Origin of the sequence: Microbacterium azadirachtae, from assembly GCF_025583665.1 — a bacterium.
GTDB classification, from domain to species: domain Bacteria; phylum Actinomycetota; class Actinomycetes; order Actinomycetales; family Microbacteriaceae; genus Microbacterium; species Microbacterium azadirachtae.
The window spans coordinates 2,089,664-2,199,666 of record NZ_CP099706.1; the positions used below are offsets into that span (position 1 = coordinate 2,089,664).

Below are 110,003 nucleotides of genomic sequence, written 5' to 3' on the forward strand. Positions count from 1 at the left end.
GGATCACCACGAGCGGGGTGATGCCGTGGACTGCGAACTCCTTGATCGCATAGACGACGGGGACCATGGTCGCCATCGACATCGCGATGCTGATCGGGTCGATGCGGCCGGGGTTCGGGTCGCGGCTCTCCGGCACGAGGATCGGCGCGAGGATGAGCAGCGGGATGAGCACGGGCACCGCCACGAGGAACACCGAGCCCCACGCGAAGTGCTCCAGCAGCAGGCCTCCGACGATGGGGCCGAGCGCGGAGCCGGCAGAGAACGCCGCCGCCCAGATCGCGATCGCCAGACGGCGCTGGTCGCGGTTCTGGAACACCGAGCGCAGCAGCGACAGGGTGGAGGGCATCAGCATCGCGCCGAAGAAGCCCAGTGCCGCGCGTGCAGCGATCAGCAGGGCCGCGGTGGGAGCGAAGGCCGCGAGAGCGGAGACCAGAGCGAATCCGGTGGCGCCGATGAGCAGAAGACGGCGACGACCGAAGCGGTCGCCGAGCGTGCCCATGGTCACCAGGAGGCCGGCGAGCACGAGCGGGTAGACGTCGATGATCCACAGCTGCTCGACACCGCTCGGCCGCAGGGCCGTGGAGATCTCGGGCAGCGCGAACGACAGCACGGTGTTGTCGACGGAGACGAGCAGCACAGGCAGCATGAGCACGACCAGCGCCGCCCAGCCGCGTGCGCCGACGCGGGGGCCTTCCTCGGTCCCCGGCAGGGAGATCGACGCTGTTGCGGACATGGTGCACCTCTCGGTTCTTCGATGTGGCGACGGATAACTTAACCGTCCAGCTGGTATAGTAACAGACATGGCCAGACCTCCGCATGCCCGCGAGCGCGTTCTCGACGCCTACGAGGCGATGCTGATCTCCGACGGAGAGCGCGCCGCGACCCTCGACGCCGTCGCTCGCGCCGCGGGCGTCTCCAAGGGCGGGCTGCTGTACCACTTCGCCTCGAAGGACGAGCTCGCGGCAGCGATGATCGCGCGCCTCGAGCGGCTCGGGATCGAGGACGTCGAGAGGATCCGCACGGCGCCGGAAGGACCGGTCGAGTACTACCTGCGCACCTCGGTGATGATGGACGACGACCTCGACCGGGCGATCATCGCCGCGACGCGCCTGGCGCAGGGCGGAAGCACCGCCGCGACCGAGGCGCTGCACCGCATGCGCGAGGAGTCGGCCGAGGCGATCCGCCCCCACGTGCGTGATCAGGCTGCGCTCGACCTCGTGATGCTGCTGAGCGACGGGCTGTTCTTCAACAACGCCGTGGATGCGGACGGATCCGACGACGTGGTCCCCTCAGGCGCCGAGCTGGACGCGCTCGTCGCTCTGGTGCTCCGGTCGGTGGCGAGCTGACCTCTCCCCCGGTCGTTGAGCGAGGACGCCGCAGGCGACCGAGACGAAACGCGGCACCCTCGCAAGGGCACCGCGTTTCGACTCGCTCCGCTCGCGGGCGGGGGCGTCAGGCTTCGACGAGCTCGATCTGGCGGAACAGGTCGGCGTCGATCGCCTCGCGCACCTCGTCGAGGAGCGTCTCGGGGATGGGCGAGTCGAGGGTCAGGACGCTGAGCGCCTGGCCGCCCGCGGTCTCACGCGCGATCTGCATGCCGGCGATGTTGATCCCGGCGTCGCCGAAGCGCTGACCGTAGACCGCGACGATGCCGGGGCGGTCGGTGTAGAGCATCACGACGTGGTGCTTCTCGATCGGCAGCTCGACCGCATGGCCGTTGATCGCGACGAGCTTCTCGATCTGCTTGGGGCCGGTCAGCGTGCCCGAGACCGACACCTGGCTGCCGTCGGCGAGCGCGCCGCGCAGCGTGATGACGTTGCGATACTCCTCGCTGACGTCGTCCTGCACGAGACGCACGGCGACGCCGCGCTGCTCCGCGAGCAGAGGCGCGTTCACGTACGACACGGTCTCGCTGACGATCGGCGTGAAGACGCCCTTGAGCGCGGCGAGACGCAGCACGCCGACCTCGTACCCGTTCAGCTCGCCGTGCACCTCGACGTCGAGGCTGGTGAGCGGCGACTGGGCGAGGCCGGAGAGGATCTGGCCGAGCTTCTCGGTGAGCGGGATGCCGGGACGCACGTAGGGGTCGATCACGCCGCCGGCCACGTTCACCGCGTCGGGCACGAGGTCGCCGCCGAGCGCCAGGCGCACCGAGCGGGCGACCGAGACGCCGGCCTTCTCCTGGGCCTCGTCGGTCGACGCGCCCAGGTGCGGGGTGACCACGACGTTCGGCTGCGCGGTGAGCGCGCGGGCCGCGGATCCCTCCACCGGCGGCTCGGAGGTGAAGACGTCCAGGCCGGCGCCGGCGATCTCGCCGTTCTGCAGCGCGACCAGCAGCGCCTCCTCGTCGATGAGGCCGCCACGGGCGACGTTGACGACGTACGCGGTGGGCTTCATGGCGCGGAACTGCTCGGCGCCGATCATCCCGGTGGTCTCCGGCGTCTTCGGCATGTGGATCGTCAGGAAGTCGCTCTCTGCGACGAGCTCGTCGAGGCTCAGCAGCTGCACGCCGAGCTGCTGAGCCCGCGCGCTGGTGACGTACGGGTCGTAGGCGACCACGCGCATGTCGAACGCCGCCAGGCGCGCGGCGACCAGGGCGCCGATGCGGCCGAGGCCCACGATGCCGACCGTCTTCTCGAACAGTTCGGCGCCGGTGTAGGAGCTGCGCTTCCACTCCCCCGCGGACAGCGAGGCGTGCGCGGCGGGGATGCGCCGCGCGAGGCTGAGGATGTGACCGACCGTGAGCTCCGCGGCCGAGACGATGTTCGAGGTGGGCGCGTTCACGACCATGACGCCGGCGGCGGTGGCCGCCTTGATGTCGACGTTGTCCAGGCCCACGCCGGCACGGGCGACGACCTTCAGGACGGGCGCGTGCGAGAGCGCCTCGGCGTCGATCCTGGTCGCCGAGCGGATCAGCACCGCGTCGGCGTCGGCCAGCGCGGCGAACAGCGCCTCCCGGTCGGTGCCGTCCACGGAGCGGACGTCGAAGTCGGGACCGAGTGCGTCCACGGTGGCGGGCGAGAGCGTCTCTGCGAGCAGGACGACGGGCTTGCGGGCGGACGTGTTCACGGCGTTCTCGGGCACAGAGAGATCCTTCGGGGCTGGGAAGGGGGATCCGGATGCGCCGCACCGTCGGGGCGCGATGGTGCGAACACTCTACCGGAGTGCGCACGCGCCCCCGGACCGTGTGACGCCGTCGGTCGACCCCCGCCCGAGACGGTCGGTCCCCGCCTGAGAAGGTCAGTGCCCGCCTGAGAGGGTGTACCCGACCACATCCAGCCAGAACACCGCCACCACGCCGAGCCCGGCCAGGAGCACCAGGGCGACCGCGCCGAGCCCACGGCGCCGCGTGAGCGCGACCGCCAGGACGAACACGATCACGGGCATCGCGATCGCGAGCACGAGCGCCACCCAGGTCGTCGCGTCGAGCGCCATGCCCACCAGCGGGATCATGTAGGCCACGGCGTTCCAGACCGCGTATGCGTAGAGCAGCCCGAACACGCCCAGGAGCGTGTAGAGGATCCAGCGGGGTCGGCGCGGATCCAGGGTCGTCATCGTCTCGGCGCTCATGCTCCCACCGTCCCGAACATCACGAAGGGCCACGGCACGAGCAGCACCGCGCCGGCGACCAAGGCCAGGATCCGGATCCACGAGGCCTTGCCGCGCGTCAGCGCCCAGGTCGCCGCGAACCAGAGCACCGGGGCGAGGGCGGCCAGCCACATCCACGGGAAGTAGGTCCAGTCTCCCAGCAGCAGCGACGCGCGCGGGCGCAGCCGGAGGCCGCCGACGATCCAGCCCGCCGCGAAGAGCAGGTAGACGCCGCCGATGATGCCGTAGAACACCAGCGCCGCGTTGCCGACGCCGGCGGGCTCGTCCGCCTCCTCCTCGGCGTCGCCCGGTGCCGCCGAGCGCTCGGCGACCGTCGCCGCCCCCGCGTCGGCGGCCGCCTCCGTCGCGGGCGCCTCGTCGTGCGCGGCCTCGTCTGCGACCGGTGCGGGCGGGGCGGCGGCAGGAGTGCGGGCCGCGGGGGCGGTCGGCGCCTCGGGCTCGTCGCCCTCCCAGCGCAGCGCGTCGTCCGGATCGCTCGTCATGTGTCCAGCGTAGCGAGCGATATCCCCCGCGCGCGGCCTCGCCGCCGCTAGGCTCAGGTCCAGCATCAGGGGGAAGGGAAGGACCACCGTGCCTGAGAACAGCAGCAAGAAGCCCGCCCGCAGCGCGGCGCGCAAACCCGCACCCGCCGCGGCGGCATCCGCCGCCCCGGCCGACGGCCCCGCGGATCCGCCGGCCGGCTGGACGCCCACTCCCGAGGCCAAGGCGACCGCGACCCGCCTGCGCTGGATCGCCGTGGTGCTCTGGGCCGTCGCGATCGCCGCCGAGGCCGTCGGCATCTTCTGGCTGCTCCGGCAGCGCCAGGTGACCGGCGGTGACGGCCAGTACGTCCGCAACCCCGACACGGGTCTGCTCGAGCAGCAGGGCGCGACGACGACCTTCCCGCAGTGGGCGTTCATCACGCTGCTCGTGCTGTTCGTCGTGATCGCCGCGCTCTCCATCACCGGATCCTTCCTGTGGAAGAAGGCCAATCGCCTCGACCCGGCCCGCCGCTCGGACACCGTGCGGTTCTTCGTGCAGAACCAGCTCGGCGCGATCATCGCGATCATCGCCTTCGTGCCGCTCATCATCCTGGTGTTCCTGAACAAGGACATGGACAAGGGTCAGAAGACGATCGCCGGCATCGTGGGCATCGCGCTCGCGGCCCTCGCCGTCGTGCTGGGCATCGACTTCACACCACCGTCCGTCGAGCAGTACACCGCCGACCAGTCGACCGTGATCCAGCTGCTCGGCAAGGACCAGGTCGTCTGGGTCGACGGCGGCACGGTCTACCACGTCTGCGAGGAGGTGCCGGCGATCCAGACCGGCAGCGACAAGCGCACGGGGACGACCGCGCAGGCCGTCGAGGCAGGCAAGACGCGTCTGACCCTCGAGTTCGCCTCGGAGCTGCGCAAGTGCGGACTCCCCGTGCCGGAGAACTCGCCCGCGATCGCCGATGCGCTGCGTGCCATCCGAGACGGCAAGACCGGCACCACGCTGCCGGCTCCGGTGTGGGCCGACGGCACTCAGGCGCCGATCTCGGTGCCCGACGCCTCCTCGTCCGGTTCCACGCCCGCGCCGACCACCACGCCGTGAGCGACCCGGCCTGACCGCCGAGACGACGAGAGCGCGACGTCCGCACACGGGGCGTCGCGCTCTCGTCTTTCCGGGCAGCGGCCGGGACTCACGACCGGGCGTGCACCGCCGCCGCCGCACGGCGGACGATATCGGCGTCCGTGACGTCGAAACCGGGCACCCCGCCGCCGGGGCCGCTCGGCGCGTCGTCGCCCGAGGGCTGCCGCGCGGAGAGGTGGATCGCGTCGACGCCGCAGGCGAGGAGCGCCTCGATGTCCTCGACGCGCACGCCTCCCCCGGCCATGATCTGAAGGCGCCCGCCCGCTTCCGCGACGAGCGCACGCAGAGCGGCCCGCCCGTCGATGCTGCGGGCCGCGCGCCCGCTGCTGAGCACGCGCCGCACGCCGCAGACCACGAGATCCTCGACGATCGACGCGGGTTCCGCGATGGCGTCGATGGCCCGGTGGAAGACGAGCTCGGCGTCACCGGCGGCCTGTCGCCACCGGTCGAGGGCGCGCAGGTCGACGGCGCCGTCGGAGGTCAGCGCGCCGACCACCACGCCGCCCGCGCCGCGGCGCACCACCTCGGCGATGTCTTCGGCGACGAGCGCGACCTCCTCCGGGGTGTACACGAAGCCGCCGCCGCGCGGTCGCACGAGCACGGCGACCCGCTCCGGGGCGCCCGCGGCGGCCAGCACGGCATCGACGGTGGCGGCGGACGGCGTCAGCCCTCCCGTCGCCGCGAGCGCCTGGCAGAGCTCGACCCGGTCCGCCCCTGCCGCGAACGCGGTCCGCGCGCCCGCGGGACCGTCGACGGCGATCTCGAGAGCAGCCGCCGTCACGGCGAGACCGTGAGCGTGGCGACCGGCTCGGCGCGGAGGGCGTCCGGGACCCGCACGACGCGCACGCCGTCGTCCTGCACGGCCGACTCCGCCGCGGAGCCGTCGGCCCAGCGCGCATCTCCGGTGGAGAGCTCCGCCGGAAGACGGATCTCTCCGGACCGCGGATCGAGCGCATGCACGTGCACGCCGGACGCCGACCGGGTGTACCGGCGCGGCTCCCCGCACTCCTCCCCGAAGCGCAGCCACGGCCGGGTGCCGCGGATCGTGTCGCCGTTCGTGCGCATCCACGCCCCCAGCTCGCGCATGGTGCGGCGCTGCAGCTCCGGGATCCGCCCAGCCGCATCGGGGCCGACGTTGATGAGCAGGTTGCCGTTCTTGGAGACGACGTCGACGAGCATCCGGATCAGATCCGGCCCGGAGAGCGTCTGCCGCTCGTCCTCCGCCTGGTTGTAGCCGAAGGAGTAGCCCAGACCGCGCGTCGACTCCCAGGGCGCATCGAGGATCCCGGGGATGTGCGTGTACTCGCGCGTCAGGAAGCCGTGGTACGGCACGCCCCATCGGTCGTTGACGACCCCGTGGGGCACCTGCGCGAAGTAGCGCTGCAGCAGCGCGGCGACCGCGAAGTCGTCGCGTCCCTTGCCGCCGTCCGGCCACTCGATGTCGTTCCAGAGCAGATCGGGCGAGAAGCGCTCGACCAGCTCGTCGAGCTGCGCGGCGGCGTAACGGGAGAAGGGGATGTCGTTGCGTCGGTGGCGGAACAGATCGGTGTCGGACTCGATCGGCGGGAAGTCGCTCGCGTGCCAGTCCAGCGCCCCGGAGAAGTACACCCCGAAGCGCGCCCCGGCCCGTCGGGTCGCGTCGTGCAGCTCGGCGATGAGATCGCGCCGCGGCCCGCGGGCGACGGCGTTGAACCCGGTGGTGCCGGTGCCCCACAGGCAGAAGCCCTCGTGGTGCTTGGTCGTCGGCACGATGTACTGCGCGCCCGCGTCCACGAGCTCGCCCACGAACGCGTCCGGGTCGAAGGAGGACGCGTCCCACAGGTCCGCGAGGTCCTCGTACGAGGTGCCCGGCCCGTACAGACGCTGATGGCGCTCCCAGGTCGGGCTTCCGGCGATCCGCACGGTGTTCCCGTACCACTCCGCGTACTGGTGCCAGGCGTAGGCGTCCTCGGTCGGGATGTTCACTCCCTCCCCGTGCTGCACCGCCCAGGCGGGCACCGAGTACAGGCCCCAGTGCACGAAGAAGCCGAGCTTGGCGTCGCGGTACCAGTCCGGCACGCCCTGCGCGGGGTAGACGGGTGCGTCCGCGCCGAGATCCGGGCCGGTGCGCTTCTCGAAGTTCATCATGCGGGGAGCTCCTCTCCGCGGCGGCTCACATGCGCGGTGAGCGCGGGAGTGCCGGTGGTGTCGAACGGGAACACGCCGGGGGCGAGCCGGTGGTGGCCGAGGCGCAGCAGGTCCTGATCGACGCCGCCCGGCGTGAGGGCGAGCGTCCAGTCCGCGGCGAGGTCGTAGAGCTCGGGCTCGAGGTACCCGATCTTCACGATCACGACATCCGCGGATTCGGGATCCAGGCCGAGCATGCGGAAGTCGTCGAGGTGGTGGAAGGGCTTGCGCCGTTCGGTGACGATCGCGTGCACGCTGCCGGCGCGGATCACGACCTGGGTGCCGGCCTCGGGGTCGCCGTCCGTGACGGAGAAGACCTCGCCGGTGATCGTCACCGGCCCGCGCGGACCCGGATCCACTCTGCCGCCGACCTCCAGCCTCACGGTCGCGCCGACGCCGGCGGCCGCCGCCTGCGCCACCGCCGCGGGGTCGAAGACCGAGGCGTGCACGACGACGCGGCCCGGCTCGGCGAGCTCGGGACGGGCGAGCAGCTCGCCCAGCGTCCAGGAGACGTCGCCGGCGCCGCCGGCGGTGGGATTGTCGCCCGAGTCGGAGATCACCCAGGGGCGCGCCGCCTCGGGGGCCAGGGCGCGGTCGAGCGCCTCGCCGAGGGTCGCGGTCGGCCCGACGAAGACGAAGTCGGCGCGCGCGTCCCAGTACCGCCGGGCCAGGCGCTCGGCCTCCCGCGCGATGACCTCGCGGTCGTCGCCGGTCACCATCACGATCGCCATGTTGCGCGGCTCGTCGGCCCAGGCGTAGCCCACCCAGATCGCGGCATCGACGACGCCGTCGAGCGCCTCGACGTCGGGCACCTGCGCGTAGATCCCACGCGCCGGCTCGAGCCGCGTGCTCGTCTTCTCCCCCGGCAGCAGCACCGGCACCGGCACCCAGGCCTTGAACGGACGACGCTGCAGCGGATCGGATCCGTGCCGCCCCCGCAGGCGAGCGAGGAGGTTCCAGACCGCGCGCTCCTTGGTGTTCATCCAGTCCTCGTGCGGCGCCATCCGGTAGCAGGTGAGCAGGTCGAGCGCGTCCCGCAGCACCTCCGAGACGTTGCCGTGCAGGTCCATCGAGGTCGACACGAGCACGTCGTCGCCGAGCGCGTCCCGCACGGCTGCGGCGAGATCCCCCTCCGCGTCCTGCATCCCGACGACGCTCATCGCGCCGTGGATGTCGAAGAAGAAGCCGTCGAACGGCCCACCGGACTCGATCTCGGCGCGGATGCCGTCGAGGATCGCGTCCTTCATCCGCTGATAGGTCTGCGGTGCCACCGCCCCGCCGGGCAGGGAGCGACCGTGGTGGATCGGCACCCACTCCGCGGCCTCGCGCAGTTCCCGTCCCTCGTCGAGGAACGGGTAGTAGCCGAGGAGCTCCGCACCCTCGCGGATCGTGAACGCCTCGTCGCCCGAGACGTGCGGCGAGAACGTGCTGGACTCGATCGAGATCCCCGCGATGCCGATCCGGGGCCGCGCGAGACCGCCCTCCTCGACCACGGGGAGCGGACCCATCCAGACCGTGTCGGCCTCGGGGCGGGGGTGCGGCGCGGTGGACGCTGTCATGGGCGGGTGTCTTCCTCTCGGGATGCGGACGGATCAGACGGCGACGAGCGGTGTCGTCTCGGGGTCGGCGAGCCGGGCGGCGGCGAGGGCCGCGGCCCCGCGCGCGACGGCGTCGGCGGAGATCTCCGCCGGCACCACGCGCAGCGGGATGCCGGAGACCGGGCCGTCGCTGCGGAGGGTCTCGGTGATGCCGGGTTCGAGCAGGTCCCACGCGGCGTGCACACCGCCGCCGACGACCACGAGATCGAGGTCGAGCAGCGATGCCGTGGTGGAGGCGGCGAGCGCGGTCGCCCGGGCGGCGTCGTCGAACACGGCGCGTGCCGACGCCTCGCCGGCGCGGGCGCGGTCCGCGATCTCGGGAGTCGTCGCCCCGGTCCCGGTGGCCTCGCGATAGCGGCGGGCGATCGAGGTGCCGGAGGCGAGCGTCTCGAGGTGGCCGGTCTGCCCGCAGGTGCAGCGCAGAGCGCTGAACCCCGGCGTGTGCCCGATCTCCCCGGCCGCCCCGTGCGTGCCGTGGTGCAGCGCGCCGTGCAGGGCGATCGCCCCGCCGACGCCGGTGCCGAGCATGATCCCCAGCACATCGCTCGCGCCGCGCGCGGCGCCCCAGCGCAGCTCGCCGAGGAGGAAGGCGTTCACATCGTTCTCGATCCACACGGGGACATCGAGGCGGGCCACGAGCTCGTCGGCGAGCCGGAAGCCGGTCCAGCCCGTGAAGGTCGCAGAGGCGGCGACGACGACGCCGCGCTCCTGGTCGATCACCCCCGCCGCCCCCACACCCGCGCCGGCGAGCGACGCGCCGAGGGCGTCGCACAGCCGCAGCACGAGGTCGGCGGCCGCGTCGGCCATCGCGGGCCCGCCCTCCGACGCCGGGGCCGGCACGACGCCCTTCGCGAGCAGCGCTCCCTCGGCGTCGGTCAGCACCGCAGAGATCTTGGTCCCGCCGATGTCGATGCCCGCGATCGCGGGCGCGACGGCGCTCCCGGGCTCGGCGGTCCGGGTTCCTGCGTGATCGCTCATCGTCCGCCGAGCCCCGCCATCGCGATGCCCTTGACCAGGTGCTTCTGCAGCACGATCACGAGGACCGTGGTCGGCACCATCGAGATGATCGCCGCGGCCATCTGCAGATCCCAGCGCGTGCCGGTGAGACCCGAGAACGTCGCCAGGCCGACGGGGAGCGTGCCGTGCGCGTTGTAGTCCACCGTGACGATGAGGGGCCACAGGTAGCTGTTCCAGAAGGACAGGAACGTGAAGACGGACAGCACCGCGACGGCGGACTTCGCCAGCGGCAGGATGATCTGCAGGAACGAGCGCACGGGCCCGGCGCCGTCGACCCGGGCCGCCTCCTCGAGCTCGTACGGGATGCCTCGGAAGAACTGGCGCATGAGGAACGTGCCGAACGCGGTGAACGCGAACGGGAAGATGAGGGCCTGGTACGTGTCCACCCAGTTGAGCCACTGCATCACCTGGAACATCGGGATCACGAGCACCTCGGCCGGGACCATGAGCGTCGCGAGGAACAGCACGAACACGGCGTCGCGCCCCTTCCACCGCAGCCGTCCGAAGGCGTACCCCGCAGTCGTCGACACGATCAGCACGACGAGGGTGCCCGCGATCGCGACGAAGAACGAGTTGCCGATGTAGGTGAGGAACGGACCGTAGGCGAACACGTCCGCGAAGTTGGACCACCGGATCTCGGATCCGATGAGCTTGGGCGGCATGGAGAACATCTCGTTGTTCGGCTTGAGCGCCGAGAAGAACGAGTACACCAGCGGGGACACGAAGATCAGCGCGGCGAGGTAGACGAACACGTGGGCGATGATCAGGCGGGTGCGCTCGCCGCCGGACAACGGCGCCTTCGGCCGCTTCACGCGATCCTCGGCGGGGACGACCACGGCCTCGGTCGAATCGGCGATCGCCGCCTGCTGCAGGTCAGTGCTCATAGTGCACCCACTTCTTCTGCGCGCCGAACTGCAGCGCGGTGATGATGATGATGAGCGCGAACAGGATCCAGGCTCCCGCGGCGGCGATGCCCAGGTCCTGGAACTTGAAGCCCTGGTTGTAGATGAACTGGACCAGCGGCTGCGTCGCGTTGCCCGGCCCGCCGCCGGTGAGCAGCTGCGGCTGGGCGAACACCTGCAGCGATGTGATCATCGTCATGATCGTCGCGAAGAAGATCGACGGCGAGATCATCGGGACCACGACGCTCCACTGCATCCGGAATCCGGAGGCGCCGTCGATCCTGGCCGCCTCGATCACCGACTCCGGGAGCTGCTCGAGCGCCGCGGAGAAGATCAGCATGTTGTAGCCGAGTCCCTGCCAGACGCTCATGATGATCACCATCGCCATGGCCCAGAACGGGTCGGCCAGGAAGTTCGGGAGCTTCATGCCGAACCAGCCCTGCGCGATGCCGTTGAACAGCCCCTGCGGCTGCAGCATCATCTTCCACACCAGCACGCTCGCGACCATGGGGGTCACGACCGGGATGAAGAACAGCACCCGCAGGGCACCGCGGCCGCGGATCCGGGGTCCGAGCGCCATCGCGAGGATGAGCGAGCACACGATGCTCAGCGGCACGTAGACGACGGTGAACACCGCCGTGTTGCGCATCGCCGGCCAGAAGTCGGGGCTGGCGGTGAAGAGCTTGATGTAGTTGCCCACGCCGTTGAACGTCTTGTCGCCGAAGGTGGGCCAGTTGTAGAAGCTCATCACGATGGAGAGCACGACCGGCACGACCGTGAAGACGGCGAGGCCGATCAGGGCGGGACTCGCGAAGCCGAGCGCCTGACGGCCCTCCGTGCGGCTCAGGGAGCCGCGACGGGGCGAGGAACCGCGACGGCCTTGCGACGCGCGGCGGCGGGATGCGGCGATGGTCACCGTTCCTCCTTCTTCCGGGATGGTGTCCCGGCCCGGCGGACGGATCCGCCGGGCCGGGAGTCGATCACTTGCCGAACTGGTCCTGGGCGTTCTTGAGCACCTCGGACATGGGGGTCTGGCCGTTGTAGACGCTCACCAGCTGCGGCTGGATGTAGCTGCCGACCTTGGACCAGTTGTCGGTGACGTACTGTCCCTGCACGTTCGCGAAGGCGGCCTTGAAGACCTCCTCCACCTGCGGGCGGAACTTCTCGTCGATGGACTGGAAGTACAGCGGCTGGCTCTCGGTGCGCGCCGGGTAGCTGCGGCCCGAGGAGGCGATGTAGTCCTGCGAGTCCTTGCTGAGCAGCGAGCCGAGCACCTTGAGCGCGGCGTCCTTGTTCTTGCAGGTCTTCGAGATCCCGTAGCCCGAGCCGAGGATGAGGCTCAGGGAGTCCTTGCCCTCGCCCGGCAGCGGCGCCATGCCGGCGGTGAAGCCCGCCTGGTTCTTCAGGTAGCTCACGGCGTTCCAGGTGCCGTCCACGGCCATCGCGGCGTTGCCGTTGGAGTACTGGTCCTCGCCCCAGCCGCCGTCGGAGGCGCTGGCGACCGGGAGGGCGACCTTCTGGTCGGCGACCAGGCCCGCGTACCAGGTGGCGGCGTCGGAGAACTTCTTGTCGGTCAGCTGCAGCTTGCCGTCCTTGGTCGCGGGCTGCACGCCCGCCTTGGCGATCGGCAGCGCCTGCCACTGGAAGTCGCCCATGCCGACGGCGAAGCCCTGCTTGCCGTCGCGGGTGGCCGCCTTGGCGGTCTTCTCGAAGTCGTCGAAGGTCCAGCCCGGCTTGGGCTCGGCGGCGCCGGCGGCCTTCAGCTGGTCCGCGTTGTAGTAGACGAGCATCGTGGCCGTGTCGAACGGCAGGCCGTAGAGCTCGCCCTTGTTCTTGAGGATCTCGGTCGTGCCGGCGGCGAAGTCGCTCTCCTTGAGGCCGGCGGCCTTCAGGTCGTCCGCGGTGAGCTTCTGGAAGCCGGAGGTGTAGCTGGAGAGCATGCCGCTGTTCATCCCGGTGACGCACGCCATGTTGCCCGAGGCCATGTTGGTGGTGAGCTTCGTGAAGAAGTCGTTCCAGGGGGCGGTGCGCAGCTCGATCTTCAGATCCGGGTTCTGCTTCTTGGCGACGTCGACCTGCGCCTGCAGCGCCTTGGTGTCGTCGGCGGATCCGGCCCACATGTCGACCACGACGGTCTTGTCGTCGCCGCCGGCGCTGCTGCTCGAACCTCCGCAGCCGGTCAGGACGAGGGCGGCGCCCACGGTGAACGCCGCCACAGGGACGAGGTGCGTCTTCTTCATTGAATGCCTCCTCAGGCACGAACAGATCTTGCTTCGTTTGAGTTCGAACGAAGTAATTCGGGGTTATGCCTTCATCCTGTCAGATAAACGCGAGAAACTCCATCCGAACATCGGATGTCTGCACTCGATCGTGAGATTTCCGTGATGATTCCCGGCACGATGGACACACTCCGCTAGAGTGATCTTCATTCGACCTCGAAGGAAGTGTCATGACACAGTCCGCAGACCGGTCCACGGACCGCCGCGAACCCGCAGCGTCTGGTGACCACGCCCGGCAGATCGTGGAACTGGTGACGCGCGGCGAAGCACTGTCGCGATCCGACCTCGCCCGACTGCTCGGAATCGCCCCGTCGACCGTCTCCCTGCGAGTCCAGGAGCTCGTTGACGCCGGAGTCCTGAGGGAGAACGGTCAGGCTCAGTCCTCGGGAGGACGCCGCGCACGCCGTCTCTCCCTGGGCGGCACGCCGCATCGCGTACTGGCCGCGGAGTTGGGCGGCGAGCACGCCCGACTCGGACTGCTCGATCTCGGCGGCCACCTCGACCGGACGGCGACGATTCCGATCACGATCGCGGACGGTCCCGAGGCGACGCTCGCGCTCGTCGAGGCCGGTCTGCGCGATCTCGCCGACGATGCAGACATCCGAGCAGTGGGCATGGCGCTCCCCGGGCCGGTCGACTTCGAGTCCGGCCGCGTGGATCAGCCCTCCCGCATGCCGGGCTGGCCAGGATTCCGCGTCGGCGACGCGCTGGCCGAGCGCTTCGGCGTTCCCGCCGTGGTCGACAACGATGCGAACCTCATGGCCCTGGGCGAGCACCATCGCAGCCTCGCTCGCCACCAGCACAGCATCACCGTCAAGGCGGGGACCGCCATCGGCAGCGGCATCATCGTGGCGGGTGCCGTGCACCGCGGTGCCACGTCCGCGGCCGGCGACATCACCCACACGCGCGTCGCCGAAGCCGCGGACATCCCCTGCTCCTGCGGCAACCACGGCTGTCTGGAGACCATCGCGAGCGGGGCGGGCCTCGTCCGGCAGATGCGCGAGCGCGGCGTGGCCGCCGCCGGCGCCGCCGAGGTGCTGGAGCTGGCGCGCAACGGAGATCCGATCGCCACCACGCTGGTGCGCACGGCCGGTACGCACCTCGGCCAGGTGCTGTCCGGCGTGGTCAACTTCTTCAACCCGCACGCCGTGTTCCTCACGGGGAGCATGAGCGCGAGCGAACCCTTCCTCGCCGCGGTGCGCAGCCGGGTGTACGAGGCGTGCCATCCGCTCGCCACCCAGACCTTGCGTATCGAGTCCGCGCGGACGGGTCCCGACGCGGCGCTCTACGGAGCGGCGCGCCTGGCGATGGAACTGGTCGACCCGGTCGCCTGACGCGTCGCCGGCGTGACCGGGGGCGCTCAGGCCCCCGGCGCGAGCGTGAGCTCGATCACGGGGATCAGCACGTCGGGGCGGCGCACCGGCAGATGCACGGTCAGCGTGCCCTCGGCCTCCCCCGCCGGGGTCATCAGGGTCGCCTGCTGCTCGGGATCCGTGACCGAGGTCTTCAGCCAGGATCCGTCGTTCAGCAGCCGGGCGTAGGAGACGCGGCCCGCGAGCCCCTCGAGATGCACATAGCCGAGCGGCCACGAGAACAGGTGCAGGTAGAGGCGGTCGCCGCGGCGCGTGTAGACCCCTTCGCGGGGAGCAGGGTAGGCCGCGTGACCGGCGCCGACGATCGCGGAGCGGTGCAGGCGCATCCACTCGCCGAGCTCGGCGAGCACTGCCTCGTCCCGCGGCGCGATGCTCCCCCGTCCGTCGGGACCGATGTTGAGCAGCATGTTGCCGTCCATCGAGACCGAATCGGCCAGCATCTGCGCGAGCAGCACCGCGGACTTCTGGTCGTGGTTGTCGCGGTGGTACCCCCACGAGCCGTTGATCGTCTGGCATGCCTCCCACACCTGGGGCACCCCGTCCACGACGATCGGCGCCGTCGGCTGATACTGCTCCGGCGTGACGAAGTCGGCGGCGATGCCGAGACGGTCGTTCACGAGCATCTGCGGCTGCAGCTCGCGGCACAGCGCGAGCAGCCCATCCGCATCCCAGTCCTGCGGGCCCTTGCCGGCCCACCCGCCGGATCCCTCCGGGTAGGTGAAGTCGAAGAACAGGTAGTCGATGTCGCCGTACCGGGTGAGCAGCTCCCGCACCTGCCCGTGCAGGTAGGAGCGGTAACGCGCCATGTCCCGCCCGGCGTTGCGCTCGTGCTCGACCTCGTCGTCCCGACGCGGGTGGTTCGCGTCGACGGTGAAGTCCGGGTGATGCCAGTCGATCAGCGAGTGGTAGAGGCCCACGCGAAGGCCTTCGGCGCGCAGGGCGTCCACGTACTCGCGGACGAGATCCCTGCCGCAGGCGGTCACCGACGTGTAGTCCGTCAGCGCCGAGTCCCACAGGCAGAACCCGTCGTGGTGCTTGGTGGTGAGGACCACGTACCCCATCCCGGTCGCCTTCGCCCGACGCGCGAGCGCGACGGCGTCGAACAGGTCGGGGTCGAAATGGTCGAAGTACACCCGGTACTCCTCCGCGGTCAGGCGCTCGTAGTTCTGCACCCATTCGTGCCGGGCGGCCCCGCTGTACAGGCCGAAGTGCACGAACATCCCGAACCGGGCCTCATCGAACCACTGCTGTCGCATCTCTGCTCGTTCTCCTCTGATCCTCGGCGGATCCGCTCAGGCGGAAGGGTGGCCGACGACGCCCTTGCGAAGCAGGGCGTTGCCGTACTTGCGGGTCTCCCCCGTGCGCACCACCAGGTACGCGCCGCGGGCGACGTCGTAGTAGGCGAAGCGCTCCACGAAGCGCGTGCTGTCCTCGTCGGTGCCTGCGGCGTCCATGAGCTCTCGCTGCACGTCCAGCACGTCGCCGTCGGCCGAGGTCATCAGGTCGATCCCCGGCGCATCGTCCAGCGGCAGCACCGAGCGGATCGCCGCGACCACGGCGGGCGTCGTCGTGCCGGGCAGATCCACGACGCGCGCGCCGAGCGCCCACGCCGGGAAATGCGCGTCCGCGACGACCACCGCGTCGGAGTGACCCATCCGGTCCAGATGCAGCAGCAGCTCACCGGTGAGCAGCGGGTGGATTCCTTCGAGCATGCGCTTCCTCTCGTCCTGCGGTTGCTGTCGCTGCGCGGCCTGCGTCAGGCCGGGATGAGGCCCTGGTCGGCCAGGTCGCGCCAGAGGTCGGCGGGGATCTCGAGCGCCGCCAGCTCGGCGTTCTGACGGAGCTGCTCCGGCCGGCTGCCGCCGACCACGACGGCCTCCACGACCGGCGACTGCAGCGGGTACTGTATCGCGGCGGCGGGCAGCGGCACGCCGTGCGCACGGCACACGTCGGCGATCCGCACCAGGCAATGCCACAGCTCCTCCGGCAGGGCGCCGTACTCGTAGCGCCCCGAGCGCTGCGGCTCGTCCTGCGCGAGGAGGCCGGAGTTGAAGACCGACGCCGCGACGATGCGCGTGCCCCGCTCGGCGCACGCGGGGATGACCTCCGCGGCGGCCGGCTGCTCGAGCAGCGTGTAGCGTCCCGCGACCATGATCGTGTCGAGGTCGGCCGAGCGGACGGCCGCCGTCAGGGCGTCGGCCGTCATGGACCCGATGCCGATGCGGCCGACCTGCCCCTCGGCGCGCAGCGCCTCGAGGGCGGGGAACGCCTCGGCGAGAGCCAGATCCAGATCGTGGCGCTCGGGGTCGTGAAGATACAGGATGTCGATCCGCTCGATCCCGAGGCGCTCGCGCGACTCGTCGAGGCTGGCGCGGATGCCGTCCGCGGAGAAGTCCCACACGCGGCGGAGCTCGTCGGGCACGAAGAAGTCGTTGGCGGTGTCGAGCCCGCCCTCGACGTGGTCGGGATTGGGACGCAGAAGGCGGCCGGCCTTGGTGGAGAGCACGTACTCGTCGCGCGGCTTGGTGCGCAGGAACGCGCCGAGCCGCCGCTCCGAGAGTCCGAGGCCGTAGTGCGGGGCGGTGTCGTAGGCACGGATGCCGCTCTCCCAGGCCGCGTCGAGCACTGCCCAGGCCTGCTCGTCGGTCAGCGGCCGGAACAGGTTCCCCACGTTCGCGGCCCCGTAGCCCAGGGCCGCCACGCCGCTGCGGGACGCGGAACGGCGGGAGTCGGCGGAGAGGGTGCCGGATGCGGTCGGCCGCTCAGACATGGACACCCTCCGTCCGGTGCTCGCCGGTCCAGGCGTACTCGGCACGGCTGGCGCTCTTCATCTCCATGCCGTTGCCCGGCGTGATCGGCGCCGTGTACGAGCCGCCGCGGATGTCGGTCGGCACCACGAAGTGCTCGTGCAGGTGATCCACGTACTCGATCATGCGCCCCTCCCGGCTGCCGGAGACGGCGACGAAGTCGAACATCGAGAGATGCTGCACGGCCTCGCACAGTCCCACACCGCCCGCGTGCGGGCAGACCGGGATGCCGAACTTCGCGGCGAGCAGCAGGTTCGCGATGTTCTCGTTGACGCCGGCGACTCGCACGGCGTCGATCTGCATCACCTGGATCGCCTCGGCCTGCAGCAGCTGCTTGAAGACGACGCGGTTCTGCGCGTGCTCGCCGGTGGCGACGCGGATCGGCGCGACGCCGCGCGCGATCTCGGCGTGCCCGAGGACGTCGTCGGGGCTCGTCGGCTCCTCGATCCAGGCGGGGTGGAATTCGGCGAGCGCGTTGACCCAGGCGATGGCCTCGGACACCTCCCAGCGCTGGTTCGCGTCGATCGCGATCGGGAAGTCGGGGCCGCAGACCTCGCGGGCCTTGCGGAAGCGACGGATGTCGTCGTCGAGGTCCGCGCCGACCTTGAGCTTGATCTGCGTGAAGCCGTCCGCCATGGCCTCGCGCGCCAGCCGCTCGAGCTTCTCGTCGGAGTAGCCGAGCCAGCCGGGGCTCGTCGTGTACCCGGGGTAGCCGGTCGCCCGCAGCTCCCGCTCGCGGTCTGCGCGACCGGGCTCCGCCGCGCGCAGGATCGCCAGCGCGTCGTCGCGGGTGAGGGCGTTGGTGAGGTAGCGGAAGTCGACGAGATCGACGATCTCCTCGGGGGTCATCCTGCTCAGCAGCTGCCACAGCGGCAGGCCCGCCCGCTTGGCCTTGATGTCCCAGAGGGCGTTGATCACGGCGCCGATCGCCATGTGCATGACGCCCTTCTCCGGGCCGAGCCAGCGCAGCTGCGAGTCGCCGATGAGCTCGCGGAAGACGCCGCCCATGTCGTCGAGCAGCGGCTCGACCTCGCGTCCGACCAGATGCCCGGCGAGCGCGTCGATGCCCGCGACCTGCACGTCGTTGCCGCGGCCGATCGTGAACACGAACGCGTGCCCCTCGATCCCGTCCTCCGCGTCGGTGCGCACGATCACGTACGCCGCAGAGTAGTCGGGATCGGGGTTCATCGCATCAGAGCCGTCGAGGCTGAGCGACGTGGGGAAGCGGATGTCGCTGGTCTCCAGCGCGACGATACGGCTCACGGTTCTCCTGTTCTGGGCCGGGTGTCGCGGAGCGCCGGCTCGGATGACCGGGCACTGCGTGACAGTTGGAGTGTAAACATCCGATGTCTATACTGTCAACGCAGGGATCCTTCGCAGACTGTTCGTCGCGCCGGCTCCCGCCCGTCCCCCTGAGAAGGCAGGAGAACCATGAAGTTCGCGCGTCTGGGCGATCCCGGATCCGAGATCCCCGTCGTCATCGTCGATGGCCGCCATTACGATCTGAGGCCGGTGACCTCCGATGTGAACGGTGACTTCCTCGCCGCCGACCCCGTCGGGCGCACGCAGGCCGCGCTGGCCTCGCGCCGCCTCCCCGAGCTCGCCGGCGCAGAGGACCTGCGCATCGGCGCGCCGATCGTCCGGCCCAGCGCCGTGATCTGCGTCGGCCAGAACTACGCGGCGCACGCCCGCGAGTCCGGGGCGGAGCCGCCTGCGGTGCCGATCCTGTTCCTGAAGACCCCGAACACGGTCGTCGGCCCGGACGACGCGGTGACCATCCCGCGCGGCAGCGAGAAGACGGATTGGGAGGTGGAGCTGGGCGTCGTGATCGGCGCACGCACCGCATACCTCGACTCCCCCGACGAGGCCGCGGCCCACATCGCCGGCTATGTGGTGTGCAACGACGTGTCCGAGCGGGCGTTCCAGATGGAGGTGTCCGGCGGACAGTGGTCCAAGGGCAAGGCCGCCTTCGGCTTCAACCCGACCGGCCCCTGGCTGGTCACCCCGGACGAGGTCGACGTGCAGAACCTGCGTCTGCGCAGCTTCGTGAACGGCGAGCCCCGCCAGGACTCGTCGACGAGCGACATGATCTTCTCCGTCGCCGAGATCGTGCATCACATCTCGCAGTACATGACGCTGGAGCCGGGCGACCTGATCCTCACCGGCACGCCGCAGGGCGTGGCGTTCGGCGGCAGGTTCCCCTACCTCCGCCCCGGCGACGTGGTGGAGATCGACATCGAGGGGCTGGGCAGCCAGCGTCAGGAATTCACCGCATGGGAGGCACGAGCATGACCGTTCGACAGACTCAGGGAGCGCCGCTGGAGGGGCTCGTCGCGATCGTCACGGGCGGCGCGTCCGGCATCGGCGCGGCGATCGCGACGCAGCTGCACGGGCAGGGTGCGCAGATCGCCGTGCTGGACCGCGACGTCGCCGGTGCGGATCCGCACTTCGCCGCCTTCACCGCGGATGTGTCCGACCGCGCGAGCGTCGACGCCGCCGTCGCCGCGATCGGCGAGCGCTTCGGTCGGATCGACATCCTCGTGAACAACGCCGGCATCGGCGCCCAGGGCGACGTCGCGGCCAACGACGACGACGAGTGGGCACGCGTGCTGTCGATCAACGTCACCGGCATCGCCCGCGTGTCGGCGGCGGCGCTGCCGTGGCTGCGCCGGTCCCCCGCGGCGGCCATCTGCAACACCGCGTCGATCGCCTCCACCACAGGCCTTCCCCAGCGCGCACTCTACTCGGCGTCGAAGGGCGCCGTGTCGGCTCTCACCCGTGCGATGGCCGCGGATCACCTGCGCGAGGGGATCCGCGTGAACGCCGTCAACCCCGGCACCGCCGACACCCCGTGGGTGGGTCGTCTGCTGGACGCCGCCGCCGACCCCGCGGCCGAGCGGGCCGCGCTCAACGCACGTCAGCCGCATGGCCGGCTGGTGTCGCCGGACGAGGTCGCCGGCGCCGTCGCGTACCTGGTCAGCCCGGCCTCCGGCTCGACCACGGGCACGTCGATCGAGGTCGACGGCGGCATGGCGCAGCTCCGCCTGCGCGCCGAGTAGGCTGCCGGCGCGTGGTGCCGGCCTCAGGCCTGGGCGGCCTGGCGCAGCCAGCGCTCCACGCCCGCGATGTGGGCGGTCGCGAGCGACGTCGCGAGGGCGGGGTCGTGCTGGGCGATCGCATCGGCGATGGCACGATGCTCCGAGAGCGTGCGCTCCACCGCGCCCTGCTCGGTGAGGCCGCGCCACACCCGCGCGCGGATGGTCTGGCTGGACAGGCTCTCGATGAGGCTCGCGAGGTAGCCGTTGCCGGTCATCTGCACGATCTCCCGATGGAATCGGATGTCGTGGGCGACCAGGTCGTCGATCGAGACGCCGGAGTCGACGCCGGCGATCTCGGCCTGCAGCGCGGCGATCGCCTCGGCATCGCCGTGCGTGGCCGCGAGCCCCGTCGCCTGCGACTCGAGCATCCGGCGCACCGCGAAGAGCTCGAGCAGGGAGTCGTCGTCGTGCATGTCGATCACGAAGGTGATGGCCTCGAGCAGCAGGTGCGGTTCGAGGCTGGTCACGTAGGTGCCGTCGCCGCGGCGCACGTCGAGCACGCGGATGACCTCGAGGGCCTTGACGGCCTCGCGCATCGAGTTGCGGGAGAGTCCGAGGCGCTCGGCCAGCTCCTTCTCGGGCGGCAGCCGATCTCCCGGGCCGAGCTCGCCCGACACGATCATCGCCTTGATCTTCTCGATCGCCTCGTCGGTCACTGCCATGGCGTCATCCTATGCGCTTCGCGCATTCATCGGATGTCTACGGCACGCCGAGGACCGGGATGCGGAAGGATGTGACCATGCGCGTCCTCGACTCCCATCTGCACCTGTGGAATCCGTCCCGGCTCGACTACGACTGGCTCGAAGGTCCTCTCGCGAACCGCTTCACCGCGGACGAGCTCGCGCAGGCGCCGGCGGGCACCGAGACGGCCGCCGTCTTCGTGCAGGCCGAGTGCGTGCAGGCCCAGTTCCTCGACGAGGTGCGCTGGGTGTCGGAGACGGCCGCGGACACGGGCGTCATCGGGATCGTGGCCGGCGCACGACTCGATCGCGGCGAGGCCACGATCCAGCACCTCGACGCCCTCGCGGAGACCGCGCTCGTCGTCGGCGTGCGTCATCTGCTGCAGGGAGAGCCTCTCGCGACGGCGACGACACCCGCCTTCCTCGCCGGGGCCGAGGCTCTCGCGGCGCGCGGACTGCGCTTCGACGCGTGCGTGCGCGCCCCCCAGCTGCCGGACGTGTCGGCTCTCGCCGCGGCCGTGCCCGACCTGGCGATCGTGCTCGACCATCTCGGCAAGCCCGCGGTCGGCACCCCCTCGCGACCCCAGGCGCCCGACGCGGCGTGGATGCGCGGGATCCGTGAGCTCGCCGCGCATCCGAACGTGTCGGTGAAGCTCTCCGGCCTCCCTGCCGAGTCCGGCGGCGACTGGGACGGCGCGCAGGTCAACCCGTTCCTCGACGCGGCGGCCGAGGCCTTCGGACCGGATCGGCTGCTCTGGGGCAGCGACTGGCCCGTCTCCGCCGTCGCCGCCGGCGACGCGGGCTACCGGCCGGAGCGCCGCGAGCTCTGGGCGCGGACGGTCGAGGACTGGGCCGCGCACCGCGACCTGGACGCCGACGACCTCTTCTGGGGCAACGCCGCGCGGTTCTACGGCCTGACGTGATCGCCCTCACGGGCGCTCTCGCCGTCCGCGATGCGGGTCTCACAGGAAAGTCACCGGATTGGCGGGTGAGGATTGCCTTACCTATGATGTGAGTCGCGACTCTCGCACCACTCCCGCCTGAAGGACTCCCCGTGAACCGTTCCCTCCGACTGCTCTCCGCCGCGGCTGCGGCCTCCGCCGTCGCCCTCGCGCTCACCGCGTGCAGCGGCTCCTCCGCGCCCACGTCCAGCACCTCCGGGGGCGACGACCTCGCCGGGCAGACCATCACGGTCTACAACGCCCAGCACGAGGAGCTCACCAAGTCCTGGATCGACGCCTTCACCAAGGCGACCGGCATCAAGGTCCAGGTGCGCAACGGCGACGACACCGAGATGTCCCAGCAGCTGATCCAGGAGGGCGACCGCTCCCCCGCCGACGTGTTCCTCACCGAGAACTCGCCCTCGATGTCGGCCGTCGAGAAGGCAGGGCTGTTCACCTCGCCGGGTGAGGAGGCGCTCAAGAACGTCCCCACCGAGTACCGTCCGTCCTCCGGCAAGTGGGTCGGCATCGCGGCCCGCTCGACCGTGTTCGCCTACAACACGTCGAAGCTCACCGAGGCGCAGCTGCCGAAGTCCCTGATGGATCTCGCCGACCCGTCGTGGAAGGGCCGCTGGGCCGCATCGCCCTCCGGCGCCGACTTCCAGGCCATCGTCTCGGCGCTCGTGCAGCTCAAGGGCGCCGACGCCGCCGAGGAGTGGCTGAAGGCCATGAAGACGAACTCGGTCGCCTACAAGGGCAACTCCACCGCGATGAAGGCGGTCAACGCCGGCGAGATCGACGGCGCCGTCATCTACCACTACTACTGGTTCGGCGATCAGGCGGCGACCGGCGAGAACTCGAAGAACGTGCAGCTGCACTACTTCAAGAACCAGGATCCGGGGGCGTTCGTGTCGGTGTCCGGCGGCGGCGTCCTGAAGTCGAGCAAGCACCAGGCCGCGGCGCAGAAGTTCCTGGCGTTCGTCACGGGCCCCGAGGGACAGAAGATCCTGCAGACGGGCACCTCGTTCGAGTACCCGGTCGGATCCGGCGTCGCCGCCAACCCGAAGCTCGTCCCGCTCAAGGACCTGCAGGCGCCGACCATCGACCCGGCTACGCTGAACTCCAAGCAGGTCACCGATCTGATGACCCAGGCGGGCCTGCTCTAAGGCGCAGACATCACCACGACGACCACCTCCCGACGGGCGGCCGGAGCGCAACGGCTCCGGCCGCCCCGCGGCGTCTCCCGCAGCACCGGATCGTGGCTCGTCATCGCCGCGGGCGTCGTAGTCGCGGCGCTCTCCCTGCTGCCGCTGATCTTCGTGGTCACCACAGCGGCGCAGATCGGCTGGGCCGAATCGGCGTCCCTGATCCTGCGGCCCCGCGTCGGCGAGCTCCTGACGAACACCGTGCTGCTGGTCGCGATCACCGTGCCGCTGTGCGCGGTGATCGGCGTGGGCGGCGCCTGGCTCGTGGAGCGCACGTCGCTCGCGGGCGCCGGCGCCTGGGGAGCGGTGCTCGCGATGCCGCTCGCGATCCCCGCCTTCGTGAACTCCTATGCGTGGGTGTCGGCGATCCCGTCGCTCGCCGGACTCGGATCCGGTGTGCTGCTGGCGACGCTGTCGTATTTCCCCCTGGTGTATCTGCCGGTGCGTGCGGCACTGGCCCGGCTGGATCCCGCACTCGAGCAGGCCGCGGCGAGCCTCGGGCGCAGTCCGGTGCGGGTGTTCTTCGGCACGGTGCTGCCGCAGCTTCGGCTCGCGCTGCTGGGCGGGGCGCTGCTCGTGGGCCTTCATCTGCTCAGCGAGTACGGCGCGTTCGCGCTGATCCGGTTCGACACCTTCACGACCGCGATCATGGACCAGTACCGCTCCACGTTCAACGGCTCGGCGGGCAGCATGCTCTCGGGCGTGCTGATGCTGCTGTGCTTCGCCCTGCTCCTCCTGGAGAGCCGGGCCCGCGGACGCGCCCGCTACGCGCGGATCGGATCCGGCACCGCCGCACCGCCCCGCCGGATCCGGTTGCGGGGATGGCAGATCCCGGCACAGCTGGCTCTGCTCGCGCTCGGGATCGCCGCGCTGGGCGTGCCCGCCGTCGTGATCGGCGGGTGGCTGGCGTACGGAGGCGCGGGGGTCTGGACGGCGCCCGATCTCGTGCCGACGCTGCTGCAGACCCTCGGTCTCGCGCTCGGCGGCGGCGTGGTCACCGTCCTCGCCGCCTTCCCGCTGTCCTGGCTCGCGGTGCGCCGGCCCGGTGCGTTCAGCCGGCTGCTGGAGCGCACCAACTACGTGACGAGCTCCATGCCGGGCATCGTCCTCGCGCTGGCGCTCGTCACCGTGTCGCTCTTCTTCGTGCCCGCGCTGTACCAGACCACGGCGCTGCTGCTCATCGCGTACGCGCTGCTCTTCCTCCCCCGCGCGCTGGTGCCGCTGCAGGCGGGCATCGCGCAGGCGCCGCGCAGCCTCGAGGAGGCGGCGCAGGCCCTGGGCCGGCGTCCGGCACGCGCGTTCCTGGGCGTGACCCTGCGCCTGGTCGCACCCGCGACCGCCGCCGCCCTCGCGATGGTGTTCCTCGCCGTCGCCGGCGAGCTCACTGCGACGCTGCTGCTCTCGCCGATCGGCGTGCAGACGCTCGCCACCCGGTTCTGGAGCCTGTCGAGCGAGATCGACTTCGCCGGCGCAGCCCCCTATGCGACACTGCTGATCGTGCTGTCCGCACCCATGACGTACCTGCTCTTCCGGCAATCGGCCGTCCTGTCCACCGGGCGCGCCGCCGACCCGGCCGCCGTCGAACCGGAAACCACCGCATCCTCGAAGGCGGAAACCGCATGACCGCGCGCAACCTCGGATCCCTCGGCGCCGTGCCCTCGCCCGGCACCGGACCGCTCCCCACCGCGCACCTGCAGATCGCCGGAGTCACCGCGTCCTACGGCGGGCACCAGGTGCTGCACGGCGTGGACCTCGCTGTGCAGCACGGCGGCATCACGGCCGTCGTCGGCGCGTCGGGCTCGGGCAAGACGACGCTGCTGCGCATCATCGCCGGCTTCGAGCGCCCCTCGGGCGGCGAGGTGGTGCTCGGATCCACGACCGTCGCCGGGCCCGGATCCTGGGTTCCCGTCCACCGTCGCGACATCGGCTACGTGACGCAGGACGGCGGCCTGTTCCCGCATCTCTCGGTCGCGCGCAACATCTCCTTCGGCCTGGACGATCTGTCCCGCGCGGAGCGGGGCCGTCGCGTGTCCGAGCTGCTGGACCTGGTGTCCCTGCCCCGTGACGTCGCCGACCGGCGTCCCGACCAGCTCTCCGGCGGTCAGCAGCAGCGCGTCGCGATCGCCCGCGCGCTCGCCCGCAAGCCCGAGCTGATGCTGCTCGACGAGCCCTTCTCTGCGCTCGACACGGGCCTGCGCGCGGCGACGCGTGAGGCGGTGGCGCGGATCCTCACCGATGCCGGGACCACCACCCTGCTCGTCACGCACGATCAGTCCGAGGCCCTCAGCTTCGCCGATCAGGTCGCGGTCATGCGCGACGGACGGCTCGTGCAGACCGGGCACCCGTTCGTCGTCTACACCCGCCCGGCCGATCGGGGCGTGGCCGAGTTCCTCGGCGAGGCGATCGTGCTGGACGCCTGGCTCGACGGCTCCCTGGCCTCGTGCGCGCTCGGCTACGTGCCGGTGCGCAATCCCCCGGCGCAGGGCCGGGTCCAGCTCATGCTGCGTCCGGAGCAGGTGCAGCTCGTCGCCGACTCCCCGATCCGCGCGACGGTCGAGGAGGGCGTGTACTTCGGATCCGAGACCTCCGCCCGCATCCGGCTCGAGCCGCGCGCGGACGCGGATCCGCGCCTGGATCCGGTGCCGCCCGTCATCACGATCCGGCACGCGAACCCGGCTCTCGCCCGGCCGGGCCAGCGGGTCGCGCTGCGCGTGGTCGGCGAGGGCGTGGCGTTCCCGGCATAGCCCCGGCCCCCGCAGTCCCCTCTGGGGCCGTTGAGCGAGGACGCCCGCAGGCGACCGACACGAAACGCGTAGACCCTCCCCCGAAGACACAGAGCGGGCGCCCCCGCAGGGACGCCCGTTCCGGTGAGGCGAGGGTCAGCGCGCGGCGCTGCCCTCGACGTAGTCCTCGTCCTGCGACTTCCAGGCGAACAGAGCGCGCAGCTCCTTGCCGGTGGCCTCGATCGGGTGGCCCTGCTCCTTCTCGCGAAGGGCGAGGAACTCGACCGCGCCGTTGTCCTGGTCCTCGATGAAGCGCTTCGCGAAGGCGCCGGACTGGATGTCCGAGAGGACCTCCTTCATGCGCTCCTTCACACCGGCGTCGATGATGCGCGGGCCCGAGACGTAGTCGCCGAACTCGGCGGTGTCGGAGATCGACCAGCGCTGCTTGGCGATGCCGCCCTCCCACATCAGGTCGACGATGAGCTTCAGCTCGTGCAGCACCTCGAAGTAGGCGATCTGCGGCTGGTAGCCCGCCTCGGTGAGGGTCTCGAAGCCGGCCTGCACGAGGTGGCTCATGCCACCGCAGAGCACGGCCTGCTCGCCGAAGAGGTCGGTCTCGGTCTCCTCGGTGAAGGTCGTCTTGATGACGCCGGCGCGGGTGCCGCCGATCGCCTTCGCGTACGAGAGTGCGGTGGCCCAGGCGTTGCCCGACGCGTCGCGCTCGACGGCGATGATGTCCGGGATGCCGCGGCCGGCGACGAACTCGCGACGCACGGTGTGACCCGGAGCCTTCGGGGCGATGAGGATGACGTCCACGCCCTCGGGCGCGTCGATGTAGCCGAAGCGGATGTTGAACCCGTGCGCGAACGCGAGGGTCTTGCCCGCGGTCAGGTTCGGCGCGATCGACTCGCTGTAGATGCCGCGCTGGTGCTGGTCGGGCGCCAGGATCATGATCAGGTCGGCCCACTGCGTGGCCTCGGCGACGGTCTTGACCGGGAAGCCGGCCTCCTCCGCCTTGGCGATCGAGCGCGAGCCCTCCTTGAGGGCGATCGCGACCTCGACGCCGCTGTCGCGCAGGTTCATCGCGTGCGCGTGGCCCTGCGAGCCGTAGCCGACGATCGCGACCTTCTTGTTCTGGATGATCGACAGATCCGCGTCGGCGTCGTAGAAGATCTCGGTGCTCACTGTGTGTTTCTCCTTGTTGGGGTTCTGGGGGCCGGGCCCTTCGACAGGCTCAGGGACCGGCGGGGTTTCGTAGATCGGGGGGGGTCAGCTGCGCAGCACGCGCTCGGTGATGCTCTTGCCGCCGCGGCCGATCGCGAGCAGGCCCGACTGGGCGAGCTCCTTGATGCCGAACGGCTCGAGCGCTCTCAACAGCGCGTCCACCTTGCCCTTGTCGCCGGTGACCTCGACCACCAGCGCCTCGGGCGCGTAGTCCACGACGGACGCGCGGAAGAGGTTCACGACCTCGAGCACGTTCGAGCGGCTGTTGTTGTCCGTGCGCACCTTGATGAGCATGTGCTCGCGCTGCACGGAGGAGTTCTGCTCCAGCTCCACGATCTTGATGACGTTGATCAGCTTGTTCAGCTGCTTGGTCACCTGCTCGAGCGGGAACTCCTCGACGTCGACGACGACCGTGATACGGGAGACGCCCGGCACCTCGGTCACGCCCACGGCGAGGGATTCGATGTTGAAGCCGCGGCGCGCGAACAGGCCCGCGACGCGGGTCAGGATGCCCGGGGTGTCCTCCACCAGGAGGCTCAGCACATGCGTGGACATGGATCAGTCCTCCTCGTCGAAGGCGGGCGCGTGGTCGCGCGCGTACTGGATGTAGCTGTTGCTGACGCCCTGCGGCACCATCGGCCACACCATGGCGTCGGCGCTCACGACGAAGTCGATCACGACGGGACGGTCGTTCGTCTCGAGGGCCAGTTTGATGGCGGCGTCGATCTCCTCCTCCTTCTCCACCCGGATCGCGAGGCAGCCGTACGCCTCGGCGAGCTTGACGAAGTCGGGGATCCGGATCGTGCCGTGCCCGGTGTTCAGGTCGGTGTTCGAGTGCCGGCCCTCGTAGAACAGGGTCTGCCACTGGCGGACCATGCCGAGGGAGGAGTTGTTGATGATCGCGACCTTGATCGGGATGTCGTTGATGACGCAGGTCGCCAGCTCCTGGTTGGTCATCTGGAAGCAGCCGTCGCCGTCGATCGCCCACACCACGCGCTCCGGCTCGGCGACCTTGGCGCCCATCGCCGCGGGCACGGCGTAGCCCATGGTGCCGGCGCCGCCGGAGTTCAGCCAGGAGTTGGGGCGCTCGTACTTGATGAACTGCGCCGCCCACATCTGGTGCTGGCCGACGCCCGCGGCGTAGACCGCCTCGGGGCCGGTGAGCTCGCCGATCCGCTGGATCACGTGCTGCGGCGACATCAGGCCGTCCTCGGGAGCCGTGTAGCCGAGAGGGAACTCGGCGCGCAGGCCGTCGAGGTAGGCCCACCACTCCTCGATGTCGCCCTTGGCCCCGCCGGTGAGGCCGCGGAACGCCGCCTCCAGATCGGTGATGACCTCGCGCACGCCGCCCACGATCGGGACGTCGGCGGTGCGGATCTTGGAGATCTCGGCCGGGTCGATGTCGACGTGCACGACCTTGGCGTTCGGCGCGAACAGCTCGGCCTTGCCCGTGACGCGGTCGTCGAACCGGGTGCCGAGGGCGACCAGCAGATCCGCCTCCTGCAGCGCCAGCACGGCGGGCACCGTGCCGTGCATGCCGGGCATGCCGACGTGCTGCGGGTGCGAGTCGGGGAACGCGCCGCGGGCCATCAGGGTGGTCACGACCGGGGCGCCGGTGAGCTCGGCGAGCGCCAGCAGCTCCTCCGACGCGCGGCCGCGGATGATGCCGCCGCCCACGTACAGCACCGGCTTCTTGGCCTCGGCGAGCAGCGTCGCCGCGGCCTGGATCTGCTTGCCGTGCGCCTTCGTCACCGGACGGTAGCCGGGCAGGTCGTACTTCGGCGGCCACACGAACGGCGCGGTGGCCTGCTGCGCGTCCTTGGTGATGTCCACGAGCACGGGGCCAGGACGTCCCGTGCTGGCGATTTCAAACGCCGCGGCGATGGCGCCGGGGATGTCCTCCGGGCGCTTGACCAGGATCGAGTGCTTCGTGATCGGCATCGTGATGCCGACGATGTCGGCCTCCTGGAACGCGTCCGTGCCCATCAGACGGGAGAAGACCTGGCCGGTGATCGCGACGATCGGGATGGAGTCCATGTAGGCGTCGGCGATCGCGGTGACCAGGTTGGTCGCACCGGGGCCGGACGTCGCGATGGTGACGCCGACCTTTCCGGAGGCGGTCGCGTAGCCCTCGGCCGCGTGGCCCCCGCCCTGCTCGTGACGCACGAGGATGTGACGGAGCTCGGTCGACGCCATCAGCGGGTCGTAGACCTCCATGATCGCCCCGCCGGGGATGCCGAACACATCGGTGACCCCGAGGAGCTCGAGGGAGCGGACGACGGCCTGCGCGCCGGTGAGAACGGGGGCCGCCGTCGGACGAGCAGGCGGACGAGGGACGGCTGGAGCGGTATCAGCGGTCATGAAGGTTCCTTGCGGTGATGAACGATCGGCGGAAGCGGGAGGACGGAGTCCTGCCGCGGACGACTGTCCGACCCGGTCCGCCGGGAGCGGGCCGCACGGGTCGGGAAAAGGGGGCTGGAACGCCTCGGGTGCAGCGCGGAGAGGTCGGCTCTGCGTCGCGACGAACCTCGTCGCGGAAGGAGCCCGGCTCTGGCGTCCCGGCGAGTGAGCCGAGAGCGCGAGCCGCGATATCGACCCGAATCAGATCACCATCGCGCCCGACGGCCTGCGAGGCCGCCGAAGCTCTGCGTTCCATCCGGGATCCGGTTGTGCCGATCACGGATCGAACGTGCATCAAGCCTAACGCATGATCGCGGCGGCCCTGGACGCCCGCGCGCGCGACGACCGGACGACCGGAACCGTGCTGCGCGCGCATGGAAGCAGTCTATTGCGCGGCCGCCCGCGCTTCGGCCAGCGCGTGGAGCAGACCGGCGAACGCGGCCGGATCCGGGACGCGCAGTGTCGCCGCGGTCTCCCCCGTGCCGATCCGCACGCCGAGGTCCGCGGGTCCCAGCGTGCGCATGCCGTCCTCGTCGGTGACATCGTCGCCGGCGAACAGCACCCCGGTCGCGTGCACGTGCGCGCGCAGCCGCGCGAGCGCCACGTCCTTGCCCTCGTCGCGCCAGGAGAACTCGCGCAGGTGGTGGCCGGTGCGCCTGCGCCAGGACGGGATCCGCTCGGCCGCCCACTTCTCGACGCGCAGGAACGCGATCTCCTCCTGCCCGGGCGCGGCCGTGCGGGTGTGCACGCCGAAGCCGAAAGTCTTGGGCTCGTGCACCACGCCGTCGAGATCGGCGATCAGCGCCCGCAGCTCGGAGACGACCTCGGCCTGGTCCGCCGGCTCGGAGGAGAGATCCGTCTCCTCCCCGGTGTCGGGGAACCAGAACTGCGCGCCGTGCGATGCCGCGAGCAGGATGGGCGAGCCGTCCTCGTGCTCGGTGATCTCGCGCAGGTCGTGCAGGCTCCGGCCGGAGGCGTACGCGACGAACGTCTCGGGAAGCGCTGCCAGGCGCTTCACCGCGGCGACGGCCGCCGGCAGCGCCCTGGCCGCCATCGGATCTGCGACGTGCGGCGACACGGTGCCGTCGAAGTCGAGCGCTACGAGCAGGCGCGGCGTGCGGGCGATCTCCGCGAGCGCGGGATCCGGCTCGCCTGCGGGGATCCAGTCGCGCGTCATCGGCTGCTCCGTACGTTCTCGAGGGCGGTCAGGAACTCCTGGGACCAGGCGTTCACGTCGTTCTCCAGCACCCGCTTGCGCAGCGCCCTCATCCGGCGCGCCTGCTCGCGCGGAGGCATCTCCACCGCCTGCATGATCGCGTCCTTGAGCCCCTCGATGTCGTGCGGGTTGACCAGCACGGCCTGGCGCAGCTCGTCGGCCGCGCCCGTGAACTCGCTCAGCACGAGCACGCCGCGGTGATCGCCGCGGGTGGCGACGTACTCCTTCGCGACCAGGTTCATCCCGTCGCGCAGGGCGGTGACGAGCATCGCGTCGGCCGCGAGGTAGAGGGCCACCATCTCCTCCCGAGGGAAGCCCTGGTGCAGGTAGCGGATCGCCGTGTGGTCCATCGTGTCGTGGTCACCGTTGATCCGGGCGACCGCGAGCTCGATCTCGTCGCGCAGCTGCACGTAGGCGTCCACACGCTCACGGCTGGGGCTCGCGACCTGCACGAGCGTCACGTCCTCGACCGAGATGCGCCCCTGATCCAGCAGCTCGCCGAAGGCCTTGATCCGGTGCCGGATCCCCTTCGTGTAGTCGAGGCGGTCGACGCCGAGGAGGATCTTCTTCGGGTTGCCGAGCCCCTCCCGGATCTCCGCGGCCCTGGCGCGGACGTCCGGACGGGCGGCGAGCTCGACATAGGGCGTCGTGTCGATCGAGATCGGGAAGGCCCGGGCGACGGAGGTGCGCGGGCCGCCGTACGGCACGGACACGGTGGATCCCTTGACGTCCAGCCGCAGGCGACGCCGCACGGCGGCAAGGAAGTTGGTCGCGTCCTGCGCACGCTGGAAGCCGACGACGTCGGCGCCGAGGAGGCCCTGCAGCACCTGGTCGCGCCACGGCAGCTGGGCATAGAGGCCGTGCGCCGGGAACGGGATGTGGTGGAAGTACCCGATCGTGAGGTCGGGCCGGCGCTCGCGCAGCATCGCGGGGACGAGCTGGAGCTGGTAGTCGTGCACCCACACGGTGCCACCCTCGGACACCGCGCTCGCCGCGCGGTCGGCGAAGCGCCGGTTCACCCGGACGTAGGCGTCCCACCACTCGCGATGGAACTGCGGGGGCGCAATGACGTCGTGGTACAGCGGCCAGATCGTGTCGTTGGCGAAGCCCTCGTAGTACTCCTCGACCTCCTGGGCGGAGAGCGGCACCGGGAGCAGGCGGATGCCGTCCTCGGTGAACGGCTTGAGCTCGAGGTCGGGCTGTCCGGCCCAGCCGACCCAGGCCCCGTCGACGGCCCGCATCACGGGCTCGAGCGCGGCGACCAGGCCGCCCGGGGAGCGGCGCCAGACCTCGGAGCCGTCGGGGCCCTGCACACGGTCGACGGGAAGGCGGTTGGCGACGATCACGAACGACGAGGTGGGGGTGGACGTAGGCATGGAACGCTCCTCACGGCAGCGGGGGCTGCTCCCCTCAGGCTAGCCAACCCGCGACCGCGGGGAACGCCGCACGTCACACGGCGGCGTGGCGCGGGCGCGCCAGCACGGCGTTCACGACGCCGGCCGCCAGCACGAGACCGGCCGCGATCACCGGCAGCAGCAGGGCGGGCTGCGCCCCCGCGGCGTCCGCGATCTGCCCCGTGACCACTGCTCCGATCGCCTGACCCACGACCAGCGCGGATCCGAGCATCGTCATCACGGTGGCAGATCGGTCGGCCGGGCCGAACGCCGCCCCGAGGCTGAACTGCGTGACGAGCGTCGGCCCGATCCCGCATCCCATCACCGCCAGGGCGATCAGCATCCCCGTCACGTCGTGCACGCTCGGCAGGATCAGGCTGCCGCCGAACAGCACGCCCGCGAACAGCAGCCAGCGACCGGGCAGCGTGAACCGCGCGGGCAGGAACGCGACCCCCAGCGCGAGGATCGCGGATCCGACCCCCATCGCCCCGTACAGGAGTCCCGCCTCCTCGGGACGGCCGTGCTCGGTCATGAAGGCCGTGAGGGACGTGAGCATCGCGCCGAAGAACACGCCCACCCCGAGCATCCCGACCACCACGATCAGCAGCCGCGGACGGAACAGCTCCGACACGCGGGAGGTGGCGCGCCCGTCGGCACCGCGCTGCGCGGACACCTGCGCGGCGGTCGGATGCAGGGCGAAGGCGCCGACGAACACGAGGATCAGCGCGGCTGCGATCACGAGCGGCATCCACGGCGCGATGCCGGTGGCGAGCACCCCCACGAGGAACGGGCCGAACACGAACACGGTCTCGTCGGCCGCGGACTCGTACGACATCGTTGACGACGTCGTACGCGCGCGGCGCTCCTCCGGGATGCGCTCGGCGATGATCGTGACCAGGCGCGACCGCGACATCGGCGAGACCTGGGGCGCGGTGGCGCCGATCGCGAAGGCGCTCAGCAGCACGAGGGGCTCCGGCGCCGGCGAGTAGACGACGAGGGTGAAGCCGATGAGCGCCGCGGCGTTGGCCACGGCGACGATGCCGAGAACGATCCGCTGTCCTCGGCGGTCGGCTGCGGCTCCCAGCAGCGGACCGAAGCAGGCGGTGCCGATGCCCACGGCCGCGGAGGTCAGGCCGCCGAGCCCCACCGAATCCCGCGCGGCCACGACCACGGTGAGCACGCCGACGACCATCATCGCGAACGGAAGGCGGGCGATGAAGGCGATGAGGAAGTAGGGCAGTCCCACCCGCCGGAACAGGCTCGGGGCGACGGTGGCGGGAGGAGTGTGCGGCGAAGTCATGGCGGAGGAGGTCTCTGGCGCCGCCGCGAGAGCGACGCGGATCAGGTGCCGCCGCTTTCCGCCGGAAGAGCCGGCGGCCGGTAATGCACAACGGTGATGTCACCAGGGTAGCGTGGTGACATGCGCAACTACCTCTTCGCAAGCGGTCTGTTCGGCGCGATCACCAGCGGGATCGCGCTGCTGCGCGGCACCCGCGACGCTCCCATCACGTGGCGCGCCGTGCTGGCCTGGCTGAGCTGGGGCATCACGATCGCCCTCGCCATCGGTGCGATCGTCGACTTCCGCCGCGACGAGCGCGGCGAGACGGTGTCGTTCGACTCACCGGTCGCGCCGGTGCAGTTCAAGCGCGCCAAGAAGGCGCTCAAGGCCGAGCAGAAGGCCCAGAAGAAGAGCTGAGCCCCCGCGGGCCCTCCGCCCGACCGATCCGCGGCGCGCTCCGGTCAGACCAGGTCGATCTGGTAGTGGATGAACCCGCTCCGCTCGGCGACGCGGTCGTAGAGCGTGCGCGCCGTTGCGTTGGTCTCCGCGGTGAGCCAGTAGACCTTGTCGCTGCCCGAGGCCCGCGCCGCGTCGGTGACGTGCGCGATCAGCCCGCGACCGACGCCTCCGCCCCGGGCGGAGGGATCCACGAACAGATCCTCGAGATAGGTGTAGTGCGTCTTCGACCAGGTCGCCGGGTGAGAGAACCAGTGCACGATCCCGACGGCGCGCCCGTCGTCGTCGCGCGCGACAGCGCCCTGGATCTCGCCGGCGGGATCCACGATCCGCGCGAAGGTCGACGCCGTGACGTCGTCGGCCACCTCCGACTCGTAGAACGTCAGATACGCCTGCCACAGCGACAGCCAGTCGTCGCGGTCGGCCTCGGTGAGCGCGGTGATCGTCGTCATGCGCCGATCCTACGGGGCGGCACGGCATCCGCACCGCCCCGATGCGAGACCGCTCAGCGGGTGAGGATCAGCGCCTCGCCCTGACCGCCGCCGCCGCACAGCGCGACCACCGCCGTGCCCGAGCCGCGGCGCACGAGCTCGTGCGCCATGTGCACGACGAGCCGGTTGCCGCTCGCCCCGATCGGGTGGCCGATCGCGATGCCCCCGCCGTGGATGTTGACGATCTCCGGATCCAGTCCGAGCTCGGTCGCCGAGCGGGCGACGACGGCGCCGAACGCCTCGTTGATCTCGACGAGATCCAGATCCTCGACGGTGATCCCCTGCTTGTCGAGCGCACGCCGGATCGCGGTGGCCGGCTGCTCGTGCAGCGAGTTGTCGGGGCCCGCGGTCTGTCCGCTCGCCCCCACCGTCGCGAAGACGGGCCAGCCGCGGCTCTCGGCGTTGCCCCGGGTCGTGACGATCACCGCGGAAGCACCGTCGGAGATCTGCGAGGAGTTTCCGGCCGTGATCGACCCGCCCTCGGCGAACGCCGGCCGCAGGCCCGCGAGCGATTCGACGGTGGTGTCGGGGCGCACGCCCTCGTCGGCGGTGAGCGCGAGCGCGGGCCCCTTGCGCTGCGGCACGGAGACCGTCACGATCTCGCCGTCGAACACGCCCGCCTCGCGCGCGGCGGCGGCACGCTGGTGGGAACGCGCCGCGACCTCGTCCTGCGCCTCGCGGGTCATCCCGAACCGCGCGTTGTGCCGCTCGGTCGACGCGCCCATGCTCTCCGCGTCGTAGGCGTCGGTGAGCCCGTCGTACGCCATGTGGTCGAGCACCTCGACGGATCCGTAAGTCCAGCCGTCGCGCGACCCCATGAGGAGGTGCGGCGCACGGGTCATCGACTCCATGCCCGCCGCGACCACGGTGAGCGCGTCTCCGGTGCGGATCATGCGCGCGGCGTCGATGACGGCGGTCAGGCCGGACAGGCACACCTTGTTGACCGAGTGCGCGGGGACGTCCCAACCGATCCCCGCGCCGATCGCGGCCTGCCGCGCCGCGTTCTGCCCGGATCCCGCGGCGAGGACCTGCCCGACGATCACGGCGTCGACCTCGGCGGCGTCGACACCGCTCTGGTCCAGGGCTCCACGGATCGCGAGCGCGCCGAGCTGCGGCGCCGTGAACGGGGCGAGCTGCCCCTTCAGCCGCCCCTGCGGCGTGCGGGACGCCGCGACGATGACGATGTCGTCTGCACTCATGATCACTCCAGTCCTTCGGCGACGAGCAGCGGCGGCTCCGTCGCGTCCTTCACATCCTGCACGCTCACCCCGGGCGCGAGCTCGACGAGCCGCAGGCCCTCGGGCGTGACGTCGATCACCGCGAGATCCGTGATGATGCGATGCACCACGCCTCGGCCGGTCAGCGGGAGCGAGCACGCGTCGACGATCTTCGCCGACCCGTCGCGGGCGACGTGCTCCATCAGCACGATCACGCGACCGGCGCCGTGCACCAGATCCATCGCCCCGCCCGGTCCCTTGACCATCTTCCCCGGGATCATCCAGTTCGCCAGGTCGCCCGCGGCGCTCACCTGCATCGCGCCCAGGATCGCGGCGTCGATCTTTCCGCCGCGGATCATGCCGAAGCTCAGGCCGGAGTCGAAGAAGGCCGCCCCGGGCAGCGTCGTCACGGTCTCCTTGCCGGCGTTGATCAGATCGGGGTCGACCGCCTCCTCGACGGGATAGGGACCGACGCCGAGGATGCCGTTCTCCGACTGCAGCACCACGGTGACGCCGTCCGGCACGTGGTTGGGCACGAGCGTCGGCAGTCCGATGCCGAGGTTCACGTAGGAGCCGTCCGACAGCTCCCGTGCGGCGCGCGCCGCCATCTCGTCGCGTGTCAGCGCCATGTTCAGGCCTCCCCTGCCGCGTCGGCCGCGGGACGCACGGTGCGCCGCTCGATGCGCTTCTCGATGTCCGGGCCGACCTCCACGATCCGGTGCACGAACACGCCGGGGAGGTGCACGCCGTCAGGATCCAGCTCCCCCGGCTCGACGAGTCGTTCGACCTGGGCGATACAGATGCGCCCGGCCATCGCGGCGAGCGGATTGAAGTTGCGCGCGGCCTTGTTGAAGATCAGGTTCCCGTGCCGGTCTCCGAGAGCCGCGTGCACGAGCGCGAAGTCGGTGGTGATCGCCTCTTCGAGCACGAAGTCTCGCGGCACGCCGTTCACGGGGAAGGCGCGCACGTCCTTCGGCGGCGAGGCGACCGCGACCGACCCGTCGCTCGCGTAGCGCCGCGGCAGTCCGCCCTCGGCGACCTGGGTGCCGACGCCCGTCTGCGTGTAGAACGCGGCGATCCCGGATCCGCCCGCCCGCAGCTTCTCCGCCAGGGTGCCCTGCGGGGTCAGCTCGAGCTCGAGCTCGCCGGAGAGGAACTGGCGTTCGAACTCCTTGTTCTCGCCCACGTACGACGAGGTCATCTTGCGGATGCGCTGCGCCCAGAGCAGCAGCCCGAGCCCCCAGTCGTCGACCCCGCAGTTGTTGCTGACGATGCTGAGTCCCGACGTCCCCTGATCCAGCAGCGCTTGGATCAGTGCGCTCGGATTGCCCGAGAGTCCGAATCCTCCGACGGCGAGCGATGCGCCGTCGGGGATGTCGGCGACCGCGTCGGCGGCGGAAGCCCATTGCTTGTCGATCACACGTCACTCCTTCGTGAGAGTCCCCCTCCACTGTGCGCCGCGCCGTCGGCGTCCTCAAGCGCACGCTTGCCATGTGGACGGGATGCTCGGTAGCGTCCACATCATGGAACAGCCGTCGGTGGTCAAGCGCTCGGTGCCGGGCGCCCAGGCGATCGCGCGCGCCGCGGAGCTGCTCCGTCTGGTGACCGCCTCCCCCGAGGGCGCGGCCCTCAATCAGCTCGCGACGACCTCGGGCCTCAGCCGCCCCACCGTGCACCGGCTGCTGTCCGCATTGCGGGCGGAGGGGCTCGTGGACCAGGATCCGCACACCGCGCGGTGGATGCCGGGACCGGAGCTCTATCTCATGGGAACAGTGGCCGCGGCGCGCTACGACATCACCGAGATCGCGCGCGACATCGTGCGATCGCTCGCAGTGAAGACCGAGGAGAGCGCGTTCCTCTCTGTGCGCAGGGCGGACGAGACGGTATGCCTGCTGCGGGAGGAGGGGGCGTTCCCGATCCGCTCCTTCGTGCTGAGCGAAGGCGTGCGGTTCCCCCTCGGCGTGGCCAGTGCCGGCCTCGCGATCCTCTCCTTCCTCCCCGACCACGATGTGGATGCCTACCTTTCCCGGCACCCGGAGCTGAGCGAGCGCTGGGGGCGCACCCACGCCGAGCAGCCGCTGCGCCGACGGCTGGAGGAGACCAAGGCGCGCGGGTACGCCGTCAACCCCGGCCTCATCGTCGAGGGCAGCTGGGGCATGGGCGCGGCTGTGTTCGACCGCGACGGACGGCCGGAGTGGGCGCTGAGCCTCACCGGCGTGGAGTTCCGGTTCGGCCCGGATCGATTGCCCGCGCTCGGCCGCACGCTGCTCGCCCACGCGCACCAGCTCTCCGCACGCATCGCCGGCCGCGCCGCGCGCTGACGCGCCCGCTTGCCATTTACATACCGACAGATATATACTTTTGGTATGAATCACGGCGAGATCCTGCAGTCGATCGTGTTCTCGACGCACGCGCTCACCCGTATCGCCGCCCAGGAAGCCGGGAACGACGCTCCTGCGGCGCAGTGGCGGGCGCTGAGCCTGCTCGACGGCAATGACGGACAGCGCGTGGGAGAGCTGGCAAGGGCCAGCAGGACCACGCAGCCCGGCATGACCCGCCTGCTCGGGCAGCTCGAGCAGGACGGCCTGGTGCTCCGCTCCCCCGACCCCGAGGACTCCCGGGCGACGGTGGTCACGATCACCGACGCCGGGCGCACCCTGCTGCACGCCTGGCGCGATGAGATCCAGCGGATCCTCGCCCCCCGATTCAGCGACCTCGACGACACGGACTGGAACCACCTCGCCCGCGCCGCGGAGATCCTGCACACGCATTCGCTTCTGGAAAGGACAGCACGTTGAGTTCCACCGGTTCCTCGGTATCCATCTGGAGACAGCCCGCTCAGGTGTGGGCGGTCGCGTTCGCCTGCGTCGTGGCGTTCATGGGCATCGGATTGGTCGACCCGATCCTGCCCGCGATCGCCGAATCGCTGAAGGCCACCCCCGTCCAGACGGAGCTGCTGTTCACGAGCTACCTGCTCGTCACCGGAGTGGCGATGCTGTTCACCAGCTGGATCTCCAGCCGGATCGGCGCCAAGGCGACCCTCCTGGTGGGACTCGCCCTCATCGTGGTCTTCGCGCTGTTCTGCGCGCTGAGCGGCAGCGTCGACGCCATCATCGGCTTCCGCGCCGGCTGGGGACTCGGCAACGCGCTCTTCATCTCCACCGCTCTCGCCACGATCGTCGGCGCCGCCAGCGGCGGCTCCAGCGCGGCCATCATCCTGTACGAGGCGGCGCTGGGCCTCGGCATCGCGATCGGCCCGCTGCTCGGCGGCCTGCTGGGCGAGGTCGCCTGGCAGGGTCCGTTCTTCGGCGTGGTCGTGCTCATGGCGATCGGCTTCATCGCGGTGCTCACCCTGCTGCGCGGCCCGTTCGAGAAGCGCGAGCCCGTGCCGTTCTCCGCGCCGTTCAAGGCGCTCGGCCGTCCCGCGCTGGGCGTGCTGGCGGTCGCCGCGCTGTTCTACAACATCGGATTCTTCGTGCTGCTGGCGTTCTCGCCGTTCCCGCTCGGATTCAGCGCCATCGGCATCGGTCTGACCTTCTTCGGCTGGGGCATCGCGCTGGCGGTCACGAGCGTCTGGGTCGCGCCGATCCTGCTGCGCCGCATGCCCATCACCCGGATCATCCTGTTCGTCCTGCCCCTGCTCGCCGTCGACCTGGTCGTCGCGGGGATCCTGGTCGCGATCCCGATGGCCCTGGTGATCTGCATCATCGTGGGCGGTCTGCTGCTGGGCATCATGAACACCGTGCTCACGGAGGCCGTGATGGAGGCGACGGATCTGCCCCGTTCGGTGGCGTCGTCGGCGTACTCCGCGGTCCGCTTCATCGGCGGCGCGGTGGCCCCGCCTCTCGCCGCCCTGCTGTCGCACCTCTGGGGCGACACCGTGCCGTATCTGTTCGCCGGGGTCTCGGTGCTCATCGCCGCGCTCGTGGTGCTGCTCGGCCGCCGGGCCCTCGCCCACATCGACCGCGGGTCGCACGACGTCGCGGAGGATGCGGAGGCGATCCTCATCGGCGACGCCGCCTGAGAGGATCAGCGCCTGCCCGAGGCGCCGCGAACCGCCCGTCCCGCACAACGCTGCGCGGGACGGGCTTCGTCGTCGGCGGCGGGGCATACGCTGGAGACATGCTCATCGGTGTCATCCGCCCCGTCGAATCCGCCACCCACACCGTGCAGGCCGAGGAGCTGGACGAGATCCAGGCCCTCCTCGCGGCCCAGACTCCGGAAGGCTGGCAGCTCGCCTCCGCGCCGGTCGCGATGGCGAAGAAGGACACGATCCTCACCGCCGAGGGCACGATCGTCCGCCGCGACGGCGTGCAGGAGATCGAGGCCGACGACCTGACGGCGCTCGAGGCCAAGGTCCCCGAGGGGTATCAGCTGCTCTCGGTGCGCGCGGTCTGACCGGATCCGACGACGATGGACGACGCGGCAGCGACCGACGGCGGCCTGCTTCCTGGCCAGACCTCACGGATCCGCGTGTGGGAGCGGGCCACCGGCGCGATCCGCACGGTGCACGCGTCCCGCTCTCGACGCTATGAGGCGCCGAACTGGACGAAGGACGACCGGCTCCTGGTGAACGGCGACGGGCGGCTCTGGCTCCTCCCCGCCGACGGCTCGGGCGCACCGGAGGCGATCCGGGCCGTCGGTCTTCCCGAGGCCAACAACGATCACGTCCTCTCCCCGGACGGCCGCACGGTGTTCGCTTCGGCCCAGGACTGGCACATCTGGGCTCTTCCGCTCGACGGCGGAGCGGCGCGGCGGGTGACTCCCGACGACGGCGGGATGCACTTCCTGCACGGCGTCAGCCCTGACGGTGCGCGCCTCGGCTACGTGCGCCTCGACCCCGAGGGTGAGAACTGGTGGGCGTCGGCGACGATCCACACGATCGGCGTGGACGGTGACGACGACGTGGCCGTCACCACGGACCCAGGCCCGGCCGACGGCTGCGCGTGGACCCCGGACGGCGAGTGGATCGTCTTCAACACGGAGCAGTTCTCCCAGGCCCCGGGGCATGCGCAGCTGGCGCGGGTGCGACCGGACGGCGCGGAACTCGAGCAGCTCACCTTCGACGACCGCGTGAACTGGTTCCCGCACGTCGCGCCGACCGGCGACGTCGCCGTCTACCTCAGCTATCCGCCGGGGACCGTGGGGCACCCCGCCGACCTCGCGGTCGAGCTGCGCCTCGTCTCCGTGGACGACTGGACCCGGCCGACGACGATCGTCGCACTGCACGGCGGGCAGGGCACGATCAACGTGCCGAGCTGGGCGCCTGACGGATCCGCGTTCGCGTTCGTCGACTATCCGGTCGCGGACCCGAGCGAGCCCTGAGCCCGATCACGCGGCCGGCGGGCGGTCAGATCGCGCGGACGCGGTTGTTGCGGGCGTTGTGCTCGAGTTCGACGAGGCCGAGGGCTTCGAGCAGCGGCGGAAGGTACATGCCGAAGCGCCCGCGATAGCCCTTGCGCAGCCCGTACCAGCCGCCGACCGGATTGTCCTCGGCGCGGCCGAACGCCTCGACGGTTCCCGGCACCGCCGGCTTCTGCTCATCGGCTGCACCCAGCGGCACCCAGTCGCCCTGAGCGACCAGCCACGCATGCAGGTCCTCGATCGCCCGGGCCTGGTAGCGAAGAGTGGTCGAGCCCACCTTACAGACGAGCTCGTCCCCCTCCCGGTGCATCGTGTACTCGCTCGAACCCGGCGCTGTGCGAAGCAGCCACGGGCTCTCCGCCGTTCCGTCCCCATCGGTCATGGCGCGAGTCTAGTGGCGATGAGGAGCATGCAGAAGGCCCGGTCGGAGGTGAATTCCGACCGGGCCTTCTGTGCTGGTGCACCCCCAGGGACTTGAACCCTGAACCCACTGATTAAGAGTCAGTTGCTCTGCCGATTGAGCTAGAGGTGCTCGGCGGGCCGGTTCCCCGGCCGAGGAATCACATTACCAGCGGATCCGACGGAAGCGAAATCGGCACCGCCTTGCCGTGCATCCCTGGCGTGTCGTCAGCCCGGAGTGCGCTCTGGGCCGCGTCCGACCAGGCTTCGCTCACGGCGCCCCCGTATCCTGGTCGGGTGCCTGAGACCCGCGCCGCCGCCGACTTCCAGAGCGACCTCGACCTCGCTCTCCGCCTTGCCGATGCCGCCGATGCACAGTCGCTGCCGCGTTTCGACGCCGCGGATCTGAGCGTCTCCCTGAAGGCCGACCGCTCTCACGTCACCGATGCCGATCTGGCGACGGAGCGCGCGATCCGCGCGATCCTCCAGACGGAACGCCCGGAGGACGGGATCCTGGGCGAGGAGTTCGGCACGTCGGGCGATGCGCATCGTCAGTGGGTCATCGACCCGATCGACGGCACCGCGAACTTCCTGCGCGGCGTCCCGATGTGGGGCACCATGATCAGTCTCGCGATCGACGGCGTCGCGCGCGTCGGCGTGGTCAGCATGCCTGCGCTCGGACGGCGCTGGTGGGCGGCGCCCGGACTCGGTGCGTGGGCGTCGACCGACACGGAGCCGCGCGCGATCCGCGTCTCCGACGTGGCGAGCCTCGACGACGCGAGCGTGAGCTTCCAGAGCATCGCGCAGTGGGATCAGGCGGGCCACCTCGACACCCTCATCGCGCTGAGCCGTCGGGTGTGGCGTGATCGCGCCTATGGCGACGTCTTCTCGTACATGATGCTCGCCGAGGGCCGCATCGACATGGTCGCGGAGTTCGACGTCAAGGAGTACGACATCGCCGCAGCATTCGCGATCGTCGCGGAGGCCGGCGGCACCGCGACCGCCTTCGACGGGACTCCGACCCTCGCCGGGCGCTCCGCTCTCGCGACGAACGGCGTGCTGCACGACGCGTTCCTGGCCCAGCTGCACGGCCACGACGACCATCCGGCGGCCGACCGCTGATGCGCTCCGCGACCCGGGTGCTGGCTGCGCTGGGAATGACGGTCGCCGCCCTCGCCGGGGCGACGGCCTGCAGCAGCGGGCACTCCCCCGTTCCGGCCACATCCTCCAGCCCCGGAACCCGCGTCACGGCATCGCCCACGCCCTCGCCCGACGCGACCGACGTCCCGGCGGCGTCTCCGCGCCCGCTGGACTGCGAGACCCTCATCCCCGCCGACACCGTCGCGGCCCTGCACAAGCAGGGCTGGTCCGCGGCGCAGCGGGATTTCGCCTTCGGTCCGGATCCGGTCCCGGGCGGCATCGCATGCCTGTGGGCCGATCCGACCACCGCCTCCGACCACGGCCTGCTGTACGGCTGGGCGCCGATCTCGGGGGTCGACGCGGCGGCGCGCGAGGCCGAGCTCGTCTCGGAGGGCTGGATCCGCGAGGACAGCGACCGCGGTGTCTACATCACGGCCGATCCGCGCACCGCCCTCAGCAAGGACGCGGACGGGTACGGCATGACCTACCTGTTCGGACGCGGCTGGGTGTCCGTGTCCGACACCAAGCAGGGCCTGATCCTGATCGACCCGAAGGGCTGATCACCTTCCCCAGAGCGAACGCCCCACCGGTCTCGCCGCCACGCCTGCTCCCTTGTGCGCCATGGCCCGAGCCTACGCGGTTGCGCCGGCGGTCACCCGCCCGCGATCGTGTACCAGACGCCGTACGCACCGGCGACGCACATGATCGCCGTGGTGAGCCACCCCAGCGTCGCCGCGAGCCTGCCGTTGCGGTACTTGCCCATGATCGTGCGGTCGCGCGAGATCAGCATGATGATGATCAGGAAGGGCCCGCCGCGATCCGTTGACGATCGCGCTGAGCACCAGGAGCCCGATCGGGCCGGTGGAGACGACCGCGAGGTTCGTCCCGCCGATCATCCCGATGCCGAGGAGCACGTAGAACAGAGGCGCACGACGGGGGCTCTTGTCCAGCCCCCAGTTCTTGTTCATGAGCGCGGAGAGCCCGGCTGCTCCGGCGGCTGCGAGCACGGGGACGGCGAGCATGCCGGAGCCGATGAACCCGAGCGCGAAGAGGACGCTGGCGAAATTGCCGGCGATGGGCTCGAGCGCCTTGGCGGCTTCTGCCGCGCTGGAGACGGTCTTGTGGTGGGCGCCGGGGGTGGCGGCGGAGGAGGCGATGATCGCGAACATGATGAGGACACTGAACGCCATGCCGGTGAACACGTCGACGCGTCCGTTGCGCAGCCTGCGGCGCGCTTCTTTCGCGGGGCGTTCTTCGAGAGCGGGAGCGTCGTCCCCGCCGCGCTTCTCCTCCTCGAGTTCTTCGACGCGCTGCGCGGACTGCCAGAAGAACATGTACGGGGAGATGCTCGTCCCCAGCACCCCGACGGCCAGACCGAGGTACGCCGGCGAGAGCTGGAACTGGAAGCCCGCAAGGCCTGTGGCGACGCTGCCCCAGTTCACGTGCGTGGCGAAGAGCACGGCGATGTAGACGAGCAGCACCAGGCACAGCCACGTGAAGATCTTCCCGATCAGCTCGAACGAACCGAGCACCACCGTCACGAGGATCACCAGGCCCGCGACGATGCTCCAGATCCAGGCCGGCCCGGCGTGGAGGAGCTGCATGCCCTGACCGATCGCGTTGAGGTCGGCGGCGAGATTCAGGCAGTTCGCCGCGATCAGTGCGACGATCAGCACTCCGACGGCGATGCCCACGCTACGACGGAACCTGCGGCGGATCAGCCGTCCGAGACTGTCTCCGGTCGCCAGGGGTCATCCGATCGCAGATCTCCTGCACCGCCATCATCAGTGGCAAAGAGAGCGGAACGGTCCACAGCAGTCCGTTGCCGAACGTCGCCCCGGCCTGCGAGTACGTCGCGACGCCGGAGGGATCGTCGTCTGCGGCGCCGGTCACGAGGCCCGGCCCCAGCACGCGAAGGAAGCGGATCACGGGATTGCGCTTCGACTGCTGGTCCGCCTCTGGCCCGTCTTCTCGCGGCGGCGTGAGCTCGGGCTCGGATCCGGCAGTGGGATCGATGACGGCCATTCGGGACTTCTTCCGCGCAGACTCGGGCTCAGGTGCACCCGGCAGACGGCACGCTACGACCCCGGCGGGGAGCACCGACATGGGCTTGTGGACCGGCGAAGGCATGCACTACGGACCGGGGGTGGGAATGCGCCGAGCCTGACCAGGACACGGCGTCAATCCCCTCCCCTCACGGCCTGATCTGTGCGAGTCTGAGAACACTCACCACACAGCGATCATCGTGGTCGTGCCTCTTGGCAACGGGTTTCCGTGGCGACAACAGGCGAAAACGGTGAACCCTCATGGGTGTACTTTTCTATGGCAGCGCCGAGCATCCGATCGAGATCGACGACGTCGCCCTCGCACACCTCAAGGTCGTGATCGCGACCAAGCTCCGGCGCAACGAGAGCTTCACGCTCTCCTGGCAGCACGACGACGACCAGCCGCGCGGTCGCTCCACGATCTGGCTGCACCCGTCGATCCAGCTGCGGTTCGAGTTCGAAGAGCCGACCCCGCCGCCGCTGGACCCGGCCAGGATCCACGCCTACGCGACGTCCGCGAACACCTCCGGCGGTGTCCTCATCCCCGAGGAGCACATCCTCGGCCCCGGCGTGCGTCAGCTCGTGAACGCCTGAACGGCCGGCTCCCCGACGCTGTGGCACGATCGAGGGATGCGGACCGAACAGCCTGGCGTATCGATCAGGCCGGTCGCCGGCCCGTCCGAATACGCTCGGCTCGTCGAGATCTGGCGCAGCGCCGTCCGCGCGACGCACGACTTCCTGGCTGATGAGGACTTCGCTCGTATCGAGAACAGCCTCGCCTCGTCGTACTTCCCCGCGGTGTCGCTGGTCGTCGCTGAGCGCGACGGACGGTTGATCGGATTCGCCGGAGCCGCCGACGGCAACCTCGAGATGCTGTTCGTCTCCGACGAAGCTCGGGGAACGGGTGTCGGCACGCTCCTTCTCCAGGACGTCATCGAGCGATTCGCGGTCACGCGCGTCGACGTCAACGAGCAGAACGCCGGCGCGCACGGCTTCTATCGGAACCGAGGCTTCACGCAGACGGGACGGAGTGAGCTCGACGGAGACGGCCGCCCGTACCCGATCCTTCATCTCGAGCTGAGCCGGTGAGACGCCGGAACCTCGTCCGAATGATCTGACCGCGGGGCCGCTGCCTGGTGGGTGAGCCCGGAACGCGATGAGGCCCGCCTCCGCAGAGTTCACTGCGGAGGCGGGCCTCATCGATTACGACAACGGCTTGGTGGAGCTGGGGGGAATCGAACCCCCGTCCAACGCTGAGTCTCCACGCCTTCTCCGGGCGCAGTCTGTGCAGACGTTCTGCTCGGCTCCGACCTTTGTCACAGACACCTAAGTCGACAAGCCCAGCCTGGGAAGAGTCCCACGTGACGTCCAGACGCCGTCACGCAGCAAGATTCCTAGATGACGCCAGGATCCGTATCGGAATCACATACGGCCTGACGGACTATCGGGCTCGCTTACGCAGCGAGGGCGAAGTCAGTGCGCTTTGCATTGGCACTTATTGTTTTGCAGGGAGCGTTCACGAGATAACCCTGCATCCTCGGCCCGCTTCTCGTGGATTCACAGGCGCTGTCGAAACCGATCAGCCCCGTGGACCTTCTTGCGAAGGAACCGTTGTCGCACTGTTGACTTACCAGCGGGCGCCGCAGCGCCCGAGCATCACAGACTACAACGGATCCGAGGGCCGCGCCATTCCGCGCGGGTCGAGACGGTGCCCCGGCGTCGCCGCCAGGGCACCCTTGCCGATCAGCGACCTCTGCGTCGCCCGATCACTTGCCGCTTCCGTTGCACGCCACTCCCGGTGACGGCACGAACTCCTTCAGGCCGGCTTTCACGAACGAGCCGTAGGACTGCACGCCGTGATACCTGTCGACCCCGCCGGGACTCTGGTTCCCCCGCACCGCGATGGCGTCGTCATCGAATCCGGGAGGGTTGTTCTCGACCGAATCCGCTCTGTCCAACCCGGAATAGGCGCATTCGGACGAGGCGTGGGACGGGCCGGAAGTCGGGTCTCCGTTCCCGTTCGTCTCGCCTGCAAAGGCCGCGCTGGATCCCGCTGCAACGAGCCCCAGCGCGATCGCACAGCCGATCGCCAGTCGTTTCATCTGATGGTCCTCCTTCACGCAGTTCACCTTCGCCGAGGCGCGGAACTGCGCCGCGGTGGCCGAATTCTACGCGCGTGTCCGCGCCCCGTGAAGGGAGGCCGGCATGTGCCGTAGAGTCACGGCATGAGCGAGGTCGTCATCACCGTCCGCGGCGAGCACGAGGTGCGCGTCGCACCGGAGCGCGCAGTCGTCACGCTGTCCGTCGCACTCGACGGCCCCGACCGGGACCTGGTCGTCTCACGAACGCTGGCGCTCGCAGATCCCGTGCGCGAAGCGCTCGCCGCGCGGCAGAGCAGCGGCGCGGTGGAGACCTGGTCGAGCAGGCGGCTCGCGGTCCGGTCCGAGCGCCCCTGGAGCGGCGACGGCACCCGGCTCGCCCTCGTGCACCACGCGTCGGTCGACTTCAGCGCGACCTTCGTCGATTTCGCCGCCCTGTCGGCCTGGGTCGGCGACGTCTCGGTCGTGGAGGGCGTGTCGATCGACGGAACGCAGTGGATCCTGACGCCGCAGACCCGGGCGCGCATCGAGCAGGAGGTTGCCGCCGAGGCCGTCCGGATCGCCGTCGCGCGCGCCGGCGCCTACGCGACGGCCCTGGGGCTGACCTCGGTCCAGCCGATCGAGATCGCCGACGCGGGACTGCTCGCCGAGGGCGGGGTCGCCGACGCCGCACCGAAGGCGATGCGGGCCTTCGCCGCTCCCGCGAGCCCTGCGGGCCTCGAGCTGCAGGGCGACGACATCAGCGTGTCCGCGACCGTCGAGGCTCGTTTCATCGCCGCATAGCCGACCGACACCGTCACGCTGGGAAGACTCACGCCCGTCGGCGCCGAGCGACGATCACGCTGATCGCGCCTGCCAGCAGCAGCATGAGTCCGACGCCGAGCCCCGGGAGCGGTTCCGCTCCCGTCGCCGGCAGCGCTCCCGCGTCTGTGCCGACGGGAGCCGGCGACGGCGAAGACGTCGGCGTACTGGTCGGCGTCGGTGTCGGTGTCGGAGTCGGCGTGACCATCGCGGGCGTCAGCACGAAGTCCTGACCTTCGATGAGCTCGCCGGCGTCCGTGATCACGAAGGTGCGGCGCAGCGGCGCCGCCCCCGTGTAGCCGTCCGGCACGGCGACCGTGATCGTGTAGTCGCCGGGGGCGAGGTCGCCGAGCGCATAGCTGCCGTCGTCCGCCGTGGTCAGCGTCACAGGGGCTCCGGGTCCGCTGACGGTCACGGTCGCTCCGGCATGCGGTGCGCCGCCGTCGTCACTGACGACACCGGCGACCGAGCCGAATCGCGCGAGGGCGAAGTCGACGCCGGTGACGTCGAGCGCGATGACCGTCTCCGACCGCGACGTCGGGCCCGACACGACAGAGCCCTCGGGGGCCCGAACCGTGATCACGTAGTCACCGCTGGACAAGCGCGGGAAGGAGTACGAGCCATCGGCCGCGGTCACCGTCTGCATCGCGCCGCCGGGCCCGTCAGCGGTGACGACCACTCCCCCCACCCCGGATCCGGCCGCCCGCACGATCCCCGACAGCGACGGCAGCTGCTGCAGCACGAAGTCCCGGCCTGTGATCGGCGTCTCATCGTTGTCCGCAACGGTGAACGGGCTCGGCGACGAGACCAGCGCGTACCCGTCCGGAACGGTGATGGTGACGGCGTGCGTACCCACCGGCACATCATCGATGAGGTAGGCGCCATCGGGGCCTGTCACGACGCTGCGCTGCCCGTCGAGCGTCACCGTCGCACCGGCGATCGGCGTGCCGTGCTGGTCCCGAGCCGTGCCCGAAACCGGTACCGGGACGATGTCGCGCACGGCGAAGTCCGCTGTGCCGTCCGCGGAGGTGACGTCGACGGCGCGCGCCGGCTCGTCGGAGGTCTTGCCCGTCGGGGGCGTGATCACGACCCGGTAGCCGTCCGTGGCGAGCACATCGGGGAACGAATACGTGCCGTCGGTCGAGGTCGTGGTCTCGCCGAGCGCTGCGCCGTCGGCACCGATCAGACGCACGACCATGCCGCTCGAAGGGCCTCCGGCCGTCGTGTCGGTCACGGTGCCGGAGATCGTTCGCGTGATCGCGGCGAACCAGGTCTGGTACACCGGGAACCCCGCGCGCCGGGTGAACGTGAAGGTCAGCGAGGAGATCGGTGCGTTCGGCTCGAACCACGCCGCGGCGCCGCTCGTGTCCATGGCCGTGGCGTTGCCGGTGAGCGTCGTCGTCGCCGCGTCCCAGGTGGGGACGTCGGCCGCGTCACCCGTGCAGGACGGCTTTCCGGCGAGTCCCGGTGCGCAGTAGTTGAATCCGCCGCGGAATCCGAGCTCGGCGGCGGTCAGCGTGTTCCCGCCGGGGCCGATGGCCGTGATCCGGACCTGGTCCGCGTCGATGTCGCCGAGCACGAAGGTCCAGTTCGTTGTCGGCGTGGGACGCGAGAAGCTGTAGGTCGTCTCGGACGGCGCCGTCGGGCTGTCGGCGCGCGGCCGCAGGTTGAGGTACTGCTGATCGCGGCTGCTCCCGTACTTCGCGCCGACATCCGTCGCCGCGGAGAGCCAGACGCTCGCGCCGGACACGACGCCCACCGAACCGGCGCGCGAATCGCTCGTGTACTCGGCCGTGAGCTCCGGCGACGCGATCTGCACGCTGCCCGTGTACGCGCCGCCCGAGCCCGTCATGGCGCTCCAGTCCGCCCAGGGCGTGCCCGTCGCCGCCGAGGCGGGGGCGCCGAGCGCGAGCGCGCCGACGGTCAGGAGAGCGGCGAGGAGTCCCGAGGCGGCGCGTTTCATAGCCTCATGCTGGCATGCATCGTGCGCCAACCGAAATACCGGTTGGCGCACGATGTCAGACGGCGAAGGGAGCCAGCTCCGCCGCGAGCCTCTCTCCGACGTGCGCGTGGATGCGCGTGCCCGCCTCCTCGTGCGCGACTTCGAGCAGAAGACCGGTCTCATGCACGGCGGCGACGAGGTCGCCCCGGTCGTAGGGCACGACGGCGCGGATCTCGACGGCCGGCTTCGGGAGAGCGTCGTCGATCGCGGCGCGCAGCTCGTCGATCCCCTCGCCGCTGCGCGACGACACGAAGTGCGCGCCGGGCACGAGCCCGCGCAGCACCATCCGCTCGTCGTCGTCCAGCAGATCGGCCTTGTTGAACACGACGATCTCGGGGATCCCGCGCGCGCCCACGTCGCCCATCACGTCGCGCACCGTCTTGATCTGCCCTGCCGGATCCGGGTGGGATCCGTCCACCACGTGAACGATGACGTCGGCGTCGGCCACCTCCTCCAGCGTCGAGCGGAACGCCTCGACGAGCTGATGCGGCAGGTTGCGCACGAACCCGACGGTATCGGTGAGCGTGTAGACGCGCCCGTCTGCGGTCTCCGAGCGACGGACGGTCGCGTCGAGGGTCGCGAACAGCGCGTTCTCGACGAGCACCCCGGCGCTCGTCAGCGCGTTCAGCAGGCTCGACTTGCCGGCGTTCGTGTAACCGGCGATCGCGACGGACGGGATCGTGTGGCGCTTGCGCTCGGCGCGCTTGGCCTCCCGGGCCGGCGTGAAGTCGCGGATCTGCTTGCGCAGCATCGCCATCCGCGTACGGATACGGCGACGATCCAGCTCGATCTTCGTCTCACCGGGACCGCGGGAGCCCATGCCCGCGCCGCCGGCGCCGACCTGACCACCGGCCTGGCGGCTCATCGACTCGCCCCAGCCGCGCAGGCGCGGGAGCAGGTACTCGAGCTGAGCCAGCTCCACCTGCGCACGACCCTCGCGACTCTTGGCGTGCTGGCTGAAGATGTCGAGGATCACCGTGGTGCGGTCGATGACCTTCACCTTGACGACGTCCTCGAGCGCTCGGCGCTGGGAGGACGCGAGCTCGGTGTCGGCGATCACGGTATCGGCGCCGACGGCGGCGACGATGTCCTTGAGCTCCTGCGCCTTGCCGCGGCCGAGATACGTCGCGGGGTCGGGATGCGGACGCCGCTGCAGCAGGCCGTCGAGCACGACGGCGCCGGCGGTCTCCGCCAGGGCGGCGAGCTCGCGCAGCGAGTTCTCGGCGTCCTCCTGTGCGCCCTGGGGGTACACGCCGACGAGCACCACGTTCTCCAGCCGGAGCTGGCGGTACTCGACCTCGGTGACGTCCTCGAGCTCGGTGCTCAGGCCCGCCACGCGTCGCAGGGCGTGCCGCTCCTCCAGATCCCACTGCTCGCCGTCGGCCGAGGTGTGCCCGGCGGTGGCCGTGTCCTGCAGCGCCTGCGCGGACCCGAACACGTGGGACTCCGCCCGTCGCTCCGCTGCCTGCAGGACGCGCTCGACCGCGTCGCCGTGCTCGTCTTGTGTCGTGGACTGCGTCATCCGCACCTTTCTCGCGCCCGACGTTTCGTGCGGGCGCCTTAACTTTATCTGGGAGTGTCCGCTACGCTCGCTGCATGGGGTCGGACCACTACTTCACTGCGGCTCCCGCAAGCCCCGAGAACCTCCGCAGGATCAGGGTGACCCTTGCGGGCCGAGAGGTCGAACTCACCACCGCCGCCGGGGTCTTCAGCCCCGACCACGTGGATGTGGGAACCTCCGTGCTCCTCGCCAACACCCCGCCTCCGCCGCCCGGCGGGCACCTGCTCGATCTCGGATGCGGCTGGGGGCCGATCTCGCTGTCCCTGGCGCTCGCCGCGCCGCACGCGACCGTGTGGGCGGTCGATGTCAACGAGCGCGCGCTCGATCTCGTCCGTCGCAACGCCGCCGAACTCGGCCTCGACAATGTCAACGCCGTGACCCCGGACGATGTTCCCGCCGACGTGACCTTCCGGACCATCCGCTCCAACCCGCCGATCCGCGTCGGCAAGAGCGAGCTGCACGACCTGTTGGAGCGGTGGATCCCGCGCCTCGACGAACGCGCCGACGGCTGGTTCGTCGTGAGTCGCAATCTCGGGGCGGACTCCCTGCAGCGCTGGATGGCCGCGACGTTCGACGGCGGCTACAGCGTCTGGCGGGCGACGACCGGCCGCGGGTTCCGCGTGCTCAAGGTCCGCCGCCACGGCACGCCGCGCACCGAGAGCATCGAGCTCCCCTAGCCTCCGGCTCGCCGAAGACGCCCCGGATCAGGCGAGTTCGATCTCGCCGGAGTACACGAGCTGCGCGGGGCCGGACAGGAACACGTGCTCGCCATCGGAACCCGGGGCCATGGTGACCCGCAGCGTGCCGCCGGGAACCTCCACGAGCCACTCGTCCGGCGCGCCCGCACCCGCCCAGTGCCGCACGGCGAGCGCCGTCGCGGTGATGCCCGTCCCGCAGCTGAGGGTCTCCCCCACGCCGCGCTCGAACACGCGCATGCGCACCCGGCCGATGCCGTCCTGCACCAGGGGCTCCGCCGGGACGACGAACTCCACGTTCGCGCCGTGCTCGGGCATCGGTGCGAGCTCGGGCCCGTGCGTCAGCTCCAGGCCGTCGAGCTCGGCGTCCGAGGCGATCGCCACCACGACGTGCGGGTTGCCCACATCGATGCCGAGGCCGGGGCGCGGCACGCTCAGCCCGGTGGCACGCGCCAGCGGGTCGTGTCCGGACAGGCGCCACGCGCCGATGTCGACGCGGTAGCCCTCCGCGCTGCGGGTGACCGCACGCACGCCCGCGCGGGTGCCGATCAGAAGCGCCGCGCCGTCGTCGAGGTCGGCCAGACCGCTCCGAAGCAGATAGTGCACGAACACGCGGACGCCGTTGCCGCACATCTCCGCGACGGAGCCGTCGGCGTTGCGGTAGTCCATGAACCACTCGGCATCGGGGTGCTCGGCGAGCGCCGCCGTCCCCTCAGGAAGCGCAGAGGAGCGCACCACGCGCAGCAGTCCGTCGGCGCCGATGCCGAAGTGGCGGTCGCAGAGCGCGGCGACCTGCTCCACGCCCAACTCGAGGGATCCGTCGGGATCGGCGACGATGACGAAGTCGTTGCCGGTACCGTGCCCCTTGGTGAATGCGACCATGCGTCGATTCTAGGGTGGCGCGCCTCTGCGCCGGCCGCGGCCGCCCGGGCGCCGATGTGCACTGCTCACGGCGGATCCGCCGGGAGCAGATCCGCTCGCGCCGCCGTGCCGGGCGGGGCGAGGCTTCCGTCATGACCGATGACATGCCCCGCAACCTCTTCGACGCCGATACGCGCCGCATGCTGTTCGCGCGACGGGTGCTCGTGCTCGACGGAGTGCTCGACGACGACAACGGCGTGCTGCTGATGACCCAGCTGCTCGCCCTCGCCGCCGAGGACCCGCACGCCGACATCACCCTCTGGATCCACTCGCCGGGCGGATCCGTGCCCGCGATGCTCGCGATCCGCGATCTCATGCGCACCGTCCCCTGCGATGTCGCGACCGTCGCGTTCGGCCTGGCCTGCAGCGCCGGACAGTTCCTGCTCTCGGCCGGCACCCAGGGCAAGCGGCGGGCCCTCCCGCACAGCCGCATCCTGCTGCACCAGGGCTCCGCGGGGATCGGCGGCACCGCCGTCGACGTCGAGCTGCAGGCAGCGGATCTGCGGCACACGCGCGACACCGTGCTCGGGCTCATCGCCGACGACACCGGTCAGCCGCTCGAGCGCGTCTTCGAGGACTCCCTGCACGACCGCTGGTACAGCGCCGAAGAGGCGCTCGCCTACGGCTTCGTCGACGAGATCGTCTCCGCGTTCGCCGACGTGCTGCCGCCCCTCACCCGCCGCAGCATCGGCCTGACCGCAGAAGGAGCCTGACATGGCCTCGTTCCTCGTCCCGAACGTGATCGCGACGTCGCCGCGCGGCGACCGCGTGCTCGACGTCTACTCGCATCTGCTCGCCGAGCGGGTGATCTACCTCGGCACCCCGCTGGACGCGGACGTCGCGAACGTGCTCGTCGCGCAGCTGCTGCACCTGGACTCGACCGGAAGCGACCGCGACATCCAGCTGTACATCAACTGCGAGGGCGGGGATCCCAGCGCGATGCTCGCCGTGTACGACACGATGCGCTTCATCCGGTCGGACGTCGCGACGTTCTGCGTCGGCCAGGCCGTGGCCGTCGGCGCCGTGCTGCTCGCCGCCGGGGCGGCGGGCAAGCGCGCGGCGCTCCCGCATGCCCGGGTGATCCTGCACCAGCCCGCCGCGCAGGGACGCGGCACCATCCCGGACCTCATCCTGCAGGCAGACGAGGTCGTACGGGTGCGCGACAGCCTCGAGCAGATCCTCGTCGCCCACACCGGGCAGAGCGCGGAGCGACTGCGCACCGACACCGACCGGGATCTGGTGCTGACGGCCGATGGAGCCCGCGAGTACGGCCTCGTCGATCAGGTGGTCGAGCAGGCGCCGCCCGAGCGGCACGTGCCGCGGGAGGCGGGCGATCGGGCTCAGGCCGCGAGCGCGTAGAACGTGCGGGCCGGCTGCGCCGCCGCACGGACCGGCGCAGCCGTCCCCGCGGCGATGCGCTCGGCCACCCCGAGCGTGAGGTCGAGCAGCGTCAGCTCGAGCGCCCCGGACACGGCGGCGAGCATCTCGCTCGACGGCTCCTTGCGCCCGCGCTCCATCTCGGACAGGTACTGCGGCGAGACGCCCGCGCGCTGCGCCGTCTCGGCGAGGGTCTCGCCGCGGTCCGCTCGCGCATCGCGCAGCAGCTCCCCCACCACCGTGCGCCAGAGCCGCTCCGGCTCGGCGCCGCGCGGGGTGCGCTTCTGGTCCTCGGAGGTGCGGTCGATGCGGGGGATCTCGGGGGTGGCGGTCATGGCGCCATGCTAGGCACCGCCGCCGCGATGCCGCGAGCGGATCCGCTCTGAGCAGAATCCCGCGGTCACCCGGGAAAGATGGGTGAGTTCACCGATGCCGCACGGCTCCTCGGGCGCTGGAATCGAGGAGCGGAACGACTCCGCACACTCACGGAAGGAGACGCTCATGGCGCTCTACATGGATGTCCACACGCTCGACGGCCCGGTCACGATGGCGGATGTCGCCGCCGCGCACGCCGCAGATCTGGCCACGCAGGACCAGCACGGCGTGCACTACCTGCGCTACTGGGTGGACGAGTCGGCGGGCAAGATCTTCTGCCTCGTCGACGCGCCCGATGCAGAGGCCGCGAACACCGTGCACCGGGAGGCGCACGGCCTCGTCGCCGACGAGATCCATCTCGTCAACGAGGGCGTCTGAGCGGTTGAATGGGAGCGTGCTCGTCGAACGGGATGATCTCCTCGCCGAGCTCGTCACCGATCTCGACGACGCGCTCGCGGGATCCGGTCGCGTCATCCTCCTGGGCGGCGAGGCCGGAGTGGGCAAGACCGCCCTGGTCCGCGCGCTCGCCCGGATGGCCGAGCCGCGCGGTCGGGTGCGGATCGGCGGCGCCGACAACATCACGACACCGGGCGCGCTCGGCGCGTTCCAGGACGCGGTGCCGGAGATCGCGGAGTCCGTCGCCGCGGGCGGGGACCGGATCCGGCTGTTCCGGCGGCTCCGCGATCTGATCGCCGCCACGCCGGGCCTGCTCGTGCTCGAGGACCTGCACTGGGCCGACGAGGCGACCCTCGACGCGCTCCGCTTCCTCGCACGGCGCATCGAGCCGGTTCCCGTGCTGCTGGTCGCCACCTTCCGGCATGACGAGATCACGGCTCGGCATCCGCTCACCGCTCTGCTCGGCGATCTCGCCACCGCGACCGAGGTGCGGCGGCTGCTCGTGCCGCCTCTGACGGTCGAGGGGGTCGCGCGGCTTGTCGCCGCTGCGGGCGACGCCGTCGATCCGACCGCGCTGCACCTGCGCACCGGAGGGAACGCGTTCTTCGTGACCGAGAGCCTGGCCGTCCGCGGCGTCGCACTGCCGACCTCGGTCAGCGACGCGATCCTCGCCCGGGTCGCCCGCCTGACGCCCGCGGCACAGGACGTGGCTGCCGCGGCGGCGATCCTGGGCGCAGGTGCCGATGCCGAGCTGCTCCGCCCGCATCGGCGCACAGGACCTGGACGCCGTCGACGAGTGCGCGGACGCCGGAGTGCTGATCGAGGTCGACGGCACCCTGGGCTTCCGCCACGAGCTGGCCCGTGAAGCCGTCGAGCAGAGCCTCTCGGCTGTGCACCGCCGCCAGCTGCACGGCCGTGCGCTGCGCGCCCTCGCCGAACGGAGCCCTGAGGACCATCGCACCCTGGCGCATCACGCGGCGGGCTGCGGGGATGAGGCCGCGGCCGTCGCCCACGCGGTCGCCGCGGCGGAGAAGGCCGCGCACGGGAGCGCCCATCGCGAGGCGGCGGAGCACTACCGGCTCGCGCTGCGGCACTGCAGCGTGACGACGCGACGCGCCGCGCTGTTCGTGGCCCTCTCCTATGAGTGCTATCTGACCGATCAGCTGCCCGAGGCGCTCACAGCAAGGCAGCAGGCTCTCGAACTGCACGAGCTCATCGGCGACGCTCTGCGCCGCGGCGACGATGAGCGGTGGCTCTCCCGCCTCTCGTGGTTCTCCGGGCACGGGGACGACGCGCAGCGCTACGGACTCCGGGCCGTGGTCACCCTGGAACAGCTCCCGCCGAGTGTCGAGCTCGCCTGGGCGTACAGCAACTACGCACAGTTGCGGATGCTCGCCGAGGAGCCGGATGAGGTCGAGCGGTGGGGTCGCAAGGCACTGGAGCTCGCCCGCGCGCTCGGCAGCGCGGACGTCGAGAGCCACGCCCTCAACAACCTCGGCACGGCCGAGCTCCAGTCCGGCCGAGTGACGCAGGGGCGGCAGGATCTGAACCGCAGCCTCGACATCGCCCGTGCCGCAGACCTGCCGGAGCACGTGGCCCGCGCGTACACGAATCTCGGATCCTCGGCGGTGCTGCAGAAGCGCTTCGCGGACGCGCATGAGGCGCTCGGGGCGGGAATCGCCTTCTGCGAGGACCGCGACCTGGACTCCTGGGCGTGCTACATGGCGGCCTGCCTCAGTCTCGCCCTCGCCGATCAGGGACGCTTCGATGAGGCGCTGGCCGCGGCCGACCCGCTGCTGGAGCACATCGGGACGGCGCCGGTCTCCCTCATGCCGGCAGCGGGCGCGGCAGCCCGGGTGCTGGCGCGCCGCGGAGACGACGCGACGCCGAGGCTGGACCTCGCCCTGCGACTTGCCCGCGAGGCGGGCGAGCTGCAGCGCCTCGCCCCGGCGGTGTGCGCCGCCGCCGAGCACGCCTGGCTGTCCGGTGATCCCGGCGCCATCGGGGAGCTGACGGAGTCGACCTGGGCGCTCGCTCTCGCGCATGACGAGGAGTGGGCTGCGGGCGAGCTCGCGTGGTGGCGCATGCTCGGCGGGGCGTCGCATGCGGGCGCTCGGCGGATGGCGGAGCCGTTCGCGCTCATGCTCGTCGGCGATCGGCGGGCGATCGGCATGTGGACCGAACGCGACTGCCCGATCTGGGCCGCGTACGCCGCGATGCTCGATCCCGACGCATCGGTCGCCGACCAGGCCGTGCGCGCACTCGACGGGATCGGTGCCGCCGCGGCGATCGAGGCTCTTCTGCGCACCCGGCGCGAACACGGCCTCGTCCTCCCCCGCCGCCCTCGGGCACAGGCGCGCGGCAATCCGGCGCAGCTCACGGCACGGGAGCTGGAGGTGCTCGGCCTGCTCGGAGAAGGCCTCTCGACCCCCGAGATCGCCGAGCGCCTGATCCTGTCACGACGCACCGTGGAGCATCACATCGCGGCGGTGCTCCGCAAGCTGGGCGAGCCGACCCGAGGCCGCGCCGTCGCGGCGGCGACCCGGCAGGGACTGCTGCCGGTGTGAAGGCCGGATGATCCGCCCGCGCGCGGATCAGACGTCGTGGATCAGACGCTTGCCGGTATTGCCCACCTCGAAGCGCTCGTAGCCGAGCGCGTCGTAGAAGCCCAGCACCCGTTCGTTCCCCGCCCGGACCATGAGCTGCACCTTGGGGCATCCCATCGCGAGGAGAAGCCGCTCGGCCTCGGTGACGAGGGCACGGCCGATGCCGGTACCGCGGAGGTCCGAGGCGCTCGCCAGGTAGTACAGCCAGCCGCGGTGCCCGTCGTAGCCCGCCATCACGGATCCCACGATGCGCTCCGCGCCGCGTGAGAGGTCCTCCGCGACCAGGAAGAGCTCCGGCTGCACGGCGAGCTTGCGTTCGATGTCGGCGCGAGGGTCGTTCCACGGCCGGGTGAGGCCGGCGTCCTCCCACAGCGCGACGACCGCATCCGTGTCGCGCCGCTCGAACGCCCGGATTCCGAATCCGTCAGCCATTCCCGTTCCCCTCCACGATGGCGTCGATGTCGATCGGCGCGAGGGCGTCGAACCACTCCGCCTCGGCGTATCTGCGGAACCACGACACCTGACGCCGCGCATAGCGGCGGGTCAGGGCCTGCGTCTCGGCGATCGCCTCGTGCTCGGTGAGCGCTCCCTCGAGCTGCGCGAGCGCCTGCGCGTAGCCGATCGCGCGTCGTGCGGTGGTCCCGTTCTCGAGCCCTTCGCCACGCAGCCGCTCGACCTCGGCGAGCATGCCCTGCTCCCACATCCGCTCGACGCGGCGATCGAGACGCTCGACCAGCCGGTCCCGCTCGACTCCGAGCGCGAGCACCCGCGAGTCCGCACGCCAGAGCACGGGACGCTCCGGAAGTGCGGCGCCGTGCGTGCGCTCGCCCTGGGCGAGCACCTCGAGAGCCCGCACGATCCGCCGCCCGTTCCGGGGGTCGATCCGCGCCGCGGTCTCCGGGTCCTGGTCCTGGAGACGGGCCAGGAGCGGGCCCGCACCCCGCTCCTCCAGCTCCGCCTCGAGCCGCGAGCGGAGGTCGGGATCCCGCGGCGGGAACCGGAAGTCGTAGAGCACGCTGGACACGTAGAGCCCGGAACCGCCCACGAGGATCGCCTCCGCACCGCGGGACAGGATCTCGCTGATCGCCGCGCGCGCCTTCGGCTGGTACCAGGCCACGGCGGCGTCGGCGCTCACTTCGAGCGCGTCGAACAGATGGTGCGGGACGCCGCGTCGCTCGTGCTCGGCGAGCTTCGCGGTGCCGATGTCCATGCCCCGATACAGCTGCATCGCGTCGGCGTTCACGACCTCCGCGCGACGACCGCGTGCGGCCAGCGCCCCTGCGAGATCGAGCGAGAGGTCGCTCTTGCCGGTGCCCGTGGCGCCCACGATCACCCAGAGCCGCGGCGCGGTCATGCCGGGCGCTTCGGAGACCTCGGAGGCCGGCCCGGCCCCCTCCCCGGTCACACGCCGACGCGGAGCGTCGGCAGGCCGAGGGAGACCGCGCGGGGCTTCCCGTCGGCGACCGGGGCCGGCACCGCGCACGACTCGGACTGGGCACGGTCCCACGCGTCGCCGCCGCGCGTGCGCCGGATCCGCAGCGGTGCGCCGTCCGGCGTGTCCGCAAGCAGGTGGAAGGGCGCGGCGTGCGTGATCGTCACCGTCACCACGTCGCCCGGACGGGGCCTGTCCGATCCTTCCGGCAACTCGAAATGCACCAGGCGGTTGTCCTGCGCACGCCCGGTGAGACGGTGGGTCTCCGCGTCCTTCTTGCCCTCGCCGACGGAGACCAGCACCTCGACCTCGCGGCCGAGCTGCTTCTGGTTCTCCTCGAGCGAGATGCGCTCCTGGAGCGCGATCAACCGGTCGTAGCGCGCCTGCACGACCTCCTTGGGAACCTGGTCCTCCATGGTCGCGGCGGGCGTGCCCTCGCGGATCGAGTACTGGAAGGTGAACGCGCTCGCGAAGCGGGCCTGCTCGACGACGCGCATCGTGTCCTCGAAGTCCTCCTCGGTCTCGCCCGGGAAGCCGACGATGATGTCGGTGGAGATCGCGGCGTGCGGGATCTTCGCACGCACGCGGTCGAGGATGCCGAGGAACCGGTCGCTGCGGTACGAGCGACGCATCGCGCGCAGGATCCGGTCACTGCCGGACTGCAGCGGCATGTGCAGCTGCGGCATCACGTTCGCCGTCTCCGCCATCGCGTCGATGACGTCGTCGGTGAACGCGGCCGGGTGCGGGCTGGTGAAGCGGATCCGCTCCAGCCCCTCGATCTCCCCCGCCGCGCGGAGCAGCTTGCCGAACGCCTGCCGATCGCCGAACTCCACGCCGTAGGAGTTCACGTTCTGCCCGAGCAGCGTGACCTCGATCGCCCCGTCCTCGACGAGCAGGCGGATCTCGTTCAGGATGTCGCCCGGACGGCGGTCCTTCTCCTTGCCGCGCAGGCTCGGCACGATGCAGAAGGTGCACGTGTTGTTGCAGCCGACCGAGATCGACACCCAGCCGCTGTGGGCCGAGTCGCGACGGGTCGGCAGCGTGGACGGGAACACCTCGAGTGACTCGAGGATCTCGAGCTCGGCCTCGCCGTTGTGGCGGGCGCGCTCCAGGAGCCCGGGGAGCGAGCCCATGTTGTGGGTGCCGAAGACCACGTCGACCCACGGCGCCTTGTCGAGCACGGCCTGCTTGTCCATCTGCGCGAGGCAGCCGCCGACAGCGATCTGCATGCCGGCATGCTTGTCCTTGCGACTCTTCAGGTGACCCAGCGTGCCGTAGAGCTTGCCGGCCGCGTTGTCGCGCACCGCGCACGTGTTGATGATGACGATGTCCGCCTCGTCGTCGGCCTCAGCGCGGACGTAGCCTGCGCTCTCCAGCGATCCGGACAGACGCTCGGAGTCGTGCACGTTCATCTGGCAGCCGAAGGTGCGCACCTCGTAGGTGCGCGGGCGCCCGCCCTCGTCGATCGCCGCATCGGAGGGCGCGATGATCGTGGGCTCGGAGAGGGGAATGGTCATAGTGCCTGCCATTCTACTTTCGCCTGGTGGGAATCGATCCGTCTCACGCGGCGACGAGCGCTTGATCTCCCGTGGGCGCCCTACGTCAGCTCTCCTCGAACCGCACGCGTCCCGTGCCGCTGCCGCGCTGCGTCTCGCGCCACGCCGTGCGCGCGGCGGTCAGCGCCACGCTCCCGCCATAGCCGCGCCGGGACAGCTGCCCCACGAGACGGCGGATCGCCGTGTCCTCGTCGTAGCGGCGGAGGCCCGACATCTTCGATCGGGCGTACTCGAGAGCGCGCTCCGCATCGTCGTCCTCCAGAACGGACAGTGCCGCGTCCGCGATCTCACGCGGGATGCCGCGCTGGCTGAGCGTGCGCGAGATCGCGACGCGGCCCTGGCCCTTCCGCTCCGATCCCGATGTCACCAGCAGCTCGGCGAGCGAGGCGTCGTCGAGATAGCCTCGGCGCTCGAACTCCGCGACGATGTCGTCGCGCTGTGCGGACGGGACACCGTGCTCGCGCAGTACGTCGCCGGCCTCGCGGCTGGAGAGCTGCTTGCCTCGGAGCCGGCGCACCAGCACCTCGGTCGCATCCGCGATCGGAACCGCGGATTCCTCGCCGTGGTCGTCTCGCGGCGCGACGGCCCGAAGGCCACTCCGTCCGTGCGGCGCAGTCGACCGCTCACCGGCAGCGAGTGCCGCCGCCGCAGGGTGCCGCGGCCCGGGGCCCTGTCGCTCCGCAGCGGACTCCTCCGCCCACGTCGAGCGCCATTCCTCCGTGGTGGAGGGTGTCCCGGAACGGTCGGCTGCGAGACTGCGCCGAGCCGCTCCGGATGCCCCCTGTCCGCCGAAGAGAGGGATCACGGGGGCGAGCCGCTGGTCGTCGGACGACGCCCCGCCCCCGTCATCGCTCACAGCTCACCCCGGTTGCTGAGCTCCGTCGAAGCATGATCAGGCCGGACGACGCTGAGCCAGTTCGTCGGCTGCGGCGGCCGGAGCCGCTGCGCCGCCGATGCCGAGCTTCTGCTTGATCTGCGTCTCGATGGTCTCGGCGATGTCAGGATTCTTCAGCAGGAAGTTGCGGGCGTTCTCCTTGCCCTGCCCGAGCTGGTCACCGTCGTAGGTGTACCAGGCACCGGACTTCTTCACGATGCCGTGGTCGACGCCGAAGTCGATCAGGCTGCCCTCCCGCGAGATGCCGGTGCCGTACAGGATGTCGAACTCGGCCTGCTTGAAGGGCGGCGCCATCTTGTTCTTGACGACCTTGACGCGGGTACGGTTTCCGACCGCCTCCGCGCCGTCCTTCAGCGTCTCGATGCGGCGGATGTCGAGGCGGACGGAGGCGTAGAACTTGAGCGCCTTACCGCCGGCGGTGGTCTCGGGCGAGCCGAAGAACACGCCGATCTTCTCGCGCAGCTGGTTGATGAAGATCGCCGTGGTCTTGGTCTGGTTCAGCCCACCGGTCAGCTTGCGGAGGGCCTGCGACATGAGGCGGGCCTGAAGGCCGACGTGCGAGTCGCCCATCTCGCCCTCGATCTCGGCGCGCGGCACGAGAGCCGCGACGGAGTCGATCACGACGAGATCGATCGCGCCGGAGCGGATCAGCATGTCGGCGATCTCGAGCGCCTGCTCTCCCGTGTCCGGCTGGGACACGAGCAGCTGGTCGATGTCGACGCCGAGCTTCTTCGCGTAGTCGGGGTCGAGCGCGTGCTCCGCGTCCACGAACGCGGCGATGCCGCCGGCGCGCTGCACGTTGGCGATCGCATGCAGCGTCAGCGTCGTCTTACCCGAGGACTCCGGGCCGTAGATCTCGATGATGCGGCCGCGCGGCAGTCCGCCGACGCCGAGAGCGACGTCGAGAGCGATCGAACCGGTCGGGATGACCTCGACGGGAGCGCGCTCGTCGCTGCCCAGTCGCATGACCGAGCCCTTTCCGAACTGCTTGTCGATCTGGGCGAGTGCCGATTCCAGGGCCTTCTCGCGGTCTGCGGGTGAGGGCATGACGTGCTCCTTCGTGCTCGTGAACTGCCGCCTGTAGGCTGTCGCGGCCGCCCCGGCTGGGGCGAGCTCTCCGACAAGGCGCATGGCTCAGTGGCCATATCGAACACGGTAGGAGGGGCCACCGACATCGCGTCGGAGTCTCGCCGATCCGTGCAGATCCTGATCACGAAACCATCTGTGCAGGACGATACGCCCATTTCGAACATGTCTTCGACGACACGCCGATACGCAGAAGAAGTCGATCGAACACCGGGAGCCCGAGCGAAGGACTCAGCGCGGCTTCGGCTCGAGCCGTCCCACGCCGTGACGCCGCGACTCCGGCACATCGGTCTCGGCGCACAGCGCCAGCCAGACCTCGCGCGGAGGAACACCCGCCTCCATGGCCTGCGCGGCCGTCCGGCCGCCCACAGCGGACAGCACGAGATCCGCCACCAGGGCAGCACCGCGCGACCCGAACTCCGCATCGACCGCTCGGAGGAACTCGCTTCGCCGCATCCCGGTCAGCGGGCCTCTGCCGGATGACGGACAGGGATGATGCGGATTGCTCCCTGCTCGGGCGACTTTCGCATCAGCGCAGCGAGAGCTCGGACTCGACCGAGGCCACCAGCTCGTCGGGAACGACGTCCGGGATGACCTGCAGACCCTCGAGCACGGCGATGCGATCGCCGACCTCGCGCATGATCGTGGAGATGGGCACATCGAGCGCCTCGGCGACCGAGGCGAGGATCTCGCTGGAGGCCTCCTTCTGACCACGCTCGACCTCGCTGAGGTATCCGAGAGCGACGGACGCCTTGCCGGCGACCTGACGGAGGGTGCGACCCTTCTGCAGACGGAAGTCCCGCAGCACGTCGCCGATCTCCTGTCGTACGAGAATCATCGGGACCTCCTCTCCCCCATCGCCCCGGCGAATCCGCCGGATCGGATGGTCAGTCTAACCCGACCTGTCGTGTTCGACACTAGTGTTTCGTCCTGTGCATTGAATGTGAGCACACTCGACTCAACTTCACCCACGGGCACTCTATTCCCCGCCGTCGTGGACGGGCGCGTCGCGCGCCGGCTCGAGGCCCGCGATCACCTCCAGGAGAAAGACGAGGGAGGCTTCCACCGTCGCCGCCCTGATCGCGGCGCGGTCTCCAGAGAATAGGAACGCGCGGCTCAGCGAGCGGTCCCCCACGCTCACGCCGATGTGCACCGTCCCGACCGGCTGGCCGCCCTGCGGCGTGGGGCCGGCCACGCCGGTCGTGGCTACGCCTGCGTCCGCGATGCGCCCCTCGACCGCCAGCGCCGAACGCGCACCGAGAGCCATCTGCCGCGCCACTTCCGGGTCGACAGGTCCTCTCCGGGCGAGCACGTCGGAGTCGACGCCGAGCACCGACGCCTTGAGCGGCGTCGCGTAGGCGACGACCGCGCCGTTCAGCGCATCGGACGCCCCGGGAACCGCCACGAGAGCCGCGGACAGCGCACCGCCCGTGAGGGACTCCGCCACGGCCAGCGTCATTCCCCGCTCGCGGAGCGCGTCGAGCACGGCCGCGGCCTGCGGCGTCGCTCCGTCCATCACGCGCCGGCGTCGCGTGCCGCACGCGATCCGCGCACCTGGGCGACGATGTAGTCGATGCCGCTGAGGATCGTCAGCACGAGCGCCGCGATCATCAGTACGGTCGTGGTGATCGTCCAGGCCGGAAGACCGATCCACTGATGCAGGGGCAGCAGCGCCCAGGACAGGGCGATCGCCTGCACGGTCGTCTTGACCTTTCCCATCCAGGCGGCGGCGACGACGTGCTCCTTGACGAGGGTGAAGCGGTGGATCGTGATCCCCCACTCCCGCACCAGGATGATCAGCACCAGCCACCACCACACCTCGCCGAGGATGGCCAGGCCGATGAAACCGGCTCCGGTGAGCAGCTTGTCGGCGATCGGGTCCCAGAGCTTGCCGAAGTCGCTGACCAGGTCGTACCGGCGGGCGAGATAGCCGTCCACCCAGTCCGTCGAGATCGCCAGGATGAAGAGGCCTGCAGCGACCCAGCGCAATGCCGGATGGGTCGCTCCGTCCGTGCCGCCGAGCAGCAGAAGGACGAAGAAGACGATCGCAAGCGGGATGCGCGCGATCGTGATCGCGTTCGGCAGCTGCCGCGGAATGGCCATCAGTCGCGCCCCGTCAGACCCCAGGCGTCCTCATCCGGCTCGGCCTCGACCTCCGGGAGCCCGCGGTACTGCACCTCCAGGGGGTCCTCGCCGTAACGGTCCGCCTCGTATCCCGACGACGCCGGTACCGGATCGGCCGGACGGGGAGGCAGCGCGGCGGCCGGAGCCGCGGGAGCCGCGGGCGCGGACGGGACGTCCTCGCCGCGCAGCCGCGCCAGCACGCCGGGCAGCTGCTCCGGCGTGACGAGCACGTCGCGCGCCTTCGAGCCCTCGGACGGACCGACGATCTCGCGGGACTCGAGCAGATCCATGAGGCGCCCTGCCTTGGCGAAGCCGACACGCAGCTTGCGCTGCAGCATCGACGTCGACCCGAACTGGGACGAGACGATGAGCTCGGCGGCCGCGAGCAGGAGCTCCAGGTCGTCGCCGATGTCCTCGTCGACCTCTTTCTTCTTGCCCTCGACCGCTTCGGCGACATCGGGCCGGTACTCCGGACGGGCCTGGCCGGTGACGTGCTTCACGACCGCGTCGATCTCGCTCTCATCGACCCACGCGCCCTGCAGGCGGAAGGGCTTGGAGGAGCCCATCGGCGAGAACAGCGCGTCGCCCTGCCCGATCAGCTTGTCGGCTCCCGGGCTGTCCAGGATCACGCGGCTGTCGGTGACGCTCGTCACGGCGAACGCGAGGCGCGACGGCACGTTGGCCTTGATCAGACCGGTGACGACGTCGACGCTGGGCCGCTGCGTGGCGAGCACGAGGTGGATGCCGCTCGCGCGGGCGAGCTGGGTGATGCGCACGATCGAATCCTCGACGTCCCGTGGGGCGACCATCATCAGATCGGCGAGCTCGTCGACCACGACGAGGAGGTACGGGTACGGCTTGAGCACGCGCTCGCTGCCCGGCGGCACTTCGACCTCACCGGCGCGCACCGCGCGGTTGAAGTCGTCGATATGACGGAACCCGAACGACGCCAGGTCGTCGTACCGCATGTCCATCTCCTTCACGACCCACTGCAGCGCCTCGGCCGCCTTCTTCGGGTTCGTGATGATGGGGGTGATCAGGTGCGGCACGCCGGCGTAGCTCGTGAGCTCCACGCGCTTCGGGTCGATGAGCACCATGCGCACATCCGCGGGACGCGCGCGCATCAGCAGGCTCGTGATCATCGAGTTCACGAAGCTGGACTTACCGGATCCGGTGGATCCGGCGACGAGCAGGTGCGGCATCTTGGCCAGGTTCGCGACGACGAAGTTGCCGCCGACGTCCTTGCCGACGCCGATCGTGAGCGGGTGCGTGCTCTTCTGCGCGGCCGCCGAGCGCAGCACGTCGCCGAGGGCCACGGTCTCGCGGTCCGCGTTCGGGATCTCGATGCCGATCGCGCTCTTGCCCGGGATCGGCGAGAGGATCCGCACGTCGTTCGACGCGACCGCGTACGCGAAGTTGTTGCTCAGCTGCAGGATCTTCTCGACCTTGACGCCGTGGCCGACCTCGACCTCGTACTGCGTTACCGTCGGGCCGCGCGAGAAGCCGGTGACCTTCGCGTCGACGTTGAACTGGGTGAGCACGTTGGTGATCTGCTCGACCACCCGGTCGTTCGCCTCCGAGCGCGCGACGGACGGCGGGCCCGCCTTCAGCGCTCCCGGCGACGGCAGGATGTAGGGCGCGACGGGCGCCTGCAGCCCGTCCTTCCCGGGGCCGTCGGTGCCGAAGCCGTCGAAGCCCGCGAGCTCGAGCTCCCCGGTGTCGCCGTCGTCCAGGAGGGCCGTCGACTGCTGCTCGGCCAGGGAGTCGGCCACGGCGCGCACGTCGGTGAGGATCTCGGTGGCGGCGTCGTACGGATCGTCGTCCTTGATGACGGCCTGGTCGTACGCGGTCGCCTGCGCGAGCGTGGGGACGTCGTCCTGCGCCGTGAGCAGCTCGGTGAGGTCCTGCGAGCCGACCCTGTCGTCCGGATCCTCCTCGCGTCCCGTCTTGTTGCGCCGCCACCAGGGCAGCACATCGGGATCGTCGACCTTGTCGGCGTCGTCGACCGACGCCTCCTCGGCCGCGGCGGGTTTCGGCGCGCGCTCCGCGTCGAACATCCAGGCGTAGAGGTCGCCCAGGCGCTGACCGATGCGGTTCGGCGGCGTCTTGGTGAGGATGAGCACGCTGAGCGCCGCGAGCAGCGACAGCACGATGTAGGCGGGGATCGCGGTCAGGTAGCTGAGCGGCTGCCCGAGCAGCCAGCCGAACAGACCGCCGGCGGCGCTGAGCGCCACCATGCCCTGGCGGGGCTGCGGCATGCCCCCCGCGACATGGCAGAAGCCCGCCAGCGCGACGACGAACAACCCGAAGCCGATCCCGATCCGTCCGTTGTCGTGCACCGACGAGGGGTGCCGGAAGAGCCAGCCCGCGAGCAGGAGCAGCAGCACCGGCATGATGAAGGCGGCGCGACCGATGAGCGCGCCCACCGAGTAGGCGCTGATGTTCGCGGCGACGGTGCTGCCGATGAAGAACCACTCGTTCACCGCGCCCGCGATCGCGAGCAGCACGAGCAGGAACGGGAACCCGTCCCGGCGCTGATCCTTCTCGAGGGTCTCGAGCCCGAAGGCGCGGAACAGTCCGCCGACGCCGTGTGCGAGGCCCGTCCAGGCGCGCACCATCACCGGCGGCTTGTCCGGCTCGTCGACGTACTTCCTCGGGGCGGGCGCGGCCTTTGCCGGCGTGCGCGGCTTCGCCCCGGACGTGGAACGACCGCGGGCCGCGGGCTTGTCGGCCGCGCTCTTGGTCGCAGAGGAACTCCTGGGCATGCCTCCACGCTACGGCCGCAGACCGACATCGGCCCGCAATGACGCGGCTTTCCGCGGGATTGCGGGCCGGGATCCGCCTTCGGGCGCTCGGGCGTCAGGCCTCGATGACGAGGGGGACGATCATGGGCCGGCGGCGCAGCTTCTGGTTCACCCAGCGTCCGATCGTCCGGCGCACGATCTGGGACAGCGCGTGGTTGTCGCGCACGCCGTTGGACGCCGCCTCCTTGAGCGCCGCCACGATCTTCGGCGCGACGTCGTCGAAGACCGAATCGTCCTCGGCGACGCCTCGGGCGTGGATCTCCGGGCCCGAGATGATGCGCCCGGTCGTGGAGTCGACGACGACGATGACGGACACGAAGCCCTCCTCGCCGAGGATCCGGCGGTCCTTCAGGTCCGCATCGGTGATCTCGCCGACCGTGGAGCCGTCGACGTACACGAATCCGATGTCGAGCTGCCCGGACACACGGGCGACGCCGTCCTTGAGATCGATCACGGTGCCGTTGGAGCCGACGATGGTGCGCTCCTCGTCGATGCCGGTGTCCTGCGCGAGCTTGGCGTTCGCGATCAGGTGCCGGTACTCGCCGTGCACGGGCAGCACGTTCTTCGGTTTGAGGATGTTGTAGCAGTAGATGAGCTCGCCGGCGGCGGCGTGGCCGGAGACGTGCACGCGCGCGTTCGCCTTGTGCACCACGTTCGCGCCCAGCTTGGTGAGGCCGTCGATCACGCGGTAGACCGCGTTCTCGTTGCCCGGGATGAGGCTCGAGGCGAGGATCACGGTGTCGCCCGGACCCGGCTCGATCGCATGGTCCAGGTTGGCCATGCGGCTGAGCACCGCCATCGGCTCGCCCTGCGATCCGGTCGACATGTAGACGATCTGGTCGTCGGGCAGGTCGCGCGCCTTCTTGTAGTCGATGAGCACCCCGTCGGGCACCTTGAGGTAGCCGAGCTGCTCCGCGATGGTCATGTTGCGCACCATGGACCGTCCGAGGAACGCCACGCGGCGGCCGTGCGCGTGCGCGGCGTCGATGACCTGCTGGACGCGGTGCACGTGGCTGGAGAAACTCGCGACGATCACCCGGCGCGGAGCCTTGCCGATGACCTGGTCGAGCACCGGCCCGATAGAGCGCTCGGTGGGCGTGAAGCCCGGGACGTCGGCGTTCGTGGAGTCGACGAGGAACAGGTCCACGCCCTCCTCCCCCAGGCGCGCGAAGGCCCGCAGGTCGGTGATGCGCCCGTCGAGCGGGAGCTGGTCCATCTTGAAGTCGCCGGTCGCGAGCACCATGCCGGCCGGGGTGCGGATCGCGACCGCCAGGGCGTCGGGGATCGAGTGGTTCACCGCGACGAACTCGAGGTCGAAGGGCCCGACCTGCTCGCGCTGCCCCTCCTTCACGGTGAGCGTGAAGGGCTTGATGCGGTGCTCCTTCAGCTTCGCCTCGACCAGCGCCAGCGTGAGCCCGGATCCGATCAGGGGGATGTCGCCCTTGAGGCGCAGCAGATACGGGACGGCGCCGATGTGGTCCTCGTGGCCGTGCGTGAGCACGACGCCCACGATGTCGTCGAGACGGTCCTTGATGGGCTCGAAGTCGGGGAGGATCAGGTCGACGCCCGGCTGATGCTCCTCGGGGAACAGCACGCCGCAGTCGACCACGAGGATCTTGCCGTCGTACTCGAAGATCGTCATGTTGCGGCCGACCTCTCCGAGACCGCCCAGGGGCGTGACGCGGAGCGTGCCGGGTGCGAGCGCTTCGGGCTCGGCGAGGGGAAGGGTCATGTGGTGCCTCCTAGGCGGGGCGCGACGCGCCCGAAGATCTGTTTCCTGAGCCTGCCGAAGGACCCGACGCTGCCCGTCAGCGGGTCGTGCCGTGCACCTTGGGGAGGGCGCCGCCGGCGGCGGCATTGCGGTCGGGGCGGAAGTCCGAGAAGTCCGCACCGGGAACGCCGGTGACGAGCGCGAGCTCATCCTCGATGAGAGCGGCCTCCCACTCCTCCGGCCCGACGAGGGGCAGGCGGACGCGGGGGCTCGTGATGCGGCCGAGGCCGTGCAGGATGTACTTCGCCGAGACCGTGCCCGGCACGTGCGTCATGGCGGCACGCACGAGCGGCTCGAGTCGCTTGTGCTCGGCGGTGGCGGTGGCCAGGTCGCCGCGGTTCACCGCATCGACGATCGTGCGGTACGGCGCGGAGGTGATGTTGGCCGTGACGCCGATCAGGCCCGTCGCGCCGATCGCCAGATGCGGGAGGACGTTCGCGTCGTCGCCCGAGAAGTACATCAGGTCGGTCTGGTTGAGCACGCGGCTGACCTCGGAGAAGTCGCCCTTGGCGTCCTTCACGGCGAGGATGTTCGGGTGCTTGGCGAGACGCAGGATGGTCTCGTACTTGATCGGCACGCCGGTGCGGCCGGGGATGTCGTACAGGATCACCGGCAGGTCGGTCGCGTCCGCGACCAGCCGGAAGTGCGTGAGGATGCCGGCCTGGGTCGGCTTGTTGTAGTACGGCGTGACGATCATGATGCCGTCGGCGCCGGCTTTCTCGCTGGCCTTGTAGAGCTCGATCGCGTGCGCGGTCTCGTTGGATCCGCCACCCGTGATGATCTTCGCCCGGCCCGCCGCGACGTCCTTGCCGACCTCGACCAGACGCAGCTTCTCGGCGTCCGTGAGCGTCGAGGTCTCCCCCGTCGTCCCGGTGACGACGATGCCGTCGGCGCCGTCCGAGATCACACGGTCGATGTGCTTCTCGACGGAGGGCCAGTCGACCTCGCCGTCGGCCGTCATCGGGGTGATGAGGGCGACGAGCACCTGTCCGAAGGGATTGCCCGTGTGCGTCATTCCTCCAGCGTATCTGCTCGCGGCATCCTCACGCTGTCGGCGCCGTCCGGATGACGTCGCCGCGGGCGAGGTCGACGCTCGGCTTCAGCAGCAGTCCGGCCGCGGTCCCCGCGGGCGCCTCCGTCGCCTTCTTGCGGAACATCTCGATCCCCGTGATCGTGCTCGCACCGATCTGCGCGGCTCCGCGGAGCACCACGACGGCGTCCCCGACGCGCAGCACGCCGCTCGTCGTCGTGCCGGTCGCCACCTGGCCGCGCCCCGTGATCGAGAACACGTCCTCCACGGCGAACTCGGCGACGGCGGAGCTCGCGACCACGCCCGGCGTCGTGGTGACGGCGCCCGCCTGTCCGATCCCCGCCGCGGCGAGACGCGCGGCCTCCTGCTCGTTGTACCGGCGCAGCAACTCGTTCGCGTCCGGCGGATCCTTCTTCTTCCCGAACCAGCCCATGCATCCGAGCCTAGGCGGGCGGCGGTTAGGCTCACGCCATGGCATGGCACACGCGGGATTCGCGCATCGTCTACGACAACCGCTGGATCTCCGTCCGCGAGGACGCGGTGACCGGCCCGGCAGGCGACGGGATCTACGGCGTCGTCACGCTGAAGCACCCGGCGGTCTTCATCGTCGCCCTCGACCAGGACGACCGCGTGTGCCTCGTCACGATCGACCGCTACACCACCGGACGCTCCGTCGAGGTCCCCGCCGGCGGCTCGGACGGGGAGGATCCGCTCATCGCCGCCCGCCGCGAGCTCCGCGAGGAGACCGGCCTCGAGGCCCAGGAGTGGACGCCGATCGGCACCATGAACGCGCTCAACGGGGTCACGGTCGCCCCGGAGCACGTGTTCCTCGCACGAGGGCTGCATCAGGCCGGGGACAGCGCGCACAGTCGCGCCGAAGAGGGCATCGACCAGGTCGCGTGGGTGCCGTTCTCCGAGGCGCTGGAGATGGTCGCCGACGGGCGGATCAGCGACGGCGAGACGGTCGCCGCGCTCGCGTACGCGGGGATCCGGCTCGGCCGCTTCCGCTGATCCCGACTTCCGGATGCCTGCGCCGATGTGCAGGGCGGGCCGGACGTTCTGCAGGGAAACCTCGTCGCCATACGCCGACATCCCCCGGAAGCTCGCACTGGACACCAGCCGTTCTGCTCAACGGTCCTGCGCAACGGCGGAAGCTCCCTGCACAACGGCTCCGAGCACGGCGAGCCGTCCTTCGATGGCCGCGAGAACAGTCGGCCAGTCGTGCACGATCATCGCGTAGTCGAACCGCAAGGTCTCATACCCCAGAGCGGCAGCCCGGGCATCGCGCATCAGGTCCTTGTGCCGGTGCGACGCGCCATCGTGGTTCAGGCGCCCGTCGACTTCGAGGATGATCCGGCCGCCGAGCACGAAGTCGACGCGACCGACACCCTCGATCTGCACTTGCGCCGCCAATGCGATCCCGCAACGTCGCAGGCGCAGTTTGAGCAGAGACTCCAGTCCGCTCTCGGAACGGTCATCCGCGAGATCCAGGAGCTCGTGGAGTCGTTGAGGAAGGCGCTCGCGCAGCCGTCGCAGGCCGGCGAAGCCGATCAGACCGAGGTGCAGCGAGGACTCGAGAGCGACGAAGAAGGCCTCGGGCGAGGCGCAGCACGCGAACTGGATCATTGCGAGGAGCACGTCCACGACGCCGAACCCGGCACCGCGCTCGCCCGTCTCGTGATGCGTCCGGCATCGGCATGCCGCGTGTGCGTGCTGTCGGCCGGATGGGCCGATCCAGACATGGGGTCGACACGACGGCGCCGCTCTCCCGTCAACGGCATCGGCGTGGGTTTCGGCATCGTCCAGGATCCACACTCCGTGCCGCCGGAGAGCACCGGCACACGCGACTTCGCCTCCGTGCCTGGCCGCGGTCAGGACCTCCGGATCGACGTGCACGAGGGCATAGACACCCTTGCGCACGAGGATGACCCCGCCGTCGGCGACAGCCCGCGCGATCGCCGCTCGCCGGATGCCGTGGGCTTCGAGCTGCGAGCGACGCGCCACGTCGCCGTACCCGGCCAGAACTCGTTCGATCGACATCTGCCCGATCGTGCTCGCCCGCGCCATCGTGCGGGTCGCCGATCACGCAATCGGTGGACAACATCGCCGGGTGCTGGCTTGGGGAGGACGAATGGTGCCGAGGGCGTGCACGCCGTTGCGCAGGGAGGGTGCGCCGAGGCGCAGGGCCCGGGAGCCATCCGTCGCGTCGCTCTCCCCGGAAAATCGCGACCTCGGCGCCCGATTCGGGCTCGCGGCCCTGCAGAACGCCGAGGCTCCCTGCAGAACGGCCCGACTCGGCGGCAGAACGGCCCGACTCGGCGGCAGAACCGGCGGCAGACCAAGGCCGGAGCGGCCTACATGCGGCCGCGGCGGGCGACGCCCGCGGTGAGCGACCGCGGCACGAGTCTCGACAGGGCGACGATCGCCTTGTAGCGCAGCGACGGGATGGTCACGGCGCGGCCGCGGGCGGCGGCGCGCAGGCCCGCCCGCACGACATAGGGGGCGTCGAGCCAGAGGATGCGCGGCACGCCCTCCTGGCCTTCGGCGAGCCCCATCCGGGAGTGGAAGGTGGTGTGCACGAATCCGGGGCACAGCGCCGTGACCGTCACGCCGTCCGGCGCGTACTCGGTGTTCGCCCACCGGCTGAAGCCGATCAGCCACGCCTTGCAGGCCGAGTACGTCGACCGAGAGATGAATCCCGCCACGGAGGCGACGTTGATGATCCGCCCGCCGCGCCCGCGCATCACTCCGAGGGCGGCGTGCATGAGCCGCATCGGCGCCTCGACGTGGACGCGCAGATGACGCACCTCGTCCGCGATGTCGTTGTCGGCGAACCGCAGCGGCAGCCCGAACCCGGCGTTGTTCACCAGCACGTCGATCGGGCGCGCGGCATCGGCGATCCGCGCGACCACCCGGGCGACGTCGGCCTCCACCGCGAGGTCGGCCACGAGCACCTCCACGGCGACGCCGCGGCGCTCCGCCAGCTCTCCGGCGAGAGCGTCCAGGGCATCACGAGATCGCGCGACGAGCACGAGGTCGGCTCCGCGGTCGGCGAGCTGGTGCGCGAACTCCGCGCCGAGTCCGGCGCTGGCGCCGGTGATGAGTGCGGTGGGCATGCGGGCCGTCCGTTCAGCGATCGTAGGCTAGGAAGCGGTAGCGGATCCCGGTCCTGCTCGTCTGCCACTCCCCCTCGGATACGCGTCGGAAGCCGTCGCGCGAGGGGGCGAACGCGTCGCCGGGGACGTCGAGGTCGAGCTCGGTGACCTCGAGCCGGTCGGCGCGGTCGACGACCTCGCGGAAGATCTCTCCGCCGCCGATCACCCACGCCTCGTCGAGGCCGTCCAGCGCTGCGTCCACGGATCCGGCCGTCCGGGTGCCGTCCGCCGACCAGTCGCCCTGACGGGTCACGACGATGTTCTCCCGCCCCGGCAGCGGGCGGAACCGCTCGGGGAGCGACTCCCAGGTGCGCCGGCCCATCACGACGGGTGCGCCGAGCGTGACCTCCTTGAAGTGCGCGAGGTCCTCCGGCACATGCCAGGGCATGGTGCCGCCGGCGCCGATCACGCCGCCCTGCGCCTCGGCCCAGATGAGCCCGATCCGGGTCATACCGCGACCGCTGCCCGGATCGCGGGGTGGTGGCGGTAGTCCTCGACCACGAAGTCGTCGTACGCGTAGTCGAAGATCGACTCCGGCTTCCGAGTGATCCGCAGCGTCGGGTAGGGGTACGGCTCCCGGGTGAGCTGCTCGCGCACCTGCTCGACGTGGTTGTCGTAGATGTGGCAGTCGCCGCCGGTCCACACGAAGTCGCCCGGCTCGAGGCCGGTCTGCTGCGCCACCATGAGGGTCAGCAGGGCGTACGAGGCGATGTTGAACGGCACGCCCAGGAACAGGTCGGCGCTGCGCTGATACAGCTGGCAGGACAGCTTGCCGTCCGCGACGTAGAACTGGAACAGCGCGTGGCACGGCGCGAGAGCCATGTCGGGGATGTCCGCCGGGTTCCAGGCCGACACGATGATGCGCCGCGAGTCCGGCGAATCGCGGATCTGATCGATCACCTGCTGCAACTGGTCGATGTGGCCGCCGTCCGGGGTGGGCCACGAACGCCACTGCACGCCGTACACCGGACCGAGGTCGCCGTCGGCGTCGGCCCACTCGTCCCAGATCGTGACGCCGTTCTCCTGCAGCCACCGCACGTTGGAGTCGCCGCGCAGGAACCAGAGCAGCTCGTAGGCGATCGACTTGAAGTGCACGCGCTTGGTGGTGATCAGGGGGAAGCCCTGCGAGAGGTCGAACCGGATCTGACGCCCGAAGACGCTGGTCGTGCCCGTGCCGGTGCGATCGTCCTTGTGCGTGCCCGTGGCCAGCACGTCGCGGAGCAGGTCTTCGTAGGGCGTGGGGATCGCGGCGCTCATGGCTTTCAGCGTACCGGCGGCCGACCGGGAGCGGGCCGGAGCGCGCTGACTCGATCCGTCATATCCGCCCCTCGGCCCGGGTCGCGGACGTAGCCTCGGACCATGTCCCTGCCGATCGCCCTCCTCATCGGCGTCGCGCTGCTCGCGGCGACCGTCGTGGCCGGTCTGCTCCTGCGCCGCCGGGACGGTCGTGCCGTCGCGGTGCACGGCGACCGGCACGTCGATCCCGCCGACCTCATGCGACCGCTCGGCAGCCGGGCCACGCTCGTGCAGTTCAGCACCGAGTTCTGCGCGCGCTGTCCGCAGGTCCGCCGCATGCTCGGCTCGGTGGCCGGAGAGCGCGCCGGCGTCGTGCACGCCGAGGTCGATCTCACGTCGCGCTCCGACCTCGCCGCCCGGTACAAGGTGCTGTCGACCCCGACCACGCTCGTCGTCGATCCGGACGGCCGGATCCGCTCCCGCTTCACCGGCGTCCCGACGCGCGCCGACGTGCTCACCGCACTCGACCACACGCTCCTCCAGGAGGTCCGCTCATGACCACTCCCCCCGGCATCGACCCCCGCGGCCCGCGCTTCGCGGCCTGGATCACGTCCGCGCTGCTGCTCGTCGCGACGGTGCTCGGCCTCACCGAGGCCTCGCAGACGTCGACCGCCGCGTTCGGCTGGTTCGCCTACCAGCCCCTCGCGAACGCGAGCTTCACCCCCGGGGCCGGCTCCGTGCTGCTGTTCCGGGCGACGCAGCCCGCGTTCCTGCTCACCCTGGTGATCGCGCTGCTGTTCCTCTGGAGCGTGCTCTCGCCCCGCACCCAGCCGTGGGGGGTCCTGTTCCGCACCGTGGTGCGCCCGCGCCTCGCAGCGCCGACCGAGCTGGAGGACCCGCGACCCCCGCGCTTCGCCCAGGGCGTCGGCCTGTTCGTGGTGACGGTCGGACTGCTGCTGCACCTGCTCGGCGTCCCGTGGGCGCTGCCCATCGCCACCGCGATGGCGTTCGTCGCCGCGTTCCTGAACGCCGCGTTCGGACTGTGCCTGGGCTGCCAGCTGTACCTCCTGCTGCAGCGCGCCGGGATCCTGGGACGGGCTCCGAGACTTCCCTGAAAACCCGACCCGCGGCCGGCTGATCGGTAGGCTGGCAGCCACACCACCCCGATCGGAGGATCCCCATGTCCGTCACCAGCGAAGCCGCAGCCACGTGGACCGGAAGTCTCATCGAGGGTGAGGGTTCCGTCTCCTTCTCCTCCTCGCACCTGGGCACGTTCCCGCTGAACTGGAAGGCGCGCTCCGAGGGCTCCGACACCACCACCACGCCCGAGGAGCTCATCGCCGCGGCGCACTCGTCGTGCTTCAGCATGGCGCTCTCGCACGCCCTGGCCGGCAACGGGACCCCGGCGGAGCGCGTGAACACCACCGCGTCGGTCACGTTCAAGCCCGGCGTCGGCATCACCGGCAGCCACCTCAACGTGAACGCGTCCGTCCCCGGGCTCGACGCGGAGACCTTCCAGCGTCTGGCCGAGGAGGCGAAGACCGGCTGCCCCGTCTCGGCCGCGCTGTCGGGCATCGAGATCACCCTCGAGGCGACTCTCGCCTGAGCATCGTCCCGCATCGCACGAAGGGTCGCGTCTCCTCGGAGATGCGACCCTTCGTCATGCCGGCAGGACGGGTCTACCTCGCCAGGCGGATCGCGGCCCGGATCGCGGCGCGCGCGTCCTTGCGGTGACCTGCCGCGTCCTGCACCACGCCGAGCCGGTACTGCGCGCGCCAGTCCTCGGGCTCCGCGGCCGCTGCGGAACCGTACTCCGCGACCAGACGGTCGGCGTCCTCGGGCAGCAGCCGTCCGTTGGATCGCAGATGCTCGGGAGCAGCGGGCATCCCGCCCTCCGCGTCAAGAGTGCGGCCGAGCCGGTCGGCCGCGAGACCGAACTGCAGCTCCCGCACGAGCGCCCAGGCGCCGATCAGCGGCATCACCAGGAGGGCGACGCCCATCGTGATGCCGAGCGCCTGCCCCGAGCCGAGCAGCACCACCGCGCGCCAGCCGACCAGTGCGATGTACAGCACGAGGAGCACGGCCATGACGGCGACGCCGATGCGGGATCCCATCCCTCCATCCTAGGTCGGGAGGATCCCCCCGCCCCGCGCCGGCACCGCCCGCGGCACGCGGTGCCGGGCGACAGCGCCCGACAGCGCGTGACAGCGCCACGACAGCGGCGCGAAAGTGCGGCGGCGGATGCTCGGAGCATGACGAATCCCACCACCGACTGGGCCCTCGAGGCCGACGGACTCGTGAAGGTGTTCGGAACGAACCGTGCGGTCGACGGCGTCGACCTGCAGGTGCGCACCGGCGCCGTCTACGGCGTCCTCGGCCCCAACGGCGCCGGCAAGACCACGACCATCAACATGCTCGCGACGCTGCTGCGTCCGGACGGCGGCACCGGCCGCGTGTTCGGCCACGACGTCGTCCGCGAGCCGCACATCGTGCGCCAGCTCATCGGAGTGACCGGACAGTTCGCCTCCGTCGACGAGACGCTGTCCGCCACCGAGAACCTCATGATCTTCGCCCGCCTGCTCGGGCTCAGCCGCAGCGAGGCCCGCGCGAAGTCCGTCGATCTGCTCGAGCGGTTCGGCCTCTCCGAGGCTGCACGGCGCCCGCTGCAGAACTTCTCCGGAGGGATGCGGCGCCGCCTCGACCTCGCCGCCTCCCTGCTCGCGCAGCCGCCGCTGATCTTCCTCGACGAGCCCACCACGGGCCTCGATCCCCGCACGCGTGGGCAGATGTGGGACACGATCCGCGAGCTCGTGAACACCGGATCCACCGTGCTGCTCACCACGCAGTACCTGGACGAGGCCGATCAGCTCGCCGACCGGATCGCCGTGATCGACCGCGGGAAGGTGGTTGCGGAGGGCACTCCCGACGACCTCAAGGCCTCGGTCGGCACCTCGTCCCTGCAGCTGCGCGTGCGCGATGCCGGCGATACCGCCGATGCACTGCGGGCGATCGAGCAGACGCTCGGGGTGCGCGGCGTGCTCTCCCCCGAGGCGTCCCGGATCACCGCCCCGATGACGGATCCCGACAGGATCGCGGACCTGCTGATCATGTTCCGCGAAGCCGGCATCCCGCTGGCCGAGGTGAGCGTGCAGAAGCCCACCCTCGACGAGGTGTTCCTCACGATCACCGGTCATCCGGCCGACGAGGACGCCGCTGGTCCCTCCGCCCCCGCCCAGACCCAGGAGGTCCGCGCATGACCACTCTCACCCCGCTCGCCGGGCGCATCGTCCCGGCCGCCGAGCGTCGACTCAGCCCCCGTCCGAGCCTGTCGCTGACGCTCCGCAACACCGTCACCATGGCGGCGCGCGGTCTCATCAAGATCCGGCGGACGCCGGAGCAGCTCGTCGACGTGACGCTGCAGCCGATCCTGTTCACCCTGATGTTCACGTACATCTTCGGCGGCGCGATCTCCGGCAACGTCACGAACTACCTGCCGGTCATCATCCCCGGCATCCTCGTCCAGACCGTGATCACGACCTCGGTCGTCACCGGCGTGCAGCTGCGCGAGGACATGGACAAGGGCGTGTTCGACCGGTTCCGCTCGCTGCCGATCGCGCGCATCGCCCCGCTGTCCGGGGCGCTGCTCGCCGACACGATCCGCTACGGCATCGCCACCGTGCTCACCTTCGCCATGGGCTTCCTCATGGGCTTCCGTCCCGCCGGCGGACTCGGTGCGGTGATCGGCGCGGGCCTGCTGGTGATCGTCTGCTCCTGGGCCATCAGCTGGATCTTCGCTTTCGCGGGCGTCATCGCCCGCACCGCGTCGAGCGTTCAGGGCATCTCGATGATGATCCTGTTCCCGCTCACCTTCCTGTCCAACGCCTTCGTGCCCGTGAACACGATGCCCGGCTGGCTGCAGTGGTTCGTGAACATCAACCCCGTCTCGCACCTGGTGACCGCGGTGCGGGACCTCGTCAACACCGGCGCCTTCGGGGTCGACGCCTGGGTGTCGCTGCTCGGCGCGGCCGTGATCGTCGCGGTCTTCGCCCCCCTCACCGTGAAGGCGTACATGCGCAAGGCCTGATCCGCTCGTCGCGACCGTCGTCGGCCCCTGAACCCGTCCGGGTCAGGGGCCGACGCGTGCGCCCAGCACCTCGAGCCCGCGCGCGACCCGCTGCGCCGGCTCGAGGGCCGCGGCGGCGGAGCGGGCCCGGGCCACAGCATCGGCTCCGGCGATCCGCTCGGCGTCGGCCAGGTGCGCGGCCAGATCGAGGCTCGGCATGTTCTGCCTCCCGCCGAGGACCTCCGCCAGCGCGATCGCGTCGACGCCACGGGCCACGAGCTCGGGCCGGCGGACGGCCCAGGCCGACCAGGCCAGCAGGGCCGTGCCGAGCACCGGCCGATCCGCCCCCTCTCGGCGCAGCCGGCACGCGGCGATGGTGCGCGCGCGGAGTCGGCGCTCCCAGACCGCGACGTCCGCGTCGGGAACGCCGAGCGATCGCACCGCGACGGAGACATACCCCGCCAGCGCCATCAGGTACCACGGCGAGCGGCGCTGCACCGGATCGACGAACGCCGCCATCGCACGCGCGAACACCTCGATCGCGCTCTCCACGCGCCCGTCGATCAGCTCCGCCTCGGCGAGGCCGTACAGCCCGATCGAGGCCAGCTCCACACCGTCCTGACTGAGGCCGCCTTCCTCGATCAGACGTGTGAACAGCGCCCGCGCCTCGGCGCTGCGCCCCAGCCAGAGCAGCGCGCCTCCGCGCACCCATTCCTGGTGGTTGATCTGATCCTGGGCGTCGAACTCCTCGAACACCACCGTCGCACGGTCGATCCAGGTCATGGCCTCGGCCGGCCGCGCTGACTGGGCGGCGAGCTGCGCCGCCAGGTCGGCGGCCATCCCCTCGGCCCAGCGCTCGTCGAGGCTGCGTGCCCGATGCCAGGCGCTGCGGGCCGCTTCCATCGCGACCTCCGCTTCGCCGTCGTTCTCCGCGCAGTGCGAGCGGAGCACATCCGTGGCCAGCAGGCCCCACGGATCCGATCCTTCCGGAAGCTCCGGCACCGAACCGATCGGGCCGCCTCGCCCCACGGCGAGCAGCGCCTCGGCGACCAGCCCCCACGCCGGAGCCAGCCCCGCACCGGCCGCTGTCATCGCCCGCGCAGTGAAGACGACGCCGCGGGCCGCCAGCGGATCCCCGCCGATCATGAGGCCGAGCGTCGCCATGACGAGAGCCATGACCCGCAGATCGGGATCGATGCCGGCGTCCGGCATCGCGTCCATCACCTGGAGCATCGGGGCGGCGTAGCCGATGAACTCGGTGAACGAGCCGCGGATGAACCACGACTGCCCGAGCACCGTGAACAGCCGCACCGCGTCGGCCCCGCGCTCCGCCGCCACCAGATGGCGCAGCACGTGCACGAGGTTGTCGTGCTCCCGGGTGATGGCCCGATGCGACCGCGCGGTGAGGCCAGAGGGGAACACGCGGGCCCTGGCGCCGTGCTCCTCCGCGAACGCGACGGCCCAGGCGACGACGGCCTCCCATGCGTGGTCCTCCGCCCCGGCCTCGACGAGCCGATCGCGGCCGAACTCGCGCACGGTCTCGAGCATGCGGAAACGCACCGCGTCGACCCCGCCGTCGTCGATCACGTTCAGGAGAGAGTGCGCAGCGAGCTGCTCGAGCACGTCGTCCGCCGGTGTCGCCAGCACCGCCTCGGCCGTCTCCGCGGAGAAGCCGCCGGGCAGCACCGAGAGTGCGGCGAGTGCGCGCTGAGCCTCCTCGTCGAGCAGATCCCAGCTCCACTCGATCACGGCTTCGAGCGTGCGATGCCGCTCCGGGCCGGAGCGGTCTCCCGTGGTGAGGAGGGCGAACCGGTTCTCCAGGCGGCGCTCGATCTGCTCCGGCGTCATCGTGCGCACCCGCGCCGCGGCGAGTTCGATCGCAAGCGGGAGCCCGTCGAGCCGGGCGCACAGGCGTGCGACCACCTCCAGCTCGAGCGTCGCCGCCGGGCGCGCGGCGCGGGCCCGTTCGAGGAAGAGGCGCACCGCGGGCGCCGCGTCGGAGGGCGCGATCTCCAGGGGCTCCAGAGCGAGCACGCGCTCCGCCGCGATCGCCAGGGGCGTGCGGCTCGTCGTCAGGATACGCAGCATCGGCACGGCCGCGAGAAGGTCGGCCGCCCACCGCGCCACCGCGTCGATCACCTGCTCGCAATTGTCCAGTACGAGCATCGTCTCGCGGTCGCCGAGAGCGGCCACGATGCGGGCCGACAGGTCGGGGCGCGGTCGCTGCTCTCCGAGCCTCCCACCGGGGGCGTTCTCGCTGATGCCGAGCGCCGCGGCGATCGCCACCGGCACGCCCGCGTCGTCCCGCACGCCGGCCAGCGGGACGACGATCACGGCGGCCATCGAGGATTCCGCCGCCAGAGCCTGCGCGAGACGGGTCTTGCCGAGCCCGCCGGCGCCGAGGATCGTGACCAGTCGCGCGCCGTCCAGCAGGCCACGCGCTCGCACGAGCGCCTCGACGCGGCCGATCAGCTCGTTCGGCGCCGCCTGCACTCCGATCCGCACCCGCGGGCCGTCGTCGGCGCTGCGCAGCAGGCGCGCGTTCAGCTCGGTGATCTCCGGACCGGGTGAGGCGCCGAGGGCATCCCGCAGGGCCGTGCGCAGCTCCGCGAAGACCGCGAGCGCTTCCCCTGCGCGTCCGCCGACGGCGAGCGCCGACATCAGCGCGGCATGCGCGGTCTCGTCGAGGGGACGCGCTGCAGCCAGGTCGCGGAGGAGCGCGATGCCTTCGTCCGGTCGTCCAGCCGCCACGAGCTCCCCGGCGAGGTCGCTCTGCAGGGCACGGTGCAGCATCGCGGCCACGGCGGCGAGATCGTCCCCGAGGGGTGAACCGCCGAGATCGGCGCCCGGCTCCCCCCGCCACAGCGCGACCGCTTCTTGCAGCAGCCGGATCCGCTCCGGATCTCCCTTCGAGAGGGCATCGGCGCGCGCATGCAGCCGGCGGGCGACATGGAGGTCGGTGTCGTCGGTGCCGAGCGCGTACCCTCCGGGGGCGCTGACGATCGCGTCCGCCCCGGCCGCAGCCCTGGCCCGCGAGACCAGGGTCTGCAGAGCCGCCCGCGGATTCTGCGGCTGCTCCTCGCCCCACACGTCGTCCGCGAGAGCCGACACGGAACGGGTGTTGCCCGTGCCGGCCAGCACCAGCGCGGCCAGCATCGCGCGCATCGGAGTGCCACCGGCGTCGCGATCCGCGATCCGCACCGGTCCGAGCACGCCGATGCGCGCCGTCATGCGCGCGGCCGGATCCCCAGGTCGATGACGTTCTCGAGGCCGACGACGACACCGCGCAGGTCGCGGGCGTAGGGCAGCGCGAGGCGGATCCCCGGGGCGTAGGCCGCCGCCGGCTGCACTGTGTCATGCACGATCGAGAGCGACTCCCCGGGACCGGAGAGGATGACCTCCTGCTTGGCCAGCACGCCGGGCCGACGCAGCGAGTGTACGGGCACGCTCGCGACCTGCTGACCACGAGCGCGCTGGTCGACGTGCGGAGCGTCGACCGGTCCCTGCTCGGCGCGGGCGGCGGCGATCAGCTCCGCCGTGCGCACGGCCGTGCCGCTGGGCGAGTCGATCTTCGTATGCTGATGCGCCTCGACGATCTCCACGGATCCGAAGAACGGCGCCGCGAGGGCAGCGAGGGCCGTGCCGAGCACCGAGCCCAGCGAGAAGTTGGGGACGAACAGGGCGCCGGTGCCGGCGGCATCGATCACCGGGCGCATCTGGGCGATGCGGTCGGCCGACCACCCGGAGGTGCCGACGAGCACGTTGATGCCGCGATCCGCGGCCGCACGGACGATCTCGACGCTCGAGGCCGGCGTGGTCGCATCGACGACCAGATCGGCGCCGTCGAGCTCGTCCATCATGCTGTTCGAGCCGAGCACCGCGCCGATCTCGAACCCGTCGAGGTGCGCGATCACGTCGCCGATGATGGTGCCGAGCTTGCCGGAGGCGCCCACCAGGGCCACGCGCGTCGTCATGCCCTCAGTCTATTCAGCACGACGGACGCGGCTTCCCGCGCGGCTGGCACCGGGTCGGGCCTCCGGGGCAATAGCGTCGGAGCATGCCCACGTTCCGGATCTCCTCCCCGGAGGACGCCGACGCCCACGCCGTACTCGTCGACTACTTCACGCTCCGCGCCGCGGAGTTCCCCGGCGGGAACTACACCCCCACGTATCCGTCCGCCGCGGCGTTCCGCGCTCCGGACGGGGTCTTCCTCCTTCTCGAGGAAGAGGAAGCGGTCGTCGGCTGCGGCGGGATCCGCGGGGTGGCGATGCCGGACGGCGAGGGCGACGTGTTCGAGATCAAGCACGTGTTCCTGCGCCCCGAGACGCGAGGACGCGGTTGGGGCCGCCTGCTGCTGGACGAGCTGGAGGCACGCGCTCGCGCGCTGGGCGCCCGGGCGCTCGTGCTCGACACCCACCACACCCTGGAGGCCGCGGGACACCTGTACCGCAAGAGCGGCTTCGTCGAGATCCCCCGCTACAACGACAATCCCAACGCGACCCGGTGGTACCGGAAGGATCTGGAGGCGACACGCGCATGAGGCTTTGGTCCGTGCACCCCCGTTTCTACGACCGCCAGGCGCTCACGGCGTGCTGGCGCGAGGGCCTGCTCGCACAGGCGGTCATCGCCGACCCCTCCCGGCGCGGCTACGCGAACCATCCGCAGCTGCAGCGGTTCCGCGCGGCGCAGGATCCGCTCGCCACGATCGGGGACTACCTGTCCTCGGTCGTGGACGAAGCCGACGCGCGCGGCTACCGGTTCGCGCGGGAGAAGATCCTGCGCACCGGTCCTGTCGAGCGGATCCCCGTCGCCCGCGGTCAGCTCGAATACGAGTGGGGGCACCTGCTGCGCAAGCTCCAAGTGCGGACACCGGCGGCGTGGGAGCGCTGGCACAGCCTGCCGCTGCCGAACCCGCATCCCCTGTTCGTCGTGGAGGACGGTCCGATCGCCGACTGGGAGCGCGTCAGCTGACCCGGCTCCGGTCGCCGGCCCGTCGTGACGATCAGCACAGGATGCGACGATCAGCACGCAGATTCGGCGATCTTGTGTGCTGACCGTCACCGGCTGTGCGGATCGTCGCAGCGATCGGGATCCGGGCCGCGCGGAGCGCCGGCGGGATCAGACCGCGAGCGGATCAGGGAGGCCCGTGCGCAGCTCCATGGGCAGATGGCTCAGGTCGTTGTGGGCGAGCAGGCTCCACGGACGCCCCTGCTTCTGCGCGATCACGGAGAGACCGCAGTTGGCCTGGTTCAACGTCATCCAGCGCCAGTCCGGCGCCTCCAGCACCTCGCGCACGAACCAGCCGATGACGAAGTTGTGGGTGATGAGCACCTCGTGCACGTCGCCCGCCTTGCGCACCAGGAACTCGTTCACGGCGTCGCCCATCTGCGCCCGCCCCGCTTCGATCTCCGCCTCGGTGACGGATCCGAAGAACGGCTCGAACGCAGCGGGAGTCTCCTCGGTCATGCCGGTGGGCACGCAGTCGAAGAGCAGCGCGGACGGCTCCGCCTCGACGGAGGGGATCCGCTCGGAGATGGCGCGCGCCGTCTCTGCGGCACGCAGCAGCGGCGAGTGCCAGATCGCGTCGAGCGGAAGCCCGGAGAGGCGGTCGGCGATCAGCTCGGCCTGGCGCCGCCCGCGGGGCGAAAGAGGTCCGTCGGTGAGACCGTGCTCGGCGTCCTGATGTTCGCCGTGCCGGACAAGATAGATGTAATGGGTCACTACCGCTCGCCTCGTCTCCGACTCGGTGGCCGGGGTGCTCTCAGCCTATGTCACGGATCGGACACGGACAGGGTCAGCTCGCCGCCCGGGTGAGTTCCGCGAGCTGTGCGCGGCCGAGGGCGACGCCGGCCCCCTGCATGAGCTCGTCGACCTGCTCGGTCGCGAACGCGTTGACGATCGGCGCCGTGACGGTGCGCTGAGCGAGCAGCCAGCCGATCGCGACCGCGGCCACAGGGACCTGCAGTTCTTCGGCGGCGATGTCGAGCGCGCGGAGCACCTTGATGCCCCGGCGGTTGATGTTGCCGCGCAGCTGCATGCCTCGGACGCCCTGGAGCGACTGCTTCGAGCGGTGCCGGCCGGAGAGGAAGCCGTGTTCGAGCGCGTGCGACGGCGTGACCGCCAGGCCCTGCGCCGCCGCTACCAGTCGAAGGTCGCCTTCGAAGCCGACCCGGCGCAGCAGGTTGTAGGGCTCATCGAGCACCTCGATGCGCGGGTAGCCGGCCGAGGCCAGGATACGGGCCTCGACGAGCCGTTCCGGGGAGAATCCGAAGGCTCCGAGCACGCGCACCTTGCCGGCCTCGACGAGCCATTCCGCCGTCGCCAGCGTGTCCTCCAGGGTGCTGCCGTCGTCGACCGTGCCGTCGAGATACAGCACGTCGATGCACTCCACGCCGAGACGGTTGAGCGATGCCTCGACGGCGCGCACGAGGTTCACGGGACCGATGCCCGGGTTGTCGGGATGGCCGCCCACACGCACGCTCAGGACGATGTCGTCGCGGTTGCGGCGGGCGCCCAGCCAGCGCCCGATGATGTGCTCACTGCGCCCCGCGGCGAAGCTGTCGGCGGTGTGCACCGCATTGCCGCCGAACTCGGCGTAGCGGTCGAGGATGCGCAGGGCGGTGTCGGCGTCGGTGTTCCAGCCGAACTCGGCGCCGCCCAGGATCAGCGGGAACGACCGGATACCGGTCTCGCCGATGGGCACCCGCAGGCTGGATCCGATGCCGGGGCCGACCACCGGGATCGGCGCAGACGGGTGCGGCGGGACGACCGCCGGTGCCGTCGTGACGGCATGCGAGACGCCATCGGTCGCGGACCCGGGTCCGACGCTGAAGAGACGCATGCGATCACCCCCGTGTCTGCTGCGTTGCGTTTCTGAGACGCACCCCCCGGTGCGGCTCCCTACGAGAGTAAGGGAGGCCTCGGACGGTTCCGTTCATTGAGACGGCCAGGAGAGGAACAATGCGTAACGGTTTCGTCACGAATATACGAAAAGGCCCGTCGTGTCCTCCTTTCGGCGGACACGACGGGCCTTTTCTGCAGGGATCAGACCTCGGCGGTCTCGGCGACCGGCTCGGCGGCGTCCGCCGGAGCCTCGTCGATGACGGGCTCGAGCGAGAGCTTGCCTCGGTCGTCGATCTTCGTGATCTTCACGAGGATCTTCTGGCCCACGGAGAGGACGTCGTCGACGTTCTCGACGCGCTTGCCCCCGGCGAGCTTGCGCACCTCGGTGACGTGCAGCAGGCCGTCCTTGCCCGGGAGCAGCGAGACGAACGCACCGAAGGTCGCGATCTTGACGACCGTTCCGAGGAACTGCTCGCCGACCTCGGGGTTGGTCGGGTTGGCGATCGCGTTGACCTGGGCGCGGGCGGCCTCGGCCGACGGGCCGTCGGTCGCGCCGATGTAGACCGTGCCGTCCTCCTCGATGGAGATCTGCGCGCCGGTCTCGTCCTGGATCGCGTTGATCGTCTTGCCCTTCGGGCCGATCAGCTCGCCGATCTTGTCCACCGGGATCTGCACGCTGATCACGCGCGGCGCCGTCGGGGCCATCTCGTCGGGGCTGTCGATCGCGGCGTTGAGCACGTTGAGGATCGTCAGACGCGCGTCCTTGGCCTGGGTCAGGGCGCCCGCGAGGACCTCGGACGGGATGCCGTCGAGCTTCGTGTCCAGCTGGATCGCGGTGACGAACTCGCTGGTGCCGGCGACCTTGAAGTCCATGTCGCCGAGAGCGTCCTCGGCGCCGAGGATGTCGGTGAGCGCCGCGTAGCGGGTCTCACCGTCGACCTGGTCGGACACGAGGCCCATCGCGATGCCGGCGACCGGGGCGCGCAGGGGCACACCGGCGTTCAGCAGCGACAGGGTCGAGGCGCAGACGGAGCCCATCGAGGTGGAGCCGTTGGATCCGAGCGCCTCGGAGACCTGGCGGATCGCGTAGGGGAACTCCTCGCGGGTCGGGAGCACCGGCACGAGGGCGCGCTCGGCGAGGAAGCCGTGCCCGATCTCGCGACGCTTCGGCGAACCCACGCGGCCGGTCTCGCCGGTCGAGTAGGGCGGGAAGTTGTAGTGGTGCATGTAGCGCTTGCTCGTGGTGGGCGACAGCGAGTCGATCTGCTGCTCCATCTTGAGCATGTTCAGCGTGGTGACGCCCAGGATCTGGGTCTCGCCGCGCTGGAAGATCGCGGAGCCGTGCACGCGCGGGATGACCTGCACCTCGGCGTCCAGCGGACGGATGTCCGCGAGGCCGCGGCCGTCGATGCGGACGCCCTCGGTGAGGATCCGGCCGCGCACGATCTTCTTGGTGACCGACTTGTACGCCGCGGAGAACTCGCTGAGCGCGATCTCCGGCTGCTCGCCCGCCTCGACGGCGGCGACGAGCTCGGCCTTGACGCGGTCCTTGATCGCGTCGTCGGCGTTCTGGCGCTCCTGCTTGTCGGCGATCTGGTAGACGTCGACGAGCTCGGCGAACGCGCGGGACGAGACGAAGTCGAACGTCTCCTCGCTGTACGGCAGGAAGACCGGGTACACGCCCGGCTCCTTGGACGCGGTGGCGGCGAGCTGGGCCTGCGCCTCGACGAGCTGCTTCAGGAACGGCTTGGCGGCCTCGAGGCCCTGCGCGACGATGTCCTCGCTGGGCTTCGTGGCGCCGGCCTTGATCAGGTTCCAGCTTCCCTCGGTGGCCTCGGCCTCGACCATCATGATCGCGACGTCCTCGGTGCCGTCGCCCTTCGCGACGACGCGGCCCGCGACGACGAGGTCGAAGACGGCCTGCTCGACCTGCTCCGCGTTCGGGAACGCGACCCACTGGTCGGCGTGCTCGCCGTGGCCGGGGATGAACGCGAGGCGCACACCGGCGATCGGGCCGGAGAACGGCAGACCCGAGATCTGGGTCGACGCCGACGCCGCGTTGATCGCGAGGGCGTCGTAGTACTCGCCCGGCGCGATCGAGAGCACGGTGATGACGATCTGCACCTCGTTGCGGAGGCCGTCGACGAACGACGGGCGCAGCGGACGGTCGATCAGACGGCAGACCAGGATCGCCTCGGTGGACGGACGGCCCTCGCGGCGGAAGAACGAGCCGGGGATCTTGCCTGCGGCGTAGGAGCGCTCCTCGACGTCGACGGTCAGCGGGAAGAAGTCGAAGCCCTCGCGCGGCGACTTGCTGGCGCTCGTGGCCGAGAGCAGCATCGTCTCCTCGTCGAGGTAGGCGGCGACCGCGCCCTGCGCCTGCTGAGCGAGACGGCCCGTCTCGAAGCGGACGGTGCGGGTGCCGAAGCGGCCGTTGTCGAGAACGGCCTCGGTGGCAGTGATTTCAGGACCTTCCAAGAGGTCTCTCCTTCTTTGTTTAGGCTCGCTCTCCCGTGTGGAGCGCGAGCATGGACGGATGCGCACAGAGGCATCCCGTCCGATCCTATCAGCGGGAGGCGCCTCAGCCGTCCCCGACCGCGATCTCCCGGCGCGCGCTCAGACCTCGCTCGGCGCGCGCACGCCGCGCTCGCGCCCCAGGCGCACGTAGTCGTGGTGCTTGGCGCTGCGCCCGTCGCCCGCAGCGCGACCGTGCAGACGACGCCACACCCACGGCAGCGCGTGACGCCGCCACCACACCCCGGCACCCGTGCGCTCCGTGGCGTGCAGCACCTCGTCGAGGGCGCCGAGCTCGTCGGCCAGCGGCACGCCGAGGACCACGCCGACGCGATAGGCGAGGAAGCGATGGCCCCGGCTGGAGAGGTGCACCAGGTCCTCGCCCCAGTTCTCGCGGCGGGCGAGCTGGGGGTGCAGATCGGTGTCGACGAGGATCGCGCCCTGCCTGCGCGCGATGCCGGTCAGCGCGGTCGCCCACGCCGAGAACCGCCGGGCGTAGATCCGCGCCGCGGGGTTGCCCGGCAGGAACGCGGTGACCAGCACGACGTCGGCCCCCGACGCGCGCAGCCGGCGCACCGCATCCTCGAGCCGCGCGGCGAGCAGCGGGATCGACGCCCGCCGCTTCACCAGGTCGTTCGCCCCGATGAGGATCGAAACGAGATCCGGACGCAGCTCGAGCGCGCGGTCCAGCTGCGTCCCGCAGACGTCCTCGACGCGCTTGGAGCGGATCGCCAGGTTCGCGTAGTCCAGGGGCTCGCGCGCGGCCAGCAGCAGCGCCAGCCGATCCGCCCAGCCGCGGAGCCCGCCGTTGGGTCCCGGGTCGCACAGTCCCTCGGTGAGGGAGTCTCCGAGGGCGACGTAGCGACGCCACCGCTTGCGCTCCACCGCGACCGACAGCTCGGGCCGCACGGCCCGGGGCGCGCGCAGTCCCGCGTCCGCGCGATGCAGCTCCTGCGCCTCCGCGAAGTGACCGACGAGCTGCTCGCACACGGCGCTCCAGCTGCGCCGCTCCACCGCCTCGCGGCCCGCCCGCCCGAACGCCGCGCGCTTGCGCGCGTCGCCCGCCAGATCTCGCACCCGCTCGCGCAGGTCCTGCAGATCGCCGGGACGATAGAGCCAGCCGTCGATGCCCATCCGCACGAGATCCCGCGGACCGCCCCGGCCGGTCGCGACCACGGGGACGCCGCTCGCGTGCGCCTCCTGGAGCGTCTGGCCGAACGTCTCGCTCTCCCCCGGGTGCACGAAGACGTCGAAGGACGCCATCGCCTGGGCGAGCTCGGCACCGCTGAGATGCCCCAGGAACACAGCCCCGGGCAGCAGCGCCTGCAGACGGGGACGGGACGGGCCGTCCCCCACGATCACGAGACGCACACCGGGAAGATCCGCGAGCACCTGCAGATCCTCGACCTGCTTCTCCGGTGCGAGCCGGCCCACGTAGCCGACCACGACCTCCGCTCCTCCGCGATGCTCCCATGCCACTGCACGCCGGTCGGGGTGGAAGCGCTCGGCGTCGACGCCGCGCCCCCACCGGCGCACCCGATCGACCCCGAGGCGGGCCAGCTGCTGCTCCGACTCGGTCGACGGCGCGAGCGTCAGCGTGGCACGGCGGTGCAGGCGGGCGATGTGCGCCTCGGCCAGGGCCGTCGTGAGCGAGACGCCGTATCGCGCGGCGTAGGCCGCGACGTCGGTCTGGTAAGCGGCGACCGCGGGCACGCCGATGCGCTCCGCGGCGAGCGCTCCCCGCCAGCCGAGGGCGAACGGCGAGGCGAGATGCACGACGTCGGGCTCGAAGCGGGCCAGCGCGCCGGACAGCCGGTGCGCGCTCGACGTGCCCACCCGCACGGTGCGATAGCCCGGCAGGGCGACCGACGGGATGGGCTCGATGCGCGCGTGTCCGATCATGCGCGGCATGTCGGCGGCGGCCGGGGCGTACACCCGCGCCTCATGGCCGTGTCGTTCGAGATGGCGGAGGATCTGCAGGACGCTCCCGGTCACGCCGTTCATGTGCGGGAGGAAGGACTCCGTCACGATCGCTGCTCTCACGTGATCAGGATCCCGCTCCGCGACGCCGGGAAACGCCCGGGACGGGCGGCGTCGCGCACTGTTCACCGAATGCACCGCGATCGGTCACCGCGCGTCCTCCACGACGCCGCGCGCCGGTTCCGTCCCGTTCCTCCGGACGGCGGTCTGCTCCTCCGGCCCCTCGCGCGGAGACGGGGCTAGGCTGGCGCGCATGAGTACCGACGACACCGCCGCCGCGGACATGAAGCGCAAGTTCAAGGAGGCGCTCGAGAAGAAGAACGCCCAGCAGCATCGTGGCGAAGCGCATCTGGACGGCGACTCCGCCGTGCACGGCACGCACGCCGCGCAGACCAAGCGGGAGTTCCGCCGCAAGAGCGGCTGACCCGCATCCATCCAGAGGGGCGCCGGCGCGCGAACGCCGGCGCCCCTTCTGCGTCCGCCGCGACAGGCGCTCCACGGATCGGGTGGCGATCCACAGACAACGGAGTTAGCGTCGAATGGTGAGCGACCCGAACCGCACCACGGCAGCGCCCCTGCGCCGGGGCCGCGCCGTGCGCCCGCTCGCGGCGTTCCTGACCGCGGCGGCGCTCCTCGCCGGACCGCTGCTGGCGACGCCGGCCCGCGCCGACGACTACCCGTCCTGGCAGGACGTGCAGAACGCCCAGGGCGACGAGCAGGCGACGCAGGATCAGATCTCGAAGGTCGGCGACGCCCTGGCGAGCACGCAGCAGAAGGCCGCGGAAGCGTCGACAGCGGCGCTGAAGGCGGGCCAGGCCGCGACCGCTGCGCGTGCCGACGCCGCCGCGGCGGCCGCCCGCGCCGACCAGCTCACCGCGCAGGCCGAGGCCGCCGCGCAGACCGCGCAGCAGACGCACGAGCGTGTCGGCACAGTGGTGGCCGGACGTGCGCGCACGGAGACCTCGTCGCCCCTGCCGGTGCGGCTGTTCACGTCCGCCCACCCCGATCAGCTGCTGACCCGGCTCGGCGTGATGCAGAGGCTCGACGCGACGTGGGCGAGCCTCAGCTCCCGGGCTCTCGCCGAAGAGGGCGTCGCCGCATCGCTGCGGGATCAGGCGCAGACGGCCCGTGCAGAGCGCGACCGGCTCGCCGCGGCCGCCGAGCAGGCCGCACAGCAGGCTCAGGCGGCCGCCGACGCGGAGGCCGCGGCGGTGCAGGACCTGCAGGGGCACATCACGACGCTGTACGCGCAGCTGGCGGCCCTGAAGAACACCACCGCCGACGTCGAGCGCCGCTACCGGATCGGGCAGCAGGTCGCCGAGCAGGCCCGGGAGCAGGCCGCAGCCGCCGAAGCGGCCGCGGCTGCTGCGGCAGGGTCCGGCGGCGGAAGCGGCGGAGGCTGGGACGGCTTCGGCGGAGACGGCGTGAACGTCGATCCTGCCGGCGCGCAGGCCTACGCCGCCGGGCAGCTCGGCAACTACGGGTGGGGCCAGGACCAGTTCCCCTGCCTGTACCGGCTGTGGATGCAGGAGTCGAGCTGGCGGGCGGACGCCCTGAACCCGGACAGCGGGGCCTACGGGATCCCGCAGGCTCTCCCTGCCGACAAGCTCGCGGCGGCGGGGGCCGACTGGCGCACGAACGGGAACACCCAGATCGACTGGGGGCTGAGCTACATCCAGGGGCGGTACGGGTCCCCGTGCGGCGCCTGGGCGCACGAGGTCGCGAACGACTGGTACTGAGCGGACGCGCTCAGGGCGAGGCGAGCGCCGTGCGGGCCGCGTCGAGCACGACCGGATCCGCGCAGCCTCGTGCGAACCCGGCGATCCGCCGGCGGATCTCGTAGCCGAGGACCACGGATCCGATCCTCTCCGCGATCGGCGCGAGCCAGCCCGGCCGGCACGTGAAGTTGTACTTCCAGACGGCCCGCGTGCCCCCTTCGGCGGGTTCGAAGCGCCAGCCGGCGCCGAGGGTGCGGAAGAACCACGGCCCCTTCTCCATCGTCATCCCGACGTTGGTGGGCGGCGCGTACGAGACGTAGCGCGTGACCATCGACAGGCCGAACCGCTGTCGCGTGAATGTGCGCACGCCCTTGGCGGGCGACGTGGATCCGTCGAGGAAGTGCTGCTCGCTGATGAAGCCGTCCCAGCGCCGGCGCACCGGCCCCGTGGTCTGCGACACGGCGTACGCGAGGTCGGGCGGGATCGGGACGACGACAGCGGCCTGGACGACGGGCATGCTCCGACGCTATCGCCCTCCTCGCTCGACGGCGGACTCCGCAACGGACGGAGGCCGGGCAGGAGCCTCGTACGGCTCCTGCCCGGCCCGGTCCGATGAGCTCGGTTCAGCCGCGTCCTGCGCGGGCGCGGGCGCGCTCCTGCTTCGCCGCCATCTCGTCGACCGCCGCGCGGCCCAGCGTCTCGGTGCTGACCGGCTCCGCCCCCGCGCCCTGCGACGTGCCCGCCTCGTGCCCCACGCCGTCGAGCAGGGACTCGTCGAACGGCCGAGCGCCCGAGAGCACCTGGCGCACCTGCTCCGCGTCGATCTGCTTCGTCCAGGTGCCGATGAGGATCGTGGCCACGGCGTTGCCGGTGAAGTTGGTGAGCGCGCGACCCTCCGACATGAACCGGTCGATGCCGACGATCACGCCGACGCCGTTCACCAGATCGGGCCGGTAGGCCTGCAGTCCGCCGGCGAGCGTCGCGAGTCCCGCACCGGTGACGCCGGCGGCGCCCTTGCTCGCGATGATCATGAACACCAGCAGGCCGATCTGCTCGGGGATGGACATCGGCTGCCCCAGCCCGGTCGCGATGAACAGCGACGCCATGGTCAGGTAGATCGCGGTGCCGTCGAGGTTGAAGGAGTAGCCGGTCGGCACCGTGATGCCGACGACCGGCTTCGCCACGCCCAGGTGCTCCATCTTCGCGATCAGGCGCGGCAGCGCCGACTCCGACGAGGAGGTTCCGACGATCAGCAGGTACTCGCGGGCGAGGTACTTCATCAGCTGGAAGATGTTCACGCGGGCGACGAGCATGAGGATCCCGCCGAGGACGACGACGATGAACACGATGCAGGTCAGGTAGAACGCGCCGAGGAGGATCCCGAGGCTCCAGATCGCGGCGACACCGGTCTTGCCGACGACGGCGGCGATGGCGCCGAAGGCGCCGACCGGGGCGAGCCACAGGATCATGCCGAGCACGCGGAACACGAGCGTCTGCAGGTGCTTGATCGCGCCCATGATGGGGGCGCCGCGCTCCCCCAGCCCCTGCAGCGCGAAGCCGACCAGCAGCGCGATGAAGAGCACCTGCAGCACGCTCTCGCCGGTGAAGGCGCCGAAGAACGTGGCCGGGATGATGCCGAGGATGAAGTCCTGGGTCGTCTTGGCCTCGGTGGTGGTCGCCTGATAGGTGGCGCCCGCCATGTGCAGGCCCTCTCCCGGGTGGATGATGTTGCCCACGACCAGGCCGATCGCGAGGGCGAACGTCGACATCACCATGAAGTAGATCAGGGCGAGCCCCCCGATCTTGCCGACCGTCGCCGCCTTGGCGATGGATCCGACGCCGATCACGATCGTGCAGAAGATGATCGGCGCGATCATCATCTTGATCAGGCTCACGAAGCCCTTGCCGACAGGCTCGAGGCCCTGCGCGAACTGCGGGAACACGAGTCCCACCGCGATTCCGAGGGCCACCGCGATGAGCACGGACACATAGAGCCAGGTGTGCTTGTCCCAGGAGCTCTTGCCGCGGCGCCAGTCGTGCCGTGGGAGTGAGAAACCTTCGGTGAGAGCCATCATCGCCTCCGCTGGATTACAGGACGCCCGCACCACTTCGGGCGGGCCGTGCCGACCATCCTGCGGACGACCGGCAGGCGGGGACGAGTTCTGTTCGTATTGAAAGCGCGACGGACCCGGCGCGCACCGTGCGGCCTCGCGCATACTGGCTGAGGAGGTCAGGATCGGCGATGGCGACGACACGACGGGCGCGGGTGCGCAGCGCGGCATCGCGCGTCTTCGCGCTGCTGATCGGATCCGTGCTGCTGATCGGCGCGGCGATCGGCGTGTTCCTGACCTGGGAGGCGCAGACCTCGGCACGGCAGGAGGCCGAGCACGTCACCGCCGCGATCGCGCACGCCCTGTCGGCCGCGCCGCTCGTGCGGTCGGCCGTGACCGCGAGCGACCGTCCGGCCGCGGAGGCGAGCCTGCGCGCCTATGTGGAGTCGGCACGCACCGGCGCGGGTCTGGACTTCATCACGGTGATGGACCGGGACGGCGTGCGTCTCACGCACCCGGATCCCGCGCAGGTGGGCGGGCACTACCTGGGGACGATCCCCGCCGACGGACGCACCCTCACCGAGCAGTACACCGGTACGCTCGGCCCGTCGGTGCGCACGATCTCGCCCGTGCACGACGCCGGGGGCGCAGTCGTCGGCTGGGTCTCCGCCGGTGTCACGGTGGAGTCGCTCGCCGGAGCGCTGCTGCGCCGCTTGCCCGTGATCGTGCTGCTCACCCTCGCGGTCGTCGCCCTGGGCGCGGTGGGCGCGGTGCTCGCACGGCTCGCGACCCGCAGGATCACCGGCGACCTGAACGCCCGCGACGTGCGCGACGCCGTCGCGGGATTCGAGTCCGTGCGCACGCTCGGCGAGGCGCTGCGCGCGCAGACCCACGAGCACGGCAACCGGCTGCACACCGCACTCGCCCTGCTCGAGCTCGATCGCAAGGACGAGGCGATCGCGCTGCTCTCGGACTCGTCGGTGCAGAGCCAGTCGGTGATCGACCAGATGACGCTGCGCGACGGGGACCCGACCGTCGCCGCGCTCCTACTCGGCAAGGCCTCGCAGGCCAAGGAGCGCCGCGTGCACTGGCAGGTCGTCGTCGATCCCACCGCGCCGCGCGCGGACCTGGATCCCGTCGACGCGGTCGCCGTGGTCGGCAACCTCATCGACAACGCGCTGGACGCGGCCGGCCAGGACGCGACCGACGACGCCGGTCGCTGGGTGCGGGTGGAGATCGCTCCCGCGGAAGGCGGCGAGGTCGCCATCACGGTCTCGGACAGCGGCCCTGGCATCCCGGCGGACCTCGGCGACCGCGTGTTCGAGCACGGCGTCTCCACCAAGCCCAGCGATCGAGCGGGACGCGGCGTCGGTCTCGCCCTGGTCCGCGACGTCGTGCAGGCGGCGGGCGGGAGCATCACGGTCACGAACGATCCCACGACCTTCCGCGTGACGCTTCCCGCGGCGCCGGCGAAGGCGCGACGTCGATGATCGGCGTCCTGATCGTCGACGACGATCCGCTCACGCTCGAGCTGCACACCGCTTACGTCGAGCGGCTCGACGGCTTCGCGGTGGTCGGTGAATGCACCGGCGTGCGCGCGGCGCTCACCGCGATCGCCGAGGTGGGCGACCGCATCGACCTCGTCCTGCTCGACATCACCATGCCGGACGGATCCGGGATCGACGTGCTCCGGCAGATCCGCGCCGCAGACGCGGACATCGACGTGATCGCGGTGACGAGCGTGCGCGAGGTCGACGCCGTGCGGAGGATGTCGGCGCTCGGGGTGGCCCAGTATCTGCTCAAGCCGTTCCCGTTCCGCGTGTTCCGCGAGCGCATGCAGCAGTACGCGGAGCGCCGGGCGCGCGCGATCGGCATCACGGGGGCGGCGAGCCAGGACGAGATCGACGCCCTCGTCGGCGGTCCGCCCACCGGTGCGGTGGTGCTGCCCAAGGGGCTCACCGCGGAGACGCTGCAGGCGGTCACCGCCGCCCTGCGCGCGCACGGCGAGCTGTCGGCCGGCGAGGCCGCGCCGCTCGTGGGGGTCTCCCGGGTGACGGCGCGCCGCTACCTCGAGCACCTGGTGGACGCGCGCGTCGCCACCCGCGCGCCCCGCTACGGCACCCCCGGACGGCCGGAGACGGCCTACCGGCTGGCGGGCGCCGGATCCTGACCGTCGCGATGATAGCGTCGTCCTGTCCTCAGGGCGGGGTGGAAGTCCCCACCGGCGGTGTCGCGGCCAAGCCGCGCGAGCCCGCGAACGGTCCCCATGGCGGGGACCGCCGATCCGGTGCGAATCCGGAGCCGACGGTCAGAGTCCGGATGAGAGAGGACAGAAGGAGCAGTGCACCATGCCCAGAATCGCCATCGTCGCCGCCCAGTGGCACGCGGAGATCGTCGACCAGGCCGTCTCCGCGTTCCGTGAGCGGCTGACCGAGCTCGGCATCGACGAGGTCGACGTCTTCCGCGTGCCGGGAGCGTTCGAGATCCCGCTGCATGCGAAGCGCCTGGCCGTCACCGGACGGTACGCCGCCATCGCGACCAGCGCTCTGGTCGTCGACGGCGGGATCTATCGGCACGACTTCGTCGCCGGGACCGTCGTGGACGCGCTGATGCGCGTGCAGCTGGAGACCGATGTCCCGGTGTTCTCCGCCGTGCTCACGCCGCACCACTTCCACGAGCACGCCGAGCATCGCGACTACTTCACCCGGCACTTCGCGGTGAAGGGGCGTGAGCTCGCCGACGCCGTCTCGGCGACCATCGAGAGCCTCGCGGCGATCGGCTGAGCCGAGCCGCCCGGCCCGCGGGCGCGCCTCGGCACAGTGCGAGGCGCGCCCGCGGGGCGCTCAGCGCGGCAGGCGCCCTTCGTGAAGGATGCCGTCGGGGTCGGCGCTCGCGCGCACGGCACGCAGCCGATCGATGTCGGCCGCCGTGCCGCAGTGCTCGAGCGTCTGACCCGGAGCGAGGAACGTGGGGATCGTGCGGTCGGCGGCCGCGGGGGCGAGGAGGGCGAGCAGGCCCGCGATGCTCGCGTCGCCCGGTTCGGCCGGGGCTTCGGGGAAGACCGGGACGAGGGCATGCAGCAGCCATCCGGCCGAGGCGAGTGAGGAGAACCCGGCACGACGCGGCGAGTCGAGCGCTCCGCCGAGCATCCTCAGGTCGATCCCGACGATCGGCCACTGCTCGGGCGCCTGCCGGAAGTCGACGAGAGCCGAGATCGTCGCGTCGTCGAGCTGCGCCAGCGCGAGCGCGGCCCCACGCCCCGGGGTCGGATCGGTCGGTTCGCCCGACGCTGCCGCGAGGGTTGCGGGCGACGTCGGGCCGACGAGCTCGCGCTGCACGGCCGCCGCACCCCGCAGGGCGTCGAGGAAGGCGTCGGCCGGGCCGTCCGAGGACAGCGCCTGCACGGAGAGGAAGCTGCGACCCCGGATCTCCTCGGGGAGCATCGGCGCGTCCGGCATGCGCATCGAGTTCGTGAAGACGTTCAGCGTCGCCGGCGCGTGCTCGGCGAAGTCGCGCACGGCGCGGATGACCGCGGCCGAGTCGGCCGCGTCGAACGTCAGGGCGGCCCCCCACTGCGCGGGTGTGCGGACCAGGTCGATCTCGAGCGCCGTGACGATGCCCGCGATCCCGCCGGCGCCGCGCAGAGCCCACATCGTCTCGGGATCGCTGACGTCGTCGACCCGCTCGTGCGTGCCGTCCGTACGCAGGACCCAGGCCGCACGCAGGTTGTCGGACCCGAGTCCCGCCGTCCGGCTGAACCAGGAATGCCCGCCGCCGAGCGTGTAGCCCGCGACGGAGACGACGGGGCTGGTGCCCGCAGGCGCCGCCCAGCCGGTGCCCTCGAGCGCTGCGACAACGGCGCCCCAGCGCACCCCGCTGCCCACCACGACGACGCCGGCGTCGAGATCGACGTCGAGCCGGTCGAATGCGGCCGTGCGCACGATCAGGGCGCCGGCCAGGTCGCCTGAGGCGCCGTGGCCGCTGGGCTGCACGGCGATCGGGGTGCCGGCGTCGCGCGCGGCGGCGAGGAGCCGCCGCAGGTCGTCGAGCCCGGCGGGCGTCGCGACGGCGGCGGGCGTCTGATCGATCGCGAGGTTCCAGGGGCGGCGTGCCGCATCGAACCCGTCGTCCCCGGAGAGCAGGACGGGGCCGTCGAAGGTGCCGCTGAGGGCGTGGAGCGCAGAGGGAAGGGGCATGCCGTCACCCTACGATGCCGCACCGACATCGCAGGGGCGTCATGCCCCTTCCCTCCCCCCGGCTACTCGCCCGCGAGACCGCCGAGCAGGTGACCGAAGGAGCGGCCCTCACCGAGATAGCTGCCCGGATCGAACGGATCCTTGTCCGCGGCCGGCTCGCGCCGCGCCATCGCCGCGGCGAGCTCCCGCGCGCCGCGCTCGATGCGCGTGCTGAGCGGGGCGACGTCGTCGGCCTTCGCGCCCCAGTCGCTGGATGCGGCGAACACGCCCGTCGAGACCGGCTCCGCGTGCAGGTACGTGAACAGCGGGCGGATCGCGTAGTCGATCGCGAGCGAGTGCCGCGCCGTCCCGGCGTTCGCGCCGATCAGCACGGGCTTGCCCGTCAGGGCGTCCGGGTCGAGCACGTCGATGAACGACTTGAACAGCCCCGAGTAGCTCGTCGAGAAGATGGGCGTGACCACGATGAGGCCGTCGGCCGAGACCACCGTGTTGATCGCCGAGTCCAGCGCCGGCGGCGCGAATCCGGTGAGCAGGTTGTTGGTGATGTCGTGCGCGAGGTCGCGCAGCTCGATGACGTCCACGCTCACCTCGGATCCGAGCTCGGTGAGCCGGTTCGCGGTCTCGGCCGCGAGCCGATCCGCGAGCATCCGCGTGGAGGACGGGTTGCTGAGTCCGGCGGAGATCACCGCGATGCGACGCGCGCCCATCTCAGTTCGCCCCCTTCGTGGCCGCAGCGCCGAACGCCGCACCGGCCTGCGTCTCTCGACGGGCCGGGACCGCGCCGCCGTCCTGGTAGGGCGAGCCGGCCGTCAGGTTGTCGCCGCGGTTCGCACCGGGACGCGCTTCACGCGCCGGTCCGTCGCCGTAGACCGCCTTCACGCGGGCGGCGTGGGTGGGCGCGTCGGGGACGGACGCCGGACGGTTCTGGGCGAGCTCCTTGCGCAGCACCGGCACGACCTCGCCACCGAGGATGTCGAGCTGTTCGAGCACGACCTTGAGCGGCAGTCCGGCGTGGTCCATGAGGAAGAGCTGGCGCTGGTAGTCGCCGTAGTGGTCGCGCATGGCGGCGTAGCGGTCGATCACCTGCTGGGGCGAGCCCACGGTGAGGGGCGTCATCTCGGTGAAGTCCTCCATGGAGGGACCGTGACCGTAGACCGGCGCGTTGTCGAAGTAGGGGCGGAACTCGTCCACCGCATCCTGCGAGTTCGCGCGCATGAACACCTGGCCGCCGAGGCCGACGATCGCCTGCTCGGGGGTGCCGTGGCCGTAGTGCGCGAACCGCTGCCGGTACAGCTCGATGAGGCGCTGGTAGTGCTCCTTGGGCCAGAAGATGTTGTTCGCGAAGAAGCCGTCGCCGTAGTAGGCGGCCTGCTCGGCGATCTCGGGCGTGCGGATCGAGCCGTGCCAGACGAAGGGGGCCACGCCGTCGAGGGGGCGCGGAGTGGAGGTGAAGCCCTGCAGCGAGGTGCGGAACTTCCCCTCCCAGTCCACGACGTCATTGGTCCACAGCTCGTGCAGCAGCGCGTAGTTCTCGATCGCGAGCGGCAGGCCCTGCCGGATGTCCTTGCCGAACCACGGGTACACCGGTCCGGTGTTGCCGCGGCCCATCATGAGGTCCATGCGGCCGCCGGAGACGTGCTGCAGCATCGCGTAGTCCTCGGCGATCTTCACCGGGTCGTTCGTGGTGATCAGCGTCGTGGACGTGGAGACGATCAGCCGCTCGGTCTGCGCGGCGAGGGCGGCGAGGAAGGTCGTCGGGCTCGACGACCAGAACGGCGGATTGTGGTGCTCGCCGATCGCGAAGACGTCGAGACCGACCTCTTCGGCGTGCTTGGCGATCGTGAGGGTGTTCTGGATCCGCTCGCGCTCGCTGGGGGTCTCCCCCGTGACCGGGTTGCGGGTGATGTCGCTGACCGACATGAGGCCGAACTGCATGCCCGACCAGGTGCTCGACTCGCTCACTGCTGTCTCCTTCAGATTTCTATTCACTTGAATATATCTGGTGAAACGTCTGCCTCTCAGAAGTATTCCCCGGATCCCGGATGCCGGCCAGCGCGGATCCGGGGAGCCTGCGCAGCGTCAGGCGAACAGCCCCGCGCCGACGTAGGAGCCCTTCTCCGCCCCGGGCGGGATCGCCCAGATCCCGGAGCCGATGTGCCGGATGTACTCGCTCATGAGATCCGTCGACAGGCGCTTCTGCAGGGTGACGAACTGCTCGGGCGAACGCTGATAGGAGAGGAAGAAGAGCCCGGCGTCCAGGCGGCCCAGGTCGTTGTTGCCGTCGACGTAGTTGTAGCCGCGGCGCAGGATCCGGATCCCGTCGTTGACCGTCGGATGCGCCAGGCGCACGTGGGAGTGCTCGTCGATCGCCGAGCCGGAGAAGACCGGCTCGGTCGTCTCGCCACCACCGGACAGCGGAGCCCCGCTGCCCTTGGCCCGTCCGATGGTGCGGTCCTGCTCGGCCAGGCGCAGCCGATCCCACGTCTCGACGAGCATCGCGATCTTGCGGGCCACCAGGTACGAGCCTCCGGCCATCCACTGCGGCTCGTCCTCCTCCCCCACCCAGACGTGTTCGGCGAGCGCCTTCGCGTCGTCCGCCAGGATGTTCGCGGTGCCGTCCTTGTATCCGAAAAGGTTGCGCGGCGTCTGCTGGTCGGCCGACGTGCGCGACGTGCGCCCGAAGCCGAGCTGGGACCAGCGCAGCCGGGCCCGGCCGAAGGCGATGCGGCTCAGGTTGCGCACCGCGTGCACCGCCACCTGCGGGTCGTCGGCGCACGCCTGGATGCACAGGTCTCCGCCGGTGTAGGCGGCGTCGAGCGCATCCCCGACGAATCCGGGGAGCTCGGCGAGGACGGCCGGGCGCCGGGATGCGATCCCGAACCGGTCGCCCTCGGCGAGGAACAGCGACGGGCCGAGGCCGATCGTGAGGGTGAGCCCCGCGGCGGTCAGCCCCTGCGCCTCCCCGGTGTCGTCCGGAGGCGCCTCGGGAGAGCCGCCCACAGCGCCCGCGGCGCTCACGTCGAGCCCCTTCGTGAGACGCGATGCGGCGTAGCTCCAGTCCTGGAGCAGGGAGATCAGGTCGTCGCGGCTCGCGCGCGGCATCATGTCGAAGCTCGCGAAGTGCAGGTGCTCCTGGACGCGGGTCGTGATGCCGGCCTGATGCGCGCCCTCGAAGGCGTACTCGTCCGCCGCGGGCGTGCCGGCCAGGACGCCGCTGGACGCGATCGCCGCCGCGCCGCCGGCTCCGGCGGCGATCCCGGCCACACCGCTGCCGAGCGCCCAACCGATGAGGCCGCGGCGGCTGATGCCGGGCCGGTCGCTCTGCTCCGCCGCGCGGGAGTCTCCCGGGGCGGATGCCTCCGGGGCCGACGGGATCTGTTCCTCCGCGGGATCGGGGACGCTCATGTCAGCCGAGGATCGTGCTGGTGAGCTTGGAGAGCGGCTCGGCGAGCGCGTTCAGCAGATCCGTGAGGTCGCGCTTCTGCGTCTCGGTGACCGTCGAGTAGGGCGCGAAGCCGTCCTTCAGCGAGCCGTGGACCGCGAGCTCGGCCTCGAGCGCCGAGAAGCCGCGGTCGATCTGCCCCACGAGCTTCTTGCCCTCCGCACCCTTGCTCTCCGCGAACTCGCGCACCACGGAGAACGCCATCTTGGATCCCTCGACGTTCGCGGCGAAGTCGGAGAGGTCGGTGCCCGACCACCAGTCCTCCTCACCGGTGATCTTGCCGTTGGCCACCTCGTCCAGCAGGGAGATCGCCCCGTTGGAGATCCCCGCGATCCCCTTGGCCTCGAGGTCCTTCACGAACGCGTCCGAGTGCACGTGGTCGAAGAGCTCCTGCAGATCGGCGAGGAGCTTGTCGGCGAACGCCGCACGCTCGGCGGGCGTCGACGGCGCCCAGTCCTGGGTCGCGGGCGTCGTGCCGTCCGAGTTCACGGCACCGGCAGCCGGAGCCCACAGATCCTTCTCGATGCGGTGGAAGCCCGTCCAGTCGATGCCCTCGGCCTTGGCGTCGAGCTCTCGGAAGTCCAGGCGGGGGTCGAGAGTTCCGAGCTGCTCGGCGACCGGCTCGATGCGCTCGTAGTAGGAGCGGACGGTCGCGAACTGCGTCTTCGCAGCCGCATCGTCGCCGTTGCGGTACGCGTCGGTGAACGCCTTCGCCGCCGGGATCAGCTGCCCGACCTGGTCCTTCACGTACGCGGCGTACTGGGTGAGCGCCTTCTGCTTCTGCGCGGCGTCTCCGCCGTTCTCCGCCACCTTCGCCCCGGTCACCGAGAACGCCGCCTTGCCGACGCCGGATCCGATCATGCCGGGCTTGCAGACGGTGAAGTACTTGCCGGGCTGGGCGACCACGGTCAGCGTGCGCGCCGCACCGGGCGCCACGTTCTCGACCTCGCCCACGATCCGCACGCCGTCCTCCGCGAGGAGATAGAACTCGGTGACCTCCTCGCCCTTGTTGCTGACGTCGAACGCGAGGGTGCCGCTGCTCGCGGTGCCCGCCGAGACGGTGCAGGCGTCCGCCGTCGACGACACCGTGAGGCGTCCGGCGGCGGCGACGTCGCTCTTCGCGACGCAGCCGGTGAGGGCGAGACCGAGGACGGTCACCGCGCCGAGCACGGCGATGGGGCGGGAGAGAGTCATGAGGCTCCTTCGGAAGAGACGGTCGTCGGCGCGATGTGCGCAGCCGACGGCTCCGCGGCGACGAGCGCCGGCGCGGACGAGGGGACGGAATCGGAGACGGAGGGGGCGGCGGCGCGCGGGGCGGCGCGGCGCAGGCCGCGCACGAAGAGCGTGCCGACGATCGCCAGGTACAGCGCCCAGGCGATCACCTGGATCCAGCTCATCCTCGGCATGAAGCCCACGACGGCCTGGAGCAGCACCGCGAGCGCACTGTCCGGGCGGATCGCCGCCGAGACGTCGAAGGCCCATCCGAACGGGAAGCCCGCCGCGCCCACGAGCACGGCTCCGGCGCCGTCGAGCGGCGCGGCGGAGGTGAAGGGGCCCGGCACGACGCCGGCCTCCTGCAGATCGCTGATCGCGTACGCGAGCACGCCCGCGGCGATGACGACGAGGAAGCCGCCGGTCCAGGTGAAGAAGCGGGAGAGATCGAGCCGCACGGCGCCGCGCGAGAGGAGCCAGCCGGCGAGGACGGCGACGACGAGGCCGAGGGCCGCGCCGAGGATCGCCGAGGGCGCGTCCCCGAACGACTGCACCATCGACCAGAGCAGCAGCGTGGTCTCGACGCCCTCCCGGGCGACCGACACGAAACCGACCAGGATGAGCGCCCACACGGTGCCCGTCTCGAGCGCACGATCCACGCCGCCCTGCAGGGTGGCCTTCATGGTGCGCCCCGCCTTGCGCATCCAGAAGATCATCCAGGTCACCATGGCGACGGTGACGAGCGACAGCGTGCCGCCGATGATCTCCTGTCCCTGGAACGTGAGGGCGTAGGCGCCGAACGTCAGCACCGCGCCGATCCCCAGGGCGAGCAGCACGGCCGCGCCGACGCCGATCCACAGACGCGGCAGCACGTCCTTGCGATCGAGCCGCTTCAGGTAGGCGACGAGGATGCCGACGACGAGCGCGGCTTCGAGGCCTTCACGAAGGCCGATGAGGAAGGTGGCGAACACGGAGGGACTGTTCCTGACGAGTTTCTGAGGTAAGGCATCCCTTACCTCAGAAACTGTAGCATCCGTCCCGTCGCGCTCCCGCATCCCGAGACTCCTCCCCGGAACACCTCCCGGCGCGGGCCGACGGCGTCCGCGAGTAATCCACGGCAACATTCGCGCCGACGGCGACGAGCCGATCTAGCCTCGCCTCATGGCCGAACTGAACCTTCCGATCCTCGATCTCTCCCAGCTCGACGCCGGCCCCGAGGCCGCGGCGCGTTTCCGCGACGACCTGCGCGCGGCGACGCACGACGTCGGCTTCTTCTACCTCACCGGAACCGGTGTCACCCCCGAGCTCGAGGCACGGCTGCACCAGGCGGCCAAGGACTTCTTCGCCCTGCCCGAGGCCGACAAGCTCGCGATCGAGAACGTGAAGAGCCCGCACTTCCGCGGCTACACCCGGATCGGCGGCGAGCGCACGCAGGGCGCCGTGGACTGGCGCGAACAGATCGACATCGGCCCCGAGCGCGCCGCCGTCGAAGGCGGCCCCGGATACAACCGGCTGATCGGCCCGAACCTCTGGCCCGAGGCGCAGCCCGAGCTGCGCGAGATCGTCGAGGAGTGGCACGAGCACCTCTCCGGCGTCGCCCGCAAGCTCCTCCGGGCCTGGGCGCTCGCCCTGGGCGCGGACGAGGGGTACTTCGAGGAGAACTTCGGCGACCCCTCCACCCTCATCAAGATCGTCCGCTACCCCGGCACGCACGAGCCCGAGCCGCAGCAGGGCGTCGGCGCCCACAAGGATTCCGGCGTGCTCACGCTGCTGTGGGTCGAGCCCGGCAAGGGCGGCCTGCAGGTCGAGCGCGACGGCACCTGGGTCGACGCCCCGCCGGTCGACGGCGCGTTCGTCGTCAACATCGGCGAGCTCCTCGAGTACGCGACCGACGGCTACCTCAAGGCGACGAACCACCGCGTGGTCTCGCCGAAGGCTCCGGACGAGCGGATCTCGATCCCCTTCTTCTTCAACCCTGCGCTCGACGCGCGCCTGCCGCTGATCGAGCTGCCCGCCGAGCTCGCGGCACAGGCACGCGGCGTCACCAAGGATCCTTCGAACCCGATCCACGCCCTGTACGGCGAGAACGCGCTGAAGTCCCGCCTGCGCGCGCACCCCGACGTCGCGGCGATCCATCACGCGGATCTGGTCGGCACTCCGGCCTGAGACCTCCGCGCGCGAGCGGATCCGGGATTCCGCACAGAGCGCTGGCTCCGAGAATGGTATACCATTCCTTTCGGCGCCGGCGCTCTGTCGTGTCCCGCCGAATCCGTCCCGCACCGAGGAGTTCCATGCTGATTCGTGACGTCCGCCCGTGGGGCGGTTCCGCATCCGACGTCGTGATCGAGGACGGCCGCATCGGCGCCGTCCGACCGCACGACCGCACCGTCCCGCTCGGGGCGGGGGATGTGGACGGCCGGGGGCGACTGCTCCTCCCCTCGTTCAGCGATGTGCACGTGCATCTGGACTCCACGCGCCTCGGCCTCCCCTTCCGCGAGCACACGGGTGCACCCGGCGTCTGGGCCATGATGCTGAACGACCGCGCCCATTGGCGCAACACCGACGTTCCGCACGCCGAGATCGTCGCGGGCACCCTGGAGCGCATGATCGCCCGCGGGACCACGCGGGTGCGCTCGTACGCACAGGTCGATGTGGACTGCAAACTGGAGAAGTTCGACTCGGTGATGGCGGCCAAGGAGAAGTTCGCCGGTGCCGCCGACGTGCAGGTGATGACCTTCCCGCAGGCCGGCATCCTGCTCGAGGAGGGAACCGTCGACTACCTGGAGGAGTCGCTCCGGCAGGGCGCGGACGTGATGGGGGGCATCGACCCCTCCCAGCTCGACCGCGACCCGGTCCGGCATCTCGACATCGTGTTCGGTCTGGCCGAGAAGTACCAGGTAGAGGTCGACATCCACCTGCACGAGCCGGGACACCTCGGCGTGTTCAGCACCGAGCTCGTGCTCGAGCGCGTGCGCGCACTCGGCATGCAGGGCAAGGTGACGATGTCGCACGCCTACGAGCTCGGCGGCGTGGACGAGGCGACCAGCCGACGTCTCATCGAGGCGTTCGCCGAGCTGGACATCGCGATGGCGAGCGTCGCGCCGGCGGCCCGCAACCAGCTCCGGCTCGTCGACCTCGTCTCGGCGGGTGTGCGGTTCGGCCTCGGAGAGGACGGCCAGCGCGACTATTGGAGCCCGTACGGCAACGCGGACATGCTGGATCGCACCTGGCAGCTCGCGTTCACGAACAGCTTCCGCCGGGACGAGCACATCGAGATGTGCCTTGCCGTCGCGACGATGGGCGGCGCTGCGATCATGTCCCACGACGTGCCCCGGCTCACCGGCGTGCAGGATCGCCCTGGTACAGCCGTCGGCGACCGGGCGGATCTGCTGATCGTGGACGGAGAGACGCCGACCAGTGCCGTGATGGACCGCGGCACCGACCGCACGGTCCTGCACGATGGACGCGTCGTCGCGGACGGGCTCCGTGTCCTCGCCGGCTGAGCGGGCGCGCGGAGTCGACGAAGGCACGGTTCTCTCCAGCCCCGCGGGCCACCCCACGGCGACGGGCGCGGCGCGTGCGCTCGCGCTCACCGCGGCGCTCCTGGTCGGCGTCAACCTGCGGCCCGCGATCACGTCGGTCTCGACCCTGCTGGACGCGCTCAGCCATACCTACGGCCTGGATCCGCTGCAGCGCGGGATCCTCGGCGCTCTGCCGATCGTCACGTTCGGCCTCGCCGCCCCGCTCGGTCCGCTGCTGGCCCGACGGATCGGCGTGCACCGCGCGCTCGCGACGGCGATGGTGCTGCTGTCCGTCGCGCTCGGCGTGCGGGTGCTCGCCTCGTGGACCCTCCTGCCCGGCACCTGCCTGGCCGGGATCGCGATCATGATCGGGGCGACGCTGCTGCCGCCGTTCCTGAAGTCGCTCGGCGCGAGCGGACTCTGGGTGGGCCTGAGCAGCATGTCGTTCGGCGTGGGCGCCGCGCTCGGTGCGAGCCTGTCCGTTCCGATGTCCCGGCTGTTCGGCGCACCGTCCCCGTCCCTCGCGGCCTGGGCGATCCTGGCCGCCGCGGCGGCCGCAGCCATGTTCGCGGTGTCCCCGATCCCCGCCGCCGCCGCGTCGGCAGGCTCCCGGATGCGCACCCGGATCCCGCCCTCCGCGCGTCCGACCGTCGCGCTCGTCACCGCCGTGTTCGCCCTCCAGGCCCTGCTCTACTTCTCCGTCACCACCTGGCTGCCCCTGCTCCTGGTCTCCCGCGGCGCCGATGCGGCCCATGCCGGGGGCCTGCTCGCCTGGTTCAGCATCATCGGCCTGATCCCCACGCTCGTCGCCCCGGTGCTGGCGCGGCGCCGAGGGATCCTGACCTGGTTCGGCCCCGGTCTGGGGGTGGTGATGATCGTCGGCTTCCTCTGGTTCGCCTTCGACGGCTCGCCCGACGCCGTGATCGTCACGATGCTGGGCATCGTGCAGAGCGCGGCCTTCGGGCTCGGCATGGGCCTCATCGTCAGCCTGGCCGCCGACGCGGCGTCCGCCGCACCGCTGTCGGCGATCGCGCAGGGCGTCGGCTACGCCGTCGCGGGACTGGGATCGTTCGCCCTCGGCGCGCTCCACGACGCCACCGACGGCTGGAGTGCGCCGCTGATCGCGATGGCGGTGATCTCCGCCGCGTTCTCCGTCGCAGTTGCCCTGGTCATCCGCCGGTCCCCGGTGTCGCTCCACTGACGATCGGCAGCACCGCTCGGGGTTCGCGGCACCGGGCAAAGATCGAGGCCCGCCCCACACCGTGGGACGGGCCTCGCAAGAATGTTTCGCGCGATTGTACGCGGCTGCGCTGCTGCTTAGCGGCGGAGCCCCAGACGCTCTGCTTCGATACGCTCCCTCCGGTCGCTCCTCAGCAACCGGGAGGCGTCTGCGTCTTATCGACGCAGACCGAGCCGCTCGATGAGCGAGCGGTAACGCTCGATGTCGACGTCCTGGAGGTAGCCGAGCAGACGACGGCGCTGACCGACGAGCAGGAACAGGCCACGACGCGAGTGGTGGTCGTGCTTGTGCTCCTTGAGGTGCTCGGTGAGGTCCTTGATGCGCTGCGTCAGCATCGCAACCTGCACCTCGGGGGATCCGGTGTCACCGGGGTGCGTCGCGTACTCTTCGATGATCGCCTTCTTGACGTCTGCATCCAGTGCCATAGGTGATCCCCTTCCTCTTTGCTGCGCGGTGCCCGACGCCTGATGCGTGGGCTCTCTTTATCCGCGGCCGATCGAACGGCAACCGCACAAGTCTATCAGCACCGGAAGCCCCCGCGCGCCCGGGCCGGATCCGGGGTCCTCACCGCGCCGATACGCTCGACGAGTGAGTCATCTGATCGACCTGAGCCCCTTCCGGCAGAGCCCGGCATTCGCCCGGATGTGGATCGGATCCACGCTCAGCGGCATCGGCGGTCAGCTCACGGTGGTCACGGTGATGCTGCACGTGTTCGCGCTCACGCACAGCACGTTCGCGGTCTCCATGATCGCGGTGGCCGGGCTCGTGCCCATGATCCTCGCGGGCCTGTACGGCGGGATGCTCGCCGACGCCTTCGACCGCCGCCGGGTGGCCCTGATCGCCGCGGTCGTCACGTTCGCCGCCACCGCCCTGCTCGCGACCCTCACCTGGACCCATGCCGAGACGATCTGGTGGCTGTACGCGCTGAGCATGATCATCGCGGCCGCCAACTCGGTGGGCATGGCCACGCGCACGGCGATCGTCCCCCGGCTGCTCCCCCGCGAGATGCTCGCGCCCGCCTCCGCGCTCAACGGCGTCGCCTTCGGGATGACCGTGATGGCGGGTCCCGCTCTCGCCGGACTCCTCGTGGCGCTGACCGGCTACGGCTGGACCTACACGATCGACGTGATCCTGATGCTGTCGATGTTCCTCGGCCTGTGGACGCTGCCCGCGCTCAAGCCGGAGGGTGAGATCGTGCGTCCGGGACTCGCCTCGCTGGTCGACGGGTGGCGCTTCGTACGGCGCGCCGGGAACATCCGCATGCAGTACGTCCTCGACATCTGCGCGATGACGTTCGGCCAGCCGCTGGCCCTGTTCCCCGCGCTCGGCACGGTGATCCTCGGCGGCGGGGCGGTCACCACCGGCCTACTGACCGCGGCCGTCGCCGTCGGCACGTTCCTGTGCAGCCTGTTCTCCGGACGCATCGTGCACTACCGCTGGCACGGGCGCGGCATCGCCCGTGCGGTGCAGGCCTACGGCGCGTCGATCGCGGTGTTCGGCGTCGTGCTGGTCTGCGGCGTCCTGCGTCAGGGCGGCTCTGCGGCGACGGCGTCCTCGCCCGACGTGGTGCTGATCGTGCTCGCGTGCATCGCGCTGGCCCTGTCGGGCGCGTCCGACAACGTGAGCTCGATCTACCGCAACACGATGATGCAGGCCGCGGTCCCCGATGCGATGCGCGGGCGCCTGCAGGGCGTCTTCATCATCGTCGTCGCGGGCGGCCCCCGTCTGGGCGCCCTCTATGCCGGCGCGCTCGCCTCGCTCACCGCGCTCTGGTTCCCGCCCCTGCTCGGCGGTCTCCTCGTGATCGCCCTGGTCGCGGTGCTCGTGCGCCTCACCCCGCGCTTCCGCGCCTACGACGCCCTGGATCCGCAGCCCTGACCTCGGAACGAGCCGCGGATCCGGCGCGACGGTCAGCGCTGTCCGGCAGGCTGACGGATCGCCACGTTGATGCGGTTCCACACGTTGATCGTGCCGATCGCGAGGATCAGCGCCGAGAGCTGGCGTCTGTCGAAGTGCTCCGACACCTCGTGCCACAGCTCGTCCGGCACCGGGTCGGCGGAGTCGGCGATGCGGGTGAGCGCCTCGGTGAAGGCGAGCGCCGCCCGTTCGGACGCGGTGAACAGCGGCGCTTCGCGCCAGGCGGCCACGCCGAACACCTTCTCGTCGCTCGCACCGTCCGCGCGCATCTCCTTGGCGTGCTCGATCGTGCACCAGCTGCAGCCGTTGATCTGGCTCGCACGCAGATGCACGAGGTGGAGCAGCGCCTCCGGAAGCTCCGTCGACGCCGCCACGGCGCTGAGCGCGGTGAGCGCGTCGAAGCCGCCTTCGAGCAGGAACGCCGGGTGCGGCATCCGCGCCTTGATCGCGACGGCGGCCGTGGTGTCGATGGTCTGGTCGATGGTCATGTCAGACTCTTCCCGTTCTCGGTGTCATGACCGCGCCGAGCGACGCGGTCACTCTGATGACACGCGGGCCGGAGGAGATGTGACATGACGGATCAGGATTCGCTCGCGCTGCTGTTCGAGCAGCATCGTCCTCGGCTGCGGCGGATCGCCGAGCGCATGCTCGGATCGGCGTCCGAGTCGGATGACGCCGTGCAGGACGTGTGGCTCCGTGCATCGGCGGCCGGCGTCGACGACGTGCAGAACATCGGGGGCTGGCTGA

Annotated in this window: 112 protein-coding genes, 1 tRNA gene, 1 other RNA gene and 1 riboswitch (2 of these 115 running past the window's edge); of the genes, 44 read left to right on the forward strand and 70 right to left on the reverse strand. The window is 71.0% G+C overall.

Annotation, left to right across the window (positions count from 1 at the left end; genetic code table 11):
- A protein-coding gene (locus tag NFX31_RS09965) for an MFS transporter (RefSeq protein ID WP_045251857.1) crosses the window boundary here: on the reverse strand, window positions 1-733 show its 5' end (the start). 806 nt of this gene lie to the left of the window's left edge; the window shows 733 of its 1,539 coding nt (coding positions 1-733); it begins with the start codon at window positions 731-733; its stop codon lies off the left edge, out of view.
- Between the two features lie 67 nt (window positions 734-800).
- Here NFX31_RS09965 and NFX31_RS09970 point away from each other — a divergent pair, with 67 nt between their 5' ends.
- Window positions 801-1,346, forward strand: a complete 546-nt coding sequence (locus tag NFX31_RS09970) for a TetR/AcrR family transcriptional regulator (RefSeq protein WP_262955608.1) — start codon at window positions 801-803, stop codon at window positions 1,344-1,346.
- 106 nt (window positions 1,347-1,452) lie between these two features.
- Here NFX31_RS09970 and serA read toward each other — a convergent pair whose 3' ends face one another.
- The 3 genes from serA to NFX31_RS09985 all read right to left on the reverse strand — a co-directional run bounded on the left by serA (window position 1,453) and on the right by NFX31_RS09985 (window position 4,091).
- The gene (gene serA / locus NFX31_RS09975; RefSeq protein ID WP_262955609.1) at window positions 1,453-3,084 is read right to left on the reverse strand and encodes a phosphoglycerate dehydrogenase; all 1,632 of its coding nucleotides are present in this window, start codon (window positions 3,082-3,084) and stop codon (window positions 1,453-1,455) included.
- A gap of 156 nt (window positions 3,085-3,240) precedes the next feature.
- A complete protein-coding gene (locus NFX31_RS09980) occupies window positions 3,241-3,570 on the reverse strand; it encodes a hypothetical protein (RefSeq protein WP_082072453.1) in 330 nt (109 codons plus the stop codon).
- Window positions 3,567-4,091 carry a hypothetical protein gene (locus NFX31_RS09985; protein ID WP_262955610.1) on the reverse strand — a complete coding sequence of 175 codons (525 nt, stop codon included), beginning with the start codon at window positions 4,089-4,091 and terminating at the stop codon, window positions 3,567-3,569. The genes NFX31_RS09980 and NFX31_RS09985 overlap by 4 nt, the downstream gene beginning before the upstream one ends.
- Before the next feature lie 88 nt (window positions 4,092-4,179).
- Here NFX31_RS09985 and NFX31_RS09990 point away from each other — a divergent pair, with 88 nt between their 5' ends.
- Window positions 4,180-5,184 carry a hypothetical protein gene (locus NFX31_RS09990; RefSeq protein ID WP_262955611.1) on the forward strand — a complete coding sequence of 335 codons (1,005 nt, stop codon included), beginning with the start codon at window positions 4,180-4,182 and terminating at the stop codon, window positions 5,182-5,184.
- 88 nt (window positions 5,185-5,272) lie between these two features.
- Here the strand turns inward: NFX31_RS09990 and NFX31_RS09995 are convergent, their stop codons facing one another.
- The 7 genes from NFX31_RS09995 to NFX31_RS10025 all read right to left on the reverse strand — a co-directional run bounded on the left by NFX31_RS09995 (window position 5,273) and on the right by NFX31_RS10025 (window position 13,146).
- Window positions 5,273-6,004 (reverse strand): copper homeostasis protein CutC, encoded by a 732-nt coding sequence (locus tag NFX31_RS09995; RefSeq protein WP_045251854.1) that lies wholly within the window; start codon window positions 6,002-6,004, stop codon window positions 5,273-5,275.
- Window positions 6,001-7,350 (reverse strand): alpha-L-fucosidase, encoded by a 1,350-nt coding sequence (locus NFX31_RS10000; RefSeq protein ID WP_262955612.1) that lies wholly within the window; start codon window positions 7,348-7,350, stop codon window positions 6,001-6,003. The genes NFX31_RS09995 and NFX31_RS10000 overlap by 4 nt, the downstream gene beginning before the upstream one ends.
- Entirely contained in the window at window positions 7,347-8,897 is a 1,551-nt protein-coding gene (locus NFX31_RS10005; protein ID WP_338101516.1) for a M81 family metallopeptidase, read from the reverse strand. The genes NFX31_RS10000 and NFX31_RS10005 overlap by 4 nt, the downstream gene beginning before the upstream one ends.
- Before the next feature lie 84 nt (window positions 8,898-8,981).
- Entirely contained in the window at window positions 8,982-9,965 is a 984-nt protein-coding gene (locus NFX31_RS10010; protein WP_262955614.1) for an ROK family protein, read from the reverse strand.
- A complete protein-coding gene (locus NFX31_RS10015; protein WP_262955615.1) occupies window positions 9,962-10,888 on the reverse strand; it encodes a carbohydrate ABC transporter permease in 927 nt (308 codons plus the stop codon). Before NFX31_RS10015 ends, NFX31_RS10010 begins: the two co-directional genes overlap by 4 nt.
- On the reverse strand, window positions 10,878-11,822 hold the full coding sequence (locus NFX31_RS10020) for a carbohydrate ABC transporter permease (protein ID WP_258955313.1): 945 nt from the start codon (window positions 11,820-11,822) through the stop codon (window positions 10,878-10,880). The genes NFX31_RS10015 and NFX31_RS10020 overlap by 11 nt, the downstream gene beginning before the upstream one ends.
- 64 nt (window positions 11,823-11,886) lie before the next feature.
- Entirely contained in the window at window positions 11,887-13,146 is a 1,260-nt protein-coding gene (locus tag NFX31_RS10025) for an ABC transporter substrate-binding protein (protein WP_262955616.1), read from the reverse strand.
- Between the two features lie 209 nt (window positions 13,147-13,355).
- Between NFX31_RS10025 and NFX31_RS10030 the strand changes: the two genes are divergently transcribed.
- Window positions 13,356-14,519 (forward strand): ROK family transcriptional regulator, encoded by a 1,164-nt coding sequence (locus NFX31_RS10030; RefSeq protein WP_091477232.1) that lies wholly within the window; start codon window positions 13,356-13,358, stop codon window positions 14,517-14,519.
- A 26-nt stretch (window positions 14,520-14,545) separates the two neighbouring features.
- On the opposite strand, the gene NFX31_RS10035 is transcribed toward NFX31_RS10030, so the two are convergent.
- The 4 genes from NFX31_RS10035 to NFX31_RS10050 are packed head-to-tail and all read right to left on the reverse strand — an operon-like array spanning window position 14,546 to window position 18,628.
- Entirely contained in the window at window positions 14,546-15,814 is a 1,269-nt protein-coding gene (locus NFX31_RS10035; protein WP_262955617.1) for an alpha-L-fucosidase, read from the reverse strand.
- Between the two features lie 36 nt (window positions 15,815-15,850).
- Complete coding sequence (locus NFX31_RS10040) at window positions 15,851-16,270, reverse strand: RbsD/FucU family protein (RefSeq protein WP_262955618.1); 420 nt, start codon at window positions 16,268-16,270, stop codon at window positions 15,851-15,853.
- A gap of 44 nt (window positions 16,271-16,314) precedes the next feature.
- Window positions 16,315-17,328: an aldo/keto reductase gene (locus NFX31_RS10045; RefSeq protein WP_262955619.1), complete on the reverse strand. Its 1,014-nt coding sequence runs from the start codon at window positions 17,326-17,328 to the stop codon at window positions 16,315-16,317.
- Window positions 17,321-18,628 carry an L-fuconate dehydratase gene (locus tag NFX31_RS10050; RefSeq protein ID WP_091477242.1) on the reverse strand — a complete coding sequence of 436 codons (1,308 nt, stop codon included), beginning with the start codon at window positions 18,626-18,628 and terminating at the stop codon, window positions 17,321-17,323. Before NFX31_RS10050 ends, NFX31_RS10045 begins: the two co-directional genes overlap by 8 nt.
- A gap of 168 nt (window positions 18,629-18,796) precedes the next feature.
- Between NFX31_RS10050 and NFX31_RS10055 the strand changes: the two genes are divergently transcribed.
- Both NFX31_RS10055 and NFX31_RS10060 read left to right on the forward strand, forming a co-directional pair.
- Window positions 18,797-19,657, forward strand: coding sequence for a fumarylacetoacetate hydrolase family protein (locus NFX31_RS10055; protein WP_091477244.1), 861 nt, complete (start codon window positions 18,797-18,799; stop codon window positions 19,655-19,657).
- Window positions 19,654-20,424 carry an SDR family NAD(P)-dependent oxidoreductase gene (locus NFX31_RS10060; protein WP_045251891.1) on the forward strand — a complete coding sequence of 257 codons (771 nt, stop codon included), beginning with the start codon at window positions 19,654-19,656 and terminating at the stop codon, window positions 20,422-20,424. The genes NFX31_RS10055 and NFX31_RS10060 overlap by 4 nt, the downstream gene beginning before the upstream one ends.
- Window positions 20,425-20,447: 23 nt before the next feature.
- Here NFX31_RS10060 and NFX31_RS10065 read toward each other — a convergent pair whose 3' ends face one another.
- A complete protein-coding gene (locus NFX31_RS10065; protein WP_262955620.1) occupies window positions 20,448-21,125 on the reverse strand; it encodes a FadR/GntR family transcriptional regulator in 678 nt (225 codons plus the stop codon).
- A gap of 77 nt (window positions 21,126-21,202) precedes the next feature.
- On the opposite strand from NFX31_RS10065, the gene NFX31_RS10070 reads away from it, so the two are divergent.
- The 4 genes from NFX31_RS10070 (at window position 21,203) to NFX31_RS10085 (ending at window position 26,033) form a co-directional block, all read left to right on the forward strand.
- Window positions 21,203-22,066: an amidohydrolase family protein gene (locus tag NFX31_RS10070; RefSeq protein WP_262955621.1), complete on the forward strand. Its 864-nt coding sequence runs from the start codon at window positions 21,203-21,205 to the stop codon at window positions 22,064-22,066.
- 131 nt (window positions 22,067-22,197) lie between these two features.
- Window positions 22,198-23,250 carry an iron ABC transporter substrate-binding protein gene (locus tag NFX31_RS10075; RefSeq protein WP_091477246.1) on the forward strand — a complete coding sequence of 351 codons (1,053 nt, stop codon included), beginning with the start codon at window positions 22,198-22,200 and terminating at the stop codon, window positions 23,248-23,250.
- Between the two features lie 9 nt (window positions 23,251-23,259).
- Window positions 23,260-24,912, forward strand: a complete 1,653-nt coding sequence (locus tag NFX31_RS10080; protein WP_091477248.1) for an ABC transporter permease — start codon at window positions 23,260-23,262, stop codon at window positions 24,910-24,912.
- A complete protein-coding gene (locus tag NFX31_RS10085; protein WP_091477250.1) occupies window positions 24,909-26,033 on the forward strand; it encodes an ABC transporter ATP-binding protein in 1,125 nt (374 codons plus the stop codon). Before NFX31_RS10080 ends, NFX31_RS10085 begins: the two co-directional genes overlap by 4 nt.
- A 135-nt stretch (window positions 26,034-26,168) precedes the next feature.
- Here the strand turns inward: NFX31_RS10085 and ilvC are convergent, their stop codons facing one another.
- From ilvC to NFX31_RS10115, 6 genes are all read right to left on the reverse strand, one after another.
- Complete coding sequence (gene ilvC, locus NFX31_RS10090; protein ID WP_045251840.1) at window positions 26,169-27,197, reverse strand: ketol-acid reductoisomerase; 1,029 nt, start codon at window positions 27,195-27,197, stop codon at window positions 26,169-26,171.
- A gap of 84 nt (window positions 27,198-27,281) precedes the next feature.
- On the reverse strand, window positions 27,282-27,791 hold the full coding sequence (ilvN, locus tag NFX31_RS10095) for an acetolactate synthase small subunit (RefSeq protein ID WP_045251839.1): 510 nt from the start codon (window positions 27,789-27,791) through the stop codon (window positions 27,282-27,284).
- A 3-nt stretch (window positions 27,792-27,794) separates the two neighbouring features.
- A complete protein-coding gene (locus tag NFX31_RS10100) occupies window positions 27,795-29,597 on the reverse strand; it encodes an acetolactate synthase large subunit (RefSeq protein ID WP_045251838.1) in 1,803 nt (600 codons plus the stop codon).
- 424 nt (window positions 29,598-30,021) lie between these two features.
- Window positions 30,022-30,813: a trehalose-phosphatase gene (otsB, locus tag NFX31_RS10105; RefSeq protein ID WP_262955622.1), complete on the reverse strand. Its 792-nt coding sequence runs from the start codon at window positions 30,811-30,813 to the stop codon at window positions 30,022-30,024.
- The gene (locus tag NFX31_RS10110; protein ID WP_045251836.1) at window positions 30,810-32,228 is read right to left on the reverse strand and encodes an alpha,alpha-trehalose-phosphate synthase (UDP-forming); all 1,419 of its coding nucleotides are present in this window, start codon (window positions 32,226-32,228) and stop codon (window positions 30,810-30,812) included. Before NFX31_RS10110 ends, otsB begins: the two co-directional genes overlap by 4 nt.
- 73 nt (window positions 32,229-32,301) lie before the next feature.
- Entirely contained in the window at window positions 32,302-33,546 is a 1,245-nt protein-coding gene (locus tag NFX31_RS10115) for an MFS transporter (RefSeq protein WP_045251835.1), read from the reverse strand.
- Window positions 33,547-33,666: 120 nt separating this feature from the next.
- Here NFX31_RS10115 and NFX31_RS10120 point away from each other — a divergent pair, with 120 nt between their 5' ends.
- The gene (locus NFX31_RS10120) at window positions 33,667-33,942 is read left to right on the forward strand and encodes a hypothetical protein (protein WP_262955623.1); all 276 of its coding nucleotides are present in this window, start codon (window positions 33,667-33,669) and stop codon (window positions 33,940-33,942) included.
- A 44-nt stretch (window positions 33,943-33,986) separates the two neighbouring features.
- Here the strand turns inward: NFX31_RS10120 and NFX31_RS10125 are convergent, their stop codons facing one another.
- The 4 genes from NFX31_RS10125 to NFX31_RS10140 are packed head-to-tail and all read right to left on the reverse strand — an operon-like array spanning window position 33,987 to window position 37,109.
- Window positions 33,987-34,433: a GNAT family N-acetyltransferase gene (locus NFX31_RS10125; RefSeq protein WP_262955624.1), complete on the reverse strand. Its 447-nt coding sequence runs from the start codon at window positions 34,431-34,433 to the stop codon at window positions 33,987-33,989.
- 53 nt (window positions 34,434-34,486) lie between these two features.
- Entirely contained in the window at window positions 34,487-35,671 is a 1,185-nt protein-coding gene (locus tag NFX31_RS10130; protein ID WP_262955625.1) for an acetyl-CoA C-acetyltransferase, read from the reverse strand.
- Window positions 35,672-35,673: 2 nt separating this feature from the next.
- The gene (locus NFX31_RS10135; protein WP_045251831.1) at window positions 35,674-36,318 is read right to left on the reverse strand and encodes a 3-oxoacid CoA-transferase subunit B; all 645 of its coding nucleotides are present in this window, start codon (window positions 36,316-36,318) and stop codon (window positions 35,674-35,676) included.
- 2 nt (window positions 36,319-36,320) lie between these two features.
- Window positions 36,321-37,109: a CoA transferase subunit A gene (locus NFX31_RS10140; protein ID WP_262955626.1), complete on the reverse strand. Its 789-nt coding sequence runs from the start codon at window positions 37,107-37,109 to the stop codon at window positions 36,321-36,323.
- 103 nt (window positions 37,110-37,212) lie between these two features.
- Between NFX31_RS10140 and NFX31_RS10145 the strand changes: the two genes are divergently transcribed.
- The 5 genes from NFX31_RS10145 to NFX31_RS10165 all read left to right on the forward strand — a co-directional run bounded on the left by NFX31_RS10145 (window position 37,213) and on the right by NFX31_RS10165 (window position 41,014).
- A complete protein-coding gene (locus NFX31_RS10145) occupies window positions 37,213-38,010 on the forward strand; it encodes an IclR family transcriptional regulator (RefSeq protein ID WP_262955627.1) in 798 nt (265 codons plus the stop codon).
- Window positions 38,011-38,055: 45 nt separating this feature from the next.
- Window positions 38,056-38,487 carry a MarR family winged helix-turn-helix transcriptional regulator gene (locus NFX31_RS10150; protein ID WP_045251828.1) on the forward strand — a complete coding sequence of 144 codons (432 nt, stop codon included), beginning with the start codon at window positions 38,056-38,058 and terminating at the stop codon, window positions 38,485-38,487.
- On the forward strand, window positions 38,484-39,713 hold the full coding sequence (locus NFX31_RS10155; RefSeq protein WP_045251827.1) for an MFS transporter: 1,230 nt from the start codon (window positions 38,484-38,486) through the stop codon (window positions 39,711-39,713). The genes NFX31_RS10150 and NFX31_RS10155 overlap by 4 nt, the downstream gene beginning before the upstream one ends.
- Before the next feature lie 98 nt (window positions 39,714-39,811).
- Window positions 39,812-40,087, forward strand: coding sequence for a hypothetical protein (locus NFX31_RS10160; RefSeq protein ID WP_045251826.1), 276 nt, complete (start codon window positions 39,812-39,814; stop codon window positions 40,085-40,087).
- Window positions 40,088-40,102: 15 nt separating this feature from the next.
- Window positions 40,103-41,014, forward strand: coding sequence for a TolB family protein (locus NFX31_RS10165; protein WP_262955628.1), 912 nt, complete (start codon window positions 40,103-40,105; stop codon window positions 41,012-41,014).
- A gap of 25 nt (window positions 41,015-41,039) precedes the next feature.
- On the opposite strand, the gene NFX31_RS10170 is transcribed toward NFX31_RS10165, so the two are convergent.
- Together NFX31_RS10170 and NFX31_RS10175 are read right to left on the reverse strand one after the other, a co-directional pair.
- A complete protein-coding gene (locus NFX31_RS10170) occupies window positions 41,040-41,435 on the reverse strand; it encodes a DUF6855 family protein (RefSeq protein ID WP_262955629.1) in 396 nt (131 codons plus the stop codon).
- Window positions 41,436-41,509: 74 nt separating this feature from the next.
- Window positions 41,510-41,585 (reverse strand) — tRNA-Lys (locus tag NFX31_RS10175).
- 164 nt (window positions 41,586-41,749) lie between these two features.
- On the opposite strand from NFX31_RS10175, the gene NFX31_RS10180 reads away from it, so the two are divergent.
- Both NFX31_RS10180 and NFX31_RS10185 read left to right on the forward strand, forming a co-directional pair.
- Complete coding sequence (locus tag NFX31_RS10180; protein ID WP_262955630.1) at window positions 41,750-42,574, forward strand: inositol monophosphatase family protein; 825 nt, start codon at window positions 41,750-41,752, stop codon at window positions 42,572-42,574.
- The gene (locus NFX31_RS10185; RefSeq protein ID WP_262955631.1) at window positions 42,574-43,152 is read left to right on the forward strand and encodes a hypothetical protein; all 579 of its coding nucleotides are present in this window, start codon (window positions 42,574-42,576) and stop codon (window positions 43,150-43,152) included. The genes NFX31_RS10180 and NFX31_RS10185 overlap by 1 nt, the downstream gene beginning before the upstream one ends.
- Before the next feature lie 72 nt (window positions 43,153-43,224).
- Here the strand turns inward: NFX31_RS10185 and NFX31_RS10190 are convergent, their stop codons facing one another.
- Window positions 43,225-44,286 (reverse strand): NRAMP family divalent metal transporter, encoded by a 1,062-nt coding sequence (locus NFX31_RS10190; protein ID WP_262955632.1) that lies wholly within the window; start codon window positions 44,284-44,286, stop codon window positions 43,225-43,227.
- 1 nt (window position 44,287) lies between these two features.
- Window positions 44,288-44,617, reverse strand: a complete 330-nt coding sequence (locus NFX31_RS10195; RefSeq protein ID WP_262955633.1) for a divalent metal cation transporter — start codon at window positions 44,615-44,617, stop codon at window positions 44,288-44,290.
- 281 nt (window positions 44,618-44,898) lie between these two features.
- Between NFX31_RS10195 and NFX31_RS10200 the strand changes: the two genes are divergently transcribed.
- Together NFX31_RS10200 and NFX31_RS10205 are read left to right on the forward strand one after the other, a co-directional pair.
- The gene (locus NFX31_RS10200; RefSeq protein WP_045251821.1) at window positions 44,899-45,231 is read left to right on the forward strand and encodes a DUF7882 family protein; all 333 of its coding nucleotides are present in this window, start codon (window positions 44,899-44,901) and stop codon (window positions 45,229-45,231) included.
- A 36-nt stretch (window positions 45,232-45,267) separates the two neighbouring features.
- Window positions 45,268-45,726: a GNAT family N-acetyltransferase gene (locus NFX31_RS10205; protein ID WP_262955634.1), complete on the forward strand. Its 459-nt coding sequence runs from the start codon at window positions 45,268-45,270 to the stop codon at window positions 45,724-45,726.
- Window positions 45,727-45,854: 128 nt separating this feature from the next.
- On the opposite strand, the gene ssrA is transcribed toward NFX31_RS10205, so the two are convergent.
- Both ssrA and NFX31_RS10215 read right to left on the reverse strand, forming a co-directional pair.
- Window positions 45,855-46,224, reverse strand: a transfer-messenger RNA (tmRNA) gene (ssrA, locus tag NFX31_RS10210).
- A gap of 179 nt (window positions 46,225-46,403) precedes the next feature.
- A complete protein-coding gene (locus NFX31_RS10215; RefSeq protein ID WP_248700495.1) occupies window positions 46,404-46,757 on the reverse strand; it encodes a hypothetical protein in 354 nt (117 codons plus the stop codon).
- Window positions 46,758-46,862: 105 nt separating this feature from the next.
- On the opposite strand from NFX31_RS10215, the gene NFX31_RS10220 reads away from it, so the two are divergent.
- Window positions 46,863-47,519 carry an SIMPL domain-containing protein gene (locus NFX31_RS10220; RefSeq protein WP_045251818.1) on the forward strand — a complete coding sequence of 219 codons (657 nt, stop codon included), beginning with the start codon at window positions 46,863-46,865 and terminating at the stop codon, window positions 47,517-47,519.
- Between the two features lie 28 nt (window positions 47,520-47,547).
- Here NFX31_RS10220 and NFX31_RS10225 read toward each other — a convergent pair whose 3' ends face one another.
- Both NFX31_RS10225 and hflX read right to left on the reverse strand, forming a co-directional pair.
- Window positions 47,548-49,500, reverse strand: a complete 1,953-nt coding sequence (locus NFX31_RS10225; protein WP_262955635.1) for an MSCRAMM family protein — start codon at window positions 49,498-49,500, stop codon at window positions 47,548-47,550.
- Between the two features lie 55 nt (window positions 49,501-49,555).
- Window positions 49,556-51,061 carry a GTPase HflX gene (gene hflX, locus NFX31_RS10230; RefSeq protein WP_091477263.1) on the reverse strand — a complete coding sequence of 502 codons (1,506 nt, stop codon included), beginning with the start codon at window positions 51,059-51,061 and terminating at the stop codon, window positions 49,556-49,558.
- A gap of 74 nt (window positions 51,062-51,135) precedes the next feature.
- On the opposite strand from hflX, the gene NFX31_RS10235 reads away from it, so the two are divergent.
- The gene (locus tag NFX31_RS10235) at window positions 51,136-51,777 is read left to right on the forward strand and encodes a class I SAM-dependent methyltransferase (protein ID WP_045251815.1); all 642 of its coding nucleotides are present in this window, start codon (window positions 51,136-51,138) and stop codon (window positions 51,775-51,777) included.
- Between the two features lie 27 nt (window positions 51,778-51,804).
- Here NFX31_RS10235 and dapF read toward each other — a convergent pair whose 3' ends face one another.
- On the reverse strand, window positions 51,805-52,677 hold the full coding sequence (dapF, locus tag NFX31_RS10240; protein ID WP_262955636.1) for a diaminopimelate epimerase: 873 nt from the start codon (window positions 52,675-52,677) through the stop codon (window positions 51,805-51,807).
- A gap of 131 nt (window positions 52,678-52,808) precedes the next feature.
- Between dapF and NFX31_RS10245 the strand changes: the two genes are divergently transcribed.
- Window positions 52,809-53,429, forward strand: a complete 621-nt coding sequence (locus NFX31_RS10245) for a ClpP family protease (RefSeq protein ID WP_091477267.1) — start codon at window positions 52,809-52,811, stop codon at window positions 53,427-53,429.
- A 1-nt stretch (window position 53,430) separates the two neighbouring features.
- Complete coding sequence (locus NFX31_RS10250) at window positions 53,431-54,075, forward strand: ClpP family protease (RefSeq protein ID WP_262955637.1); 645 nt, start codon at window positions 53,431-53,433, stop codon at window positions 54,073-54,075.
- Here the strand turns inward: NFX31_RS10250 and NFX31_RS10255 are convergent.
- Window positions 54,057-54,428 (reverse strand): helix-turn-helix domain-containing protein, encoded by a 372-nt coding sequence (locus tag NFX31_RS10255; RefSeq protein ID WP_262955638.1) that lies wholly within the window; start codon window positions 54,426-54,428, stop codon window positions 54,057-54,059. The two genes, NFX31_RS10250 and NFX31_RS10255, sit on opposite strands and share 19 nt — an antisense overlap.
- 166 nt (window positions 54,429-54,594) lie before the next feature.
- Between NFX31_RS10255 and NFX31_RS10260 the strand changes: the two genes are divergently transcribed.
- The 3 genes from NFX31_RS10260 to NFX31_RS10270 all read left to right on the forward strand — a co-directional run bounded on the left by NFX31_RS10260 (window position 54,595) and on the right by NFX31_RS10270 (window position 57,431).
- Complete coding sequence (locus tag NFX31_RS10260; protein ID WP_045251811.1) at window positions 54,595-54,846, forward strand: DUF4242 domain-containing protein; 252 nt, start codon at window positions 54,595-54,597, stop codon at window positions 54,844-54,846.
- Between the two features lie 16 nt (window positions 54,847-54,862).
- Window positions 54,863-55,729 (forward strand): AAA family ATPase, encoded by an 867-nt coding sequence (locus NFX31_RS10265; protein WP_262955639.1) that lies wholly within the window; start codon window positions 54,863-54,865, stop codon window positions 55,727-55,729.
- A 523-nt stretch (window positions 55,730-56,252) separates the two neighbouring features.
- Window positions 56,253-57,431, forward strand: coding sequence for a LuxR C-terminal-related transcriptional regulator (locus tag NFX31_RS10270; RefSeq protein ID WP_262957206.1), 1,179 nt, complete (start codon window positions 56,253-56,255; stop codon window positions 57,429-57,431).
- Window positions 57,432-57,458: 27 nt separating this feature from the next.
- On the opposite strand, the gene NFX31_RS10275 is transcribed toward NFX31_RS10270, so the two are convergent.
- The 13 genes from NFX31_RS10275 to NFX31_RS10335 form a co-directional block, all read right to left on the reverse strand.
- Entirely contained in the window at window positions 57,459-57,902 is a 444-nt protein-coding gene (locus NFX31_RS10275; protein ID WP_045251809.1) for a GNAT family acetyltransferase, read from the reverse strand.
- Window positions 57,895-58,824, reverse strand: coding sequence for a tRNA (adenosine(37)-N6)-dimethylallyltransferase MiaA (gene miaA / locus NFX31_RS10280; RefSeq protein WP_262955640.1), 930 nt, complete (start codon window positions 58,822-58,824; stop codon window positions 57,895-57,897). The genes NFX31_RS10275 and miaA overlap by 8 nt, the downstream gene beginning before the upstream one ends.
- 47 nt (window positions 58,825-58,871) lie before the next feature.
- Window positions 58,872-60,419: a tRNA (N6-isopentenyl adenosine(37)-C2)-methylthiotransferase MiaB gene (gene miaB / locus NFX31_RS10285; RefSeq protein WP_262955641.1), complete on the reverse strand. Its 1,548-nt coding sequence runs from the start codon at window positions 60,417-60,419 to the stop codon at window positions 58,872-58,874.
- A gap of 85 nt (window positions 60,420-60,504) precedes the next feature.
- Window positions 60,505-60,975 carry a regulatory protein RecX gene (locus NFX31_RS10290; protein ID WP_262955642.1) on the reverse strand — a complete coding sequence of 157 codons (471 nt, stop codon included), beginning with the start codon at window positions 60,973-60,975 and terminating at the stop codon, window positions 60,505-60,507.
- Window positions 60,976-61,350: 375 nt separating this feature from the next.
- Window positions 61,351-62,400 (reverse strand): recombinase RecA, encoded by a 1,050-nt coding sequence (gene recA, locus NFX31_RS10295; protein WP_045251805.1) that lies wholly within the window; start codon window positions 62,398-62,400, stop codon window positions 61,351-61,353.
- Between the two features lie 270 nt (window positions 62,401-62,670).
- A complete protein-coding gene (locus tag NFX31_RS10300) occupies window positions 62,671-62,895 on the reverse strand; it encodes a DUF3046 domain-containing protein (RefSeq protein ID WP_262955643.1) in 225 nt (74 codons plus the stop codon).
- Window positions 62,896-62,968: 73 nt separating this feature from the next.
- Window positions 62,969-63,277 carry a helix-turn-helix domain-containing protein gene (locus NFX31_RS10305; protein WP_045251803.1) on the reverse strand — a complete coding sequence of 103 codons (309 nt, stop codon included), beginning with the start codon at window positions 63,275-63,277 and terminating at the stop codon, window positions 62,969-62,971.
- 141 nt (window positions 63,278-63,418) lie between these two features.
- Window positions 63,419-63,955, reverse strand: a complete 537-nt coding sequence (locus NFX31_RS10310) for a CinA family protein (RefSeq protein ID WP_091477281.1) — start codon at window positions 63,953-63,955, stop codon at window positions 63,419-63,421.
- A complete protein-coding gene (gene pgsA / locus NFX31_RS10315) occupies window positions 63,955-64,542 on the reverse strand; it encodes a CDP-diacylglycerol--glycerol-3-phosphate 3-phosphatidyltransferase (RefSeq protein WP_091477283.1) in 588 nt (195 codons plus the stop codon). The genes NFX31_RS10310 and pgsA overlap by 1 nt, the downstream gene beginning before the upstream one ends.
- Complete coding sequence (locus NFX31_RS10320) at window positions 64,542-67,328, reverse strand: DNA translocase FtsK (RefSeq protein WP_262955644.1); 2,787 nt, start codon at window positions 67,326-67,328, stop codon at window positions 64,542-64,544. The genes pgsA and NFX31_RS10320 overlap by 1 nt, the downstream gene beginning before the upstream one ends.
- Before the next feature lie 94 nt (window positions 67,329-67,422).
- The gene (locus NFX31_RS10325; protein ID WP_045251799.1) at window positions 67,423-69,099 is read right to left on the reverse strand and encodes a ribonuclease J; all 1,677 of its coding nucleotides are present in this window, start codon (window positions 69,097-69,099) and stop codon (window positions 67,423-67,425) included.
- 76 nt (window positions 69,100-69,175) lie between these two features.
- On the reverse strand, window positions 69,176-70,153 hold the full coding sequence (dapA, locus tag NFX31_RS10330) for a 4-hydroxy-tetrahydrodipicolinate synthase (RefSeq protein ID WP_045251798.1): 978 nt from the start codon (window positions 70,151-70,153) through the stop codon (window positions 69,176-69,178).
- Between the two features lie 28 nt (window positions 70,154-70,181).
- The gene (locus NFX31_RS10335) at window positions 70,182-70,601 is read right to left on the reverse strand and encodes an EF-Tu/IF-2/RF-3 family GTPase (RefSeq protein WP_045251797.1); all 420 of its coding nucleotides are present in this window, start codon (window positions 70,599-70,601) and stop codon (window positions 70,182-70,184) included.
- A gap of 38 nt (window positions 70,602-70,639) precedes the next feature.
- Here NFX31_RS10335 and NFX31_RS10340 point away from each other — a divergent pair, with 38 nt between their 5' ends.
- On the forward strand, window positions 70,640-71,179 hold the full coding sequence (locus NFX31_RS10340; protein WP_262955645.1) for an NUDIX domain-containing protein: 540 nt from the start codon (window positions 70,640-70,642) through the stop codon (window positions 71,177-71,179).
- A 117-nt stretch (window positions 71,180-71,296) separates the two neighbouring features.
- On the opposite strand, the gene NFX31_RS10345 is transcribed toward NFX31_RS10340, so the two are convergent.
- The 4 genes from NFX31_RS10345 to NFX31_RS10360 all read right to left on the reverse strand — a co-directional run bounded on the left by NFX31_RS10345 (window position 71,297) and on the right by NFX31_RS10360 (window position 74,580).
- Window positions 71,297-72,208 carry an endonuclease domain-containing protein gene (locus tag NFX31_RS10345; protein ID WP_262955646.1) on the reverse strand — a complete coding sequence of 304 codons (912 nt, stop codon included), beginning with the start codon at window positions 72,206-72,208 and terminating at the stop codon, window positions 71,297-71,299.
- A 314-nt stretch (window positions 72,209-72,522) separates the two neighbouring features.
- On the reverse strand, window positions 72,523-73,284 hold the full coding sequence (locus NFX31_RS10350) for an SDR family NAD(P)-dependent oxidoreductase (protein WP_045251795.1): 762 nt from the start codon (window positions 73,282-73,284) through the stop codon (window positions 72,523-72,525).
- 13 nt (window positions 73,285-73,297) lie between these two features.
- The gene (locus NFX31_RS10355; protein WP_262955647.1) at window positions 73,298-73,774 is read right to left on the reverse strand and encodes a dihydrofolate reductase; all 477 of its coding nucleotides are present in this window, start codon (window positions 73,772-73,774) and stop codon (window positions 73,298-73,300) included.
- On the reverse strand, window positions 73,771-74,580 hold the full coding sequence (locus NFX31_RS10360; protein ID WP_091477291.1) for a thymidylate synthase: 810 nt from the start codon (window positions 74,578-74,580) through the stop codon (window positions 73,771-73,773). The genes NFX31_RS10355 and NFX31_RS10360 overlap by 4 nt, the downstream gene beginning before the upstream one ends.
- A gap of 102 nt (window positions 74,581-74,682) precedes the next feature.
- Between NFX31_RS10360 and NFX31_RS10365 the strand changes: the two genes are divergently transcribed.
- The 3 genes from NFX31_RS10365 to NFX31_RS10375 all read left to right on the forward strand — a co-directional run bounded on the left by NFX31_RS10365 (window position 74,683) and on the right by NFX31_RS10375 (window position 76,165).
- Entirely contained in the window at window positions 74,683-75,117 is a 435-nt protein-coding gene (locus tag NFX31_RS10365; protein ID WP_045251792.1) for a thioredoxin family protein, read from the forward strand.
- Entirely contained in the window at window positions 75,114-75,674 is a 561-nt protein-coding gene (locus NFX31_RS10370) for a DUF4395 domain-containing protein (protein WP_045251791.1), read from the forward strand. The genes NFX31_RS10365 and NFX31_RS10370 overlap by 4 nt, the downstream gene beginning before the upstream one ends.
- 65 nt (window positions 75,675-75,739) lie before the next feature.
- Window positions 75,740-76,165, forward strand: a complete 426-nt coding sequence (locus NFX31_RS10375; RefSeq protein ID WP_045251790.1) for an OsmC family peroxiredoxin — start codon at window positions 75,740-75,742, stop codon at window positions 76,163-76,165.
- A 73-nt stretch (window positions 76,166-76,238) separates the two neighbouring features.
- Here the strand turns inward: NFX31_RS10375 and NFX31_RS10380 are convergent, their stop codons facing one another.
- Complete coding sequence (locus NFX31_RS10380) at window positions 76,239-76,673, reverse strand: hypothetical protein (protein ID WP_262955648.1); 435 nt, start codon at window positions 76,671-76,673, stop codon at window positions 76,239-76,241.
- 138 nt (window positions 76,674-76,811) lie between these two features.
- Here NFX31_RS10380 and NFX31_RS10385 point away from each other — a divergent pair, with 138 nt between their 5' ends.
- Both NFX31_RS10385 and NFX31_RS10390 read left to right on the forward strand, forming a co-directional pair.
- Complete coding sequence (locus NFX31_RS10385; protein WP_262955649.1) at window positions 76,812-77,816, forward strand: ATP-binding cassette domain-containing protein; 1,005 nt, start codon at window positions 76,812-76,814, stop codon at window positions 77,814-77,816.
- Entirely contained in the window at window positions 77,813-78,643 is an 831-nt protein-coding gene (locus NFX31_RS10390; RefSeq protein WP_262955650.1) for an ABC transporter permease, read from the forward strand. The genes NFX31_RS10385 and NFX31_RS10390 overlap by 4 nt, the downstream gene beginning before the upstream one ends.
- A 42-nt stretch (window positions 78,644-78,685) precedes the next feature.
- Here NFX31_RS10390 and NFX31_RS10395 read toward each other — a convergent pair whose 3' ends face one another.
- Window positions 78,686-81,853: an ATP-binding protein gene (locus NFX31_RS10395; protein WP_262955651.1), complete on the reverse strand. Its 3,168-nt coding sequence runs from the start codon at window positions 81,851-81,853 to the stop codon at window positions 78,686-78,688.
- The gene (gene dapB, locus NFX31_RS10400; RefSeq protein ID WP_262955652.1) at window positions 81,850-82,596 is read right to left on the reverse strand and encodes a 4-hydroxy-tetrahydrodipicolinate reductase; all 747 of its coding nucleotides are present in this window, start codon (window positions 82,594-82,596) and stop codon (window positions 81,850-81,852) included. Before dapB ends, NFX31_RS10395 begins: the two co-directional genes overlap by 4 nt.
- An 83-nt stretch (window positions 82,597-82,679) precedes the next feature.
- Between dapB and NFX31_RS10405 the strand changes: the two genes are divergently transcribed.
- Both NFX31_RS10405 and NFX31_RS10410 read left to right on the forward strand, forming a co-directional pair.
- Window positions 82,680-83,162, forward strand: coding sequence for a GNAT family N-acetyltransferase (locus NFX31_RS10405; RefSeq protein WP_262955653.1), 483 nt, complete (start codon window positions 82,680-82,682; stop codon window positions 83,160-83,162).
- Entirely contained in the window at window positions 83,159-83,593 is a 435-nt protein-coding gene (locus NFX31_RS10410) for a pyrimidine dimer DNA glycosylase/endonuclease V (protein WP_262955654.1), read from the forward strand. The genes NFX31_RS10405 and NFX31_RS10410 overlap by 4 nt, the downstream gene beginning before the upstream one ends.
- Before the next feature lie 147 nt (window positions 83,594-83,740).
- Here NFX31_RS10410 and NFX31_RS10415 read toward each other — a convergent pair whose 3' ends face one another.
- The 4 genes from NFX31_RS10415 to NFX31_RS10430 all read right to left on the reverse strand — a co-directional run bounded on the left by NFX31_RS10415 (window position 83,741) and on the right by NFX31_RS10430 (window position 90,022).
- Complete coding sequence (locus NFX31_RS10415) at window positions 83,741-84,343, reverse strand: histidine phosphatase family protein (RefSeq protein ID WP_045251782.1); 603 nt, start codon at window positions 84,341-84,343, stop codon at window positions 83,741-83,743.
- Window positions 84,344-84,416: 73 nt separating this feature from the next.
- On the reverse strand, window positions 84,417-85,463 hold the full coding sequence (locus NFX31_RS10420; protein ID WP_045251781.1) for an aldo/keto reductase: 1,047 nt from the start codon (window positions 85,461-85,463) through the stop codon (window positions 84,417-84,419).
- 203 nt (window positions 85,464-85,666) lie between these two features.
- The gene (locus tag NFX31_RS10425; RefSeq protein WP_262955655.1) at window positions 85,667-87,943 is read right to left on the reverse strand and encodes a polyribonucleotide nucleotidyltransferase; all 2,277 of its coding nucleotides are present in this window, start codon (window positions 87,941-87,943) and stop codon (window positions 85,667-85,669) included.
- 138 nt (window positions 87,944-88,081) lie between these two features.
- Complete coding sequence (locus NFX31_RS10430; RefSeq protein ID WP_262955656.1) at window positions 88,082-90,022, reverse strand: GDSL-type esterase/lipase family protein; 1,941 nt, start codon at window positions 90,020-90,022, stop codon at window positions 88,082-88,084.
- Window positions 90,023-90,212: 190 nt separating this feature from the next.
- Here NFX31_RS10430 and NFX31_RS10435 point away from each other — a divergent pair, with 190 nt between their 5' ends.
- On the forward strand, window positions 90,213-90,383 hold the full coding sequence (locus NFX31_RS10435) for a DUF5302 domain-containing protein (RefSeq protein ID WP_091477308.1): 171 nt from the start codon (window positions 90,213-90,215) through the stop codon (window positions 90,381-90,383).
- 118 nt (window positions 90,384-90,501) lie between these two features.
- Window positions 90,502-91,698 (forward strand): aggregation-promoting factor C-terminal-like domain-containing protein, encoded by a 1,197-nt coding sequence (locus tag NFX31_RS10440; RefSeq protein ID WP_262955657.1) that lies wholly within the window; start codon window positions 90,502-90,504, stop codon window positions 91,696-91,698.
- Window positions 91,699-91,708: 10 nt separating this feature from the next.
- On the opposite strand, the gene NFX31_RS10445 is transcribed toward NFX31_RS10440, so the two are convergent.
- Window positions 91,709-92,194: an SRPBCC family protein gene (locus tag NFX31_RS10445; protein ID WP_262955659.1), complete on the reverse strand. Its 486-nt coding sequence runs from the start codon at window positions 92,192-92,194 to the stop codon at window positions 91,709-91,711.
- 106 nt (window positions 92,195-92,300) lie between these two features.
- Window positions 92,301-93,749, reverse strand: a complete 1,449-nt coding sequence (locus NFX31_RS10450) for a cation:dicarboxylate symporter family transporter (protein ID WP_262955660.1) — start codon at window positions 93,747-93,749, stop codon at window positions 92,301-92,303.
- A gap of 170 nt (window positions 93,750-93,919) precedes the next feature.
- Here NFX31_RS10450 and NFX31_RS10455 point away from each other — a divergent pair, with 170 nt between their 5' ends.
- The 3 genes from NFX31_RS10455 (at window position 93,920) to NFX31_RS10465 (ending at window position 96,511) form a co-directional block, all read left to right on the forward strand.
- Window positions 93,920-95,218 (forward strand): ATP-binding protein, encoded by a 1,299-nt coding sequence (locus tag NFX31_RS10455; RefSeq protein ID WP_262955661.1) that lies wholly within the window; start codon window positions 93,920-93,922, stop codon window positions 95,216-95,218.
- Window positions 95,215-95,898: a response regulator gene (locus tag NFX31_RS10460; RefSeq protein WP_045251776.1), complete on the forward strand. Its 684-nt coding sequence runs from the start codon at window positions 95,215-95,217 to the stop codon at window positions 95,896-95,898. The genes NFX31_RS10455 and NFX31_RS10460 overlap by 4 nt, the downstream gene beginning before the upstream one ends.
- Before the next feature lie 20 nt (window positions 95,899-95,918).
- A riboswitch (FMN riboswitch) is annotated at window positions 95,919-96,063 on the forward strand.
- Between the two features lie 13 nt (window positions 96,064-96,076).
- Entirely contained in the window at window positions 96,077-96,511 is a 435-nt protein-coding gene (locus tag NFX31_RS10465; protein ID WP_420847409.1) for a 6,7-dimethyl-8-ribityllumazine synthase, read from the forward strand.
- Between the two features lie 60 nt (window positions 96,512-96,571).
- On the opposite strand, the gene NFX31_RS10470 is transcribed toward NFX31_RS10465, so the two are convergent.
- From NFX31_RS10470 to efeU, 6 genes are all read right to left on the reverse strand, one after another.
- Complete coding sequence (locus NFX31_RS10470) at window positions 96,572-97,924, reverse strand: FAD-binding oxidoreductase (protein WP_262955662.1); 1,353 nt, start codon at window positions 97,922-97,924, stop codon at window positions 96,572-96,574.
- Window positions 97,925-97,986: 62 nt separating this feature from the next.
- On the reverse strand, window positions 97,987-98,631 hold the full coding sequence (locus tag NFX31_RS10475; protein ID WP_045251774.1) for an FMN reductase: 645 nt from the start codon (window positions 98,629-98,631) through the stop codon (window positions 97,987-97,989).
- Between the two features lies 1 nt (window position 98,632).
- Window positions 98,633-99,859, reverse strand: a complete 1,227-nt coding sequence (locus NFX31_RS10480) for an LLM class flavin-dependent oxidoreductase (RefSeq protein ID WP_248700502.1) — start codon at window positions 99,857-99,859, stop codon at window positions 98,633-98,635.
- Window positions 99,860-100,003: 144 nt separating this feature from the next.
- Window positions 100,004-101,329: an iron uptake transporter deferrochelatase/peroxidase subunit gene (gene efeB / locus NFX31_RS10485; protein ID WP_082072444.1), complete on the reverse strand. Its 1,326-nt coding sequence runs from the start codon at window positions 101,327-101,329 to the stop codon at window positions 100,004-100,006.
- A 1-nt stretch (window position 101,330) separates the two neighbouring features.
- Complete coding sequence (gene efeO / locus NFX31_RS10490) at window positions 101,331-102,560, reverse strand: iron uptake system protein EfeO (RefSeq protein WP_045251772.1); 1,230 nt, start codon at window positions 102,558-102,560, stop codon at window positions 101,331-101,333.
- Window positions 102,557-103,549, reverse strand: coding sequence for an iron uptake transporter permease EfeU (gene efeU, locus NFX31_RS10495; RefSeq protein ID WP_262955663.1), 993 nt, complete (start codon window positions 103,547-103,549; stop codon window positions 102,557-102,559). Before efeU ends, efeO begins: the two co-directional genes overlap by 4 nt.
- Before the next feature lie 190 nt (window positions 103,550-103,739).
- Here efeU and NFX31_RS10500 point away from each other — a divergent pair, with 190 nt between their 5' ends.
- The 3 genes from NFX31_RS10500 to NFX31_RS10510 all read left to right on the forward strand — a co-directional run bounded on the left by NFX31_RS10500 (window position 103,740) and on the right by NFX31_RS10510 (window position 107,300).
- Complete coding sequence (locus NFX31_RS10500; protein ID WP_262955664.1) at window positions 103,740-104,744, forward strand: isopenicillin N synthase family dioxygenase; 1,005 nt, start codon at window positions 103,740-103,742, stop codon at window positions 104,742-104,744.
- Between the two features lie 125 nt (window positions 104,745-104,869).
- A complete protein-coding gene (locus NFX31_RS10505; protein WP_045251769.1) occupies window positions 104,870-106,081 on the forward strand; it encodes an amidohydrolase family protein in 1,212 nt (403 codons plus the stop codon).
- The gene (locus NFX31_RS10510; protein ID WP_262955665.1) at window positions 106,065-107,300 is read left to right on the forward strand and encodes an MFS transporter; all 1,236 of its coding nucleotides are present in this window, start codon (window positions 106,065-106,067) and stop codon (window positions 107,298-107,300) included. The genes NFX31_RS10505 and NFX31_RS10510 overlap by 17 nt, the downstream gene beginning before the upstream one ends.
- A gap of 194 nt (window positions 107,301-107,494) precedes the next feature.
- Here the strand turns inward: NFX31_RS10510 and rpsO are convergent, their stop codons facing one another.
- Window positions 107,495-107,764 carry a 30S ribosomal protein S15 gene (gene rpsO / locus NFX31_RS10515; RefSeq protein WP_045251768.1) on the reverse strand — a complete coding sequence of 90 codons (270 nt, stop codon included), beginning with the start codon at window positions 107,762-107,764 and terminating at the stop codon, window positions 107,495-107,497.
- Window positions 107,765-107,981: 217 nt separating this feature from the next.
- On the opposite strand from rpsO, the gene NFX31_RS10520 reads away from it, so the two are divergent.
- Window positions 107,982-109,217, forward strand: a complete 1,236-nt coding sequence (locus tag NFX31_RS10520; protein WP_420847437.1) for an MFS transporter — start codon at window positions 107,982-107,984, stop codon at window positions 109,215-109,217.
- A 32-nt stretch (window positions 109,218-109,249) separates the two neighbouring features.
- Here the strand turns inward: NFX31_RS10520 and NFX31_RS10525 are convergent, their stop codons facing one another.
- Entirely contained in the window at window positions 109,250-109,744 is a 495-nt protein-coding gene (locus NFX31_RS10525; protein ID WP_262955668.1) for a carboxymuconolactone decarboxylase family protein, read from the reverse strand.
- Window positions 109,745-109,828: 84 nt separating this feature from the next.
- Here NFX31_RS10525 and NFX31_RS10530 point away from each other — a divergent pair, with 84 nt between their 5' ends.
- Window positions 109,829-110,003, forward strand: partial view of a sigma-70 family RNA polymerase sigma factor gene (locus tag NFX31_RS10530; RefSeq protein WP_262955669.1) — the 5' end (the start) only. 698 nt of this gene lie beyond the right edge of the window; 175 of the gene's 873 nt are visible here — the first part of the coding sequence; it begins with the start codon at window positions 109,829-109,831; the stop codon falls past the right edge of the window.

Bases quoted from the DNA above. Each gene is read 5' to 3' on its own strand.
- NFX31_RS10220 (WP_045251818.1), top strand. From the start codon at position 46,863: ATGAGCGAGGTCGTCATCACCGTCCGCGGCGAGCACGAGGTGCGCGTC.
- NFX31_RS10170 (WP_262955629.1), bottom strand. From the start codon at position 41,435: ATGACCGATGGGGACGGAACGGCGGAGAGCCCGTGGCTGCTTCGCACA.
- pgsA (WP_091477283.1), bottom strand. From the start codon at position 64,542: ATGGCCATTCCGCGGCAGCTGCCGAACGCGATCACGATCGCGCGCATC.
- NFX31_RS10435 (WP_091477308.1), top strand. From the start codon at position 90,213: ATGAGTACCGACGACACCGCCGCCGCGGACATGAAGCGCAAGTTCAAG.
- NFX31_RS10120 (WP_262955623.1), top strand. From the start codon at position 33,667: ATGCGCAACTACCTCTTCGCAAGCGGTCTGTTCGGCGCGATCACCAGC.
- NFX31_RS10395 (WP_262955651.1), bottom strand. From the start codon at position 81,853: ATGACGGCGCGCATCGGCGTGCTCGGACCGGTGCGGATCGCGGATCGC.
- NFX31_RS10420 (WP_045251781.1), bottom strand. From the start codon at position 85,463: ATGCGTCTCTTCAGCGTCGGACCCGGGTCCGCGACCGATGGCGTCTCG.
- NFX31_RS10015 (WP_262955615.1), bottom strand. From the start codon at position 10,888: ATGAGCACTGACCTGCAGCAGGCGGCGATCGCCGATTCGACCGAGGCC.
- NFX31_RS09980 (WP_082072453.1), bottom strand. From the start codon at position 3,570: ATGAGCGCCGAGACGATGACGACCCTGGATCCGCGCCGACCCCGCTGG.
- NFX31_RS10100 (WP_045251838.1), bottom strand. From the start codon at position 29,597: ATGACCGCTGATACCGCTCCAGCCGTCCCTCGTCCGCCTGCTCGTCCG.
- rpsO (WP_045251768.1), bottom strand. From the start codon at position 107,764: ATGGCACTGGATGCAGACGTCAAGAAGGCGATCATCGAAGAGTACGCG.
- NFX31_RS10410 (WP_262955654.1), top strand. From the start codon at position 83,159: ATGAGGCTTTGGTCCGTGCACCCCCGTTTCTACGACCGCCAGGCGCTC.
- efeB (WP_082072444.1), bottom strand. From the start codon at position 101,329: ATGAGCGTCCCCGATCCCGCGGAGGAACAGATCCCGTCGGCCCCGGAG.
- NFX31_RS10380 (WP_262955648.1), bottom strand. From the start codon at position 76,673: ATGGGATCCCGCATCGGCGTCGCCGTCATGGCCGTGCTCCTCGTGCTG.
- NFX31_RS10525 (WP_262955668.1), bottom strand. From the start codon at position 109,744: ATGACCATCGACCAGACCATCGACACCACGGCCGCCGTCGCGATCAAG.
- NFX31_RS10390 (WP_262955650.1), top strand. From the start codon at position 77,813: ATGACCACTCTCACCCCGCTCGCCGGGCGCATCGTCCCGGCCGCCGAG.
- NFX31_RS10000 (WP_262955612.1), bottom strand. From the start codon at position 7,350: ATGATGAACTTCGAGAAGCGCACCGGCCCGGATCTCGGCGCGGACGCA.
- NFX31_RS10370 (WP_045251791.1), top strand. From the start codon at position 75,114: ATGACCACTCCCCCCGGCATCGACCCCCGCGGCCCGCGCTTCGCGGCC.
- miaA (WP_262955640.1), bottom strand. From the start codon at position 58,824: ATGACCGCGCCGCGGCTCTGGGTGATCGTGGGCGCCACGGGCACCGGC.
- NFX31_RS10030 (WP_091477232.1), top strand. From the start codon at position 13,356: ATGACACAGTCCGCAGACCGGTCCACGGACCGCCGCGAACCCGCAGCG.
- NFX31_RS09970 (WP_262955608.1), top strand. From the start codon at position 801: ATGGCCAGACCTCCGCATGCCCGCGAGCGCGTTCTCGACGCCTACGAG.
- NFX31_RS10165 (WP_262955628.1), top strand. From the start codon at position 40,103: ATGGACGACGCGGCAGCGACCGACGGCGGCCTGCTTCCTGGCCAGACC.
- NFX31_RS10465 (WP_420847409.1), top strand. From the start codon at position 96,077: ATGCCCAGAATCGCCATCGTCGCCGCCCAGTGGCACGCGGAGATCGTC.
- NFX31_RS10160 (WP_045251826.1), top strand. From the start codon at position 39,812: ATGCTCATCGGTGTCATCCGCCCCGTCGAATCCGCCACCCACACCGTG.
- NFX31_RS10055 (WP_091477244.1), top strand. From the start codon at position 18,797: ATGAAGTTCGCGCGTCTGGGCGATCCCGGATCCGAGATCCCCGTCGTC.
- NFX31_RS10475 (WP_045251774.1), bottom strand. From the start codon at position 98,631: ATGGGCGCGCGTCGCATCGCGGTGATCTCCGCCGGACTCAGCAACCCG.
- NFX31_RS10350 (WP_045251795.1), bottom strand. From the start codon at position 73,284: ATGCCCACCGCACTCATCACCGGCGCCAGCGCCGGACTCGGCGCGGAG.
- ilvN (WP_045251839.1), bottom strand. From the start codon at position 27,791: ATGTCCACGCATGTGCTGAGCCTCCTGGTGGAGGACACCCCGGGCATC.
- NFX31_RS10450 (WP_262955660.1), bottom strand. From the start codon at position 93,749: ATGGCTCTCACCGAAGGTTTCTCACTCCCACGGCACGACTGGCGCCGC.
- NFX31_RS10320 (WP_262955644.1), bottom strand. From the start codon at position 67,328: ATGCCCAGGAGTTCCTCTGCGACCAAGAGCGCGGCCGACAAGCCCGCG.
- NFX31_RS10065 (WP_262955620.1), bottom strand. From the start codon at position 21,125: ATGGCAGTGACCGACGAGGCGATCGAGAAGATCAAGGCGATGATCGTG.
- NFX31_RS10460 (WP_045251776.1), top strand. From the start codon at position 95,215: ATGATCGGCGTCCTGATCGTCGACGACGATCCGCTCACGCTCGAGCTG.
- NFX31_RS10500 (WP_262955664.1), top strand. From the start codon at position 103,740: ATGGCCGAACTGAACCTTCCGATCCTCGATCTCTCCCAGCTCGACGCC.
- dapA (WP_045251798.1), bottom strand. From the start codon at position 70,153: ATGACGCACACGGGCAATCCCTTCGGACAGGTGCTCGTCGCCCTCATC.
- NFX31_RS10130 (WP_262955625.1), bottom strand. From the start codon at position 35,671: ATGAGTGCAGACGACATCGTCATCGTCGCGGCGTCCCGCACGCCGCAG.
- NFX31_RS10375 (WP_045251790.1), top strand. From the start codon at position 75,740: ATGTCCGTCACCAGCGAAGCCGCAGCCACGTGGACCGGAAGTCTCATC.
- NFX31_RS10360 (WP_091477291.1), bottom strand. From the start codon at position 74,580: ATGAGCGCCGCGATCCCCACGCCCTACGAAGACCTGCTCCGCGACGTG.
- NFX31_RS10115 (WP_045251835.1), bottom strand. From the start codon at position 33,546: ATGACTTCGCCGCACACTCCTCCCGCCACCGTCGCCCCGAGCCTGTTC.
- NFX31_RS10035 (WP_262955617.1), bottom strand. From the start codon at position 15,814: ATGCGACAGCAGTGGTTCGATGAGGCCCGGTTCGGGATGTTCGTGCAC.
- NFX31_RS10045 (WP_262955619.1), bottom strand. From the start codon at position 17,328: ATGTCTGAGCGGCCGACCGCATCCGGCACCCTCTCCGCCGACTCCCGC.
- NFX31_RS10085 (WP_091477250.1), top strand. From the start codon at position 24,909: ATGACCGCGCGCAACCTCGGATCCCTCGGCGCCGTGCCCTCGCCCGGC.
- NFX31_RS10110 (WP_045251836.1), bottom strand. From the start codon at position 32,228: ATGCCTACGTCCACCCCCACCTCGTCGTTCGTGATCGTCGCCAACCGC.
- NFX31_RS10335 (WP_045251797.1), bottom strand. From the start codon at position 70,601: ATGGGCTGGTTCGGGAAGAAGAAGGATCCGCCGGACGCGAACGAGTTG.
- NFX31_RS10200 (WP_045251821.1), top strand. From the start codon at position 44,899: ATGGGTGTACTTTTCTATGGCAGCGCCGAGCATCCGATCGAGATCGAC.
- NFX31_RS10070 (WP_262955621.1), top strand. From the start codon at position 21,203: ATGCGCGTCCTCGACTCCCATCTGCACCTGTGGAATCCGTCCCGGCTC.
- NFX31_RS09985 (WP_262955610.1), bottom strand. From the start codon at position 4,091: ATGACGAGCGATCCGGACGACGCGCTGCGCTGGGAGGGCGACGAGCCC.
- otsB (WP_262955622.1), bottom strand. From the start codon at position 30,813: ATGACGCGCGACTGGATCCCCGCAGGCGAGCCGGATCCCGCGCTCGCG.
- NFX31_RS10455 (WP_262955661.1), top strand. From the start codon at position 93,920: ATGGCGACGACACGACGGGCGCGGGTGCGCAGCGCGGCATCGCGCGTC.
- miaB (WP_262955641.1), bottom strand. From the start codon at position 60,419: ATGACCATTCCCCTCTCCGAGCCCACGATCATCGCGCCCTCCGATGCG.
- NFX31_RS10445 (WP_262955659.1), bottom strand. From the start codon at position 92,194: ATGCCCGTCGTCCAGGCCGCTGTCGTCGTCCCGATCCCGCCCGACCTC.
- NFX31_RS10010 (WP_262955614.1), bottom strand. From the start codon at position 9,965: ATGAGCGATCACGCAGGAACCCGGACCGCCGAGCCCGGGAGCGCCGTC.
- NFX31_RS10125 (WP_262955624.1), bottom strand. From the start codon at position 34,433: ATGACGACGATCACCGCGCTCACCGAGGCCGACCGCGACGACTGGCTG.
- NFX31_RS10270 (WP_262957206.1), top strand. From the start codon at position 56,253: ATGCTCGCCGAGGAGCCGGATGAGGTCGAGCGGTGGGGTCGCAAGGCA.
- NFX31_RS10340 (WP_262955645.1), top strand. From the start codon at position 70,640: ATGGCATGGCACACGCGGGATTCGCGCATCGTCTACGACAACCGCTGG.
- NFX31_RS10250 (WP_262955637.1), top strand. From the start codon at position 53,431: ATGGCCTCGTTCCTCGTCCCGAACGTGATCGCGACGTCGCCGCGCGGC.
- efeO (WP_045251772.1), bottom strand. From the start codon at position 102,560: ATGACTCTCTCCCGCCCCATCGCCGTGCTCGGCGCGGTGACCGTCCTC.
- NFX31_RS10520 (WP_420847437.1), top strand. From the start codon at position 107,982: ATGTGGATCGGATCCACGCTCAGCGGCATCGGCGGTCAGCTCACGGTG.
- dapF (WP_262955636.1), bottom strand. From the start codon at position 52,677: ATGGTCGCATTCACCAAGGGGCACGGTACCGGCAACGACTTCGTCATC.
- dapB (WP_262955652.1), bottom strand. From the start codon at position 82,596: ATGACGACGCGCGTGGCCCTGGTGGGCGCCTCCGGCAAGCTCGGCACC.
- NFX31_RS10480 (WP_248700502.1), bottom strand. From the start codon at position 99,859: ATGCAGTTCGGCCTCATGTCGGTCAGCGACATCACCCGCAACCCGGTC.
- NFX31_RS10225 (WP_262955635.1), bottom strand. From the start codon at position 49,500: ATGAAACGCGCCGCCTCGGGACTCCTCGCCGCTCTCCTGACCGTCGGC.
- NFX31_RS10235 (WP_045251815.1), top strand. From the start codon at position 51,136: ATGGGGTCGGACCACTACTTCACTGCGGCTCCCGCAAGCCCCGAGAAC.
- NFX31_RS10060 (WP_045251891.1), top strand. From the start codon at position 19,654: ATGACCGTTCGACAGACTCAGGGAGCGCCGCTGGAGGGGCTCGTCGCG.
- NFX31_RS10005 (WP_338101516.1), bottom strand. From the start codon at position 8,897: ATGGGTCCGCTCCCCGTGGTCGAGGAGGGCGGTCTCGCGCGGCCCCGG.
- NFX31_RS10245 (WP_091477267.1), top strand. From the start codon at position 52,809: ATGACCGATGACATGCCCCGCAACCTCTTCGACGCCGATACGCGCCGC.
- NFX31_RS10145 (WP_262955627.1), top strand. From the start codon at position 37,213: ATGGAACAGCCGTCGGTGGTCAAGCGCTCGGTGCCGGGCGCCCAGGCG.
- NFX31_RS10275 (WP_045251809.1), bottom strand. From the start codon at position 57,902: ATGGCTGACGGATTCGGAATCCGGGCGTTCGAGCGGCGCGACACGGAT.
- NFX31_RS10195 (WP_262955633.1), bottom strand. From the start codon at position 44,617: ATGGCCGTCATCGATCCCACTGCCGGATCCGAGCCCGAGCTCACGCCG.
- NFX31_RS10470 (WP_262955662.1), bottom strand. From the start codon at position 97,924: ATGCCCCTTCCCTCTGCGCTCCACGCCCTCAGCGGCACCTTCGACGGC.
- NFX31_RS10185 (WP_262955631.1), top strand. From the start codon at position 42,574: ATGCGCTCCGCGACCCGGGTGCTGGCTGCGCTGGGAATGACGGTCGCC.
- NFX31_RS10260 (WP_045251811.1), top strand. From the start codon at position 54,595: ATGGCGCTCTACATGGATGTCCACACGCTCGACGGCCCGGTCACGATG.
- hflX (WP_091477263.1), bottom strand. From the start codon at position 51,061: ATGACGCAGTCCACGACACAAGACGAGCACGGCGACGCGGTCGAGCGC.
- NFX31_RS10405 (WP_262955653.1), top strand. From the start codon at position 82,680: ATGCCCACGTTCCGGATCTCCTCCCCGGAGGACGCCGACGCCCACGCC.
- NFX31_RS10310 (WP_091477281.1), bottom strand. From the start codon at position 63,955: ATGGACGGAGCGACGCCGCAGGCCGCGGCCGTGCTCGACGCGCTCCGC.
- NFX31_RS10305 (WP_045251803.1), bottom strand. From the start codon at position 63,277: ATGATTCTCGTACGACAGGAGATCGGCGACGTGCTGCGGGACTTCCGT.
- NFX31_RS10385 (WP_262955649.1), top strand. From the start codon at position 76,812: ATGACGAATCCCACCACCGACTGGGCCCTCGAGGCCGACGGACTCGTG.
- NFX31_RS10135 (WP_045251831.1), bottom strand. From the start codon at position 36,318: ATGGCGCTGACACGCGACGAGATGGCGGCGCGCGCCGCACGGGAGCTG.
- NFX31_RS10040 (WP_262955618.1), bottom strand. From the start codon at position 16,270: ATGCTCGAAGGAATCCACCCGCTGCTCACCGGTGAGCTGCTGCTGCAT.
- NFX31_RS10255 (WP_262955638.1), bottom strand. From the start codon at position 54,428: ATGACCGCCACCCCCGAGATCCCCCGCATCGACCGCACCTCCGAGGAC.
- NFX31_RS10325 (WP_045251799.1), bottom strand. From the start codon at position 69,099: ATGACCCTTCCCCTCGCCGAGCCCGAAGCGCTCGCACCCGGCACGCTC.
- recA (WP_045251805.1), bottom strand. From the start codon at position 62,400: ATGCCCTCACCCGCAGACCGCGAGAAGGCCCTGGAATCGGCACTCGCC.
- NFX31_RS10355 (WP_262955647.1), bottom strand. From the start codon at position 73,774: ATGACCCGGATCGGGCTCATCTGGGCCGAGGCGCAGGGCGGCGTGATC.
- NFX31_RS10505 (WP_045251769.1), top strand. From the start codon at position 104,870: ATGCTGATTCGTGACGTCCGCCCGTGGGGCGGTTCCGCATCCGACGTC.
- NFX31_RS10365 (WP_045251792.1), top strand. From the start codon at position 74,683: ATGTCCCTGCCGATCGCCCTCCTCATCGGCGTCGCGCTGCTCGCGGCG.
- NFX31_RS10300 (WP_262955643.1), bottom strand. From the start codon at position 62,895: ATGCGGCGAAGCGAGTTCCTCCGAGCGGTCGATGCGGAGTTCGGGTCG.
- NFX31_RS10205 (WP_262955634.1), top strand. From the start codon at position 45,268: ATGCGGACCGAACAGCCTGGCGTATCGATCAGGCCGGTCGCCGGCCCG.
- NFX31_RS10025 (WP_262955616.1), bottom strand. From the start codon at position 13,146: ATGAAGAAGACGCACCTCGTCCCTGTGGCGGCGTTCACCGTGGGCGCC.
- NFX31_RS10150 (WP_045251828.1), top strand. From the start codon at position 38,056: ATGAATCACGGCGAGATCCTGCAGTCGATCGTGTTCTCGACGCACGCG.
- NFX31_RS10345 (WP_262955646.1), bottom strand. From the start codon at position 72,208: ATGTCGATCGAACGAGTTCTGGCCGGGTACGGCGACGTGGCGCGTCGC.